Origin of the sequence: Flexithrix dorotheae DSM 6795 (assembly GCF_000379765.1) — a bacterium.
Lineage (GTDB): Bacteria > Bacteroidota > Bacteroidia > Cytophagales > Flammeovirgaceae > Flexithrix > Flexithrix dorotheae.
In genome coordinates this window covers 1-115343 of sequence record NZ_KB903440.1, presented here as the reverse complement: position 1 = coordinate 115343, position 115343 = coordinate 1, and the positions used below count along the sequence as shown (strand labels likewise).

Genomic DNA, 115343 nt, shown 5'->3' with positions numbered 1-115343 from the left:
TAAAACTAAATCCGGAGGAAGAAGAATTAATTACAAGTAGCTTCACTCCTTTAACCTTATCAAAAGGGGATTTCTTTTTAAGGGAGGGGAATGTTTGTAAGTATGTGGGATTCCTAAGAAAAGGACTTGTTCGGTATTTTGTTTTAAAAAATGAGGAGGAATCCACATTTGAATTTACCAAGGAAGGAGATTTTATTTCGGATTACTCAAGCTTTAATAGAAAGGAAAAATCTATTCAAAATATTGAAGCAATTGAAGATTGTGATTTACTGGTTATCAACCAAGAAAAACTACATTATATTTTTAATAATATTCCTAATGGAAACCATCTGGGAAGGTTAATCATTGAGCATAGGTTTGATGTAATGGTTAATCAATTATTAGCAGTTTATATGCAAAACAGTGAACAGCGTTATCAAAAATTCGTTTCGGATTATGCTGATTTAACTCAAAGAATACCCCAATATTTAATTGCTTCCTATGTAGGAGTTCAACCCCCATCATTGAGTAGGATTAGAAAAAGACTTTCAAGGTAATACTATTTCTTAACCTGGGTTAACCAGTCTAAGGCAGGCTGGAGCATACATTTGCTTTGATGTTAAACTTAAATCATAGCAAAAAATGTTGACGATAATATTTATGGTATTTGGATTTTGTTTTGTACTTGAAAGAATTATCCCAGGCTGGAAATTGCCCCAGGTGCCCACATGGACAATCAGAGTTTTAGGTGTAAATTTCATACAACTTGGCATAGTGGTGCTTGCCGGTATTTCCTGGGAAAAATGGCTTTCTTCATTTTCCCTTTTTAGTTTATCAGATTTTACAAACCCCTATCTAGGAGGTGTAATTGCCTATATCATAGCTACTTTTATATTTTATTGGTGGCATAGATGGAGACACACTGTTGACTTTTTATGGACAAGATTCCATCAAATTCACCACAGTCCTCAAAGATTAGAAGTGATTACTTCATTTTATAAACATCCACTGGAAATGACTGTAAACTCTGTAATTGGTAGCTTGCTAGTTTATACCTTACTTGGGCTGGATATAGAAGCTGGAGCCATTTATACCCTTTGCACGGCTTTAGGAGAATTTTTTTATCATACCAATGTGAAAACTCCACAATGGATTGGCTATATATTTCAACGACCTGAAATGCACAGGATTCACCATGAATACGAAAAACATACTAATAATTATGGTGATATTGTCTGGTGGGATATGCTGTTTGGGACTTATGAAAACCCCAAAGAGTTTAAAACATCTTGTGGTTTTGATAATGAAAAAGAACAGCGGTTGTTTGATATGCTAAGATTCAAAGATGTCCATAAAGAATAAAAAAATTGTCTTCAAAAAAAACTCCACCTAGGGTAAGAAAACTCAGGTGGAGTTTTTTTGATTCTGAAGGGAGATGGAATTCTAAGAAATAGTTTTCATAAATTGGATTTTTCATTCGCTGATAACAATACCCCAATTTGTTTTATTTTCAGATCCAGGGTTACCCCTGACAACCATATCAATTACTTATCTAAGTTGGAGACTGGGACACATTATCTTTCCCCCCTTAGGATTACATAATTCTATGGACAATATTTACTTTTCCAGGCTAACACAAAAAGATATCACCAAAAAATATGGCCATCCAATAGATTTAGAATTTAATCCTCAAGGTGAATTCGAAGTAGTAGAAGGAATGGCTGAAAAGCTTATAGTCTATTTAAAAGAAAATCCTTATTAATAGGTTTTGTTGGATGGAAAAATTTTGAGAACTGATTCAGGTAACAAAATGGGTATCGATCTGATAAAAAACATTTTTCGGAGGATGATTTAATTTAAACCAGGGGGTTAATTTTTTTAATTAAGTTTGTGTCAATCTGAATTTTAAGAAAATGGCAGACAAAGAAAAAACTATATTTAAACTAACAAATCCAGAACCATTTAAATGGAAAGGAATTTATGAATAGAAAAAAAGAAGGAGATGAAGGGCGTATTTGGGCAGTTTTTGCCACTTCAAAATGGTAGCATTCCGACATATAATTCACCCGAAACTAACCTCTTTTCTTCGCCTTAAAATCTTTAACCGTTTTAAACACGAAAATTAAACAACATGAAAGAAATAACTTTAAATGATGGAAATAAAATACCTGTTGTAGGTTTTGGAACATACCAATCAGTGGAAGAAGATGGAGTGCAATCCATAAAAAATGCTTTAAAAACAGGTTACAGATTGATTGATAGTGCTGCCAAATATGAAAATGAGGAAGAAGTTGGAAAAGGGATTAGTGAAAGTGGAGTCGACAGAAAGGAAATTGTGGTGACCACAAAATTGTGGCGAGAAAATTTAGGTTATGAAGAGGCTAAAAATGCCTTCGAAAAATCCCTCAAAAAACTTGGGTTGAATTATGTTGATTTGTATTTAATACATTGGCCAGCAAATGCAAAAAATTATACAAACTGGCAAAAAGCAAATGCCGAAAGTTGGCGTGCAATGGAGGAGCTACAAGCTGAAGGGAAAATAAAATCTATTGGAGTAAGCAATTTTTGGCAGGAACATTTGGAGGCTCTTTTTCAAACTGCAAACATAATTCCAGCGGTTAATCAAATTGAGTTTCACCCTGGTTATTGGCAGCCTGAATTAACCAGGTTTTGTAAAAAGAATGGCATTACTGTGGAATCCTGGTCGCCATTAGCACGGGGAAAAGTTTTTGGGAATGAAGTATTAGAAACAATCGCCAAACAACACGGTAAATCAGTTTCTCAAATTTGTTTGCGTTGGGTAATTCAACACGAAACTATTGTAATTCCGAAATCAAGTACGCCTCATAGAATAGAAGAAAATATCAATATTTTTGACTTTGAATTATCAGAGGCAGAAATGAAACAAATAAATGACCTGCCAGAGATGGGATTCAGTGGTGAATTACCCAATATATGGCCAGATGTAATTAATGTAAAAAATTAAAAAACGGCTCTTAAAAACCTTAAGCAATTGGTTGCCAAAATCCTCTTTATTGGGTCCTGGTTGGTAACTTAGAATTGAATTATGTTGGAATATAATAGAATGATGATAGATATGGAAAAGTTCTTATTAGGCGCATTGGTAATATTATTGAGTTTGAATACAAATGCACAAGAGACTAAAATTGCCTGGGATACAGGTGAGGCAAAAGAAAAAGCAAAAAAAGTATGGGAAGAAATAGATAAACGGCCAGTGGCAGACTGGTTTGGGGAGGCAAAATTCGGGATCTTTATTCATTGGGGCCCCTACTCGGTACCAGCATGGTCGCCTGCCGGAACCTATACCGAATGGTACCAATTCTGGCTACAATCTGAAAGCATTTTTGGGAACAACAATCCCGATAAAATGGCCATTCCCAACCTGCAAAAAAATCTGTATGGAGAAGAATCAAACTATTATGATTTTGCCACACAATGGAAAGCTGAGTTATATAATCCAACAGAGTGGGCTGATTTATTTAAAAAATCCGGAGCAAAATATGTAATCCTCACCTCAAAACATCACGATGGTTTTACACTCTGGCCCAATGAACATGCTCAAAACGGTAGAGGGTTTGCCTGGAATGCCATGGAGGTTGGCCCGAAACGCGATTTAATTGGACCTTATATGGAGGCTATGCAGGATGCCGGACTAAAAGCCGGGTTGTACTATTCCCTGTTCGAATGGTTTCATCCATGGTATTATCCTTTGGGTATGGATAATCAAAAATTTGTAGATGAACATTACCATCCACAATTCAAAGACCTAATCAATAAATATGCTCCAGACATTATTTATGCCGATGGTGAGTGGGAAAAAGAAGACAACTATTGGAAAAGTGGAGAACTGTTGAAGTGGGTATTTGAGGAGTCCCCTTGTAAAAAGGATGTAGTTGTTAATGACCGTTGGTTTAAAGGTTGTCGTCACAAACACGGTGGCTATTTTACCACCGAATACATGAGGGAAAATTTAGACCTGCCAAAGGTTTGGGAAGAAATTAGGGGTATTGGAACCAGCTTTGGCTACAACAGAGATGAAGACCTGGCTGATTATGCCACTTCCAAGCAGTTAATTTTAATGCTTTGTGATATAGTGTCAATGGGAGGCAATTTGTGTTTAAATGTAGGGCCAAGAGCAGATGGAAAAATTCCTGTTATTCAGCAACAGCGGCTATTGGAAATCGGGAATTGGCTAAATATTAATGGAGAAGCGATTTACGGGACAACTGCTTATAAAAAATCGTGTCAATGGAGTGAGGGAAACAGGGATATAAAATATAAACTACCCAGCCAAAGCTACACCACTGCAGATTATATTGAACGCCAAACTCTGTACCCGAAAAATGGCGATGCAGTAAAAGAATTGTTTTTTACGCAAAAGGGGGATGTAATCTATGCAATCCTACCTCAGTGGAAAGAACAAGTAATAATAAAGGATTTCAAAATTAAGAACGGTACAAAAATCACCTTACTGGGTGCAAACGAAAATTGTGAATGGAAAAATCATGGCAAAGACATAGTTGTAACGATGCCTGCTTCAGATTTGAACTGGAACATTGATCAGAATGCATTTGTCTTAAGAATCGAATAATATTTTTAAATGGTTGAAACTGATTTGTAAATACATCCAATTAGAGCTTATTTTCTTTTCATAAATAGGGCATTTTTAACTGAAAAACCTGAACTGGAAGGCTACAAATTGAGTGAAACCCAAAGCAATTGCATTCTATTAATTTTTTACAAAAACACAATTATTTATTTGGCATAGTGCTAAAAGACACCTAAAGGTTATATATCTTTAAGAATAATAATTTTGAATCCGTTCAACAGGCATTAACAAGAGATATTGTTTATCAAAGTGCTCTGGTGAATGCTATCCTCTAAAATATTAGTGGCAAATCAAGCTTCAGGATGAAAATAGAAATAGCCGAAAAGCAGGACTTAAAATCCATATTGGATTTGCAAAAGTCCTGTTATATGGAAGAAGCTGAATTATATAAAGATTTCTCCATTCCCCCTGTTACACAGACATTAAAATCTATTGAACAGGATTTTGAAAATGAATTTTTTTTGAAACTTGTGTTGAATGGTAATATAATTGGGTCTGTTCGTGGAACATTAAAAGCAGATACTTGTAAGATTGGTAGACTGATAGTGGACGAAAATTTTCGAAACAAAGGATTGGGGAAAAAACTAATGGAAGCAATTGAGCATCAATTTAAGGAAGCAAATCGTTTCGAGCTTTTTACCGGACATAAGAGTGAAAGAAACCTTTCACTATACAAAAAACTTGGATATTCAGAATTTCGAAGGCAAAAGATAAATGAAAAACTCGAATTAGTATTTTTAGAGAAAAATAACCATAAGAAAGTTACTAATAAAACTAAATCATGAAGCCCTTACTTTTATCCATTTTAATCATATTTTCAATTCAATTAGGTTTCGGTCAGGAAAATGCAGGTGTGGATTTCACAAATGTCAGTTACTTTGAAGTACTGTTACTGGCAGAAAAGGAAAATAAACCAATATTCATAGAATTCGGAGTAAACTGCGGCTACTGTCAAAAAATGAAAAAAGAGGTATTCGTAGACCCTGAAGTTGGTGAATTTTATAGTTCTAACTTCATTAACCTCGTGATTGATGAAAGCTCAGAAGTTGGGAAAGATCTTGCGGAGCGGTTCAATGTTTATAGCTACCCTACCTACTTTTATTTAAACCCAAAGGGCGAAATTGTTCATATATCCGCTAATTATAAATCACCTGAGAAAATAATTAAAGAAGGTCAAAAAGCACTTGATGAAAAAACCTACAGCCCTTCAGGCGTATGGTGGAACAAATTGAAGACCCGAAATAAGGCCACATACACCCTATTCAATACCGCCAATTCTTCATTTATGGATTTGACAGGAAAAAGTGCTGAATACTCAATTGAAAACATAAGTCTTTCTGGTTTTGAATCTGTCAGCGAAACTCAACTTAGCAAAGCCAAAAAGGAGATAGAGGAATCTCTAAATATTGAAGAGTATTATTTCAATACTTTTACCGCAGCAGTCATTTACTACCTGTCAGGTGAATTGGGAAAAGCTTATGATTATGCTCAAATGGCATTAAATGATTTTCCCCATCATATGAAATTTATGAGAACGAGAGACAGGGTATTAAACGAAATTAGAGTTCAAATAGAAACTATTCAGAAAAATCATTGAACCCAAAATCCACCAATACCGCACTTTGAAGTAAAAGGTCTTGATTTTTTATTTATTTTCCTAGCATCCTTTTGTTTCGGAGAAATCCTTTGCAATGCGAAGGAAGGGAAGAATTATCAATATGCTCCTTATTTTTAAAACTTTTCAGTTTCCAATTAACCTCAGTTGCCTTGCCTATTTAATTTTTACATTTTGCTTTGGAATTTGAAAAACCACCCACCCTATACAATTTCAGTTTTCCCCACAATTTTAGTACTTTTAGAATTGGCTCAACGCTGCGAAAAATCCATTTTTTGCTAACCGTTGTGTAAATAATAAATGAACCACTTCAAATCCATATCCGAATACTGTAAGGGGATTAACATCTCCTCCCCTAAACATCCTCATTTTGATATCAGGAGTTTTGAAGAAAACATGAAAACCATAAAACATCAAATGCCGGCTTTTAGGCATGAGTTTTATGCTATCGCCATTAAAGCCGATGGTGATGGAAAAGCCATAACCGGTCAATTTTCCGATTTTCCGGAAGGAACTACTTTATTTTTCAATACACCTTTTCAGCTGCTCTCCTGGGATATTCTTCCTAACTGGAAAGGATATTATTTAATGTTCAGTCAGGATTTTATTACGCAGTCAATAGTGTTTTCACAAATTCTGGACTTATTTCCTTTTTTAAAAATGGAAAAATCGATTCCATTTAGTATTCCAAATCATCAATTGGAAAAGGTTTTGTCTATATATGAAAATATCTGGAATGAGTACAATGGTGATGCCTCTGACAAATTCCAGATTATTGAAGCCCAGGTTTATTTGCTTTTGGCGCATGTTAAGCGGCTTTTTGAAAGCCAGGTGGACAGGGAGCTGGCAGAACAGAGCCTGAAAGCAGCAGACTTAAAGTTGCTTTCCAGATACAAAACACTTATCCAAACCAGTTTTTACCCCGATGCCAAACTGGAAGCTTATTCCAACCTGCATTCCACAAGTCATTATGCGCACAAACTGAGTGTTCATCCTAACCACTTAAATGCAGTAGTAAAAGGAATTACAGGAATCACAGCGCTAAATCATATTCACAAACATTTATTATCTCTCTCCAAGTCGTATCTGCTGCAAACAGAAATGAATGTGAAAGAAATTGCCTACACTTTATACTTTGACAGCCCTAATAATTTCAACTCTTTTTTTAAAAGGAAAACTGGGCAAACTCCTTTGGAATATCGTCAGTCTGTTCGGTAACCTTTGAAATCCATACTCCTTCATTTGAAATCATAAATTCATTGCTTTAGGAATTCATGACTTTTGTAATGCACAAAAAAAATCAGCGTCATGAAGTCAATATTAATTGGGTTGAAAGCACTGATCTCCTTGAACCTAAATGCACAAATTATGAATACTCCCGAACAGGCCATCACAAAATTATTCGTAGCCACAGACCAGCAAAGTTGGTCGGAGGTAGAATCTTTTTTTAACGAAAATGTATCATTGGATTACTCTTCCATGAATGGGAATCCGGCAAAAAACCTGACTCCTCAGGAAATCACCACGGCCTGGAAATCCATACTACCGGGTTTTGAGTACACGCATCACCAGCTTGGGAATTTTATAGTGGAAGCAGGTGAGCACAAAGCTTCTGTTTTCTGTTATGGAACAGCAAGTCACTACCTGGAAAACAAAGAGGGAAATGTCTGGCAGGTAGTCGGGTCGTATGATTTTGAGCTTATCAAACTCGAAACCGATGCCTGGAAAATCACAGAGATGAAGTTCAATTTCAAATATCAGGATGGCAATACCTCTCTTCCTGATTTAGCCCTAAACAACATCAAACCAAAATGACCATACAATTAATTTACCCTATTCTTCCTTTTAGCGAATTGCCCTGATAATCCCAAAAAAATGGAAACAGCAGTAAAAAATAAAGCATCTGTAAAAGCATTTTTCAAAGCACTGGAAAATGGAAACATAGAACAACTGGTGGCTCTTTTTGCAGAGGATGCCAAACACATCAACCCCTATGCTTCAGGCATATTCCCTGAAGGAGCCAATGGAAAAGAAGGAATTAAAAACTATTGGAGCCCGGTTTTACCAAATTTTGATGGAATGTTATTTTCAATCGAAGATCTCCTGGTTATGGAAAACCCAAACATGGTATTTGTGAAGTATACCGGTAAGATCAAACTAAAAAACAATGCCGGATTTTATGAAAACAATTACTACTCCACCTTCAAATTCAATCAGAATGGATTGATCAAAGAGTATGTAGAAATATTTAATCCAATAGTGGCCGCACGCGCTTTTGGCATGATCGATCAGATAAAATAAAAGATATGAGCAAGACAGCTATCGCAGTTGCCGCATTTGCCATTTTAATGAGTTGCAATCTGCAAAACAGTAAAAATGAATCAGATAAAACACAAACCCCAAAATCAACAACTTTAAATAAAGTCCAAATGAAAAAAGTAAATTTTAATAGTGAAGGAGCCAAACTTGTTGGTCACCTGTATTTCCCAAATAATTTTGATCCAGTTCAATCCTATCCGGCTATTGTAGTTTCCGGAAGCTGGACTACTGTAAAAGAGCAAATGGCGGGGCTTTATGCCAATAAACTGGCCCATGAAGGTTTCATTACCTTAGCGTTCGATTTTAGAAATTATGGAGAGAGTAAAGGCGAACCAAGATTTTTTGAAAGTCCTGCCCTAAAGCAGGTAGACATTCAAAATGCAGTCTCCTACCTGGAAAGCTTACCCGAAGTGAACAAAGATAAGATCGGAGCCTTTGGGGTTTGTGCAGGAGCCATGTACACATTGATGGCTGCTTCAAATGACAACCGAATCAAATCAGTGGTAACAACTGCTTCATGGCTCCATGATGCGGAGGCCGTAAAATTATTTTACGGAGGAGAAGAAGGGGTAAATGATAAAATAAAAGCAGCGCAGGAAGCTAAAAAAGACTTTGCGGAAAACGGAGTGGTAAAATACATACCAACCATTTCAACCGAAGATGAAACTGCTGCAATGTACGGCCCATATGATTATTATTTGAATTCAGAAAGAGGGGCGATCCCGGAATGGAGTGCAGGAAAATTTGCAGTAATGTCATGGGAAGACTGGTTAACTACCGATCCAATGCCCACTGCAGCAGATTTAGTTGCCCCAACCCTAATGATTCATTCGGACGGAGCAGTACTTCCGCAGTATACCAAGAATTACTTTGGGAAAATTGCAGCCGCAGACAAAAAGCTCCACTGGATGGAAACCAAATTAGAATCGCCTTATCACCAATTTAGCTATTATGATCAGGATGCAGAAGTAACAGAATCAGTTACTGAAGCTACAAAATGGTTTAATCAAAAAATGTAAAACCACGAAGCTATAAGGTCATCAAATTCCGGTAGGTAAATTAGACCTACTGGAATTTTTACTTTTTTAATAATCATCCCTAAAAACTCAAAATCCAGCGGGTCTGTAAGACCACACTGGAAATTTTCAAAAAACCGGCCCTGCAGTATTGAAAATAACAGATTTTCAATTAAAGTTTTCACTAAGGAAATTTTCATATTTAGCCAGCTCTGTGGGAACATCAGCATTTTTTTCCATATCGTGAAAATGGATGGAGTTTATAAAATCCAAACCTATAAATTTATTCATTTTATGAAACCCGAATAAAACCCCATCGTCAACACTCTTCTGATCAAAAAATTCCCCCTCCAACTTAAATGCTGCTTCCGGAGCATTCCAACTGGTGGTGACTATATATTTTTTCCCATGTAAACTTCCTCCGGTGCCATAGTTAATTTCCGGATTTTCTCTGGATCTGCCATCACTTAAGTAAATTCCTTTTTGATGACCAGCAGTAAACACTCTGTCAATATATTCTTTAAATCCAAACGGAACCTGAAACCACCAGATAGGCATGTGATAGATGATAATATCCGCCCATTTGTATTTCTCTACTTCCTTATCCAAATCATATTCCTCCCCTATCTGAGTAGTTTGAACACTATATTTATGATTGCTTTCAAAAAAAGATTTTGTTTTTCCCAACAAAGTTTTATTGAATCTTCCCGGAGAATGAGCAAATTCATGCCCACCGTTAATTACAAAAATATTTGCCATTGTTATTCTATTTTAAGTTTAGGGCAAAATTACAGGCTATTTACATATAAATAAAATAATACATTTTATACCTTTGTATAAATATTTTAATACTATGATAAGTTTTGAATGGTACAGGACCTTTACAGCTATTTATGAAAATAGCACATTGACAAAGGCTGCAGAAAAATTATTTACCTCTCAACCAGGGGTGAGTGTACATTTAAATTCTTTAGAAGCGTATGTCGGTAAAAAGTTGTTTGAAAGAACTTCCAGGAAAATGATTCCTACTGAGGAAGGCAAACAGTTATATAACTATATTATAGAGGCGGTGGAAAAACTTGAAAAAGCAGAGCAACATTTTAAAAAAACATCGAAGAAACTCATTCCTTCCCTAAATATTGGAATGTGCACAGAAACTTTCCAAACGATTCTGGAACCAGAAATTTCAAGCTTCAAATTTAACCTTGTGGCAAAATTTGGAGATCATCAAGACCTGATTAAAGATTTAAACAATGGTATATTAGACCTTGTAATCACCCCTAAAATAGATACCAAAACCTCCCTTTCCACCTACGAAGCTTTTTCGAAGGAAATCATTGTAATGGTGGCAGGGAACAAAACCGACTTAAAAGGGATTTCAGAACTAATCCTGGAAAAAAACATTGCTGCATTAGAAAAAACTTTAAGAAATGAAGTGTGGTATAGTGCCTCAAATGAAATGGATCATTTTAGGCGCTTCTGGTACGAGAATTTCCAAAACAGAGCAGATTTTAAGCCCAATTATATCTTACCTAACATTGGCTCAATAATCAGATGCCTGGAAGATGGTAATGGTTTTGCCATTGTACCTGATTTTTTGGTTAAAGAATCCTTAAAATCAGGCAAAATAAATCTCGTCTGGTCTGGTCTGCAGGAAGTTTCCAACATGCTTTACTTTGCTACGAGAAATGATTTACAGTTTAAAAAGGAGGTGAGTTTAATTAAAGATATTTTTAAAAGAAAAATGACTTTAAGAAATGATCCCGGGTTTATTTGAAATTCGAGAAACTGACCTTTACAATTTAAAGAATAAAATTAAAGCCTGATAAAAATTGAAAATAAGAAAAGCTAAAACAAGCGATTACGATAATGTTTGGAAAATATTTTCCAGAGTAATTGAGACTGGAGATACCTATGTGTTTGACCCTAAAACCCCTAAATCGGATTTGGGGAAGCACTGGTTTGCGGATTATATGCAAACCTTTGTGGTTGAAGAAAATGAAACAATTCTGGGTACTTGCATTATTAAACCGAATCAAATTGGCCTGGGAAACCATATCGCAAATTGTAGTTATATGGTAAGTCCTGAAGCTCAGGGAAAGGGTATTGGAAAAATGCTTTGTGAACACTCATTAAAAATAGCCAGGGAAATGGGGTTCAAAGGGATACAGTTTAATATAGTGGTAAGCACTAATGAAGGCGCAGTTAAACTCTGGAAAAAGTTTGGGTTTGAAATAATCGGAACTACACCTAAAGGATTTAGACATTCGAAATTAGGATTTGTAGACACTTTTATAATGTTCAGGTCTTTGGACTAAATTTCAATAAATCAGCCTAAAGAAGCAGGCTCACTACAGGTAACTTGGAATTCTAAAAAAAGTGACTTAAACTAGCGCCTCAGTACTTACATTTGCAAGACTTAGAACTCAAACATAAAACCATGGCAACCCTAGATTGGAAAACCGAGAAGGAATATGAGGAAATCACCTTTAAAACTTTTAATGGTGTGGCAAGAATCGCTTTCAACAGACCAGAATGTCGGAATGCATTTACCCCAAAAACAGTAGATGAATTGTGGGAAGCCCTAATCATTTGCCATGAAAGTCAGGAAATTGGAGTAGTTTTAATTACTGGAGAAGGACCTTCCTCTAAAGATGGAGGATGGGCTTTTTGCTCTGGAGGGGACCAGCGGGTGCGGTCTACCACAGGCTATAAAGGAGAGAATGGAATTAATCGGTTTAATATTCTGGATGTACAACGGCAAATTCGATTTATGAATAAGGTGGTTATTGCCGTAGTACCCGGATGGGCAGTTGGTGGTGGGCATAGCCTGCATGTAGTTTGTGACATGACAATCGCCAGTAAAGAACATGCCAAATTTAAGCAAACTGATGCCGATGTAGCCAGCTTCGATGGAGGGTTTGGCTCAGCCTATCTGGCCAGACAGGTCGGGCAAAAAAGAGCAAGAGAAATCTTTTTCCTCGGGGCTGAATATTCTGCTCAGGAAGCATATGAAATGGGGATGGTCAACAAGGTTGTTCCCCACGAAGAGTTGGAGCAGGTGGCTTATGAATGGGCTCAGGAAATTATGACAAAAAGCCCTACAGCCATAAAGATGTTGAAATTTGGTTTCAATCTAATTGATGATGGATTAGTAGGCCAGCAAGTGTATGCAGGAGAAGCCACCCGATTAGCTTACGGAACCGATGAAGCCGTAGAAGGCAGAAATGCTTTTCTGGAAAAAAGGAAGAGAGACTTTTCAAAATTCCCGAAGTTTCCTTAGCTCCAAAAATGATGAAATCAGTCTGCTTAGGCAAGTAAAACTTCGTCATCCAGGTTTTGGAAGTAATCATAGTTTTTTAATGCTTAAATTCTAATCCTGACCACCAGTTTGATTTTAACCAAAATACTGTATAAATGGCATTTTCTATAAATAGAAATTTAATCAATTTTGGTATTCCGCTAAGCCTTTTGGTTTGTCTGGTTTTTTTGATGAAGTCTCCTCTATTTTCAGGAAATGGTATAGTTAACCTGGCAATTTCTATTGATTTGTTGTTGACAGTGCCATTCGCTTATTTTTTACTCATTCGAAAGTCAGACATTCCGAAAACTACTGTAATTCCTGTTGTCCTCCTTGGACTCCTGATTGGCTCTTATCTTCTTCCAAAGGAAAACCAATTTTACATTAGCTTATTCAAAACCTGGGCTTTACCCGTTATTGAGCTTTCAATCCTGACATTTGTAATCCTCAAAGTAAGCTATGCCATTAAAAAGTATAAAGCATTACAGGCTTCCAAATTAGACTTCTTCACTATTTTAAAAAGTACCTGCGCTGAAATTCTTCCCCCAAAACTCGTTTCTCCTTTCGCTACTGAAGTGGCCGTGTTTTATTATGGTTTCATCTATTGGAAAACCAGAACTATTGAGGAAAACGAATTTACTTATCATAAAAAAAGCGGAACTCCGGCCTTAATTGGCGCACTCAATTTAATCATTGTAATTGAAACCTTTACTTTTCATCTTTTACTGGCACAATGGAAAGAAATTGTTGCCTGGTTTTTTACTGCATTAAGCCTGTATTCTTTTTTACAGATTTTTGGTTTTGCAAGGTCTCTTTCCAAAAGACCCATTTCTGTCAATACAGATAATCTGGTTTTGAATTATGGCATTTTGAATGAAACCAAGATTCCTTTTTCAGATATAGATTTTATTGAAATTTCCAGAAAAAAACTTAAAAAAGACCCATTAGCCAGGAAATTATCTCCATTAGGAGAACTGGAAAGTCATAATGTAATTCTTCATTTGAAAAAGGAGAATGAAATGGTGGGGCTTTATGGGTTCAAAAAGAAATTTAAAATTATTGGATTGCACATTGACGAACCCGGTCAATTTAAAGAGAAAATAGAAAATGCCCTACAAAATAGGGCATAGTAAGTACCAGGGTTTAACTCCGAAGAACAAATTAAAAGATAGTCATTTCCATCCAACCACTTATCAATCCATTATTTACAGGCTTGATTATAAGTATAAATATGTGAGGCAAATTCTTTCCACTTCAATTCTTCCTGGCTTAGGGATGTACAATTGTTGTAAAGTAATCCCAGTGCCTGTTTTTTATATTTCCCTTTTCTTAACAAAATAGGTCTTGCATTCTCCACTGAGACATAATGTGAGTCATCATCTCCACCTGAAAGCTTCATATCATCCACCGACATTGATATGGTTTCACCTGTATGCCTGTAGGCGTAAACCTTTATTCTTGAGTCAAAACCTGGATTAACCAGTTGCATCAACTCATATTTTTCTTTTTTGGTAGTCAACTGTACTCTCTCGAAAATCACCCAGTCGGTAACTACAATTTTAAGAAATGATTCATCTGAAGCTCTTTTTAAGGTTGTTAGCAGAGGCATGTCCTCAAATCGGGCAGTAACTGAAGGAATGACTGCAAGTGCCTTAATCTGAAGAGTTTTGAGTTTAGTCTTTCCCATTTCATTCTTGATGGTAAAAGCTTTCAAACGTTCACTATCAATGGTAGTAGCGGAAATTATTCCGTGAATTGTATCACCGGAATTTGTGACTACATAAGCTTTCTCGTTTTGTAAAATCTGGTTTTGAGGAAGTTTCTGAACAAAAAACTGCGCCTGAACAACCAGATTTAAAAGCATGAAAAAGGCAGTAGATAAAAGGATTTTCATAGGTTTTCTTTTTTCATTAAGTAATTTAAAAGATGGACAAGATCAATTTCCCACCATTTACGACCATTAATGAACGAAGGTAATTTAGCAAGATTGGAATGAAATCCTGAATTTGAAAAAAATTATAAAGTTATGGTTAAATTAAATTCCTTTTAGGTAAGAATAAATCCCTTATAAATTTTTAGCGATTCGGAATCCAAGATCATCAATTTTAAAAGATTTAGGATGGCTTCTTCTTCTATTTGTGGCAAGACATCCCCTTTCTTCATCATTCCATCCTCCTCCCCTAATTATCCGATATGAACCATAAACCGTTTCTTCATAAATATCATTACACCATTCCCATACATTACCCAGCATATCATATAATCCCCAATTATTTGGATCTTTCCTGCCTACATACTGAGTTTTGCCATTAGCGTTTTTCCTGTACCAGGCAATCAAATCCAATTCTCCATATCGGGAAGAAACTGAACCTGCTTTACATGCATATTCCCATTCTCCTTCATTGGGAAGCCGAAATCCATTTGCCTCAGCATCAAATTTCACCTCCTCTTCGGTTATTAAATAACAAGGCTTTAAATCTTCTTTTTGAGAAAGCAGGTTGCAAAACTCCACAGCCTCTTTCCAGGAAACTGACTCAACCGGCCTTAAATCTCCCTTAAATTCACTTGGATTCTTTTGGATAACCATGGCATAAAGCTCCTGAGTGACTAAATACCTGGAAAGCAGAAATGATTTTACCTCAACATTCCACTGCTTTTTAATTCGGTCATCCCTTAAGGTAATTTGCCCCTCCGGGATTTTTACCATTAGCTTTTCAAGGAATTCAGACATATCTTCCAATAGTTTGCTGGTTTTGATTTTAGTCTTATTAAATCTCCATTTATTGGTAATAATAAAACAAAACTATTGCTAATTTGAATTAAATTATGATTTCTCGGAACCGGGTATCGTCATTATTAAAAAAATCTTTTATTCAATTGATTTCCTTCCAAACCGCCTTCTTCCCCAATTCAAAATTACATGAAACCCAATGGCGGTCAAAATCACAAAACCATTGAAGAAAATATCCTCAGGGGCAAAAACCCTGTCGGGAATAATTATCTGGATACATTCATCTAAAACTCCCGCCAAAAATGAAATTACGCAAGCCAATAAGTGAGGATATTGTAGTTTTTCTCCCTGATTTGAACGTTCGAGAAGGGCTTTGTGAATTAGAATGGCAAGTACGCTATATTCAAAAAGGTGACTTCTTTCTGGCATGCCCAACCGGAGAATTAACATGGTATAAACAGCCACAATGCCAAAAATCATGGCAAGTTCTACACGACCAGGCCTGGTCTTTATAGCATGAAAAAGAATTGCCATGCCAACCAGAATCATCCCAAACGAAAAAATTACTGCCCGAACATTCTGATCAGCAAATAGTTTGGCTAGAGGTTGCCCTAAAAACAGCGTAGAAAAAATAATGGCTAACACCGCCAGTGCCCATAGCCATAATTTTTTTTCACGACTGGATGTGAAGGAAGGCATAATTCCAGATTTATTCGAAAAGTTATTTATAATAAACCATTTCTTTAAACTGAAATCAAGTTTACTGGGAATTTTTTGCCTTTAGCCCCTCAATTTTTGGTTTTCTATCAATTTACTTCACCATGCTCAAGCTTATAAAACCTTACTTCGGCAAATGCTCCTTCTTCTTTGGATTGCAGATAATTTCCAGCTTTAAAATAATTTTCAAATGGCCATTTTTGCATGTTTTGATCTTCATAAACAATGCTTTCTTCATCCATTTTTACTTCCAGTTTTCCTTTTGTGGCAATTACTTCAAGGTTGAATCTTTCCCGATTGACTTCCCTCAAAAAATAAAACGGTTCACCATCTTTCCAGGATGATTTTAACAGGATTTCATCTCCGGAAAGTTTTTCATCTACCAATACTTTTCTGGCTACTCTTACCTTATTTTGCTGAATGTAAATTTTCAAAAGCGGTGGGGCATCATTGTCTTTAGCCTTTATTCTTGCTTTTTGGGCATTGGTCAATCTGCCATGGATTTGCATTACAATGGTCCTGTGTCCCTCAGAAATATCGGCCAGACGGAGATTTCCTTTCATTCTTCTTCCATCTTCAAAAGTCCAGTTTGTGTTGTTATCTCCAGGCACTAATTGCTCTCTTAATTCCGACCTTGAATATTTACTGTTTGCTGTAGAAACAGCTGTATAAGGACAGTAAAAAACAAGTGAACTATCTTCTCCATCATAGAAATAAGGTTTTATATCAGGAACTTCAGGGTATTGCTGAAGCTTCGGTTGTTCATATTCATCGGGTTTCCCATCCCCGTTTTTATCGATGGGCAAGGTCAGTTTCCAGTGACTTAAATCAATGAATTTATTTACATTTTGAGGACTATTTTCCAAATCCCTGATTTGATTGGCACATCCAAAAATCAAAGTAAAAAAAAGCAACATTAAACCGCCTAAAAAGAAAAGTGATTGCTTCATTTTTTTCATACTATTTAAAATAAGAAAAAGCCTGAGTATGGAAACAACAGGCTTTTTCAATTTTGATGAGATTTAAATCAGTTTATGAGAAAAGTAAACCGCCATTAATATCTATATTAGTTCCTGTCATAAATGACGACTCATCTGAAGCCAAATAACCAACTAAATCGGCTACTTCTTTTGCTTCCCCTTCTCTTTTTAGCGGAGTTGCCGCTGCCACATTTGTTCTCACCTGATCTTTAGTGAATGTATCATGGAAAGTGGTGGCAATCATACCCGGGCAAACCGAATTTACTCTAATTTTTTGCGGTCCAAATTCCTTTGCCAGAGCTCTGGTGTAGGTCATTACTCCTCCTTTTGCAGTTGCATAAACAGCGGCTCCAGGTCCTCCCCCGTCTCTGCCTGCCTGAGATGCAAAATTAATGATTGATCCTCCTTCAGGCATAAATGGTTTTACCGCTTTTGTGACTAAAAATACCGAAGTCAGATTTAAGGTAATCAGGTTGTTGAAAAACTCTACGTCCATTTCTTCAATGGTTTTTCTGGCTACCAACCCTCCTGCAACATTCACTAAAATATGGATTTCATTCCCAAAAACTTTTCTGGCCTCTTTTACCAGATTTTCAGCCTCTATTTGTTTTGTCATATCCCCCTGCACAATTATGGCCGATCCCCCTGCTTCTTCAATTATAGATTTTGTAGTTTCAGCTTCTTCCTTATTATCAAAATAATTCACCACTACTTTTGCTCCTTCTTTGGCTAACTTTATAGAAACTGCTCTTCCAATGTCACGTCCGCCACCTGTTACGATAGCTACTTTTCCTTTTAAACTCATGTTTGATTAATTTTAAAATTGATAATTATTTTTAAATACCAGAATTCAATTCTGATGAAATTTTACTGGTTTAATTTCCTTACATAAAAAATAAACTGCCAATACTCCCAGCGGTACGAATACTGCAATAATCACAAAAGCCGGAGTATAGGTATTTTTGGTAATGACAGGGATCAGGAAGTTCATAATAATCACACTAAAAACTCCTACAGTTCCTCCCAATCCAGCCAATGAACCCACCGATTTCCCACTAAACAAATCACTCGGAATGGTCTGGATATTACTTATGGCAAATTGAAACCCAAATAAAACCATCGCTACAATTCCTACAAACTTCACCGGTGTATCAGCCAGTAAAATGGTGGCCACCAAACCGAAAAACATGATGGCACCGCCAATTGTAATCGTCAGTTTCCTTGCCTTATCCACTGAAGCACCATTCAGCATTTGCCGGCCTGCAAACCAGCCTCCTGAAATACTTCCAAAAGCAGCACCCACATAGGGTACCCAGGCAAAAAGCCCTATTTGCTTCACATCAAATCCATATTGATCGGATAAATATAAAGGCATCCAGCCTACAAAAAGCCACCAGATGGGTTCGAGAAAAAACCTGGAAACAAGTACTGCCCAAGATTCTCTAAAAGATAGAATTTTAGCCATAGAAAGTCCTTCTTCCTCCGATTCTTCTTCCTCATTTGGTTGTCCGGAAAGGATAAACTCCCTTTCTTCTTCTTTAATCCATGGGTGCTTTGAAGGCCCTACTTTATTGATGATCAGCCAGGGAATAACCCAAAGAATTCCTAAAGAGCCAACAATAAAAAAGGTCACTCTCCAGCCATATCCAAGGTACAGCATAGCAATTAATGGAGGAGCAATCACTGAACCGATAGAAGCCCCGGCATTAAAAATTCCCTGAGCTACCGCCCTTTCTTTTATAGGAAACCATTCTGCATTACTTTTCACTGCACCCGGCCAGTTCCCTGCTTCGGATAATCCCAGAGTAGCCCTGAAAACACTGAAGGAGAACACTCCTTTTGCTAAAGCATGTAACGCTGTGGATGCACCCCAAACAACAATACTGATCACGTATCCAAATCTGGTCCCAATTTTATCGAACATTTTCCCTGAAAGGGATTGACCCAGTGCATAGGAAACCATAAAAACATTGAGCATGATGGCATAATCTGAAGCATCGAAACCCAATTCTTCCTCAATACTTGGCCACATTACCGATAGGGCCGACCTGTCTATATAATTAATAATTGTTGCTAGAGAGATCAGGGAAATGATCCACCATCTCAAACCATTGACTTTTTTTGCCATAACTTTTTTTTGTATTAGTTCCTGAACAGCGATACTATTCGGGTATGGAAATGAATTTATTTTCCTTTTTGCTTACCTTGATTTTACAAAAAATCTTCCCTGTGCGGGCTGAAAACATCAATTAAAACCCCATCTGCTAAACAAACGGCTCCATGCATTACATGTGGAGGAATATAGAATCCATCACCTTCATTTAAGACTTTCTTCTCACCACCAACATTTAATTCAAAAGAACCACTAACCACATAAGTCACCTGAGAATGATGGTGTTCATGCAATTCACCTATAGCTCCTTTTTCAAATTTCACTTTTACCAGCATGATTTTGTCATCATAGCCCATTACCTGACGATTTAATCCTGGTCCAACATTTTCCCATTCTACTTCACTTCCAATCTGGAAGACTTTGCTTTGTAATTTTTCCATTTTAGTTTAAGTTGTGAACAAATATTTACATATAATTTTAGGTAGTTGTGCCACTTCAATTAAACAGAATCTGTGAATTAAGCTTTAATAATCCACCTATTACCTTTAACAGTTTTTCCGTTTTGGCCCCACCTGTACTCAATTTGATTTTATATTTTTTCTGAAATAATAAGGACCAGTCCAATCCACTGTTCCTCCCTTAATATCCAATTGATGTTTAGTGCTTTTATCAGGGTCCTGTTTCGATAAAACAAAAAGCCAGTTTTCACCTGATTTAATACTAATCTCAACTACCACATATCGCTCATCTTCCTGGGCAATTGACACATCTTTTATATTACTATAAGTATTTTTTGCGATTTCAGTCACCGGGTCATAACTACCATGGGCCTCAATTACTGAAACAAAACTTGTATTCTGTGTATCTTTTCTTCTAATAATAATAGCCGGCTCTCTCCTTAAATTAAAAGCAGGATCATTTGCCCCTATTCTTGCAAAAATTAATTCATCTTCAGGAACACAGTTGGTAGTAATGGAATAAAACTTTCTATTGGAAAGCCAGGTCAGCTGAAATGGTTTTTCCTGAATTTTCCCCATCGATTCCACCCATAAATGCTGATAGCCAAATCCATCACCAAAGGCTTTCAAAGATTCTGGTGTTTCCAGTTTGGCATTGGTGGAAACTAGTTGCTCTTTATAATAGTAGGGCAAATCGTATTGGTTATTTCCTTCAGCAGAAACATTTAATAAATCCAGTACAATCGGGTTTTCAAAAGCTTCATCACTAATCATTGCCATTGTTCTATGCATTTTTACTCCTTCAATGGCATGCTCATCGGTAGCGCTAACTACCTGAATTTGCTCTCCTGAAAAATCATGAAAAAAGCCATCTGAATGGAACTGATTTCCGATATCAAATTTTCCATTGAAATGTGATTTTTCATTCACTACCAGGGTATTATGGGCAATGGTTTGCTTGGCCCAGGTTTTATTTTCCCGCAAGTATCCCCCACCATTTTTTTGCTCGATATTCACAAACCTGGCTAGTCCGTAATCCGGTATCACTTCATCCCCACCATTATAAAGGGAAAAAGATAATTTATCGAAATGTCCATGGCCTTCTCCCTGTGCGGTATATTTCATCACCAGCGTCAACTCTCCCTTGCTACTTCTTATTATTCCAATTCCTCCACTTTTCCCTTCACTTCCATCCCGTAATTCCATCGATTGCTTTACCAGAGGTTTTTCCAGGTTTTCTTCTAAGTCTTTGGCCACAGAAAGGCCAGCATTATCCAATAAAACTTCTCCCTGTTCTTTAGCTATAGAAAGCAATTCCGGATTTTTACCTCCATAGTGGTAAACTATATCCACAGCAGCCACTAACTCTCTTGATTTGTAAGACATGCCTTTTTGAGCATCATTGAGTGGAAAAAACGCTCCATTACCATCTGTAAGATTTAAAAGAGCGGTCACTGCTTTTACCAAAACCTTATCTCTGTATTCAAATATTTTTATTTCGGGTTTCAAATTTTCCAGTCCAACAGCCAGCATCATAAATGGATACATGGCATATCTCTGGTAATATGGCCCTTCTGTATAATAGCCATCCGGAGAAAATAAATGGTCGATTTGTGCCAGGAAGCCGAAATCCTCCACACCTTCTTTTTGGATTAATCCGCCATCATTATCTTTCTGGTTTTTCGGGATATTATCTTTAGAAAGCCCATTCAATGCCCGGTCAATCAATTCCTGATTGTTCATCACCAGGCCAATCATGCCAACACCGGCAATTCCCCAGGTACTGTGGTTATGGATTCGGTTAAAAAACTGCGGAGACTCAGTGGATAAATGATTGGCAAAGGGAATAAATAAATTTTTCTCCAGGTTATCCCTTTCTCCCTTTGTTAAATAATCATACACACAATCATATGCCTGACTGGCATACACCAGCCAATTGGCATCATTCAGACACTGCCAGAAAATTTTTCCCCGTGCGTAAGATCTTTCTTCCGGATGCAAATCCAATGTGGGGTACAATTTGGCATATTCCAGAAACATGTTTTTTACATAAAGCGCATATTTTTCCTCCTTAGTCACCTGATAAAGCACACCTGCTTTTTGTAAAGCAAAATAATTGGTCTTATGTCTTTCATGGGTAAATCCGCCAGCCATATCTTTGGGCACCGGAACAATTATTCCCTTTTCCAACTCCGCATCCACAAAACTTTTGGTTTCCTCAAAAGCCTTGTTTAGCATGGAAAGGCTTGCCAAATTTTCACGGATTTCTTCAGCTCCTTCAGCGGTTAAAATCAATCCAGGATGGTTTATATTACCTTTTTCCTGAGCAAAAGCGGCAATACTTCCAACACCCAGGAGCAGAACCATTATCCTCAAAATCACATTTCTTTTATGCTGGATTTCCATGCTTTGTTTCTTTTTGTTTCATAAGTTCAACTTCACTTTCATAATCGGGATCAAGCAGCATGCTTGTGTCATTGAGAAATTTTTATATTTTCGGTTTTAAATTCATTTCTATTGGCTACAATACCGCCCGAATTATCCATCTCACAGTCTTTGATAATCGTAATAGGTTCACCATTAGTCAGGTGTAAGTTTATTGGAGCACTATTCGTCCATTTACAATTTTCAACTAGTGCATTTTGTACCCCGTGAAAACTGACCGAAGCCTGAATTTTATTCCTTTTCCCTTTTCCAACATTTGAGAATTCATTTTCTAAAAATCTAACAATCGGTCCGAAGGTACTTTCATCCGTTCCACCTCTGTAAATATTGGCTACAGCCCCCTGAACATCCCTAAATGTCGATTGATGAATAAGAATGTATTCTCCATTGTAAATACCCAGGTCTTCCACTTCCTTATCAAGGGAAATTACAGAACCAGTCACATTTGTCATTTGCGTATTTTCAATCAGAATAGTATCTGCAAAAGTATGTTTGGCTATTTTCAGGAAATCAAAAGTATGGTTCACATCCAGGTCTTTCACCACACAATTTTTCACAAATAGATTATAATTTTTGTTCATAGAATATTTGCTGGTACTCACTACACTGTTTCCCGGCTGATCTGGAGACTCTGCTCCGTCAATTATCAAATTTTCCAAAGCCAGACTGCCTCCATTTTCTATTTTGAAAAAAGCAGATTTTTGAGATTTAACTACTGGTTTTCCAGCGCCTGTTCCCCTAAGGGTTACCGGTTGACTAATTTTTAAATCTTTAGTCAGCAAATATTCTTCCCCATCCGACAACACCAAAACATCCCCTGGAGAGCTTTTTAAATATGCGTCAATAAGGGTATTCTCTCCTGGTAAAACTTTTACTTCTTTCCCTGAAGAAAGCCTTTTTACGTCAATATCTTTATTCAAATAATCCGGACCAACTTCATCTTTTGAGACGGGTAGCTGCGGTTCTTTTATGGCTATTTTTTCCAATAATGATTGGCCAGGAATTTTTAACCCATTGCTGGTTTCGGCCACTTCGTAAGGCACTGAAGAAAACCCGATTTTTATAGGAGCTTCAGCCTCTGCATTAATGAGGTTATTGTTAAATGAAATTCCCGATATATCATCATAAACCGTGAATGGTTTTGGGTTTGTAGTCGTCAGGAATATGTTTTTATTAAATGTTGTATTTTGAGGGATAGCGGATCTTTCTTCGTCACTTCCTGCACAAAGTTGAATATGATCACAATCTATTAGAATATTGCCCTCAATTTTAGAATCGATTACCTGGTTGTACCTGTTGATAGGGGAATTAGGTACGCCATTCATCACCACCAATGCACCTCTAAATCTGTAACCTTTTAAGCCATAACCATAATTATTGATCACTGTTTGACTCTCATTAATCACCCTTATTCCACCAGTATTGGCAATATTATTTCCCAGAAAATAATTGTTTTCCACCAAAGTCTCATTGCCATGCCGCATGGTAAGTGTACCCTTACATTCATAAAAAACATTCCCCTTGAAAGTATTCCCGCACGATTTATTGGAAATGATTTCCAACTCACCACTGCACCGGTCGAAGTAATTATTTTCCACAACAGTATTGGAAAAAGTCAGGGAATAATGACTGGTACCAATTCTTAAAGTTTCTCCTCCATTACTTCCCAAGGAGGCCCTTGGGCCAAAATAATTATGATCTATCCGGTGATTATTTTCCCTACTTTCCTCTGTGTTCAACCTTACCGCCATTGTCACCCCCTGGTTGCCTTTACCAATCAGAGCATTGTGATCGAAGCGGTTATTTTTTCCATACATTCCTACCCAATAGTCGGACTCAAATCTTTCAGGGTTAGTGAAATACTGAATAGCGCAATTAGTAACCCTGCAATGATTCGCCAGGTTATTTTTATCTTTTTTAAAGGAAATTACTTCGCTGGTGGGGGTAAATCCATTTCTGAATACCAGTCCGGAAACCTCCAGAAATTCTCCGGCAATCCTTAAATTAGAACTCCCTTCTATAAATACTTTTCCGGCTTCTTCGGCTTTAAGTTTAATCGGGTTTTCTTTTTCACCCTTGGCTTGAAAAAGAATTTCAATATCTTTCCAAATACCATTTTTCATGACAATCTCATCTCCTGGAGTGGCAATTTCTATCGCTTTTCTTAACTGCTCCTCATTTTCAACCACCCCTTTTTCTACAGGTGGCTGACATGCCTGAAATACAATTAAGATAGTGGTAATTATTAAGGTGAATAATTTTTTCATTTTTATTTAGCTTGTCATTTACATTAGGTGAAATACAACTTCCGAATATATTTCGGAAGTTGCAATCATTCTCATTTATTTTAGTGCGACCAGCAGGCAGCCTGTCCTAACGAAACGAGTAAGGTGTAACAGTAGGCTAACAAGTTGATTATCAAGCATAAACTCCGGAAACTCATTTAATACCTGTAGCACTAAGCTGCTGATCTCCACACTTAATATCCAGGATTCTGCACCAGCAGGTCTTTACTTGTATCAATTTCCCTTTGTGGAATTGGCAAAAGCAGGGCTGTATTAGAGAATGTAAATCCTTCTTCTGAGGCAAATGCACTCAATACCTGCTCAGCCACGCCAAATCGGTTTAGGTCAAACCATCTTTGGTTTTCAAAAGCCAGTTCAAACCGCCTTTCATTTAGCAACATCTCTTTAGTTATTTCAGTAACTTCGGGTAAACCAGCTCTGACTCTCACCTCATTGAATGAAGCAAGCGCTGCACCATCAGTTGTGGCATTTCCTCCAGCCATAATCGCTTCTGCATGCATCAACAGCACATCGGCATACCTCAATACAATCCAGTCATTTCCGCAAAGTGTTGCATCTGAAGATGCGGTGATAAACTTCCCAACTTCTAAAGTATTTTCCTGATTAAAAGCCACTTTCGAACGGATGCTATCTTCCACTGAAAAAGCATTTGTAAGATTATTAGTGGCATAATTTAGTCCACTGGCTAATCCCAATGCCGTAAATTCTAATGAAAAATCCTGACTGTCATTTGTATTATCGTCAAGGTATTCTATTGCAAAAAGAATCTCGTCATTCAGTTCATTGTAGAATATATCATGATAATCTCCAACTAACTGATATTCATTACTGGCAATCACCTGATCGAGTAAAGTTTTTGCTTCAGCATGCTGTCCAATGGTTAAATAAACCTTGGCCAATAATGCCTTAGCAGCACCACTAGTGGCTCTTCCCGTAGCTATATCTCCTTTTGCCGGAAGTTTGGCCGCAGCCATTGTAAGGTCATCCACAATAAAATCATAAACCTCATTAGAAGGAACTCTGCCAAAATAATCAGATTCTGATTGAATGATGACTTTATCAATCAAAGGGACATCTCCAAATAACCTTACCAGATTGAAATGACTTAATGCTCTGGCAAAAAGTGCCTCACCTTCATATTGATTTTTCAGGCTTTCATCACTCACAACCTCTAAATGTTTTAGAACAGTATTCGCTCTGAAAATCACATTATACTGACCAGTCCAATAACCTGAAACAGTAGCATTTGTAGATTCTACGTTCATATCTTCAAACTGAGCCCATTCCCCTTCACTGTTTTTTGTTCTTGAATTATCAGAGCGCATTTCTGTAAGGGCAAACTCCCTTAATACGCCATTTTGAAATCCATCGTAAATGGCTATTACAGCCGTTTCCATTTCTGCATCATTGGTATAAAAACCATTATCTCCAATTTCCGAAATTGGTTTCTGATCCAGGTAATCTTCGCACGAACTCAAGGCTAACAAGCCAAAGAGTAATGTTATTAATTTATATATATTTTTCATTTTGTGTCGATTTAGTACCAGCACTATTTTAATCTTGAGAAAGCTCATCTCATCACCGAATAGTGCTGGCAAATTTTCACTTTTTTAATTTTGTCTACTTACTTCAATTTTCAACAAACCCGGATTTAAAATTCCAGGTTAAGTCCTACAGAATATGATCTGTAAATTGGAGCTGCTCCCCTTTGGTATCCATAAGTTAAAGGACTTTCCAGACCCTGATTAATTCCCTCTGGGTTAAATCCAGTATATCCATCAGACATCAGGTAAAGCAGGTTTTGACCAGCCAGGTAAAATCGCAGGTTATTAACTCCAATTTTATTTGTTATGGAGTTTGGCAAAGTATATCCCAGGTTCAAAGTTCTTAGGGAAATATAGGAAGCATCCATAATAATATCATCTGTGAAAATCCTTTGTTGTACCATGTCTGCATCAGGAAATTCAGACGTATAATCCTGGTTTCCGCTAAACTGATTATTGATGTATTGCGGATCAATATTTCTTACCTCTGCACCATGAGATCCCTGGAACATGAAACTAAAATCGAAATTTCCATATTTCATCTGGTTGTTGAATCCCCATATGAAATCCGGGTAAGGAGAACCTAACACAGTTCGGTCATCAGTGGTAATTTGTCCATCACCATTCAAATCTTTCACATAAATGTCTTGTGACTCACCACCAATCGGATAGAAAGGGTTTTTGATATATTGTGGGTCGATTTCTTTTTCTACTTTATAACCATAAAAGGACGCAATTGGCTGGCCTTCTTGCGCAATCCATTCAGTAGGTCTTTTAGGGTCAACTGTGCTGATTAGCCCATCTGCACCAGCAAAATCAACTAATTTATTTTTGTTTTGTGAAAAGTTTACAGAAGTATTCCATCTGAAATCTCCTTTATCGATAATAACTCCGCCTAATTCCAATTCAATTCCACTATTCTCTACCACACCAATATTTACAGTAGCTTGTGTAAATCCTGTAACTGAAGGGATGGCTTGAGCTAACAACAAGTCTTCACTTGTTCTTTTATAAAAATCTAATGAAACGGTTAACCTGTCTCTCCAGAATCCCAAATCAACACCCGGGTTAATTTCGATTGATTTTTCCCAGCCAAGCTCTGAATTGGAAATATTTGCTGGATTAAAACCGGGAACAAGTCCTCCATTAATCACTCCATTGACAGGAGATAGTAATCCGATATGGTCATAGTTTCCTATTCCAGCATTATTACCAGTTACACCATAGCTAAATCTCAATTTTAGATTAGAAACTGTTTCACTATTTCTCAGGAATTCTTCTTCAGACATTCTCCATCCTACAGAAGCTGCCGGGAAAAAACCATATTTTTTATCCGGACCAAACTTAGAACTTCCATCGGCTCTGGCACTTAAAGAGAATAAATACTTGTGATTATAGGCATAATTTACCCTGGTAAGGAAAGACACCAAAGTTTGAGCAGATTTTAAGGTTTCTCCATTTGAAATATTGGAGGCGGCATTTATCGTTCTGATATTATCAAAAGAAAAACCTGAGCCCTCTGTTTGAGAAGAAGTATAATCCCATCTTTCCAAAGTAAACCCTCCAACTACATTAAGATCATGATTCCCAAAACTTTTATCGTAATTTAAAATATTCTCATTTACAATATGTCCTTTTATATCTGTTCGGTATAATGAATTAGTAACCGAAGCACCTCTTCTATCAGCTTTGGTACCCACCCAATAGTCTCGCTCTCTATTGTAATATTCCCCACCAATTGAAGTCCTAAAAGAAAGACCTTCTGCCAGCTTAAACTTCAAATAGGCATTAGAAAATAATTTAAATGTATTTGCTCTATAATCTCTTTCGAGCACTTTCGCCTTAGCGTTGGCATTTGAAGTACCGCTAATATCAGTATCACCTCCATCTCCATATAAATCGTAATTATCGAAATGCCTTTCCATGGCATAATCACCAATTTTCACATCAGGATAATTTTCAAAATCAACATACTTAATGGTATTTTCATCATGGTAGATAGGTAACCAGGTGTGTTGCCTTATTGCATCATGAACCCCAATTGGAAAAAGCCTTTGCTTGGTATATGAAGGATTTACCATTATCCCAAACTCAACTCTGTTGCTGATCTTAGTATTAAGGTTAAACCTCATATTATATTTCTCATAGTTGTCAGTTAGTAACACTCCTTCATCACCCAAATAACTAGCTGAAGCTCTGAACTTTGTTTTTTCAGTTCCACCTGAAGCGCTCAAAGAATAGTTTTGAATCATCCCGCCATCAAATATTTGTTCCTGCCAGTCTGTTTCGGTACCCAATTGATTGATGTACACCATTCTATCAGTTAAAGAACCATTTTCTCTCATTACAAAGTCAGACCATTCCGATACAGTCGGTAAAATCTCATCATTTCTGGGCACTGATTTAGCCCCTACATAAGAATTAAATGAAAATACTGGTTTTCCTACTTTACCGGTCTTGGTGGTGATCATGATAATACCATTTCCACCCCTTGATCCATAAATTGCTGCAGATGCAGCATCTTTTAAAACTTCAATGGATTCCACATCATTCATATCTAAACTGCCCAGATAGTCAGGATCTACAGGAATACCGTCCAATACAATAAAAGGCTGGGCATCAGCGGTGATTGAACCGGTTCCTCTTACCCTGATCGTTGGTGCTGAGCCGGCAACTGGGTCAGTAGCCTGAATATTTACACCGGCAATTCTGCCAATCAAGGCATCATCTGCTCTCGATACCGGAATTTGATCCAGTTTGTCATTAGTAACCTTGGAAACTGCCCCGGTCACATGGGACTTTCTTTGAGAGCCATAACCAATCACCACAATTTCTTCCAATGAGGTAATGTCCAATTCCAGGGTTAAATCAATGGTACTTTTATTCGCTACAGGTACTTCCTGAGATACATATCCTACAGAGCTAAAAATCAGCACAGATTCCTGGCTGGGTACACTTATGCGGTAATCACCATTAATATCAGTTACGGTTCCTTGATTAGATCCTTTTAATAAAACATTCACTCCGGGGAGACCTGTCTGATCATCGGAGGAAATCACTTTTCCTTTTATTATTATTTCCTGGAGGGGCCAATTTTCATTGGCAAATAGATTTGAGATGGCGCCAATTTGTATTACCAAAAGGGCAAAGACCATTTGCTTAGCCAAAGCAAGATTTTGGCTCTTTGTAAACATTTTCATACTTTTAGGGTGTTTGATTATTTAAAATTGAATGGGCTATCTGATGATAGCCTTAGGCTGGTAACTGCAATTACCAGCCTATTTTTTTGGTTAATTATGACTTTCTTATCATAGGCAATTTACTTATTTTTTTCTTTGTTTTTCTTTTCCAGACTAAATGTGAGTAAATCATTCAAATGCGCCTTCATGGCATTTCCTGCACCTTTTTTATCATGATTCTTGATGCAATCAAATATTTCAAGATGTTCCTCAAAAGCCCTTTTGTATCTTCCATCCCCGCAGATATCCAGATTTTTAGACAGCTTGATCATATCGGGAATTACTATTAGCAAAAGGGAATTGAGTACCGAGTTTTTACTGGCTTCTGCTATTTTTAAATGAAATAACAAATCTTCTTCTACACCTTGTTTGCCAGCATCAACTTCTTTTTCAAAAGCATTTAAAGCATTTTCTATTTTGATCAGATCATCTACATCGGCTCTTTCCGCTGCTAATTCAGCAGCGTGCATTTCCAAAAGCACTCTGGTTTCTACAAATGAATAAAAATCGTGATCATTTAAATCCAGTACATCGTTAATTAAGCCTTCAAGAGCGGTTACTCCCAAACCGGCTACCACCGTTCCGCTTTGAGGTAAAGTTTTCAATATGCCATAGAATTCTAATTTCCTTAAAGCATCTCTTACATGACTTCTTCCTACTCCAAATTTTTCACTCAATTGTCTTTCAGGAGGTAATCTGTCTCCTGGATTCAATTGCCCGGATGATATCAGGTTTTTAATCTGCTTAATGATGATATCCGATGGCTTTTCAATTTTTATTTCCTCTAGGTTTTTCAGAATCTCCATATTTACAGGCAGTTTTTGGATTACTAATGTTTGGGTTACCATAAATTGGTTGACCAATATTAATTGAAAAAAAATTAGGATGCAAATATTTTTAAAAAAAACATCCTGCAAACAGATGAGGGAATGAGTAGTGGAGTATTAGAATAACAATCTCCAAACGAGAGAAATAATTATATCCTTCAAACTATTTTTTTTATCTTATTTATTTGATATTTTTAGACACACATCATAACTAAAGAAATCAACCAACACTTTTTTGATTAGACCAATAAGCTTGTTTAACAAGTCCTAATCATTAGTATTATTTAAGGTATTTACCTACTACAACCAATTTTATAAACTGAAAACCTCATCGAATGAACAAAAAATACCTGTTTCTTTTTTTATGCACTATATTTTTCATTTCTCAGGCATTGGCTCAGGACCAGGAGCTGACAGAAGAAGATAAAAAAGCCATTAAATTCCGAAGTGAAACTTTTATTAAGGAATTTGAAAGTCTGTTAATTCTCATTAGCGATCCTTCTCTGGAGCCTTATAAGAGAAAGGAAATAATGGTGAATAGCTTTTCGCAAAACGCAAATCAATTATTTTTAAATGGAGATGTAATTATTGAGGATGATATTGATCCTGATTATACCAATAATTCGAAGAAGCAAAAGAATGTGAAAATAGAGCGCTACCTGAATGATTTGGATCTTTTTTATGAAAAATCTATTGAGCCTACAATTTCATTTTCCAATATAATCACTTCAGAAGTATCCAAGGGAGATTATGTATTTCTTGCGGTTTATTTCGAAAGTGAATTTAGAGGGAAAAATATTGCCATAAATCACCCTTATACTAAAAATACCAGAGTAGCTACTATTAAAGCAGAGAAGAAAAATGGGCTTTGGTATCCACTAATTGTAAGTATAGTTTTTTACAACCCAACGCTTCATCCTATGTTTAATGAAGCCTTAAATGTTCCGGAAATTATTCCGGAAATCATCGTCAAAGACTCTGTGGTCATGGCAGTTGCAGAAAGTAGTGATATGGGAGAAGATGTGGCTGAAGTTCCCACTGTTGCACCTACTTTAATTTTTAATCCTTTGCCATCTTCCTTAAAGAAAGGGAAAAGATATCCAATTACCTGGACCAAAACTAACCTGGAAGAAGACATAGATTTAGAACTTTATAAAAATGGAACCCGGGAAGGCATCATTGGCAATGACCTTAGCGGAAATTCTTATGACTGGACTATACCAGAGCATATTGACCTCAAAGCAACATATCAGCTCAAACTCACCAGTAAAGGAGAAGCCAATAAATCAGCATGGAGTGATGACTTTAAAATTTCCAGAAAAATCCCACTAGGGTTAAAAGTGCTGGGAGGAGGTCTGGTTGCCGGAGGAATTATTTTTCTGATAACCAATGGAGGAGATTCTGGAGGAGATCCCACTCCCGGAACCAACACTGGAGGAGAAAAACTGATAGAACCAACTGCCTTACCGGGCGGATAGAAATAATCAACATTTACTTTTCAAGTGATAACAATTTTACCTCTCCAATCTGACAAACAAGGCTGTTACTAATCAAAATAGTATTACAAAATAAACCTAGAAGATAAATGAAACTGAATTATTATTTACCTCTATTTGTGTTGGGTGTATTCTTTGGCATAAACCATACTTTGTCGGCACAAAGTAGTGGAGTAGCCATATCTGAAGACCAGGATCACTCGGCACATTCCTCAGCTATTCTGGATGTAGAATCTACTACCAAAGGAATATTGATCCCAAGAATGACAGAAGCCCAGAAAAATGCCATTGCCAACCCACAAAATGGTTTGTTAGTCTATCAGTCTGATAATACTGCTGGCTTTTATTATTATAATGGCAGCACCTGGACTGCACTTGCAGGAGGCGGTGGAGGTTCTGGAAACTATACTGCAGGAGATGGGATACTAATTAATGGAGCGACCATTTCCAATTCAAAACCTGGGAAATGGACAGATGCCAACTCAGGAAGTATATACTTTAATGACTCAGTAAGTATAAATAAAAACACTGCCCCTACCGCAGCCCTTGATGTTGGGGGAAGTATCCGGCTGGATGATGAACTCAACAAGTACAATGGCAGTACAAATGTTTTAGCAATTGATGTCACGACTTCGGGAAGTGGATTTCTTTCAACATTTGGTACTAATGGAAATAGCAATGTAGTGTTAAGTAGCCTTAATGGAGATGATAATAAAGGGTGGTTTGGGATAAGAGATGAAACTGGTGATACCAAAGCTATAATTACCATTTTAAAAGAAGGGCTGGGTTATATAAATTTAAATGGACCAAATGGAAATTCCAATGTGCAGATTTCTGCCAGTTCTTCAAACACTAATAACGGAAGTATATCAATTTTCAATGCGGACGGGAATTCTAAGGTTTTTTCTTCCATTTCAGATAGTGGTAATGGATTTATTAGAATCATTGGTGAAAATGGAAATGATAATATTCAACTATCTACACTTTCAGGTCATGCCAACAATGGATTTGTTAACGTTTTGGACGCTGATGGCAAGGCTCAGGCCCAATTGTATGTAGATGAAAATGGAGTAGGCCAGGTTTGGGCATCAGGCACAAAGAACTTTAAAGTGCCTCACCCAAATGACGATAGCAAGGAAATCTGGTATGCAGCACTGGAAGGACCCGAAGCTGCTATGTACATCAGGGGAACTTCCAAATTGGAAAATGGAACTGCAACCATAGCACTACCAGATCACTTTACATCCCTGGCGGTAGAAAAAAGTATGACGGTTATCATCACCCCACTTTCTGCTGATTCAAAAGGATTGGCTGTAACTTCAAAAAAACTTTCTGGAATAGAAGTGAAAGAGCTTTTTCAGGGAAATGGCAGTTATGAGTTTGATTGGGAGGTAAAATGTGTACGTAATGGCTTTGAAGATTACCAGCCTGTACGGCCCAAACCGGTCAATGAAACCAGTGATTTAGTTCCACTTGGGGAGGGAGGGCTTGCTCCTGGAGAAAATTCAATTGTTCCAACAGCTTCTCCCCGAAAAGGTAGTGAATAATTTTGCCCAAAAGGATATGAAAAGTATGCATCATAAGAAAAGTGCAGGCCATTATTTACTGCTCCTACTTACATTTTTGTTAGTAGGATTTAATGGCTACAGCCAGGGAGTAGAAGTAAATGGAACCACCAATCTGAATTTGTCCGGGACGGTGAAAATAAATATTTCCGGAGTAAATAATGACTTAAAAATGGAATCATCCTCAGGTATTTCAGGTGCATCAGGTAATGCATTATCTCTGGAAGGAAGTATTTTAAGTACAGTGTCTGATTTAAATTACAATGGGCAATTCCATTTTAAAGGGAGTTCTCCTGCAGAACTGGATTTCAGCGGTACCATCCATAAACTCATAGTTGAAAATTCCGGTGGGGTAACAGTCCTCCAACCAGTCACGATTTCCAATGAAATTGTATTGACTTCCGGGTTATTATCCACTGCAAACGAAGGAGATTTAACTTTTCCAGAAAATGCTTTATTACAGGGAAACGCCAACAGTTTTATTGAAGGGCCACTATCTGTTACAGTTTCCGGGATAGGTGACAAAAGTTTGTTTTTCCCCGTTGGAAAATCCGGAGAATATAAGCCTGTTACCCTAAATTTCAGCCAGGATGTTGCCGCAACAACCACCTATACTGCTGAGTTATTTACCTCGGGTATCCCAACTTTGGGTTTGGGTAGTGGTAATCTAGATAAGGTTTCAACCTCCAGATATTGGGTACTCAAAAATGGAGGTACTCCAATTCAATCAGCATCTATTGTGCTCCCAGTGGCTGAAGATGACAATGTTGCTTCAATAGAACAGGCCAGAATTGCAAAAGAAGACAATGGTAACTGGAAAGATTTAGGAGGGATCAATCTGGAACAAATTCCAGGTTCAATTACCTCCTCGTTATCCTTTACAGATCTGGGTGCTTTTGTAATTGCCAATGCTGATAATTCTTCCCCAATTCCCAGAATTCTAAGTATTTTACCAGCACAAGGGTCTGAAGGAGATACTATTACCATAAAAGGTAATTTCCTTGGAGAAAGTGAAGGACAGATAAAATTGGGAGAGACCACCCTTGAAGCCTCCCACATTATTTCATGGGCCACCAATGAAATAAAAATTATCGTTCCCGATGGTTTGACAGGAAAGGTAAATGTTGAAATTACCGTGGAAGGAGGGGCCGCACCCATTCCCTTCGATTTCCAATTTTCCATCATTTCTAAAATTGATCCATGTATCTCGTTTACTTTGAGCACTACAGGAAACGCTGAATTTGCCCCGGTGGGCAGTTCAACCGAAATATTTTCCACTGTTAGTGATGCCCTGCTGGTGACCAAAGCAGAACTTTATATCAGGGGCATTTCCGAAAAAAACTGGCGGTCTCCAATTTCTCCTAGTGAAAATGAAAATAAATTCTTTTTCAATCTAACTCCGGAGGAGGATGAAATTGGTTATGAGTTTTACTTTAGGTATGAATTAGACGGTTGTGATCCTGATTCTACGAGTATAAATTTGATTTATATTGAATTTCCCAATGGTAAAAACCTGAGTCATTTAAGGCCAGGAGATAAAATTTCTGACTATCATATTTTCTCGGTGCCTTATCAACTGGACAATGCTGCGGTTTCGGCTGTATTAGAAGGAGATTTAGGAACTTATGATGATACTAAATGGAGATTATTCAGAGTACAAAATAGTGATTATCAGGAATATAAGGGATTTTCAGGAATTGATCCGGGAAGGGGATATATTATGATTTTTAATGTTACAGGTAAAACCCTGAATACCGGAAGTGGAAAAACACTAAAAGTTACCAAAGCACAACCCTTTACTCTATCCCTCCAAAAAGGATGGAACATGATTGGCAGCCCTTACCCTTTTAATTTATCCTGGGAAGGAGTGCTGAGTGAAAATGGCAGCACTGAAAATCTCGAAAATTTCAAGATATTATCAAATGGTGCCTACACAAACCCAACCACTCCAATATTAGAAGCCTATAAAGGAGCCATATGGTTTTCAGATGAAGCTACCCAGGTTACTATTCCTGTAATCAAGGATGAATCGGTGAATGGTAGATTAGCAGCCAGGGAACTGAAGGAAAATCCAATTGACCATGAAGACTGGGAAGTTCGATTCCAATTGAAAAATGAAAATGGATTAATTGGTAAAGGAGGGCTTGGGATGAATCCAAAATCTTCCACCACTAAAGATAACCTAGATGCCATGATGGCCCCAAGACTTGGAGAATTTTTGGACATGCATTTTCCACATGAGGAATTCTTTTACCCCTACTTTGCAAAAGACATTGTGCAAAATGAGGAAAATTATATTTGGGAATTTACAGTAGAAGGAAGCTCTGATACCAGAATGGTAAGCCTGGAATGGGACAACAGTTATTTTGGCGAAAGCGATTTTAACCTTTACTTATATGATTTGGAAAATGAGGTTAGGATTGACATGAGTGCACAAACTACTTACAGTTTTAATTATGCTGATGCTAAAAAATTTAAAGTTTACTATGGCATTGGCGCTGGAATAATTCCTGATAAAACTGCTATGGGAGACTGTTATCCAAATCCGGGAAAAGATCAAATTCATTTTCCGTTTAACTTATCTTCCAATAACCAATTCTACCAGGTTTCTATAGATATTTATGATCAGGCTGGCCGGCTTTCCAGACATCTTACAGAAGAAAATTTTCAACAGGGATTTCACGAGATGGTTTGGGATAGAAAAGATGCCAATGGTAATGACCTGGCACCTGGATTATATATTTATAAATTGAACATTTCAGGAAATGGGGAAAATATCCAATTCAACAAAAAATTGATTTTAGAATAAGGGATAATTTCCAAAGCTTATGAAAGCGCTATAGATTTCTTATAATCTATGGCGCTTTTTTATTGCAAAAAATACCTGAACCCAGGTTCCCAATAGTTTTTCAGACCTGCAAACACAAATGCCCAGCCGGTCATTTTTTAATTAGGTATGAGGAATATATAGAATTTAATAAATGTGTGTACTCAGGATTATTGATATTGCCCTATTCACCCTAATTTAGCCGAATCAATAAATAATTAACATAGAATTTAAAGTAAAATGAACTTCACAAAACACATCATTATCTCATTTTTTTTACTTCAGGTATTTTTTAATCAGGCAATGTCACAAACTGAGGGTTCTTTAGAAAAATTCCTGTTCGATCACTATGATCAATATTTAGAAAAATCAATTAGTCACCAGTATTTAAAGCTGGAGGATATTCAACCTATTATAGATAAACTGGATGAGGATAAAACTTTTAAAGTAAAAGTTTTGGGTGAATCTGTTGAAGGAAGAAAAATCAATTTATTAAAACTGGGTAAGGGAAAAACCAATGTGTTGCTTTGGTCGCAAATGCATGGTAATGAGCCAACCGCTACCATGGCCCTTATGGACATGTTCAACTTTTTTCTGGCTTCTGATGAGCTGGATGAATTCAGGGAAAAGGTTTTGGAAGAGTGCACTTTGTACTTTGTTCCCATGCTCAATCCGGATGGTGCGGAAAAATACCAACGAAGAAATGCCCTGGACTTCGATATCAACCGGGATGCACAAAGATTACAATCACCTGAGGCAAAAATTTTAAAGAAAATCAGGGATAAAACCAATGCTGATTTCGGTTTCAATTTACACGACCAAAGTACTTTATACAGTGCCGGGAAAAGTGCCAATCAGGCTTCAATTTCTTTCCTTGCTCCTGCCTACAACTATGAAAAGGATGTGAATGATGTGAGGGGAAACGCCATGAAAATTATAGGTATTCTGGATGAAACCCTTCAGCAATTTATTCCTGGCCACATAGCCAAATATGATGATACTTTTGAGCCAAGGGCATTTGGAGATAATATCCAAAAATGGGGAACCAGCACTATTTTGGTAGAATCGGGAGGTTATCCGAATGATCCGGAAAAACAGCATTTGAGAAAAATGAATTTTATTCTTCTCCTAAAAGCACTTGAAGCTATTTCCACAAAGAGTTACGAAAAGGAAACCATTGAAAGATATGAAGCCATTCCTTTCAACAAAAGGTATTTATTTGACCTGATTGTAAGAAATGCCAAGGTAGAAGTTCAGGGGAAAAAATACATTATGGATATTGGAGTAAATTATCACCAGTTTCATGAAAATGGGGACAAAGCTTTTAAATATAAAGGATACATAGTAGAACTTGGAGACATGTCCACTTTTTATGGGTATGAAGAAATTGATGCTCAGGAACAGGAAGTATTTCCAGGATTAATAAGTGAAGATACTTTTGAAAATCAGGAAGAACTGAATGAAACAAAAATCAATGAATTACTCAGCAAGGGAATCACCTTTGCTAAAGTGAAAAACCATGAAAAATCGAAAGGCCTGCCCCAAGTTCCCATCAACCTGGTATTATCTGAATCAACTCCAAAATCGGCAATTGAACTGGGCAGCCCCGCAAATTTTACTATTGGGAAAGGGAAAAAGAAAAAAACGGCTGTAATTAATGGTTTTATCTACCAAATTGGGGAAAAGGATAATAATATTCCAAATACCGTAATTTATTAATGCCCGGGAGCCAAACGCATTTTAGAGATTATCCCCTGGTAATCAATTGATTAAAACCACTAAAACACATAGATATTTCGTACTAATCGCACTAGTAGGAAAATCACAAAGTTTTATACACTAAATTAAAAACCTTTATTTTAACCTCTCGTAAGAAATGGTAAATGGCGAGTCTGAAAACTCACCATTTACCATTTTTTTCTTTCCAACCGGCACTAATTTTTTGTTAAAAGAGATCTGCACTCTCCGGTGGCCAAAAGGCTTTTATCCCAGTATTTGTATTCAGGAACCTTCTAAGGGCTTTTTTTGAAAATTTCATCAACTTATATAACCTAATTTTCACATTGAGATGTTCCGATTGTTGTTATTTTGTTTCCTTTTTTCAACAACTGCCTCTTTTGCACAGGAAGAAGGAAGCTTGGACTCCATTTTTGCGGATAAAAAATTTCATGTGATCCAACCCAGGGACAATCTTTATCGCATTGCCAAAAACCATGAAATTCCACTTCAGGAACTTAGGGAATTCAATAACTTAAACCATGATCTTATTCATCCCGGAGATACATTATTTTTTGCACATCAATATCCTGCCACACTGCCCCACCTTCCCCTTGCCAAAGAAGTAGAGGAAGGATTACCATTTTTAACTGAAGAATTTGATGAAAAAGAAAATCCAACAATGGAAGTGAAAATCCCACATGATCAAAACTTAATTTCCTCTTTAAGTTCTACAGGTTTTCTGAATGAAAATATGCTGGTAATGGTTTGTGTCTTAATATTGGCCTCTTTTTTCCTGCTTTTCATCATTATCATTTCCAAAAAACACAAAAGAGAAGAGGAATTAACGCCTTTGGAAACAAAGATTTTAATGGAACAAATGAATGCCAATCAGGCCAATCAGGGATAATTCATTCAAAGTCCTCTTTTTTTACCATTCTTGCAAAATCTTACATTAAAGTCACAGGTAAATTTCCACACTTACAGGCATTGATATTTTCTGGGTTAGTTTAATTCATATACCATTATTAACAGAAATAATCTCTGTTTAAAGGTATTATGGGCTAGTTTTATCCCATTCAACCACCAATGAATTATGATAACCAGCCGGGAAACACACAAAAGTATTCTGCTTTTTATTCCATTCATCACTCTTATAATTAATAATATTTATGCCCAAAAAGTACATACCTACTGGCCTGAATTTAATCCGCAGAGCCACAGTTTTAAAGTAATAACTTTAGATGAAGAAGGGGCATTAGTATTTGAAAAAGCGAACTCTTTACAGTCGAAAAAGAAGTACACCTATTCCATTATACATTACAATACTGATTTTTCTGTCAATAAAAAATATATACTGGAGATGGAAAAATCATTGGATTATAAAGGCACTGACAAAACAGACGGGCATATTTATTTTCTGTTTGCCTCCCATAAAAAGGCCTTCATGGAAATCATAAAATTAGACCTGAATCAAAAAAAACTTGAAAAAACCAGAATTGAAACCCTGAGAGGGCTTCAGGGAATCTCATTTAAAGTAATAAAAAACTCGCTTTTTGTAAAAGCCAACTCACGAAATTCGTCCATGGTTTTTCAGGCCGGGCTCAATCAGGAATGGGTAAAAGGTATAAAAGTGATTTATACTCTCTCCCATAAAAATGCCCAACTACTGGCCCTGAAAAAGCAAAAATCAGGCAAGGGAATAATGGTGAGCAGTCAAATTACCTATCATCACCAAAAGCGAATTAATTTTAAATCATTCAACTTAGAAGGTGAACTGGATCTGGATTTTGATGTGATTGGACAACCCTATAAAAATTTGTTGGATGGAAAAGTAGTCAGGATCAATAACACTGATTTACTAGTGATTGGAACTTTCACCAATTTGGAGTCAAATCTTGCTGATGGATTTTTTGTGTCCAGGATTTTGGACGGGAGACAGGAAAATATCAAATATTATGATTTTTATAAACTCGATCACTTTCTGAAAGCTTTAAGTCAGAATGATCAGGCAAAATTCAACAGAGTTAAAAAAAAGCTGGAACTTCAAAATGGAAATCCTCCCACCTTTCAATATCAATTATATATTCATGACATAGTTGAGCAAAATGGGACATATTCCATTATCGGTGAAGAATTTGAATCTACATTTCTCAAGGAAATCGTAGATGAAACTACCGGAATGGTAGCTCCAGAGGCTTTTGAATATAACCTGGACAAGCCGAGTTTTAAAATTTCCAAAGCCATAATAGCCAGTTTTGACCAGCAGGGAGATTTGGTTTGGGAAAATTCATTTGTATTTCAAAATCTAAAATCCTTTGATCTTAATGGTGTGCTAAAGTTTAAATCTGAGGGCAGTTTATTGAAGGTCCTGTATAAAGATGAGGGAATAATTCATCGAAAAATATTGGACAAGGGAGTGCTCCTAGAAGAGGCCAACACAAGTTTTAACATCCAGAAAAATGCATTTCTTGGGTTGGAAAACTGGTATGACAATTATTTTTTCGCCTGGGGCTATCAACAGAAAAGCAGCAATAAAAAGCAAAGAGAAAAAAATCTCTGCTTCAAAAAAATAACCTTATAGTAAAAAAGCTACTTCAATTCAATTTGTATGTAATAAATAAGAGAATCAATAGTAGGTAATTTCTGAAAACCATTAATGGTTAATTTCCTTAATTTTTCATTCTCCAATTCCATCCTCAATTCCCTGGTATTTAAGAATAAATCTTTTTCTTCTAGATAAGAAATTGAAATTTCGGTTACCTCCTCATCCTGATTTTCTCTAAATACCGATAGACTATGTACAGGGAGGTCCTCTTCTTTAGCCATATAAATTGTAGCCAAACCTTCCAGTTTTTCTATCACTTCATACGAGTTTCTTAAAACAGGTTTATTGATATCCGCCTCCTTAAAAAGGGCCAGTTCTTTTTCCCAGTTCACCAGTTCCCCGCTTTTTTCAATTTTATTATTGATAATATTGACTTCTTCATGTTCCCCATTCATATCCACTTTTTTTAGGGCATTCACCGGATTTTCCTGCAAATAAGCAACCTGCTGATCCACAAAACCAGCCAAATCAAAATACACTTTTTCAGCGGTTTCAGCTTTTCTCTCCGATCGGCAGCCAACAACAAAAAATAACAACAACAACAAAATTATCCTGGGATTCATTATTTCAATATTTTGAATAAAAAGGGAATTCTTTTAAACTGAAAAAGCGATAGTCTTAAATTCAGTGCAAAAATAAAAGGCACTATACAATTTATAATGCCTTTTACTAAAGAACATTTCAGTTCTTTTTGTTCCTGAAATTTTATTATTACCAAAAAATCTCGAAAGTCTCTTCTCCGATTACGATGGAAGACTGCATAATATTTTCACCAGGTCTGGTTACTTTAAATCTGCCTTTACTGCCCGTAATCACTTCCTGATTATTTACAGATTTTTGATCTGTTTTGTGAAACACAATTCCTTCCCGCACATCTTTATCATCCACTTTAATATTTAAGAAATCCTTGCCGTTTGCAATTTTCCGTTTTATGCTGGGATTTAACTCCTCCCCTTCCAACAATTTAAGAGCTGAAGAACTCTTTGGTACCCCATAGCCTATATAATTATTCCCATAGGGAAAAAGCGGACCTGATTTTTCTATAATTTCTACTAATTCCTTGTTAGTTACGGTGGGCTTGGCCTGCATTAAACAAGCCGCAAAACCTGTTATTACCGGGGCAGAAAAAGAAGTCCCTTCCATGGAATAACAGGAAACATTTGGTTTTAAATAGGATATAGAAGTTGGGCCAATACTACTGTAGCCCATTTTCATTCCATTGTTGGCGGTGGCCCCTACAGAAAGCGCTCCCTTGGCATCTGCCGGAGCAGAAACAATTCTCCAGTTTGGATCAGAACCTTCATTTCCCGCTGAAACTACTAATAAAATTCCCTTCTCATCACTGGCAATTTGAGCCGCTTTGGAAATCATGGCTGTTGCCCCATTCATTTGTTCAGGTTTATAATTCTGAGAAGGATCATCGAATCCAATGGCATAACCCAATGAAGTATTAATAATTCTAACTCCAAGACTATCCATCCATTCCATGGCACTTATCCAGTAATCCTCCTCTTCCCTACTTTCAGAATCTCCCTTTTCCGATCTTGCCAGATAAAATTGTGCTTTAGTCGCCATCCCGAAATAGGAGGAGTTCCCTTTTTTCCCGGCAATTCTCATCAAAACCTTGGTGCCATGTCCATCTGAGTAGGTTTTCAGGTTTTCAATATCCAGTTGGCCCGGATTTACAAAATCTCTTGCTCCGAGGATACTTTTACTTTTGAAAAGGTGTTTAAGAAACTTATTTTTATCTGCATTGTAAAATCCCGCATCAATCACCCCAACGGTAATTCCTTCTCCGGTTAATCCAGCCTTCATAATCAGGTTGGCCTCCATTTGAGAAATGGCCGTGGTAAACTGTACTTCCTTTGGGTTTTCGATTAGTGATTTATCGAATTCCATTTCCAAAGGAACAATCATGGTTTTTATTGGAGAAACTTTTTTTACAAATTCCTGTTTCTCCAGCCATTCTATTTGGTTCTGGGTTAAATAAGCAGTTGAGGCATTTAACCACCTGGAAGTATTTACTATCTGAATGTCATTACCTTGAACCTTTTTTAAATATTCATTTTTTACGGGAATGTCGGTATATTGAACTAAAGGCAGGTTTAATAACTTTCTGTTTTCAATAGCCTTTTCACTTAAATTCTCCTGGTATTTGTAATTAGATTCATCTTTATCAGTAAATTCAATCCAGTATTTTTGCTGTGCATTGATAAGGTGTATAACAGAAAAATAAAGAATCAGGGTGCTTAATATTTTCATATGCTAAAATGAGGTTATCAGGAAAATGAAAACTCCTGAGTATTATTTATGTCTATTGGTATTAAGTAATAAGTCAAAATTAAAAAATATCCCTGCTTACCGTAACTAATTGATAACAAGAAAGATTCAGTTAGTTAACATCATTTATGACACTTTAGAAATAAAAGACAGCGATAAGAAATTAAATTATTCACTTTCAATAAGTTAATCTAATCTAAAAAAAGAATTTTGCCAAAAGTCGGAGCCAAATAATTAAAAAAGAAAATGCCTAACCTTCAATTCATTTTGAAAGGTTTTAGTTCTTGTTTGCTAATGTAAGAAAAAAATAACCTACCTTTTTGTTAAAAAAAATGATTGACCACAAAAATAACCATAATGTGGAAAATCCCCTTACTCCTTTTTTTAAGAACTAGGTAAATCAGGCTTTATTTTTAATTCAATATTGATAAATTTAAGGCATTCTTGAATATTAATTACAGTACCCTATAGATATGAGATACAATCCAATAAACAAATCACTTTTTGAGCGAAACAGGTCCAGATTTGCTGACCAGATGAAACCTAATTCAATTGCCATTTTCCATTCCAATGATATCCAGCCCACTAGTGCAGATGGGGTTCGGCCATTTATCCAGCAAACAGATTTGTTTTATCTTTCAGGAATTGATCAGGAAGAAACCATTTTGCTAATTTTTCCGGATTGTAAGGAAGAATCACACAGGGAAATATTATTTCTAAAAGAAACAAGTGAGGAAATTGCCATTTGGGAAGGAAATAAACTGACCAAAGAAAAGGCCAGGGAATTATCTGGTATCCAGACGGTTTACTGGCTCTCCAGTTTTGAAAACTTTCTCCTTTCACTGGTTTTTGATACCGAACATATCTATCTCAATACCAACGAGCATCTCAGAGCAACTTCTGAAGTAGAAACCAAGGATGCCAGATTTATTAAATGGTGCAAAAATCAGTTTCCCCTCCACAAATTTGAAAGATCGGCTCCCATTATGCATCAATTGAGGGTAATCAAATCTGTGGAGGAAGTTGAGGCTATTCAGGAAGCATGTAACATCACAGCAAAAGCATTTGAAAGAGTACTCAAATTTGTGAAGCCCGGGGTTTGGGAATATGAAATTGAAGCGGAGATTACCCACGAATTCCTAAGAAACAGATCGAGAAGACCAGCCTATGAATCAATAATTGCCTCCGGGTTTAGCAGTTGTATTTTACATTATATCGCCAATGATCAACAATGCCGGGAAGGAGATTTATTATTAATGGATTTTGGCGCAGAGTATGGGAATTATGCGGCTGATTTGACCAGAACCATTCCGGTAAATGGAAAATTTACTGACAGACAAAAAGCTGTTTATAATGCTGTTTTAAGGATACAAAAGCAGGCTATCCAAATGCTGGTACCTGGTAATAATATTAAGGATTATCACAAGGAAATAGGAAAAATCACCGAAGATGAATTAATTAATCTGGGCCTTCTGGACAAGTCTGAAGTGGCAAAGCAGGATCCTACCAAACCCCTTTACAAAAAATATTTTATGCATGGGGTTTCCCATCATCTGGGCCTGGATGTACATGATTATGGGAAAAGAAGCCAGCCATTCGAGGAAGGAATGGTATTTACCTGTGAGCCTGGTATTTATATTAGGGAAGAATCCATTGGAGTAAGAATTGAAAATGATATTCTAATTACTGGAAAGGGCCCGGTAGATTTAATGAAAAATATTCCCAGGGAAGTGGAAGAAATCGAGAGCATAATGAATAGTTAATAAATGGCCAGGAACAAAAGCGCAAAAGGACTTTTTCTTTTACTCAGGTATATTTTTATCTCTGGATTCATGATAATGTTTTCCATTTCCGGATATGCCCAGACTAAAATCAGAGTGGCAGTGGCCGCCAGTCTGATGCTTCCACTTGAAGAGGTTAAAAAAGAATATGAGAAAGAAAACCCGGGAATTCATATAGAATTAATTGGAGGATCTTCCGGAAATCTTACCACACAGATTAAAAATGGGGCTCCATTTCACATTTTTCTCTCAGCCAACTGGGCATATCCACAAGAATTATTTAATCAGGGTTTTAGCACTCAAAACCCACAAGTAATCACAAATGGAAAAATGGCGATCTGGACAAAGTCCGAAATAACTTTAATTGAGTTGAGCGACTTTCTCCTGAATGGAAAAGCAAAAGCGATTACCATCGCGAATCCCCAATTAGCGCCATATGGATGGACAGCAAAAAAATGGCTGGAGCAAAATGGAATTTGGGAAAAAGTGAAAGGACAAATAATATATGGCCAGAGTATCAGCCAGGTAAATCAGTATATCTATTCCGGAAATGTGGAGATTGCTTTCACAGCTGTTTCAGCGGCAAATGCTGAAAAACTAAAAGGAATCGGGAACTGGTTAATAATAGAGGATGAAAATTTTCTGGTACCCAATGGCGGGATAATTTTGAAATCTGATGGGAGAAACAACAGTAAAACAACTGCCAGTTTTTTCAATTTTTTGTTGGAAAATACCGCAGTAAATATTTTCCAACAATATGGTTACACCCATAATGGTGAGCCCAAATAATCTATTTTGAAATTTATTTATTCATTTCCGTTTTAATCCGCTGGAGCATCTCCATATTTTTAGTCATACAATCCATTATATCTATGGAATAAGGGTTTTCGTCCCTTTCATCAATATGCATAAAAATTTTAAGGGCAACTTCATGGCAAATTTTGCTATCCTCGTAATTCTTCATTTCATAGTAAATTTCTCCCTCCAGCATAAGCAACTCTGCCAGTACATTTAGCTGAAAATAATTTAGCTGCCGGTGATCCTCTAACAAAACCATCAGGTCTTCTCCGGGTGTATTTTTAGCCACATGAATATCGAAATCAAAACTGACTTTACTAATTTCATTAATAATGGCAATACCCTCCTTGTAAAAACCAGTATCTTTTAGTTTTCTAATATTAGCTTTTACTTTTTTAAACTCCTCAGCCAGTTTTTCAGTGGAATTATTTTCAGACATGATGAAAATATTTTCTTTGATTAAAAGATCAATTTATTATTTGGTGGAGGAAATAAGGATCATTGGTACAATTGATAGGGTTTTAACTAATTTAAGCTTTTAGATTATAAAAAACTATTTTCAATTAATGTTCCCGAAAACAAATATTTATTTGCTTTCAAACCTCCTGTTTTATAACAAGTGTTGGGCTGGATTTAGTGTGGCACTCTACAGGATAATATTGCCTGGTGGGAAAATCTTCCCCAATATTTTAATTTCAACAAGAAAAAATGTTGAATCCCAAAATCTAGGCAAAAAAAAAGCCCACCGTTTCTGGTGAGCCTGATTAAAAGACACAATGATTTTTACATTCCAAAACCGTAATATTCTTTTTTACCACTGGTTGGATTTATCCCCTCAATCAATACCCCGCCTCTTTCATTCTCTAAAATTTTCTCCAACTCTTTAACAGTCCTGATAGGTTCTTTATTCACTTTAGTAATAATAAATCCTTCTCTTATTCCTGTTTGAGCCCTTAGCGTACCAGCGTACATTCTTTTTATTTTCAGTCCTCCTTCAATATCAAACTTACCCGCCTCTTCCTTAGAAATCTCTTCAAACTCAGCACCTATAGATTGCATTACCTCACTTTTTGGAGCAGATACTAATTTAGTTTCTCCGGTCTGTGTTTTAAGTGGTACAGTTAAAGTTTTCTTACTTCCTTTTCTAATAAATGTCACTTTTACCTCATCTCCAGGTCGGTGGCCACCAATTATTTCCTGCAGTTCTGGAACCGAGTTTATTACTCTGCCATCTATCTCTGTAATGATATCACCAGGCTTAATTCCTGCATCTACAGCACTTCCGCCCTCAGCCAGATCAGCTACATAAACTCCTTGAGAAATTTCTAATTCCGAAAAATCCACACCATGTTTTTGGCCTAACTGCTCAATTCCGGGATCAGTAATATTCAAAATACTAATGCCCATAAAAGCTCTTTGTACAGTACCGTATTTAATTAAATCTTCTACCACTTTATTGGCCAAATTGGCTGGCACTGCAAAAGAATATCCTGAATAAGCACCAGTTGGAGAGGCAATCGCAGTATTAATTCCAATTAATTCCCCATTTAGGTTTACCAATGCTCCACCACTATTTCCCGGGTTCACAGCTGCATCTGTCTGAATAAATGATTCAATAGAAGATCCGCCTCCTAAAATTCTCAAACTCCTTCCTTTTGCACTTACGATTCCGGCTGTTACTGTAGATTCCAGGTTGAATGGATTACCTACAGCCAGAGCCCACTGCCCTACTTTTACATCATCAGAGTTTCCAAATGGAATCTTTGGCAAATTATCTTCATCAATTTTAATTAGAGCTAAATCAGTGGATGGATCTGTTCCGATTACTTTTGCCGAATATTTCCTTTTATCATATAAACTTACTTCCAAAACATCGGCATCCTCTACTACGTGATTATTGGTTACAATATATCCATCTTCACTTATGATCACGCCTGATCCACTACCTTGCCTTGGTTGAGGACTTCTTCCCATGTTTTCATCTTCGAAAAAGTACCTGAACATGGGCGGAACTTGCTGAGCCTGAGGATTACTTTTCCCCATAACCGTAGAAGTAATATGGACAACTGCCGGGGTAACTACCTCTGCAGTTCCTGAAAAATCAATACTTATTCCGTCATTAGAATTACTGAACTTTGCTACCTTTCCTATACTTTGGGCAGGTTTTTCAATAATTACTGTTTTATCTTCACCTAAATATTTATAGCCACCTATCGTGATCAGACCACCCAGAATGGCTGTTCCTAATGTTTTCGCAAATCCTTTCATAATGTGTTATGCTTCAGTTTTAATTTCAAAAAAATTTAAATTGAACCAGATCTTTTTTGGTTTAAATTCAATATTTCTCCTTGTTCTTATTTGGAGAATAAAAAAATAATAATCTATCAATTTTAACAATCGTGAACGTAAATTAATCGTCCGTAGATTACTTGTAGTGAGTATTTAACAGAATTTAACCGGTTTTTAACGTTATTTAAAAATTAGACTTTACTTTTAGATTCCCTCCTTTTTCAAGTCTGTTTTTGCTTTTTGTCCTCTTTAAATCAAGTGCTGTACCATCTCCGTTAACCGTAGTTTTTACTGCCATACTGACTGAATAATCCAAACAAAAGAAGACAATATGACACATTTAAAAAACCAACACCTTCCCCATTATTCACAACTGTTTTGTTAACAAACTTTTCAACTCAAATCAAAGTAGAATTGTTTGACGTAAATTGCAGGTATAAAACAAACCAAAACTACATGAATTATTACATGGTAGATATCAACCTACACAGAGAACAATCGCAAAACTTTAAAGATTTAATACCCAAACAAAAATCCTTTTTCCACAGACTTATGCATGAAGGAAAGATTCTAGATTATGCCCTATCAATGGATAAATCAAAAATCTGGATCAGTTTTTCTGCACGCTCAGAAAAAGAAGTAACCGATATTATTGCCAAATTCCCGCTAATTGACTTCTTTGATGTTGACGTACACCCACTTGCTTTTCAAAACAGGATGAATGTTTTAATTCCCAAAGTTTCCCTCAACTAAGTCAGTTTTACCCTAAGCAAAATTTTTTCAACTTCACTATCAGGTTAGTTTCTCCCTCAATTTTAACCTGCCAATTTTTCTCCTTCTCACCACTTTTTATTTAATGGATTCAGTTTTGTGAAGAAAATTAAACTTCAAACTGTTAAATTATGTTGCAGGAAAAAAGAATTAGGTTTGAATAAAAATTTACCCCATATACTATAATACTACCTGGTCATGACTGAAATAGATTTCAAATACAAAACTTCCCTAAGTTTTGAACCACTTTATAACTATCTCAAAGAGAAGATAAATAAAAGAAATTGCTCCACAGAATTTTTAATTAAATCTGTTCAGGATACCCTTGAGCAAAACCCTGAGTTAAGGGGTTCAATAACCGATTTATCGGTATTGGAAAAGCATCAGACTTTATTGAATTCTATCATGTCTCTGCTTTTCTCCCCCGTTGATCTGGATACTGAAATCTGTGCTATTGTGCATCCCTTTAAATACCAGACACTTACCCAATCTTCCAAATGGGAGGAGTTAATCACTTTTGATGAAAAAGATCTAAAAATCAACGCTCACGATTTTTCTGAATATCATACCAAAAAAATGCTGTATGCCAACAGCATTATCCTAAAGGAAATTTATGGTCAGGAAGTGAATGTGCATAATGAAATAGTGTATACCCTGGTAGATAAGGAAACCGGACTCAACAAATATTACAAACTATTTTTCAATAAAGATTTTGCAGAATTAATTTACAAAAAAGAACCGGTCCCGCTTTCGGAGGAAATATTGAAACTACTTTCTCAAAATATTGATAATATAGAATTGTGGGATAAATACATTGATTATGGCAACTTTGAATTCCGTGGGTTTCTCGTCATGAAACTCGTAGATGTGACCCAAAATGAAGTTTTATCTTCCCTTAAGTCCGACTTACTTCAAAAAGACACTATTATTTCAAAACCTAAGTTTCGAAAACTAGAATCGAAACTCAGAGAATATTTTGCCAACCCCAATTTGAAACTGGGTATTATTTCTTTCAGTGGAAACATGAAAGATGGAGAAGTAAAATCAGGTCCGAAAATATGGAACAGCATCCTGGATGAGAGTGATATTAACAAAATCACCTGTGAGAAAGGGAAATCGATCAAAAAAGAGGCTTTCGAAGGCTGTATTTATCATTTGATGATGGAAGAGGGAAAAACCCAGGTAATTGAAGATTTAGAAAATTATCCTCGAAAGTCTCCAATTGAGCATTTACTATTGGAAAAAGGAATAAAAAGCATATTGGTTTCACCTTTGATTTACGATGGTAAGGTATTGGGGGGAATTGAAATTGCCTCCACCAAAAAAGAAGGCGTAGACTGGTCTTCCATTAGTTTTTTAAGAGATATTTTGCCCATTTTTTCGCTTGCTGCAAAAAGAAGCCTGGAAGAACTGGAAAGTAAATTACAAGCATTAATTAAGGAAGAATATACCGCTATTCACCCTTCTGTAGAATGGAGGTTTGCCCAGGCAGCCCTCAATAAAATGGATAAGCAAACCAGAGGGGAAATGGCTGAAAGTGAGTCCATCGTATTTAATAATGTTTACCCCATTTATGGGCAATCAGATGTGAGAGGCTCTTCCCTTATCAGAAATACGGTTATTCAGGCAGATCTTATTGAGCAGTTAAATCTTGCCAAAAAAGCTTTGCTGGAGGTAAAGAAGAATCAAAATCTTAAAATAGCTGAAGAAATTATTTTCAGAATTGATAAGGCTATAAATGGAATTTCCGAAAAAATTGGTTCGGGAGATGAAACCACCGTGCTTTATTTTATAAAAAATGAAATCGAACCTCTGATTATTCATTTCTATCATTCTAAATTTTTATCAGAAGAGGCTTACAATGAATATTTCAGCAATTTGGATGTAGAGCTGGGAATTTTATATAAAAGGCGAAAGGCATTTGAAGACAGTCTCACTAAAATGAATGATACCATTTCCCATTTTATTGAGGAGGAAGAAGTGGAAGCACAGGAAGTTTTCCCTCATTATTTCGAAAAATATAAAACAGATGGAGTAGAATATAATTTGTACATTGGCAGTGCCATAGTACCTTCCAGAAAGTTTGATTTGGTGTATTTGCAAAATTTAAGGCTTTGGCAAATGGAACTCACCAGTAAAGTAGCCATTATGGCTGAAAGTTTAAAAGATGAATTGCCTATGCCTTTGGATACCACTCATCTTATTTTGGTAAATAATACCCCTATATCCATCCGGTTCAGAGAAGATGAAAAGCAATTTGATGTGGATGGTGCTTATAATATTCGATACGAGATCATTAAAAAGAGAATTGATAAAGCACATATTAAAGGCACTGATGAAAGACTGACACAACCCAGGAAAATTGCCATAGTTTATGCCCAGGATAAAGAAGCTCAGGAATACAGAAGATATATTGAATATTTGCAGCACAAAGGTTATTTAGAAAATGACGTTGAGGAACTTGACCTGGAAGAACTTCAGGGTGTAAACGGTTTGAAAGCTTTACGTGTGGAAGTAAAAATTCCAGCCAAAAATGATAAAGATAATTTCCCCAAAAAGGTAATTGAGAAAATTTTTAAGGAAAAAGAGAAAGTCTGATTTTTCAGACTTTTCCTTTTTTTCTATATATACACAAAATTCCATTCAAATACTGATTTTAATTTTTTTGCTTTAGCCATCCTTCCTTAAATTTAAATTAGGGAACAAATTCCCAAAACCATTAGCTACATCTGAAGATTTTTTTCTCTAAATTTAAATCTCAAACAGGCTGGTGAGACTAGCAGAAAGTCTGTCCTCACCTCATTAATATATCAATTGCTTTTATTTAGCTCATTTCCACTTAACTAAAGTGTAAAATAAATTGTAGGCAAAGCATTAGAACCAAAACATCAGTACAATGACTGAAGCAGAAATATTACTTGTCCAAAAATCATGGACCGCTATTCAAACCAGAAGTGATATTATTGGAGTAAAATTCTACACCAAATTATTTGAGGTTCAGCCGCTATTTAAGCCGCTTTTCCATAACGAACGCGATGAGCAGGCCAAAAAACTAATGAAATTGATTGGCTTTGCAGTTACTAAAATAAAACCAGAAATAGAGGAAGATAAGACAGTTGCAGCAGTAGGAAAAAGACACATCGCCTATGGCGTAAAGGAGCAGGATTTTGAAATTTTTGGAAAAGTGTTGGTGGAAACTATCGGGGAAGAGTTGGGAGAACACTGGAATCCTGAATTGGAGGTAGCCTGGGGAAAAGCCTATCAGTACCTTTCCAAATTAATGATCAGGGCACGCCATTAATAAACCAAAAAATTTTCAGGCAATTGAAAATTAGTGCTTTTTCAGCACTTATGAGCATCATCATACCCACATTGTGCTTATACAATTACCTTTGAATAAAAACAGAAATATATTAATCACATCATAAAACTTTCATATTCATGTCGAACAAAGTGGTTGGGGTTGCCGCACATATTGAGGCAAAACCGGGAAATTCGGAAGCTGTTAAAGAAATCTTAAAAGGCTTTGTGGCTCCTACAAGAAAGGAAAAAGGTTGTATTCAGTATGAATTATTCCAGAGTGAAGAAACACCGGAAAAATTTACTTTCCTTGAGAAATGGGAAAGTCTGGAAGATTTGGAGGCTCATGGGCAATCATCACATATTACCTCTGGTAAGGAAAAACTTGCGGAATTATTAGTTGGGCCAAGTGATGTACGGGTTTCAAAATCAGTAGACTAGTTTTATTTCTTCCATTTTAGGGTGAAAAAATCCTGATTCATAAATTTTTTGGGGTCTTCTTTATGATCAGTTCCTCTTTAGATTTAGAAAGTAAGACCTCATAAAAAACTGAGTGTTTAAAAATTATATTCAAATAATAGCATTTGAACCCATTAAAATCACTCAAATTCCCTTGAAAAGGGATAAATCCATTAATAACACTTCTAATTCATTGAGCTTAATTGAAAGACTTACGAAAATATTTATTCCAAATTGGTAAAATTCAAAGTTTATTTTAAACAAAATCAATGAATTATATTTGTGTAGATGAATAAATGACAGACAAATTTAATTTTTTAGAGAAATGAATCGCAGAAACAAATTATTACTATTATTACTTCCCCTATTTTTCAGCATAGTTTCTTTAGCTCAATCTCCCAATTACAAGCTAAAGTCGGATAGTAAAGCTTCTGTAACCGGAACTTCTACGCTACATGACTGGACCGGAGAAGTAAATGAAATGGAGGGATCTGCCAGCTTTTCAAAATCCATAGTAAAGAAATTGAAAGCAGGTGAAACGATTGAAGGTATTGAATTAAAATTTAAGGTAGCCAGCATTGATGGAGGAAGGGGAGATACTATGAATAATAAAATAGTAAAAGCATTTGGTGACGATAATCCTTATATAATTTTCCAATCGAGTGAACCAGCTAAAATCACTGAAGTGAATGATAAGACTGCTGGTACCTTCAAAATTGTTTCCAAAGGAAAATTAACTATGGCCGGAGTTTCCAAAGATGTGGAAATTGAATTGGAGGGGAAAAAGCTCGATTCAGGTGATTTCCAATTTACTGGAGAAAAAGCGCTGAAAATGAGTGATTATGGAATGGAACGTCCATCTGCCATGTTTGGCCAGATTGTAACAGGCGATGATATTACGGCAAAATTTGACCTTACCTTCACCAAAAATTAATTGAAAAGCATTTGGATAAAAAATCCAGCATTATAAGAGAAAAGGATTATGAAGTTGATATTTAACAAGATTACATTTTTAACCGGATTGTTTTCCTTCCTGATTTTATCTGTTGCTTCTGCCCAGGAGGATAGTCTAAGGAATGACGAACAATTTAAGTTATATAAACAGGAAATTCCGGGTACTCCGGTTTCTTTTCAAATGGCCCCGATTCCCGGAGGAAAATTCTTAATGGGAAGCCCTGAAACTGAACCAGATAGAAAAGAAGATGAGGGACCTCAGGTAGAAGTGGAAATTGAACCCTTTTACATAGGGGTATTTGAAGTAACTTTCGATGAGTACGAAATTTTCAGGGAAAAAAACCTTGATAAAGCACCTGAAGGAAAAGAAGATTCCTGGAATGCTGATGCGGTAACCCGTCCAAGCCCTCCTTATGAAGATCCAACATTTGGAATGGGAAAATATGGTTACCCTGCAGCAAGTATGACACAATTTGCAGCCCTTAGATATTGCAAATGGCTCACTGAAAAAACAGGGGTATTCTACAGACTTGCTACAGAAGCCGAGTGGGAATATGCCTGTAGAGCAGGAACAACTACTGCATATTCATTTGGGGATAGTGTATCGAAACTTGATGAATATGCCTGGCATTATGAAAACAGTGATGATGCCTACCATAAAGTTGGAGAGAAAAAACCAAACCCTTGGGGACTTTACGATATGCATGGTAATGTAGCCGAATGGACACTGGATCAGTATAAAGAAGATTTTTATGCGTCACTTGATGCAGATGAAAAGAAAAAAAATCCGTGGGCCATACCTGTAAAACTTCACCCCAGAACAGTAAAAGGAGGTTCATGGGATGATGACCCTGATAAATTGAGAAGTGCTGCAAGAACTGAATCCAGCATGAAATGGAAACAAAGAGATCCGCAAATTCCGAAAAGTTTCTGGTGGAATACAGACTCTCCTTTTGTAGGGTTCAGAATTGTAAGTCCTAAGAAGCAACCAACACCTGAAGAATTGAAGAAATTCTGGGGTATTACCCTTGATGAATAAATGATCGGGTGAAAATCTAAATTGAAAAGAAATTTTTCCAATAATAAAAACTAATATGTCAATGAAAAAGAATGAAACAAACCCTTCATTTGGGTTGAACAGAAGAAATTTTGTGAAAAGCTCTGCTGCTGCTGCAGGAGGAATGATTCTTACTCCTTTTGCCGTTCAGGCTGCAGGTTATCACACTTCAGTGGATGATACCATTAAAATAGCATTGATTGGTTGTGGAGGAAGGGGTACCGGAGCAGCTGTACAGGCACTTAGTACCAAGCAAAATTTAAAACTGGTTGCCATGGCTGATGCCTTCCGTGACAGACTTGATTTTAGTTTTGATAAAATTATCAATCATGAAAGTGTTGATAAATCAAAAATAGATGTAAAGGAAGAGCATAAATTTGTTGGGTTTGATGGTTATAAGCAGGCTATTGATATGGCAGATGTAGTCCTACTGGCTACACCTCCTGGTTTCAGACCAATTCATTTCGATTATGCTGTTGAAAATAACAAACATGTATTCATGGAAAAACCTGTAGCAACTGATGCTGCTGGTGTGAGACAGGTTTTGGCTTCAGCTGAAAAAGCAAAAGAGAAAAAATTAAATGTAGTTGTTGGTCTTCAAAGACATTATCAGAATAGCTACAAAGAATTAATGAAGCGAGTACATGGTGGTGAAATTGGAGAAGTAGTAGCAGCCCAGGCTTACTGGGATGGTGGTGGAGTTTGGGTGAGGGAAAGACAAGATGGGCAAACTGAAATGGAATACCAAATGAGAAACTGGTATTATTTCAACTGGTTGTGCGGTGACCATATCGTAGAGCAGCATATTCACAACATAGACGTAGTGAATTGGGCAAAAAATGCTTATCCTGTAAAAGCTCAGGGAATGGGAGGTAGAGAAGTAAGAAAAGGAAAAGATCATGGTCAGATTTTCGATCACCATTTTGTAGAATTTGAGTACGAAGATGGAACCGTGCTTTCCAGTCAGTGCAGACACATTAAAGGCTGTATGAACAGAGTTTCTGAGTTTTTAATTGGTACGAAAGGAAGAGCAACTACTCAGGGTAAAACGATGATAACCGACCTGAAGGGAAATAAAGTTTGGGCCCACAGGGATAAGGATGATCCAAATCCTTATCAGCAGGAACACGATGAACTGTTTGCTGCTGTAGCCAATGGCGAATATAAATTTGCCGATGCCGAGAATGGCGCAAAGAGTACCATGACTGCTATTTTTGGTAGAATGGCAACTTATTCAGGCCAGCAATTAACCTGGGATGAAGCCTTAAACTCGGAAATCACCATCATGCCTACAAAATATGCCTTTGATGCTGAGCCTCCGGTAATGCCGGATTCCAACGGATTCTATCCAGTGCCGGTTCCTGGAGTAACCAAAGTAATTTAATTCATATTATAATACACAAAAAAGCCTCTCCGTAATTGGAGAGGCTTTTTTATTCAAAATAAGAATTAATGCTTAATTGATTTCCAAATCACCTGATGCATTATTACTAAAAGTATTTGATTCTTGTGTGAGGGTAGTTCCTGATTCTGAAAAAATTCCGTACCCTGCACTATTAGTAAACGTTGAATTTTTAACACTAAGTTTTCCTCCATCTCCAAGGCCAAGGTTTGTGGCATCCACACCAAATCCATGACCTGAGCTACCTCCGTAGGAAACTTCCGCAAATTCGATTTCATTTTTTGTATTATTGGTCCAGTATACTAAACCTTTCCAATAACCGGCTGTTTCAGATTTTCCTGTAAATATTATTTTGTTGGAAGCATCTCCTTTGGCAGTCATATACCCTTCGCCATCAACCCAAATTCTTTTATCACTTCCTACTTTGAAAATGGCCCCGGGATTTACTACCACCCCACTTTCGATTTCCAAATTCCCACTTACAAAATAAGATGCGCCTGTTGAAAGTGCTGGCCAAGTTACCTCTGTTGCATTATTTAAGGTAGAAGCAATTACCTCTACACTATTATCTCCATTGTCGGTAAATGTAGTTTCAGAATCTAGTTGAGCAATATTAATGATTCCAATTGTCATGGCAATATTTTTATTATTCATGAGCTTATTTTTGGAAAAATCAATAATAGAAGCATCTCTTTCAACATATAAACCATAGTCATCACTATATGAAATGGTAGAATTTGTAATGCTACATTTTCCATCATCTCCAATTCCCAAAGAAGTTTTTCCTACGCCAAAACCATGGCTACTACTTCCTCCGTAGGATACTTCCACATAATCCAATTTATTATCAAGGTTATTGGTCCATATCACTAAACCTTTCCAATAGCCAACGGTTTCGTCCTTACCTGTAAACACAATTGGTGATACTTCAGTACCAATGGCAGTCATGTAACCTTCACCTTCCACCCAGATTCTCTTATCGCTGGCAAAGGCAAAAGTAACTCCAGGAGAAACGATAAGCCCAGAATTGATATCAAGGTTACCTGTGACATAATATGGTGTATTGTCATTAAAAGCAGGCACTGTGATAGCCACTGATTGATCAAGTGTTGATCCGAATAATTCTATACTATTATCGCCATTTCCTTCACTAAACTTGGATATGTTGTCAAGTTTTTCCGTTTGGCTGATATTCATGGCCGCAGCTATACCAGTATTATTTTTTATTTCATTGTTCATAAATTCATTGAACGATGCTGCTGTTTCCACAAACAGGCCATAGTCACCACTATTTGAAATGATTGAATTTTTAATGGAAAGTTTTCCATCATCTCCTATTCCCAGGGTCGTTTTTCCAACTCCAAATCCATGGTCACCACTTCCACCATATTTTACTTCTACATAATCCAGAACATTTTCATTGGATTTAGTCCAAACTACTAAACCTTTCCAGTAACCTGGTGATTCTTGTTTTCCGGTAAAAATGATCTTATTATCAGCAGTACCAATTGCCTCTATGGTAGCATCTCCATCCACCCAAATTCTTTCATCAGCCTCTACAGCTATAATTACACCGGGCTTAATGGTAAGTTTTGCTGTTCCGTTGATGGTTAAATTTCCGGTAACCAGGTAATCAGGTGTATCATCTGAGAAAATATCCACCAGAATTGAATCCTCCGATATGGTTCCGGAAAGCTCAATGGTTTTTAAAGGCACTCCTTCTGCTGTAATTTTTACATCATCTGTCTTTGTACTTATGGTGTTATTTACACTAAGAGAGATAATATACTCCCCTTCTACATCGGGGGTAAAGGTCGGGGTTTCTCCATTTGCTCCCGAAAGAGCAGCTGTACTTCCACTTGGTTTGGAGGTGATAGTCCAGGAGTATGTAAGGGCATTTCCTGATGCATCAGTAGCTGTACCAATTAGATTTACTAGTTCACCAACATCAACCGTCTGATCAGGGCCGGCATTTACCACCAGCGTATCGGGAGTTGGTTCTTCATCTTCAGAACAACTAAAAATGAAAAATGATAAAAGTAATGTTGCAAAATAAAAGTTTTTTAACTTCATCGGTTATAAGTTTTCTTATTCAAAAAAATAATTTGCAGTTTTGGTTCTTACGGGAATCCTCTGCTAAGGATGTCTTCCCGGTTTTGCGTTTTAATTCATTAAGAATTGAAGAGGTAAACAGGAATTGAAAAAATTTTAGATTTTTGTTTACAAATCCATTTTGAAGATAATAAAATGACAGTATCCATTTCGGGAGATAAAGATTTATTTGAGCGTCTAAGGAAAGGAGACGAAAATTCTCTGGTAAAGGTTTACCAGCTTTACAAAGGAAATTACATCAGTTGGGGGCAAAAAAACTTTTTATTATCAGCTGAAGAATGTGAAGATATATTCCAGGATGCTATCATTGCATTCAATGATAACATTCGGAAAAAGAAAATCACCGAACTGAATTGTTCATTAAAAACTTACATTTTTGCCATTGCTAAAAACCTGACAATCAAGATAATAAATAAAAATAACAGGGAGGAACTGAAGGATGAGCATTTTGATGCTCCTATCGAGCCAAGAGAAATAGTGGATCAAATGATTATTCTTTCTGAAAAACAGGAAAAAATAGTATCGCTTCTGAAGTTTTTAAAAGAACCATGCTATTCTATTTTGAAACTTTATTACTACAAATCTTATTCTATGGAAATCATTGCCAGAGAATTAAATTATAAAAATGAGAAAGTGGTGAAATCCCAGAAAGTAAGGTGTATGAATGAATTAAAAAAGTTGGTGAAAGCCAGATTTTCCAAGGGAGATTTAGGGTAAAAAAACCGAATATATCATTAACTTATATTAACAAGATATGTACAATTGATGGCTGAATTTAAATACGATATTGATCAGATTGATGCCTTTTTGAAGGGAAAAATGCAGGGTGAAGAATTGAATGCATTTAAAGCTTATATGCAAATTGAAGAAGCCTTTAGTAAGGAGGTAGAGCTACAAAAAGATTTGCTTATCAGCCTTAATGCACATTTTAACAAAGAACTCAAACAAAAACTTATTCAATCGGATAAATCAGGAGCAAAGGCTATTAATAAAAAGTTAATCCCTAACTATATTAAGTTTGGATTTGCAGCCTCAGTCATTTTATTTCTTTTTTTCGGTTACTTTTTCCTGTTTCAATCCATTGACAATACCGCCATTTATACAGAATTTTATAAGCCCTACCCCAATATTGTCAGTCCTCAGGTGAGGGGTGTAGAAAATATTCAAACGGATATACTGCAGTACTACGAAATTGCCGACTACAATACAGCCATTATTTTACTGGAAAAAGAATTGGAAAAAAATGATGCGCCTCTGGCCTATCGCTTTTATTATGGCTTAAGCCTGATGGAAATTGGAAAAACGGATCAGGCAATTGTGGTTTTAAATCAGGTTGCCGAAAGCGGGGATGCAAAATTTAAAGATCCTGCCCAATGGTACCTGGGCTTAATTTATCTGAAACAAAATGACCTAAAAAAAGCGGAAAATATTTTCGAGTCTATTGCCAAATCAGACAACAGCTATAAAAAACGCGCTGGAGAATTATTGGAACAATTAAATTAAGATTACTTGCTCAAAAACAAGTCCTTTCAATTTTTAGGATAGTTTCCCCAATTTGAAGTATATTTAAAGACTTTATAAATAGTGCGATAAATTTACTTCGAAAATGAAAAAGTTTTTTACCCTTATTATTCTTTTTTGCCTGGTCATAACCGGTTGCGCTCAAATCCAACAAAATTCTGAAGAAATCAAGCTCATCATTCGAGTGGATGATATTGGGTTTTCCCATGCTGTAAATCTGGCCTGTATGGAGACCCTTGAAAAGGGAGTTGCAACTTCTGTGGAAATTATGGTTCCTGGTCCCTGGTTTCCTGAAGCCGCAAAAATGCTGGCAGAACGACCAGATCTTGATGTTGGCATTCACTTAGTATTGACCAGCGAATGGCAGAATTTAAAATGGCGTCCACTAACTCATGCCCCAAGTCTGGTAGATCAGGATGGTTACTTTCATCCAGTAATTTGGCCAAATGAGAAACGCAAAGAAGATGCAACATTTCTTCTGGAAAGTGAATGGAAACTTGAAGAAATAGAAGCTGAATTGCGTGCTCAAATAGAATTGGCTAAAAAATATTTGCCCCATCTTTCCCATTTCACCGATCACATGGGTTTTACTCACATGGATCCGAAAGTAAAGGAATTAGCTAAAAAGTTAGGGGAGGAATATCAAATTGATATTTACCCGGAAGATTTTGATGTTCAAAGAATGCCTGGATTTGGAGGTTCTCACACGACTCCTGAGGAGAAAGTTGAAAATTTCATTAAAAGCCTGGATTCGCTCACACCTGGTCTTTGGCTTTTTGTAGACCATCCCGGATTGGATACATCTGAAATGCAAGCGATAGGACATGTGGGTTATATGGATGTAGCTGCAGACAGAAACGGTGTAACCCTTGCCCTTACCGATGAAAGAGTGAAAAAGGCGATAAAGGAAAAGGGAATAAAACTGGTGAAATATTCAGATCTTAAAAAAGAAAATTAGATTTTTTATTCACCCTTAATTATACACCACCTGGCTTAAGTGCTGCTTTGTTTCTACTTGAGCCAGATTATAAAATTAGATTACCTACTCATATCTTATCTTTTTTCAGCAGAATGATTCTCCTGCGTCCCCTTTTTCCTAAATTTGCAGTCCAAAAATCTGATTGCGAAAATACTACTTATGGAAAAACCAGAGAGAATCTATCTTGTGGGGATGCCTGCGTCCGGAAAAACAACTTTTGGAAAAGCTTTGGCTAAGGCCCTGAACTTCGAATTTATTGATTTGGATGAAGTTCTGGTAGAGAAAGCTGGTACTTCAATAAGTAATTTATTTAGGGAAAAAGGAGAGGCTTATTTCAGGGATTTGGAAAAGGAAATATTGGAGAATACCATCCCAGCCAGGACTGTAATTGCCACTGGTGGAGGAGCTCCCTGTTTTTTTGAAAACATGGATTTTATCTTAAAAAACGGATTTTCCATTTTTCTGTATGTGCCTGTAAAAGAACTGGCCAGAAGAAGTATGCAACAACATGGCTCCAGACCCTTGCTCAATGATTTTAAGGAAAAAGCACTGGAAGAAGAACTTGAAAAGAAGCTAAAGTTAAGATTGCCTTTCTATGAAAAAGCCAATCTCAAGCTTTCAGGTAAGGAAATTTCCCATGAATTTGTAATCAGCAAATTGAATCAACAATAGGTAATTTTAGTGTGTCGGCAAAACCATTTCGCACCAGAACCTCTTAAATATTGAGCAAAAACTACTCAATATCAATCAGTTATGGTAATTTAAATACTTGTTACGTCCATCCAAACACTTAAAACGCCTAGTAAAAAATATTGAAATTAAGAAAATGTTATACCCAAAAAATTTTGAAGAAAAAATTGGTTTCGACCGCATTAGAGCGCTTTTAAAGGAAAAATGTGAAGGGGCTGTAGGAGAAACTTTTGTAGATAAGATGAGATTTTCGGACAATTTTGACCTGGTTCGAAAATTAGGATTGCAGGCTGAAGAATTTGTAAAGATATTGTCGAGTGGTACTGAATTTCCCAAAAACAATTATCTGGATATTGGAGAAAGCCTGAAAAAAGCTTCCATTGGGGGGACTTTTTTATATGAAGAGGAATTTTACGATTTGAAAAAGGCACTCACCACATTATCAAGATGTCTGGCCTTTTTTGAAGCAGATGAAGAAGATGAATACCCCGAACTCAAAAATATCAGCCAACAGGTAGAATTTGACCGTCAGATTTTAACCGATATTGAAGCCGTAATTGATGAAAAAGGGGTAATGCGAGACAATGCTTCTCCCGAACTGGCAAGAATAAGACAGCGAATAAATAGTGAACAAAATAGTCTTAGGAAAAAGCTGGACCAGATCTTAAGAAACTTCAAAAGTCTGGGTATTGCCAAAGATGGAGTTTCGGCTACCATCAGAGAAGGAAGAATGGTAATTCCCATTGGAGCAGAATACAAAAGAAAAGTAAAAGGCTTTATCCATGATTCATCCGCAACCGGCCAGACGGTTTATATTGAACCGGAAGAAGTTCTGAATATCAATAATGAAATCAGGGAGCTGGAAATGAGAGAACGTCAGGAAATTATTAAAATCCTGACTAAACTTACAGACAAGGTAAGGCCATCGGTAGAAAGTTTGCGAAAAGCCAATCAGTTTTTGGGAATTCTGGATTTTATCAGAGCAAAAGCTGAATTAGGCATTGAGCTGGAAGCAATCCGACCAGATGCCAACAATGAGCCTGGCATAGAATGGTACAATGCTTTTCATCCATTGCTTTACCTTTCCTATAAAAGACTGGATAAAAAGGTTATTCCCCAGAATATCAGGCTTTCAGAAGAAAACAGAATTTTGCTGATTTCCGGTCCGAATGCCGGAGGTAAATCGGTAACCCTGAAAACAATCGGATTAATTCAGTATATGTTTCAGTGTGGTTTGCTGGTGCCAATTCTGGAAACCTCAAAAATGGGATTTTACAAAAATATTTTCATGGATATTGGTGATGAACAATCTCTGGAAGATGACCTGAGTACCTACTCTTCTCACCTGACCAATATGAAACATTTTGTGCTTCATTCCAACCACCGAACACTTTGCTTAATTGATGAATTCGGTTCAGGTACAGAGCCACAACTGGGAGCAGCCATTGCCGAGTCTATTCTGGAAAGTTTGAATTACAAAAAAGCACAAGGGGTAATCACCACCCACTATGCCAACCTGAAATTTTATGCAGACCGAACTGAAGGCCTGATAAATGGTGCTATGCGATATGATGTAGAACATTTGAAACCCCTTTATCAATTGGAAATTGGTAAGCCGGGTAGTTCATTCGCTTTGGAAATTGCCGAAAATATCGGTTTACCCAAAAGAATTGTGAGCAATGCCCGAAAAAAGGTGGGATCCAAATACATCAATATTGAGAAACTACTTAGCCAGCTGGAACAGGAGAAAAAAGAATTACAGGATAAAACCAGAGACCTGGAAAGGCTGGAATCCCAGCTAAAAGTAGCTAAAGACAAATATGAATCGCTTAAGGATTTTCAGGAACAAAATAAGAAGAAGTTACTCAATGAAGCGAAACTTGAGGCTGATCGCCTACTGAAATCCGCTAATCAGAAAATTGAGAATACCATCCGTGCAATAAAAGAAAATAAGGCTGAAAAGAATCTTACAAAGGCTGTAAGGAAGGATTTGGAATCCTTTAAAAAGACTATTAAGCCTGTGAAAACGGAAGAGAAAAAGCCTGAGGAACCAACGGAGGAAATCCAGATAATTGGTGGAGATATCTCTATTGGTGATATGGTGAAAATTGAAGGCCAGGAAGCTATTGGGGAAGTGTTGGATATTAATAATAAGGATGCCACGGTGGGTATCGGAGAGTTAAAAACCAAAATTAAACTCAAGCGTCTGGTAAAGGTTTCAAGAAAGGTTTTCAAAAAACAACAGAAAAAAGCTGCAGGATACACCGCCTCTATTAATATTAATAAAAAAATGGCTGAATTTAAGCCAAATATCGACTTAAGAGGGAAAAGAGCTGAAGAAGCACTTACCATTCTGGATGAGTTTGTGGATGAAGCTATCATGCTTGGGCAATCTTCCATTAACATTGTTCATGGGAAAGGAGATGGAATTTTACGCCAGGTTATAAGGGATCACTTGAGGAATGTAAAAGAAGTGAAAAGGATGGAGGATGAACATGCGGACCGTGGAGGGCATGGAGTCACTATCGTTAATTTCAGGTGATTTTCGATAAAAAACTTGTTTTTGGGTTAAAAATTTCTTAACATCAGGCTAACTAAACAAAAGCAGAAATTTTTTAACATAGTAAAAATTATTTTGCTTAACCAAACAAGCTAAATCAAAATGCTTATGGAAACGGACCTTTATTCGCTCTCACCGAGCCAGGCCTATTCAAGGATTAATACTTTGAATGAAAAAAAAGATTATGAAGGCCTATCCCCAGAGGAGTCCGAAGAGTTAGAAGATTTAAAGGAAATGTATGTAGAATCTAGCCCGGACTTCGAAGAAATTGATTATTAACCCCCTTTCCGGGAATATCTATTTAAAGCTATTCCCGGATTAAAATACACCCCTCTCCAAAAAATAAATTTTGATTTTTAAAAATTTCCCTTTCTTTTGCATTCGAGGATTCTACAGAGAATCAAATTTTTATAGCCCCGCCCATTGAGAGAAGGATAGTTAGAGAAGTTGATATCAAAGAAAAAAATCCCCCAAATATTTTATTTAAAATGGATGATGAATTGCCATTTTAATTTTTTTAATGATTATTTTTAAAATTAATGAAACACAAAAAAAGAAGAAAGAAGACCAGTGGAAGAAGTAACACTGCGCAGTTAGGAAAAATGGTACTTGCTTTCCTTAATGAAAAACCTTTCCAAAGGTTCACACTGAAAAAAATCGCCAAAGCACTTAAAGTTAGGAAACACAATGCCAAAATTGAATTGGAGGCATTTTTAAATGCGATGGCTAAAAAAGATCTGATTCACAAGCATCCAAACGAAACGTATCAATCCGTGACTTCTGCTGAAACAGAACACGTAACAGGGACGGTTGACTTCGTAAATGCCCGGTTTGCCTACATCATTCCCGAAGGGGAAGAAAATGCTGAAGATGTATGGGTGAAATCGGGAAGTTTAAGAGGCGCCATGGACCGGGATAAAGTGAAAATCCGGGTTTATAAAAACAGCCGGAGAAACAGGCTGGAAGGTGAAGTAGTGGAAATTGTTGAAAGAAACACTGAGGAATTTGTAGGCCATATTGAAATTTCCAACCGATTTGCCTTTGTAGTACCCAACAGCAGAAAAATCCATACTGATATTTTTATTCCGCTTGATGATATAAATGGTGCGGAGCACAAAGATAAAGTGGTTATAAAAATTATAGAATGGCCACATGGAGATGACAGCCCTGTTGGAAAAGTAACCAGGGTACTGGGAAAATCAGGTGAAAATGATACTGAAATACATGCAATCATGTTTGAGTATGGTTTGCCTTTCGATTTTCCGCAGGAAGTAGAAGCAGAAGCCAATAAAATTCCACTCGAAATCCCGGGAAGTGAAATAAAAAAGCGAAGAGATTTAAGGGATACTACCACATTTACCATCGATCCCCTTACTGCAAAAGATTTTGATGATGCTCTTTCCGTAAAGCAACTGGATAATGGAAATTGGGAAATCGGTGTGCATATTGCCGATGTTACTCACTATGTAAAGCCTAATTCTATTTTGGAAAAAGAAGCTTTTAGAAGAGCTACATCTGTTTATCTGGTAGACCGAACCGTACCCATGCTTCCGGAAAATCTTTCCAATGGTTTATGTTCGCTCAGGCCAAATGAGGATAAACTTACTTTTTCCGCCATTTTTGAGCTTGACCCTAAAGGCAATATCATAGAAGAATGGTTTGGAAGAACTGTTATTCACTCTGACAGAAGGTTTACTTATGAAGAGGCTCAGGAGGTTTTAGAAACCGGAGAAGGAGATTTTAAGGAGGAACTATTTAAACTTAATGAACTGGCAAAATTGCTCAATAAAAAGCGGTTTAGGGCCGGGGCAATTTCCTTCGAATCAGTGGAATTATATTTTGAACTGGATGAGAAAGGAAAACCAGTTGGGCTTTTTCCAAAAATCAGGAAAGATGCGCATAAATTGATTGAGGAATTTATGCTTTTAGCCAACAAAAGAGTGGCTGAGTTTGTCTTTAACCAAAGAAAGGGGAAGGTGAAAAATACGATGGTTTACCGGGTACATGAAGATCCAGATCCTGAAAGGGTAGATATTTTTGCCAAGTTTCTAAAAAGGTTTGGGTATAATATTTCCCAGGAATCAGGAGGAGCTTTTTCCAAATCCCTTAACCAGTTATCCAAAGATATTGAGGGTAAAACCATTCAGAATATTATCCAGTATCAGGCTATCCGTACAATGGCTAAGGCAAGGTACACTACTGAGCCTATCGGGCATTATGGTTTAGCATTTAAACACTATTCTCACTTTACTTCCCCCATCAGAAGATACCCGGATATGATGGCACATCGCTTACTGCAACATTATCTTGATGGTGGCCAGCCTGTGGATAAAAAGGAATATGAAGAAAAATGTAAACATTCTTCAGAAAGGGAAAAAAGAGCTGCTGATGCGGAAAGAGCATCCATTAAATACAAACAAGTGGAATTTATGGAAACCTTTCTGAACAAAGAACTGGATGGTTTCATTTCCGGCACTACCGACTGGGGTATTTATGTGGAAATGAATGAAACCAAGTGCGAAGGGATGATCAGGTTATCCGATATGAAAGATGATTATTATGCCTATGATGAAGAGGCTCAAATGGTAATTGGGAAAAAGTTTAAGGAAAAGTTCATGATTGGTGATCCCCTGAGGGTGAAAGTGAAAGCTACAAATCTGGATAAAAGGACAATTGATTTAGAATTAATTGGACGACTGGATTAAAAGAAATAATTACCCACAATTAAATCAGCTTTCATTTCTAATTATCATTTTCTGGTTTATTTTTAAAGGCAAATGATTTGTAGAGCATTATTCAAATAAGAGGATTAATCCTTGATTTGAATCTCTGCATTAATCATTTCACCATCTTCCAACCTTAGAAAATGATGATTAATGACCACACTAGAATTTGATCCTTCCCAAAAATGCAATACTGAGGTCAAACGGGTAGCCTTAGCTTTAATAGAAACTATTCAATTCAATCTTACTTCAGAGCCTGATCAGCATCACGCTATCCATGAATCTAGAAAATCATTTAAAAAACTCCGGGCCCTTCTCAGATTGATCAGAAAGGAATTAAAAAACAAAAAATTTTTAAAGGAAGATGCTTCTTTTCGTAATTTAAGCAGGGAAATTTCCGCATTAAGAGATATTACTTCACTCATGGAATGTCTCACCCGCCTGCACGAAAAATATCCCACCGGAAGTACCGCTGACATCATTAATGAATGCAGAGAGTTACTTTTTGCCAGAAGGCTGGAATTGGAAAAAGACAGTCTTAATTGGGAGCAATCCATCCAAAATGTTAAAAACACCCTTTCGGTAAGAGAGGAGCAGATCGGTAAATGGAAATTGCAAAAGAAACTTTATTCCAGTTGGCAACGGGGACTGGATGAAATCTACAAGGCCGCACAAAAAACAATGGCCGTGGCTTATAAGCATCCAAATGGAGAAAATTTTCACGAATGGCGGAAAAATGTAAAATACCTGGCCAATATGGTTTCATTTCTTAAAAACGCCTGGCCACCGGTTATTGAACCCTGGCTTCTGGAAATATCCAACCTCGCTACCATTTTAGGGGAAGATCATGATTATGAAATGTTGAAAGAGCAATTGGAAACAGAAAACCTAAAGTTGGAAAAGCGATTTCATGCAACCATTTTACACGAAATATTGGAACAGGAAATAGAGCAACTCCGAAAAGTTGCTTATTTCGCAGGAAAGAAGATTTTTGCGGAAAATAGTAAAAGTTTTTCAGCTCGTATAATTGCCAATTATAAAACGGCAACCCTTGAAATGAAATCTTAAGATTTTATTTTTTTAGAGGATTCTCTTATAATCAACTCCGTTTTTATCATTCTTGAAATAGGTACCTCCAGTTCATCATCACTATCGATCTCATTAAGCAGGATTTCTGCCGCAAGTTGCCCTATTTCAAATTCCGATTGCTTTACCGAAGTAAGGGAGGGAGTCATGATTGGCGCTATAGGTTCATTATTAAAGCCAACCACTGCAATATCATCAGGAATTTTGATATTTCTTTCTTTTAATAAGCCCATGGCAGTAGTGGCCAGTCTGTCACTCATGGCAAAAATGGCATCTGGTATATCCTCCTGGTCAATTAATTTTTCAGCGGCAATCCTGGCTCCATCCCTACTTACATCACAATGTACTTCCCACTTCTCTTCAATGGGTAAACCTAATCGCTCCAAAGTATCTTTGTAACCTTGTAGCCTGGTATTGCTTAAAGCCAGAGAATGTGGACCTCCCAAATAAGCAATTTTTTTGCATCCCATTTCTGCCAGGTGCTCCACCACCTTACAGGAAGCCCCATAATTATCCACCAATACTCTTGAAGCTTCAATACTTTTACATTCCCTATCGAAAAATACTAACGGAATGCCCTTACGTTGGAGCTGTCTGAAATGCTCATAATCCTTTGTTTCTCCCGAAACCGAAACTAAAACCCCATCTACCCTACCTGCAGCCATATTCCGAATATTCTGTACTTCCCTTTCATAAGATTCATTGGTCTGGCACACCATTACCGTATAACCGGCTTTTTGGGTTACGGCTTCAATGCCATCCAGTGCTGCAGAAAAAAAGTGGTAGCCCATTTTTGGTACTACTACCCCTATCATTTTAGTTTTTTTCTTTAGAAGGCTTAAAGAAACTTCATTGGGCTGGTAATCCAGTTTCTTTGCGAGTTCCAGCACAGCTTTTTTGGTTTCTGCTTTTATTTCATGATGATCCCGCAAAGCTCTTGAAACTGTGGAGGTGGAAATTTTCAACTGCTTTGCCAAATCTTTTATGGTTATTCTGCTACTTCTCTTCATATATTAAAATTGTTAAGCCTGTGTGTTTGGATTGCCCTGTAATTTATATTGATTATTTATTAAGGTACAAAATTAGGATTATTTTAAGATAAAAAATTAAATCTATTTTATTATCAATTTTCCATTTGTAATTTAAGGCGTAATTACCAACTACGAGGTAATTTACTAAAAACATGCGCTTATACTCAAGACCCTGGTCAATAGAAAGGTCTCACTCCCAATAAATTAACTTAATCTGGTTTTAAAACAAAAATTATATACCAACTACTTATTATTTAATAACTAAGAAAATGAAAAAAGAAAAAGGTTTAAGAAGTCACGAATGGTTTGGGAAAAGAGATAAAATGGGATTTATCTACAGAAGCTGGATGAGAAACCAGGGAATCCCCGACCATGAGTTTGACGGAAGGCCAGTTATTGGTATTTGTAATACCTGGTCTGAACTTACTCCTTGCAATGCCCACTTCAGGGATTTTGCGGAAGTGATAAAAAGAGGTGTTTATGAAGCTGGTGGCTTTCCAGTAGAGTTTCCTGTGACTTCTCTGGGAGAAACCCTGCTTAAACCAACAGCCATGCTATTCAGGAATCTTGCAAGTATGGATGTGGAAGAATCTATTAGAGGAAATCCTATCGATGGAGTAGTCCTGATGACGGGTTGTGACAAAACAACTCCATCTTTGGTGATGGGAGCTGCCAGTGTAGGACTACCAACCATCGTGATGCCAGGAGGGCCAATGCTTAATGGCAAATATAAAGGTACAGACATCGGTTCGGGAACCCATGTTTGGAAGTTTCATGAGGATTTAAAGGCCGGTAATATCACAGAGGAAGATTTTTTTCATGGTGAAGCTTGTATGTCGAGAAGTGCCGGACATTGTATGACTATGGGAACTGCTTCTACCATGGCCTGTATGGTAGAATCCTTAGGGCTGACTTTGCCTGGAGCAGCTGCAATTCCTGCCGTTGATTCAAGGAAAAAAGTTCTGGCACATATGACTGGAAGAAGGATTGTGGAAATGGTGAAGGAAGATCTCACTATAGAAAAAATTCTGACCAGGGAAGCCTTTGAAAACGCTATCAAAGTAAATGCGGCTATTGGAGGCTCTACTAATTTTATCATTCATTTGTCTGCAATTGCCGGAAGAATCGGTGTAGAACTTGATTTAAGAGATTTTGATGATCTTGGAAGTAGAATTCCCCTCTTGCTCAATTTAATGCCTTCCGGGAAATTCCTAATGGAGGACTTTTTTTATGCCGGAGGTCTCCCTGTTATAATCAGCCAGTTGAAAGAGCACTTACACAATGAGGCCATTACCGTAAATGGGAAACCCATAGGAGAAAATAACCAGGAGGCAGAATGCTATAATGAGGAAGTAATTGCCACCATAGAAAAACCATTAATAGAGGAAGCTGGAATTGCAATTTTAAAGGGGAACCTTGCGGAAAATGGGGCGGTTATAAAACCTTCAGCAGCTACACCGGAGTTAATGAAACATAAAGGAAGGGCAGTTGTATTTGAAAATATTGAAGATTATAACGCCCGGGTAAATGACCCAAATCTGGATATTGATGAAACCTGTGTAATGGTTTTGAAGAATGTAGGACCAAAGGGATATCCGGGAATGCCAGAGGTAGGAAACATGGGATTACCCACAAAAATTCTAAAAAAGGGAATTACTGACATGGTAAGAATTTCCGATGGAAGAATGAGTGGAACAGCCTATGGTACTGTGGTTCTTCATGTTTCCCCGGAATCAGCCGTGGGTGGAACTTTAGGAATAGTGCAGAATGGCGATATGATTGAACTGGATGTGGAACAAAGAAAATTGCACCTGGATATTTCCGAGGAAGAACTTGCACAAAGAAAGAAAAGCTGGAAACCAGTTGTGTTAGAAGAATCCAAACGTGGATACGTAGGTTTGTATATTAAACACGTAGAGCAATCGCATAAAGGAGCAGATATGGATTTCCTAAAAGGTAAATCAGGCTCAGTTGTGAAAAGGGATTCCCATTAATCAATACTTAAAAGGAGATATAATCATAATACGATAATTGATAATATATCTCCTTTTTTAATTTATGCCGCTTTTGTATGGAGTTGGTTTTTCAACAATCCCAAATATTCCAGCATATTGTGATCGTTAATATTATCTGGACCGCTTTTTCCAAAATCTTCAATATTTCCCTTAATGCTATCGGTAAATTTAAACCACCAGCTCAATTTTGGATCCTCATGTAAATTTCCTTCTGAATCGAAGTAAAAATGAGTCCCAACATGGCTATATCCCATTATCCGCATTGGTACCCTGGTTACAATATCGTTATTATTCACAATTCTGTAAGCCTTTTCCTTAAACTTCAGATTAAAACCTTGAGCGAATTCCTCATTCCCAACCCTTGGTTGCCCAAAGGTATAAAGCGCATCCGTGGAAATTCCTTCTTTTTCCAGGTAGGCAAATGCCAGAGTAGCCAAAGCAGCACCAAGGCTGTGACCTGTTACAAAAAGAGATTGGTTGCTTTTTCTATAAAATTTAACTTTTTCCACTACATCCCAAATAATACAATTTAAAGCCCTGTTAAAGCCATCATGCACTCTGCCAAATGGTCCGTCTACAAAGTTGATATCCAAATCGGTCATGATATCTTCAAGTTTATCAGGCTCAGTTCCTCTAAAGGAAAGTAGCAATGTATCATCATTTCCGGCAAGGAAAGCCTGAGTCCCTTCACAATCAAAGTAACAGAACTGATTATACCCCTCTTTCTTTACTTCCTTTTCTACCTTGTCCCAATCTTCATAGACAAGGGCGGCAGCTTGTGCGGTTGCCAGTGCATGGTATCGGTTAAATTTGCTTGATTTTGGTTCAAAAATTTTCATTGGTTTTGGATAGATTTGGTTTAGAAATCCTTTGAATACTCATAGAGTATTTCCCAAAACGTTATCACCAGGGCAGATTGCACTTTTTGGCAAAGCCTGAAATTCAAATGCTTCCAGAAGAGCATGTATGGAATCAATTTTTTTAGCTTTTAGATTCATCCATTTTCCAATAGTTTCAAATACTGAGGATGAACTTACATTACTTTCTCTTAGGTATTTTATGGACAGAGATTGATGGGATTTGGACATTTTATCACCAGGATTTTCCAGAATAAGTGGATGATGAAGAAACCGGTTTTGTATAAACTTTTCTTCATTTAATTTTTGAGCCAGAAAAAGCTGGGCAGCAGTAGAAGATAAAAGATCTTTTCCCCTCACAATTAAATTGACATCATCCACCATATCATCTACCAGTGAAGCCAACTGGTAGGCAGGAAGGCCATCTTTTTTCCGAATGACAAAGTCTCGTATTTCCTGATAAAGATCTATTTCCAAATTACCTTGCAACATATCCTGGAAATGAATGGCAGTGGGATTTTCGGTTTTAATCCGAAGGGCAAAACCCTTTTGATCCTGATTGTTTGTATTCCGGCAAAAACCAGGGTATTGCCCATCTGGACTATGTCTTTTTATTTTTGACCTCGAACAATCACAACTAAAAAGCCCGGAATTCATTCTCTTTAATTTTTCTAATGCATTTCGGTATAAATCAAGGCGGTGTTTTTGGGAAAAATTCTTTTCAAAATCTTCCGCTCCGGAAGGCCCTGAATCTACCTGTAGCTTTAGCCAGTCAAGTGTCAGGAAAATATCTTCAATGTAGACATTTCTCTTCCTTGCCTCATCAAGGTCATCAATTCTCAGATGAACAGTGCCCCCGGATTTTTTAGCCAAAACCCATGTAATTACAAAGGAAAATACATTCCCCAAGTGCAAATAACCACTTGGAGTTGGGGCAATTCTGGTTTTAATATTAATATTGTTTCTAAGTATCAATTAAGTTAATTATCCTTTCCCTGTTCCCGGAAATTAAAATTAAGCAATTCATTTTCTAATTTTACCATTTCCTATACCTTATTCCAATATCACTATGGCTTATTAATAACTTTTAATTCATTTAGCATTGCTGATATTTTCAATAATTGCCTACCTTCTTTTTACGCTTCTTATAGGTATTTGGGCATCCAGGTTTGTAAAAAATTCAGAGGATTTTGTTTTAGCGGGGAGAAGACTTCCCCTCCCCTTAGCTGCTTCTGCTCTGTTTGCCACATGGTTTGGTTCTGAAACCATTCTGGGTTCTTCCTCAGAATTTATGTCCCATGGATTATTGGGAGTAATTGAAGATCCCTTTGGAGCCTCTCTGTGTCTATTTTTGGTAGGACTATTTTTTGCCCGCCCTTTATATAAAATGAAAATCCTGACTTTTGGAGATTTTTACAGGATCAAATTTGGAAGGAAAACTGAGTTTGTGGCCAGTCTTCTTCTGGTTCCCTCTTATTTCGGTTGGATAGCAGCTCAGTTTGTGGCAATTGGCTTATTACTTAATGTGGTTGCAGGCATTCCCACAGCTATCGGAATGGTACTAGGTGCAGGGGCTGTAGTGGTTTATACCTATATCGGGGGCATGTGGGCTATTTCAGTTACCGATTTTATACAGACAATTATCATAATTGGAGGTTTATTATTTTTGGCATTTCATATTGGGCAGGCCGCTGGTGGTTTTAGTCAGGTTATTGATAACACTCCTCCTGATTTTTTTAGTATTTTACCCAAACCTGAATTCACTTCAATTCTGGCCTACCTTGCCGCCTGGATCACTATTGGTTTAGGCTCGATTCCTCAGCAGGATATTTTCCAACGGGTAATGGCAGCAAAATCCGAAAAAGTGGCGGTAACAGCTTCTCATATTGGAGGATTTATGTATTTAACCATTGGTTTTATACCTCTTTTTATCGGACTTTGCGCCAAACAATTGTATCCTGAACTTTTATCCGGAGATTCTCAGTTAGCTTTGCCTTTTGTGGTATTAAATCACACAAACACATTCGTCCAAACAATGTTTTTTGGAGCATTACTTTCTGCTATTATGAGCACATCGAGTGGAGCCATTCTTGCTCCTGCCTCGATTTTGGCCGAAAATATCATCAAACCAAATACAGGTAGAATAGAGGACTATAAATTACTTCAATACCTCCGATTGTCTGTAATTCTGGTGACTATTTTATCACTGGTTTTGGCCAATTTTGAAGGAAATATTTACGACCTTGTGGCCATGTCTTCATCTTTTAGCCTGGTATCTCTTTTTGTGCCCTTAATTGCAGGAATTTACTGGAAAAAAAGTAACGAGACAGGAGCTTTGTTCTCTATGTTTTTCGGAATGACGATCTGGATAATTTTTGAATTTATTTCTGGGGAAATACCATCTGTTTTACCAGGATTACTTGCCAGCTTTTTTGGTCTGTTAATAGGAAATATAGCTGGAAATAAATTTGAAGAAAACAAAGAAGATAGTGAAGAAAACCTTGAACCTAAGAGGCTTTAAATTTCCTTATTTATTATTTCTAAAGGAATGAAAAAATAACATGACTGCAAAAAAAGCCGAAAGCGCAAAACCAAGGAAGGTAAGCCAGGGTAAGCCGAATAAAGTTGGCATTTGTTCTACAATTCTGGAGTTTATACTTACAGAAGTTCCGATAAATAAGGCAGCCGAAATTAAACCCAACACTATGGTGTGGGCAGCATAATCAAGGCCCTTATTTAAGGTATCTAATCCGGATATATCAATATTCAGATTTAAATTCCCTTTCCTTATTTTCTTGAGAATTGAGCGTATTTCAAAGGGTAAATTATATAACAGTGCGCTCAATTGAGAACTGGTATAATATAAATCGAGGCCTAGGTTTTTTACAGAAAATTGCTCTTTCAATAGCTTCGCTCCATAAGGCTTTATAAATTCCAGCGCTTTAAAATTCGGATGAAGAATATTCCCAATTCCTTCCAGAATAGCAAGTGCACGTAAAATCATAAAGATAGACCCCGGCACTTTTAACTGGTATTTATAAATTAATTCTTGCAGCCTGATGGTTAATTCGGTCATTCCTCCTTCTTCATAATCATAAATAACCATATCCTCAATTAACTCATATAAATCATTCTCAAAGGCCCTCATGTCATCAATATCGCTATCTACCGCCAGCCTTCTCAAATTGATTGCCATCCCTTTGGCATCCTGTTGGGCCAATCCAATAAACACACCGGCAAAGGCATATTTATTTTGCCTGGTCAGTTTCCCTACCATGCCAAAATCGATGAGTACAATAGTCCCATTTGGCCTGATTAAAACATTTCCAGGATGAGGATCCGCATGGAAAAACCCAAACTCAAAAATCTGAGTGAGGTAAATATCCATTCCTTTTTCAGCAATTACTTTCGGGCTCAATCCCCAGGCTTCTAATTGAATTTTATCTGAAATTTTACATCCACTCACAAATTCAATGACCAGAATTTTTTTGGTGGAAAATTCCTTAAAAGTTTTGGGAATATAAAATTCAGGATGATCTCCGTATAATTTTTTAAAACTAATTAAATTGATAGCTTCAGTTTCATAATCCAACTCACTCAACATAATTTTCTCAAAAGTATCTACAATCTCCAGCGGATTGAGAATACCCTGATTCAGGAAAAAATTCTCCAGAATCTTAACCAAATCTTTTAGTAAAGCTAAATCGGTTTTAACGGTAACCTCTGCTTTTGGTCTTTGCACTTTTATCACGACATCCTCCCCGGAAATTAATCTGGCTCTGTGCACCTGACCAATTGAAGCTGATCCCAAAGTCACTTCATCAAAATAGACAAATAAATCATCTATTGATTGTCCTATTTCTTTCTCTACAATTTCCCGTGCCTGCTCACTTGAGAAAGGAGGTACCTTATCCTGTAATTTTTGAAATTCTACTACCAAAGGCTCAGGCAACAATTCTGGCCGGTTACTTAAAACCTGTGCCAGTTTTACAAAGGTTGGGCCCAAATCTTCAATCACCATCCTGATTCTTTCCCACCTGGTGTATTCAAAAACTGATTTTTCTGCCCTAATCCAATTCACCCGGCTTTGGGTAGGAATAAATCTGCTCAGGCGTGTAGTTGTAACTATATCTTCAAAACCGTATCTTAACAATACCTGAATCACTTCCCATATTCTATTAGATTTTTTTACGGTTTTAAAAAGCATCTTCTTTCGAAAAATAAAATAATTAAGAGTATAAATCCTTCCATCGATATTAATGAACCAAATGTGGCAGGCTAAATTTAGAATAAAAATTATTCTTTTATAATCCTCCTCTCTAAAAAATAAAAGCCAAACCCCATATAGGATTTGGCTCATAAAAAAAATTCTTTCAAATCTTAAGAAGAAGCGCCAGGTTTAGTCCCGGTAGTTTTGGTAGATTTTGTTGTTTTGGTTGTAGCTTGTTTTGCTTCCAAAGCCTCAATTCTAGATCTCAATTCATCTAACTGTTCTACTGTTGCAAATTTAAAGGAACTTACCGTTTTTTCAGTAAGTGTTTTCATTTGCGATTCAAACTCCTCTTTTTTTGATTCTGTATTTTTCACAAAATCATCTACAATTTTTTTGCCCTCATCAAGGGTAAGTCTTTCTTCTTTAACAAGTTCATCTACCACCTTTTGGATCTTTTCTGCAGTTAAGGCTACTAACCCAACTCCTGTATAAAGGAATTTTTTAAATAGATCTTCCATGGTTTCTTAAATTAATATTTATGTTAAAAATAATTACTATACAAATGTAGGAAACAATTTTAATTTATTATGCATGCATAACATTTTATTCATATATACTATCCTATTCACTAAAGTAAACTGGCACATTGTCATTAAATATGACAACAGTCATGAGGTAATTGTTTTAAAATAATGATTATAGGCTTGCATTTCTGACAAAGTCTTGATTTTTTTGGACTGATTTTTTTAATTTTTTTTATCTTCCCTCCAAATAAGTAGTTAAAGGAAATGATTTTTCAAGCATCTGTATTTAAGTCTTTGAATAGGAAGCCCTAATATTAGATGAAGAATTTATTTATTGGAAAGAGATTGGATGTAAATCAGAAGCGGTTGAAAACTAAAACAACAACATTGAACAGGCTCCTTATTTTTATACCTTTTATATTATTAATATATTCTTGTGTTCCTCATCAAAGTCTTATTTACTTAAATGAGGAACAATTACCACAAGAAGTAGGAGATTATCCTAAATCCACCTATAAAATAAGGCCCCTGGATATTCTTAACATTGACCTTAAGAACCCTGACGGAACCACAGCGGGTTATTTTAACGGGGGGATGAATAACTCACAGCAAAACCAAAATATCAACCAAAACAATGCAGCCCAGTTTTATTTTAAGGGATATACTGTAAATGACTCTGGTTATATCAAATTACCTCTTATTGGAAATCAATTTGTAAAAGGATTAACTACAGATGAAATTTCTACTTTACTGGAAGAAAAATTAGATGAATTTTTAAAGTTTCCTACTGTAAATGTTAAACTTGCTAATTTCAGGATTTCGATTTTAGGGGAAGTTAAAAGCCCTGGTAATTATTATTTCTTTGAAAATGAGGTAACTTTGTTTCAGGCAATAAGTAATGCCGGAGATATGACCGATTTTGGTGATCGTACAAAAATTAAGTTAGTCAGAAAGCTCGATTCCGGATCCAAAGTGGTTCATCTCGATTTGTCAAAAATTGACCAATTGACTTCTGAATATTATTTTTTACAACCACATGATGTGGTTTATGTAGAGCCTGTGAAAGCTAAAGTATTTAGCATAAATGTTAGACCATTTACCTTTGCTATGTCTGTAGCCTCTATAAGTTTAGTTGTGCTTTCGCTTGTTATTTCAAATAGAGATTAAAAATATAAGGATTTGAACAATATCCATCACCAAAACGGTAAAGACGATTTTCTTTTTATCGAAGAAGAAAAACCCTTTGATATAAAGGCTTTTTTAGGTAAAATAATTTACCACTGGTATTTCTTTGTGATTTGTTTTATTATATTCTTCGCAGTTGCTTATACCTATCTAAGGTATTCTAAGAAGATATATGAAACCTCCACCACAATATTGATAAAAGATGGAAATACAAGAGGGGGTGGGGAAGCTTTTTTGGACGGTTTAGAACTATTTAACAAGGGGAAAAATATTGATAATGAAATTGGTATTCTGAAATCCTATAGAATTATAAATAGAACAATAAATGGATTGGATTTTGAGATATCCTATTATACAAAAGGCAGAGTTACCTCTAGTGAAAATTATAAAAACTCTCCTTTTATTGTTGAATACGATTCTAGTAAAAATATTCCCAGAGGATCTGCCTTTTACGTAAAAATAATCTCAAAGAATAATTTTGTAGTAGCAACTTCTACCGAACAACTTGAGGAAGACGTAGATAATGGAACCCTTTGTGATTTCGGCAGACTTTGCAATATTGGAGAGTTTAGTTTCCGAATGCAAAAAACAACATTTTTTGATTTTAACAGAAACAAGGATGACATTTTTTTCTTTGTAATTAATGATTTGAAACGGTTAACCATTAGCTACAGGAATAAATTAGAAATCGCCCAAACCACTAGAAACGCATCCATTCTCGAACTCTCCATTCAGGGGCCTGTAATTGAAAAAGAAATTGATTTTCTAAATAAGTTATGTGAAGTTTATATTGAAAATGAGCTGGAGGAGAAAAATCAGATTGCGACCAATACTATCAATTTTATTGACAGACAACTTATATTAATTACAGATTCTCTAAGAACTGCTGAACAAGAACTTTCTGAATTTAGAAAATCAGAAAAAATATTAAATCTTAGTTCTTCAGCAGAACTGGCTATGCAGCAATTGGAGGCTCTTCAGGCGGAACAGGCAGGATTTTTAGTTAACAAAAAATATTACAACTATTTGGCAGATTATCTGGCTAATAACCAAGAACTTAATGCCATAATTGCACCATCCTCACTAGGGATTGAAGATCCATTACTGGATAAGTTAATCCTGGAATTGAATGAATTAATAAAGCAAAAAATTGTGTTTTCGGCACAGGTTCGTGATAAAGCTTATGAAATCACTACTATCAATTCCCAAATCGAACAGGTAAAAAAGACCCTTGCTGAAAATGTGAGGAACATGAAAAAGGCTTCTGATATATCCTTAAAAGATGTCAATGACAGAATCTCATTAATTGAAAGCAGTATCAATAAATTACCTGAAAATGAAAGGCAACTGGTAAATATCCAAAGAAAGTTTAACCTGAGTGACAACCTTTACCAATATCTTTTGGAAAAAAGGGCAGAAGCAGGAATTGCCAAAGCATCAAATACTCCAGATAACAAGGTGCTGGATGATGCCATGTTGTTAAATAATAATCCTGTTGCTCCCCAAACCAATAGAATTTATGCTATTGCCCTGGTGCTTTCTCTAGCCATTCCTCTAGGTATAATCTTTATTAAGGATTATCTTGACGATACAGTAAGTGATATAGAAATGGTAAAGAAAAATACTACTATTCCTATATTGGGTACAGTTACCAGGAAAAGTAAAGATCAAAACAATGTAATGGATTCACCCAAATCTCCTTTTTCCGAAGCATTCAGGTCTTTAAGAACAAATTTGCAATTCCTTGCTCCGGAAAAAACACATAAAATTGTTGGGGTTACCTCTACAATTAGTGGTGAGGGAAAGACTTTTTGTGCCTCTAATCTGGGAATGATAATCGCCATGCTTAATAAAAAAACAATAATAGTAGGTTGCGATTTACGAAAACCCAAGTTATCTCTACAATTTGATATAAGTAATGAACTTGGTCTCAGTAACTATCTCATCAATAAAGCAGAGTTTTCCCAAATAGTCCTCCCAACTCAAACTCCAAATCTGGATATTATTCCTAGCGGACCAGAACCACCAAACCCTGCCGAATTACTTGCTTCTGACAGGTTTAAAAATCTAATTTCGAAATTACGGGAGGAATATGACTATATCATCATTGATACTCCTCCTACAGGGCTTGTTTCCGACTACTTTGCCTTAATTGATTACATTGATATCAACCTTTATGTGATAAGGCAGGATTATTCAAAAATTAAATTTTTAGAGGACCTGGAAGAAGCTCATAAAAACGATAAGTTTAATAATATCGCACTTATTCTGAATGATGTAAGAAGATCAGCGAGATATGGTTATGGCTATGGATACGGCTACGGCTACGGCTATGGTTACGGCTATGGATACGGCTATTATGGGGAAGATGAAAAAAATAAAAAATCTAAAAGTTGGCTAAAAAAAATCAGGAAATAAGTATCATCCAACTTGTTATTCTTTAAAAGTAGATATCCCTGGCAAGCCGGTAAGTATTCGCGTGGGCTTCCACAATGTGGGAAATTTGTTCCGAATATCCCCCTCCCATGCTTGCCACTACAGGTAAATCATGAGCCTTGCATATTTCAAATACAACTCTGTCTCTTTCTTTACAACCATTTATGGTCATGGAAAGCTTACCCAATTTATCGGTTTCCAAAACATCTACTCCTGATTGAAAAAATACGAATTCAGGTTGGAAGTTTTGAATAATTTTGGGTAGTGTTTCTTTTAATATAGAAAGATATTTGATGTCATCCGTTCCGTTAGGGAGGGGAATATCCAGATCTGAATCCTGTTTAAACATCGGGTAATTATTCGCGCCATGCATGCTAAAAGTAAAAACATGCTCATTATTTTTAAATATTTCAGCAGTCCCGTCACCCTGATGGACATCCAAATCTACCACCATTACTTTTTTCAAACCTTTATGGTTTAGCAAATAATTTGCTGCAATGGCAATATCATTTAACAAGCAGAAACCTTCTGCCTTATCGGAATAAGCATGATGTGTTCCTCCGGCAATATTCAAGGATACTCCGTGTTCCAATGCATAATGTGTACATTGAACCGTACCATTGGCAATAATGATTTCCCTATCAATTAAATCTTTTGATAAAGGAAACCCCGATCTTCTAATTTCACTTTTAGAAAGATTCAGGTTTTTTAATTTATCCCAATAGATAGGATGGTGAGTATCCAGAATAAGTTTTTCTGATAAAGGAGACGGTTCAAAGATGTTATCATGAGTTATTGTTCCTTCGTAAAGTAACTGTTCCGGAAGTAGCTCATATTTGATCATAGGAAACCGATGCCCTTCTGGTAAAGACAAACAATATTTAGGAGAATAAGCGATTTTCAACATATAAATTATTTCTGTCTCAAAGGCAACTCTACCAAAAAAGTGGTACCTTTTCCCAACTGACTTTCGACCAAAATTTTACCATTATGTCCTTCAATTATTCCCATAGTAATTGGTAATCCTAATCCAGTTCCACTTCCTACATCCTTTGTGGTAAAAAATGGTTCAAAAATATGTTCCCGTACTTCTTCTGACATCCCCTTCCCTGTGTCTTTAATTTCTATAACTGCAAATTCATCCTTTAGTTTGGTGGAAATGGTGATTTCTCCTTCATGCTCTATTGCTTGTATGGCATTCACCAATATATTCATAAAAACCTGGTTGATTTTTCCCGGAGAACACTCCACAAAAGGAAGTTGTCCATAGTTTTTGTTAATATTAATCCTGTTTTTATATTGATTTCGTAACAACAATAAGGTGGAATCAATCCCATCGTGAATATTAATAGGTTTAAGGGTATCTTCATCCAGCCTGGAAAAGGTTCGAAGGCTCCTAACAATTTCGGCTGTCCGCTGTGCCCCAATATTTATATCCTCAGCTACTTTTAAAACAAGTTCGACTACCTTATCAAGATTAGTCTGCTCTTTCAATGCCTTTATTTCCTGTAGTTGCATTTCAAGGTTTTTCTCATCAATTTTCTCGTACTCCTTCAGTATATTAATGATATGGTTAAGCGATTTTTTCATCCCAACAATTCCGGCACTTATAAAATTGACGGGATTATTTATTTCATGGGCAATCCCGGCAGTTAGCTGACCAAGTGCAGCCATTTTCTCAGATTGTACCAGTTGTGTCTGTGTATGTTTTAATTTCGATAATGTGGCTTCCAATGCCTCATTCTGGCTATATAATTCTTCTTGTTGCGCCTGCATTTCTTCATTTTGGGCTGCAATTTCTTTCTTTTGCTGTTCAAGCTTTACATTTTGAGCCTGAGTTTCATCCATTTTTTGATGGAGCTTGGAATTTACCTGCTCAATTATTTGAGTTTGCTTGATTATTTGTTCTTCTGCCTTGCGTTTTCTGTAGGCTTCAAAGGCAATGGTGAGAATATCAGCAACTCCTTTCAAAAAGGATTGTTCTTCCAATGTCCATTCCCGTTTATGTTTTTGGTGTTCGCAACAAATAACTCCGCCTAATTTTCCTTCCATAAAAAAGGGAACATCCAAAAGAGAAAAAATATCATTGCTTGGTAAGTATGCGGAGGCAAATTCAGAGGTATTTTTGTCATTGTAGGCATCATTAGCCACAATTATTATTTCACTTCTTAATGCATTAAAGTACTGTGGATAATCTGTTTGGCTTATTTCTATGCCCTCCTCAAATAATTCCTTGTCTTTTTGAAAAAGCTTCTGGCATTTTATCTTAAAAGCTTTTTCATCGTAAGTCCAGATGCTTACCCGGGAAACATCCATGGTTATCCCAATAGTTTTTACTATTTCTTTTATGGCATTTTCCAAATCTCCTTGCTGTACGTAAGGATTTTTGGTAAGTTGAATCAGTACACCTGTGAATTTTTCAAGTTTTTTGTTTCGGTATCTGGTGGATTCATCCTGTTTTTCAATGAGTTCTTTTTGTCTTAATATTTCCTCCTGTCTTTTTTGTAATTCCTCATTTTGTCGGCTAATATTTTCCTCATTTGTTTTGAGTTGGATATATGCTTTCTTTAGCACCCCTTCATTTGCCTGTAATTTATAGTTATACTGATTTAGCTTTTTCTGATTTTCCAGGATGACTTCATTCTGTACTTTTAATTCCTCCAAATGGCTTGAAATCTCTTCATTAGCTACAGTTACTGCCTCATTTTGTTCCTGGATTTTCCTGTTTTTCTCATTCAATTTTTCATTTATGGATTCAAGTTCATCCTCAATATTATAATTCACCTTTTTCAAAAAAATTAAGGATAAATTAATTATCATCCATAAAATCACCTGAGGGACTTTTAGGTAAATAATATTCTGGTCAATAAAACTCAGATTTACACTGCTCTCCACATTTAGCCTTAAAAGGTAATCCTGAAAAACAATCAGAAGAAAATGGATAATTAATACCCCTATAAGTATTCCTTTTTCAGTTTTATAGCTAAATAATAATAAGGGCAAAACACTTAAACCTAGGGATGCAAATAAGGTCCCAAAATAACTACCAGCATGTGCCAACCCAATTGACACTATGGGCAGGATAATTAATATAGGGGGAAATACCCCTAGCAACACTCTTGAAATAAATGAAAATCCTAATTTATTTAAAAAGAGAACTAATAAACTTAAAAAAAACAAAGATGAAAAACTGATGATCGGAGGCACATTTCCCACCCCAATATTAATAGCTACTGTGACTATCATTATGGGAATAAAAATGAGAGAAATTTGATTGGATAAAATTACCTGCTTGTTGCTCAACGGAGAAATGTTTGCTTCTTTTATCCCTAATTTCGAAACTCTTGTAAGAAAGTTTTCAGAATAATTCATTCTTTAATATTAGAAAACAAGTAATTTAAAGTTCATCCGAAAAGATTAAAATCATATCAGAACATCAGACTTTTAAAAGTTTACAATATATTATTTTATTGGCTCTTTTGGTAAATCAGATCTGAAAAATTCTTGCCTAATTAAATTATTAAAACAATAAAGAGGTACATAAGCATTTTTTCATCCCAAAATCCCAGGCCAGAATTCTCTTAATCAAAAATTTCCTGATTGGTAGAGACCGTCAACTCATTATCGTCCATTAAAATTTTCGCCAGCCCTTTGGTTTTGGACATTTCATATTTGTAGTAAAATTTCATGGTATGAATTTTACTTTCATAGAAAGTTTTCGAAAATTCCCGATCTTCAGTTTCTATAGCTTTTTTGGCTTCTACAGCCATTTTAAGCCACTGCCAACCCACAATTATAGTCCCAAACATTTCCATAAAGACTGTTGCATCCGCCAGATACTTTTCATAATTACCTGATTCGGCATGAGGCATTAGGGATGCCAAAACTTTTTGAACTAATCCCAGATTCTCTAATAGTGTGTTTGCATAAGAATTTAATTCCTCATACTCATTTGCCCTCTTTATATCTTGCTGAATCTCTCTGGAAAGAAGCTCAAGCGCAAGTCCCTTTTTCAAACCGACCTTTCTGCCCAATAAGTCAATTGATTGTATCCCAGTGGTTCCTTCATAAATAGCTATAATTCGTATATCTCTGTAATATTGCTGTAGTATAAAATCCTGGCAATAACCATAACCACCCAAAACCTGTAATCCATTGCTTACCGAAACCCTACCCATTTCAGCAGGGTAAGTTTTTACTACCGGGGTGAGAAGTTCCAATAACAAATTGTACTTTTCTTTTTCTTCGCCTTCACTGGTCAGTTCCCGATCAAAATACATGGAAGCTTGCAAAATTAGGCTCAGAGCACCTTCTACTATCGATTTTTGCAAGAGTAACATCCTTTGTACGTCCGGATGGTTGATGATTAATGTCTGCCCACTTTCAGCATCCTTTTTACCGCTAGCAGTCAGTTTTCTGCCCTGAGGCCTTTCCCTGGCATATTGCAAAGAGGCAAAATAAGCTGCAGATGCAATGGCAGCCCCCATTCTTCCTGTTCCAATTCTTGCCTCATTCATCATTTGAAACATATAAGAAAGCCCTTTGTTTTCTTCCCCAACCAACCAACCCTGGCATTCACCATTATCGCCAAAAACAAGGTGAGTGGTACAATAACCTCTTTGCCCCATTTTTTCAAACTCTCCGGCAGTGGTAACATGATTGGTTGCTAGCGCTCCTGATTCATCTATTCTGTATTTTGGAACAACAAACAGTGAAACTCCTTTTGTACCAGCTGGAGCCCCTTCTATTCTTGCCAATAATAAATGAACTATATTTTCTGCAAATTGATGGTCTCCCGAGGAAATGAAAATTTTCTGTCCATTGATTCTATAATGGCCCTTTTCTGTTTTTTGAGCAGTTGTTTTGATATCTGATAAGGAACTTCCAGCCTGGGGTTCTGTCAGACACATCGTTCCACCCCATTTCATTTCCAGCATTTTTGGAACATACTTCTTTTTCAAGGCTTCATTGCCAAAAGAAAGAATCAGGTTCGCTGCTCCCGAGGTTAGCCCAAGATACCCAGGAACATGATTATTTGCTGCTTCCATAATGTAATTCAAAGCATGGAAAATAGTAGCAGGCAATTGCAAACCGCCATCTTCTTCATTGAATGCCCCCCCTATCAAATCCATCTCGCCAGCTTGCTTGAATATCTGTTTAAATTGAGGATGAATAATGATCTTCCCATTTTCGAAAATGGCAGGTTTTTCATCCATTTCCTTTATGTATGGGAATAAGTCTTTATCGGAAAAAGTTTTTACAGCATCTAATAACAAATCAATTGAAGCTTTGTCATAAGCATTGTATCTTTCTTCGCTAAGCAGTTCTTCAAATTTGTGAACTACATAAAGCTGAAACCTAAGGGTTTCCATGTTGATGTATTGGTGAGCCATGTGTTTAATTTTTAATGGGTATTGCCTTAATTTTAATAATTCCCTGAAAAAAAAGTCAAGGAATTTTTCAATTTAGGTCGATAAAGTTACTAATTCAAGTGACTTATTATTTTACTTCAAAATCAAACCTATGTTTTTGAAGAAGTAAAGGAAACTCTTGGATTTTATAACTAAACACTTAGTTTTGAAAACTAAATATTTAGTTAATCACTTCTCTAGATAAAATGTTTCTCAATTTTCGTTCGGATCACTTAATTGGAAAAACTGTTTTTTTCTTAATGATAACTATTGTCCATCCGGTTTTTTCTCAGCAGTATAGACTAAAAAAAACTCAACTTGATTCCCTTAAAAACATCCAAAAGGCAATTCTGACACGGCAAAAGCAAAAAACTGATTCTCTTAAGGCTATTTATCATAGGAGGAAAATAAGCAAGGAAGAACAAAAACTTATAACAAAAGATAAAGAAGCCAGGCAGATAGCCTTAGAAGAAAACCATCAGAAAAACCTGAGGATACTAACCACCAACCAACCTGATACAATTCTGGACATTAGACTTGGCAGAGGGCTGCTGACCACAATTCCAGATCAGGTCAAACATTTTACCGCTTTGGAGGAATTAGAAATTTCACACAACAATATTTCCCAAATTCCAAAATGGCTTTCTTCTTCACCTTCTCTAAAAAAGATTCTATTATGGGGCAATAGTTTGGAAAATTCAAAAGAAATAAAATTCAGAAAAAACTCCTCCATCATTACGGTAGATTTGAGCCAGAATCACCTGGAAAAAATTCCACGGTCTTTAAGAAAATTAAAAGTACTAAAGACTTTGAGAATTGGAGGCAACAAAATTTACAATTTAAATGGACTTCAAAAATTAAAATCTTTACGAGAATTTAGCTTAAAAGGGAATACTATTTTTATTGGCCCAAAGGAAATAAAAAAGCTAAAACATATAGAAACACTTAATTTGAGTTACTGTAATTTGGTGTATATTCCATTAGAAATCAATCAGTTAAAAAACCTAAAGAAACTTATTTTACCAGGAAATTTTCTGGTTGAAATACCTGAAACCATCTCGGAATTGAAAAACTTAAAGAGCCTGGTACTTTATAAAAACAAGATTTCTACTATCCCCAAGGCACTTTTTGAAATTGAAAATTTAGAATGGCTGGATTTATATTATAATCAACTGACTGAAATTCCTGATGATATTGCCCAATTGAAAAACCTTGAAATACTGTTTATTTCTCATAACAAAATTAATCGTCTGCCTGAAGCTATTGGCAGGATGGAAAACCTGAAAGAGTTTTATGCTCATCACAATCAGCTGACTCAATTACCAAAATCTTTTCAGCACCTGACCAACCTTAAATACTGTCACTTGCAACACAATTTGATCAATGAGTTTCCAAAGGAATTACTTAACCTCCAAAAATTAAAAGAGATAAACCTTGCAAATAATCATATAGAAAAATTTCCTGAGAAAATACTCTATTTTAAAAACCTTAAATTATTGGATATCGCAAAAAATCCTTATCCGAAAAGCGGTGAAGATTATGATAGGTTATTGCAGATGATGGAAAAACTACAAAAGAGAGGCGTATTAATCCGATTTGACCTTAAAAATCAAACCATAAAAGGGGGAAAATAAAAAAAGCCGTCTTCGACAAAAAAGACAGCTTAAAATTTCATAAAGAAAATTTCTTAGGCGGCTAATGAAGCAACAAATTTCGCTAACTTAGATTTCTTGTTAGCTGCATTGTTTTTATGAATAATATTTTTCTTAGCTAATTTATCCAACATAGAAGAAACTTTTTTGTACAAAGCATCAGCTTCAGCCTTATCAGTAGTGCTTCTTAATTTCTTTACTGCAGTCCTGGTTGACTTCAACTGGTAACGGTTTCTTAGACGTTTGGCCTCATTCGCCCTAATTCTTTTCTTTGCCGATTTGTGATTAGCCATTATTCAATATATTTATAAAATTCAGTAATCTCATTTTTTTTAGAACTGCAAAAGTAGTATTTACTTCCCAATAAGCAAAAATATTTTCGGAAATTATCAGGTGATCATGAAATTAATTTACTCAGACTTAATTCCCTAAACTATTGAACCTTAAACTCAAAAGCTTAAATATAAAAACAACTCACTTTTAAGGGACCAAACTCACTTCTTTAAAATCGAAATAAACCACCTCCTGGTTTTGATTTGCAATGGCCAGTTTTCCAAAGGCATTAATGCCAAGGATTTGTCCCCTAAATTCTACCTTTTGCCCTGACCTTAAATCATAAAAAGTGTGATCTTCCTGATATTTGTATAAAACATTTAAATATTCCTGTTTCATTTTTTCATGAGCGCCACTTCTTAACTGTAAATACCTTTTTTCCAGTTTTTCCAGCAGCAACTCTGCACAAGTTTCCAGGTTGTATTCCTTTCGGTTTATTTTTCTGAGAGAAGAAGCAGTTTGTATTCTGAATTTTTCCTGATTAATATTTAGACCTATTCCAACAATGGAATACTCGATTAGATTTTTTTTGAGCAAATTTTCAATGAGAATTCCTCCGATCTTCGAATCCTGATAAAAAATATCATTTGGCCATTTTACTTTCAGCCCGGATCCCAAAAATCCCGAGAAGAAATCGAATATTCCCAAAGAAATGGCAATGTTCAATTGAAACTGATCTCTTGCATTTAGGAAATTTGGGGTAAATATTACCGATAAAGTAAGGTTTCGGTCAGGTTCTGTTTCCCAGGTATTCCCCCTTTGTCCTCTACCAGAAGTCTGGTTAGAAGTTAGGATTGTCAAGCCTTCTACAGCTTGTCCGGAATTTATAAAATTGTCAGCAATGTCATTTGTTGAATGACAAGATGGCAGGTAAATGTATTTTTTTCCTACAAAAAGAGTATTGGCAGATATTTTATACAAGTATTTAATTAGCTTTGTAATCCGGGTAATTTTAAATATTTTCTTAAGCAAAAAACAGTAAAAACGTCAACAAAATCAATATTATAATTAATGATTAGAACAGAAGAAAAAATTTCAACAAAGTTGGTAGATGCTATAGTGGATGGAATGCAGGAGAAAAAAGCTGAAGATATTGCCATTCTGGATTTAAGAGGAGTACAAAATGCAATTGTTGATTTTTTCGTAATCTGTTCTGGTAATTCGGATACTCAGGTAAGTTCCATTTCAAATAGTGTGGAGGAAAAAGTGCTTAAAAAGCTTAAGGAAAAGCCCTGGAAGCAGGAAGGAATTGGAAATAACGAGTGGGTTTTAATTGATTATGTAGATGTTTTGGTCCATGTTTTCCAAAAAAATAAAAGGCAACAATATGGTTTAGAGGAATTGTGGGGAGACGCCAAGATTACACATTTGGAAAATGATTAACTTAATGAGTGAAAATTAGTTTATATTTACAGGTAATTGCTTACCATCCCAGTGGCCTGCATATTATTTTTTAGAATTTAATCGCAAAGGTTGCCGGAATAAATCAGAAAATAATTTTTAAAACTTTCAGATGGCTGATAAAAAGAAAAAAAATTTAATCCCAAATAAGCCCCCAAAAAATAACTATCAGATTTGGTTAGTGGTTGTGTTAATCCTGGTTATTATTGGGCTTACTTATTTCAATAAAAACTCTGCGATGATAGATATTACCCAGAACAGGTTTTCTACTTTGGTAGAAGACGGTGATGTGGCTGAGGTAGTTTTTATTAAGAATAAAATGGAGGTTGAGGTGACCCTTAATACTAAAGGTCAGCAAAAATATAAGGATGAACTTAATGCAAGAAGTCCTTTTTCCGTAACGCAGGGTCCACATTTTGTTTTTAAAGTGTTCTCCCCTGAATCCTTTAAAAAGGATTTTGATGAGATGCAGGCCTCCCTGCCAAAAGAAAAAAAAGTATCTTTAAAAATTGATGAAAGGCAAGACTTTAGCCAATGGTTTTTCAGCTGGGGCTTCTTCTTCCTGCTGGTATTTGGATTCTTGTTCTTAATGCGAAGAATGACTGGCGGTGGAGCTGGCGGACAGATATTTAACATAGGAAAGTCGAAAGCGGCCTTATTCGATGCTGAAAATAAAGTAAAAATCACTTTTAACGATGTAGCTGGCCTGGACGAAGCCAAGGAGGAAATTGAGGAAATCGTACAGTTTCTTAAAAATCCTTCGAAATATACCAACCTTGGAGGAAAAATTCCTAAAGGAGCTTTGTTAGTTGGCCCTCCCGGTACTGGTAAAACCCTTTTGGCCAAGGCAGTTGCAGGAGAATCCGGAGTGCCATTCTTTAGTCTTTCAGGCTCAGACTTTGTGGAGATGTTTGTGGGTGTTGGAGCTGCCAGAGTAAGAGATTTATTCAAGCAGGCTAAGGAAAAAGCACCTTGTATTATTTTTATTGATGAGGTAGATGCTATAGGCAGATCCAGAGGAAGAGGACAAATGCCAGGAGCAAATGATGAAAGGGAAAATACCCTTAACTCTTTATTGGTGGAAATGGATGGTTTCTCTACTGATTCAGGTGTAATTATTCTGGCTGCAACCAACAGGCCTGATGTTTTGGATAATGCCTTATTAAGACCAGGTCGTTTCGACAGACAGATCAGCATTGATAAACCTGATATTGCAGGAAGAGAAAGTATTTTCAAGGTTCACTTAAAACCAATAAAGCTTTCCAAAGATGTAAAACCAAAAGATCTCGCTGCTCAGACGCCTGGATTTGCAGGTGCGGAAATAGCCAATGTTTGTAACGAAGCCGCACTTATCGCTGCCAGAAAGGACAAAAAAGCAGTGGATATGAAAGACTTTGAAGATGCCATTGACAGGGTAATCGGAGGTCTTGAAAAGAAAAATAAAATTATTTCTCCAAGTGAGAAAAAGATTGTCGCTTATCATGAAGCCGGGCATGCCGTAGCAGGATGGTATTTAGAACATGCTGATCCTTTGGTAAAAGTAAGTATTGTACCAAGAGGAGTTGCCGCATTGGGATATGCTCAGTATTTGCCAAAAGAACAATTTTTATATACCACCGAGCAAATGCTTGACGAAATGTGCATGGCACTTGGCGGAAGAGCTGCAGAGGAAATTATTTTTGGTAAAATTTCTACCGGTGCATTGAGTGACCTGGAAAGGATTACAAAAACAGCCTACAGTATGGTAACTGTTTACGGAATGAATGAGGTAATAGGAAACCTTTCTTATTATGACTCTAAAAGGTCCGAGTATGCCATGGATAAGCCTTATTCCGAGGCAACTGCAGAAACTATTGACGCTGAGGTTAAAAAATTAATCGATGCGGCATATGAAAGAACTATTGCCCTGTTAAAGGATAAAAGAGCCGAACTTGAAATTTTAGCCAAAGAGCTTCTTAATAAAGAAATTTTATTCCAAAAAGATCTTGAAACGCTGATAGGTAAAAGGCCATTCGATGCCGAAACTACTTACCAAAGATTTACCAATGCTGAAAATGGTACTGATGAAGAGAAAAAAGAGGATAAGAAAGAAGAAAAGGCAAAAGTGGTGGTAGAAAAGAAGCCGGAAGCTAAAAAAGAAGAAAATTCACCTTCTGATGAAAAACCAGAAGAAGTTAGCAAATCGGAAGAAGAAAAATAACTTCTTTCCAAATGAAAAGTAAGGCCCCAATTAATAATTAGTTGGGGCTTTTTTTTGCTTCATTTCTTTGAAAAACCACTAACTTTGCGCACTTAATAAGCTACTTAATCTTTGAGGATTAGGCGGCATTTGAATTTCAATTCCAACTTTTTGTGGGAAAAATTATCATTTAATAATGTCAGAATATAATCATAAAGCAACAGAGCCGAAGTGGCAGGAGTATTGGCGTGAAAACAATATTTACAGGGTTGAAAATGACACTACTAAACCCAAGTATTATGTATTGGACATGTTTCCTTATCCGTCCGGAGCAGGGCTGCATGTAGGGCATCCACTTGGATATATTGCTTCAGATATTGTATCCAGATATAAAACATTATGCGGTTTCAATGTGCTCCACCCAATGGGTTTTGATGCCTTTGGACTTCCGGCTGAACAATATGCCATTGAAACCGGGCAACATCCGGAAATTACCACCAAAAAAAACATTGAAACCTTTAAAGGGCAATTATCAAAAATTGGCTTTTCTTATGATTGGGAAAGGGAAGTAAAAACTGCTGATCCGTCTTTTTACAAATGGACACAATGGATATTTATGCAGTTATTTAATGCCTGGTACTGTAATGAATCAGAAAAGGCCAGGAAAATTGAAGAACTAATCGCCATTTTCGAGAAATCGGGAAATAGTAATGTAAATGCAGCCTGCGATGATGATACGCCATCATTTACTGCTGAAGAATGGAAGAATTTTTCCGAATCAGAAAAAGCGAAAACTTTATTAAAATACCGTCTTACTTATCTTTCAGAAGCATTGGTAAACTGGTGCCCGGCATTGGGAACTGTTTTGGCTAATGATGAAATAAAAGACGGGTTTTCCGAAAGAGGTGGCCATCCGGTGGAAAGGAAAAAGATGAAACAATGGATGATGAGAATTACTGCCTATGCAGATCGTCTATTAGCCAATCTGGATAATCTTGACTGGTCTGACCCGATGAAGGAAATGCAGCGAAACTGGATTGGAAAATCCTTTGGCTGTGAACTGGATTTTAATGTAGTGGACAAGGACATTACCCTTACCGCCTTCACTACAAGGTCAGACACCATTTTTGGGGTAAGCTATGTGGTATTAGCTCCGGAACATGAATTGATCGATGAACTAACTACCGAGGAGCAAAAGACTGCGGTTGAGGAATACGTAAATGCTGCTAAAAACCGCTCTGAAAGAGACAGAATGAGTGATGTGAAGACCGTCTCTGGTGTATTTACAGGTTCGTATGTGACTAACCCTATCTCCGGAGAAAAAGTACAATTATGGGTATCTGATTATGTTCTTGCCGGTTACGGAACAGGAGTTGTGATGGGCGTACCTTCTTCCGATGACAGGGATTTCAGATTTGCTACTAAATTCAATTTACCTATAGTTTTGGTAATTGAGGGCACGGAGGATATGGAAGACCCAACCGAAAAAAAACATGGAAAAATGATTAATTCCGGTTTTTTAAATGGAATGGATTCCAAAGATGCCATAAAAGCCGCAAATGCTAAAGCTGAAGAACTTGGTGTGGGTAAAGCGAAAGTAAATTACAAAATGCGTGATGCAGTTTTCAGCCGTCAAAGGTATTGGGGAGAACCAGTTCCGGTATATTTTAAAGAGGACATTCCTTATTTAATTGATGAGGCAGATTTGCCATTGGAGTTACCAGCAGTAGATGAATATAAACCTACTGAGACTGGAGAGCCTCCTTTGGGCAGGGCTACAAACTGGAAATACAAAGGAGAATATCCTTATGAATTGACCACAATGCCGGGTTGGGCTGGTTCAAGCTGGTATTTCTTAAGATACATGGATGCTCATAATGACAAAGAATTGGTCAATAAAGAAATTGCCGATTACTGGAATTCCGTTGATTTATATATTGGTGGTACCGAACACGCAACTGGTCACTTATTATATTCTAGGTTCTGGAACAACTTCCTGGCTGATATGGAATTTATTTCACATCAGGAACCTTTCCAAAAACTGGTAAACCAGGGAATGATTCAGGGAAGATCGAATTTTGTATTTAAGGTAGCAGGAGAAAATAAATTTGTCTCCAAAGGGCTAAAAAGTCAATATGAAACCTCGGAACTTCATACGGATGTCAACATCGTTAAAAACGATGTTCTTGATATTGAAGCTTTCAAAAACTGGCGGCCTGAATATAAAGATGCAGAATTTGTGTTGGAAGATGGAAAGTATATCTGCGGTCATATGGTGGAAAAAATGTCAAAAAGGTGGTACAATGTTGTAAATCCTGATGATGTAATCGAAAAGTATGGTGCAGATACCATGCGTCTGTATGAAATGTTTTTAGGGCCTTTAGAAGCCTCCAAGCCATGGAATACTGATGGAATAGAAGGTGTTTCTAAATTCTTAAGAAAGGTTTGGAATCTTTTCCACAATGCAAAAGGAGAATTTCAGGTTTCAGATGGAAAACCAAGCAAAGACGAGTTAAAAGCCCTTCACTTAACCATAAAAAAGGTGGCTTACGATATTGAAAATTTATCGTTCAATACTTCAATTCCTGCATTTATGGTTTGCGCCAATGAACTTTCCAAGTTGAAATGCAATAAAGAGGCTATTTTAAAAGATTATTTAATCATTCTTTCTCCGTTTGCACCTCATATTGCTGAAGAACTTTGGGCTAAATTAGGTAATACTACAAGTATTACAAAAGCCAAATTCCCACAACATAATGAGGAATACCTTAAAGAAGATGCTTGTTTGTATCCAATTTCCATCAATGGAAAAGTTAGGGCAAAACTTGAATTTCCAATGGATATGGGTAAGGATGAAATCGAAAAGGAAGTTTTAGCTTCGGAAGCTATTGCAAAATGGATGGATGGCAAACAACCTAAGAAGGTTATTGTTGTTCCAAAAAGAATTGTAAATATTGTATTGTAAAAAAATAAAAATTCTGAATTTTCAGGGAAGGGTTATGTGAAAGCATAGCCCTTTTTTTATTTTTTAAATTCAGAAGGCTTTTTAAGGAAGTGAGAACTGGAGTTTACAGACTGGCACAAAAAAAAACTACTTCCGTTAATTAAACAGAAGCAGTCCGAATAGAAGATAAATTTAACTGAAACTATAAACTTTAATATTTTTAAGCGTCTTAATTACGCTGGAAATTTCTTTGTTTTCAAAACTTATGTTTCAAAGATATGTGGGAAAAACGGAAAATCCATAACTTGTTTAAAACTAGCACTTTAGCGTAAAGTAAGTTTTCCAGGGCGTTTTTAAAGCTTTGATACTCCGATTATTATACTTACCACAAAAAAATAGACATTAGTTTTTAAGAAGTTTAAAGAATTTTTCAATTAATTTTTCAGAAAAACCAAATGGATAAAAACATAAATAACTGATAGTAAGCATTTTAGATATTTCTGGAAGAATTTAAAAGAAAAAAAAACATTCAAGAATTGCATTTTTCTTACATCTGTGATATTCAATTGGTTATGCAAAGGAAATTCTTATCAGGCTGGTCTATTTTCGATCAATTCAAAACCAAATAATCTTAGATTGATGAAAAACTTAATTTATTTGTTCCTATTTTCAGTTTTAGTGAGCTGTCAGGGAAAGTTAGCCAAATCTACTTCAAGCGATAAATCAGCCAAAAAAGGAGGAGATGCTTTTGAGCAACTTGTGAGGGGAATTAGTGACCCCAAACTCAAAAGAGATTTAGAACAATTTAAAAATGAAGGCCTGGAATATGACCTTAATACAAAAGGAGTAAAACCTGAGCAGGTAATTAAAACTGCCCGTGGATATTTAGGTACCAAACACAAGATGGGAGGTTTAAATAAAAGAGGAATTGATTGCTCTGGATTAATTATGGTTTCTTTTGGTAAACATGGAGTGGTTCTCCCCCACTCTTCCCATGAAATTGCCAGGTATGGAGTCCTGCTTCCAGACCCCAAATATTTAATAAGGGGAGATTTGGTATTTTTTGTGGATACTTATAAATCCAGGGATTTGATCACTCACAGTGGAATTTATTTGGGTGACGGGCAATTTATCCATGCTTCTGCCTCCAAAGGGGTTATGATTTCCTCAATTGATGATCCTTATTACTGGAAAAAAAAGTACGTATTTGGAAAGCGGGTTTTTAATGCAAATTAGATTCCCAGATAATTTCCTTACAAGTACAATAATCATCCAATTTACAAATGGCGAACTTGCTTGCTAAAAATTGAAGGCTTTGAAATGCATGTTCATATTTTCCTTTTCCAAGAGTGATGTGCGGCCAGAAATTGTCAAAACTGTGCTTTTCAAAGTATTGATTTACCCAATTGATACTATCTGCAGAAATCTCATCCGATAAAAAGGAAAGACCATCTACTTTTTCGTTCATCAGTGGATAAACCAGATTAAATAAATCGGTATGAAAAGTATTTAATTTGTCATTTTCTTCAAACTGGAAACTAGTAATGGTTTCCGGTTCTTCTCCTTTAGTAATTAATGAATTAATTGTTATTTCTATGGACTTTTTTCCCGCAGAAAACTTCATTAAATGTTCAGTCAACTGTTTGATTTTTTCAGGTAAAATTCCGCCCATTGCCAAAGAAATATGAGGCATTGCCGGACTCTGGGTAAAATCAATTTCAGACTCTTTTTGCGTACCAACCAAAATTTTATTAATTCTTTTTGCCTCTTCTTCCACCTTTTTAGGCAGCAGAAATACAATGTCTATTGCGATGGGATTTTTCATTTATTTTTAGTTTCCAAACCTGGTTTGTGCCTTAAATAAATCATCGGGAGTACCAATATCCAGATAACTTTCATTTTCAAATAAGTAACCTGAAACTTTAAGATTTGCCTTCATGGCCTTTTGAATGACATGACCCAAAAATATCTCTTTAGGATTTTTTGAACTTAGCCTTTGTTTTTCTTCCTCTGGCAAATACTCATGCATAAATTGGGTAAATTCCGGGGTCCAAACTGCAATGAGCCAACAATGTTGAAGAGCCGTTGATTCTGGTTTAATTACAATCTCATGGATTTTCCCAGTTTGATCATCCCAATCTACCATATCACATTTGCTGGCCTGTTTCTGGCTTTCCACAGGGAACAGTCCTAAAGCGATATCCACCTTTTTAGAAATCAATTTTGATTTAAGTATTTTAAATACCTCTTTTCGATTGAAAATAATATCCGGGAAACCGAGAAAGACGATATTATCTTTAATGAATGGATAGGCCTGATCTATTGTATAAGGTACTCCATAAGGTTTATTGATAATAAGGTATCCCAAATCCATTTTCACCAGATGTCCATCCTGAAAATAAGCTGGGATATCCCATTTTCCATTTTTTAAAATGAAAAAAGTTTTAGTCGCTCCTCCTAACTGGTATTTTTCTAATAAGTAATGAGAAACAACTTTCGGCCTGAAAGTCCCGTCAGAAAGTTCCAGCTTTCCAATTGGAAACAATTCCTTGCTTCCTGGAAGAGGTTGAATTCTGGTTGCCATCCCACCGGAAGGGATTATCCCAACAATATCCATAGAAATGTAAGTTTTGAATAATTTGATAGAAAGTATTTACTCTCAAGAATAATAAAAGCCTAAACAAAACTAAGCAAGATACATTTTGAAGCAAAATTTACCTGAAAAGTGAGGAATATAAAAAACACAGGTAACCGACTGATAACAAGATATTTAATATAACAAAAACAACCCTTAATCAAACATTAAAGGTTGTTTTCTGAAATTTAACGCTTATAATTTTTTCGCTTTTAAAACTTTTTTGATTGCCTTTCTCGCTTGAATATCATTCAAAGTTACTGATTACATCATTCCTACAAGCAAGAAAAATTTGAAATTATAAAAGGCTTATTCCGGACCTTAATCCCTGCAGTTTTTATCAATATGAGGAAAAATACAGTGCCCCCCCGACCCACCTGAATTTGATTCATTATTCTTACCTGCAGGCAATCTTATTTTTTTATAAACTTTTTGGTAATTTTTTTATTATCTGTATGTATTTGTATCAAATATATGTCTTTTGGAAGCTTACTGAGATCTATCTCTGTCTGATTATTTGCAGTTAATACTCTTTGTCCATTTAAGTTGAATATGATGATTTTGAGCGCTTCATATGAAAAGTCAACTTTAAGACTCAATGTGCCATTCGTAGGGTTAGGGTAAATAATAAGGTCACTTTTTGTAGGAGGCAATTGTTTTATAGAGGTAAGATGAGAGCAAGTGTCCGTGGGAGAAAAATTAGTATTTGCCCATATATTAAAATCTTCAATGAGGCTATCAATAGTATGATGTTGAAATTCGTAGGGCCAGGGCTCAATATACCGAATATTTAAATCTTTGGCTTGTGTAAAAACGGTACCGTAAAAACCATCTTTAAACCTTTCTGATTGATCCGACCTGCCAATTATTTGTGCATATTTATCTCCCTGATAGTTATAGATAAAATCAATTAAGTCAGATTGATATGTTGTCTTTCCTGAAATCCACCACATTCCCAGTCCCAGCCTATCACATAAACTGGGGTCATTAGATAAATCATTAATAATTGTGGCAGGAATGATTGTATCACTATCAATTTCATGGACTTCAAATACAATAGGCTTATCAGGGAAAGCCCTAGCAAATTCATATGTTGTTGATTTGGCAGCTGTAATCCATTTTTCATTTGTAAATCCATCCATGGCAAATGCCGACATGTCAACACCATTTAAATGACCTTCAACACCATTCACGGTCATTTGGCTCACATATACATGAGATAACATAGTATCCGAAGCATATTGATTACTAATTTGAGTAATTAAGTCAGTCAATCTTCGAAAACATATAGGATCCCACCACAGAGGCAATTTCCAAGTTTGACTTCGAAATTGAAAACTATGGTATTTTACATCGAGAGAATCAATTAGCCAATCTGGACTTCCAAACGCACCTGCAGGAATTGCTAAAGAATATTTTAGTCCCGCTTTCTTCACAGTATTTATCTTATTATTTAAAGCAGAAAAATCATATACTCCTGGTGATTGCTCAATACTTGACCATTTCTCAGTCACTAAGACACCTCTAGCCTCAGGATGTGAAAGCACCGCAGGATTTGTTCCATTGGTTCCTGCAAAACAACCTATTGGTTTAACAATAACTTGAGAAAAAATTGAATTCGAAAGCAATATTAATATTATGAAAATATATGGTTTTCTCATGGTATATTCTTTTTCAGCTGGCAATGGTATGGAAACCACATGGAGGTTATTTTCCACCTAGGTAAACTCAAATATCTAAATGTTCCAAGGGACTCACTATTTTTTCTATTCCTTTTTTTATTACCTGGGTGTAAATTTCGATTGTTTTTGGCAAACTATGTACTAAAAGATTTTGAATTTATCTTGATATACGCTCTTCGTTCTAATAAATGGGTCTCAAATAATTCTGCAGGATGTGAGGAGGTACTTTTTTGGTAACCCTGGAAGCCTTTGTAGCCCCCTAGAATAGTGTGTCCATATTTTGTGCGGCCACTCCAGTAAATAGAAGAAAAAAGAAAAGTAGAAATGCTATTTTCATCCGTGGGAAATTCCTGGTTTTCAAGATCCTATCAAAAGGCTCTGTTCATATTTTAATTTTAGTTGTTGTTGGAAAAGTTTAAAGCTCAGCATTAATCAAATAAATGGTATATAAAATGTAAACAATGAATAGAATTCCTGCTTCCCATCTATCAAGTTTTTTCCTTTGTCCGGTAAACATAGCTACAAACAGAAATAGCGTTCCACCCAACAATAAATAGATGTCAGTATTGAATGTTTTATCATAGTAAATAGAATTTATTACCGTACTTCCACCAAGTATGAAGAAAATATTGAAAATATTGGATCCAATTACATTTCCAACTGCTATATCATTGTTTTTCTTAATGGCCGCAATAATGGATGTGGCCAATTCTGGTAAGGACGTACCCGCAGCAACAATTGTTAGTGCTATAATTTTTTCGTTCACTCCCAACTCTGTAGCCAAAAGAATGGCATTGTTCATTACTAATCTTCCACCCGCAACTAGTCCGATAAACCCAATTAGAATCAATGCAATTACTTTCCATTTTGGTGTGTTCACTTTTTTTGTTATTTGTGTCGACTGATCTGCATTGAGTTGTTGGTATACATACATCATAAAAAGACCAAAAAAGATGAGAAGTATTATGCCATCAATTCTTGATAAAAGTGGTTCTTCAGAAAATATTAATTCATTACTCAATAAATACAGTAAAAGAGCTGCTAATATGGAAAAAGGAATTTCTTTCCAAACCGTGGTGGATTGAACAACTATCGGTGTAATGAGTCCTGTTAATCCAAGTATGAAAAATAAGTTGAAATTGTTGCTGCCGACAATATTTCCTAAAACAATACTTTGATGCCCCTCGCTTGCAGCCATGATGTTCACAATCAATTCAGGAGCTGATGTTCCAAAAGCAACAATTGTAAGCCCTATTGTTAAATCAGAAATACCATATTTTTTGGCAAGCGAAGTAGCTCCGTCAACCAACCAGTTTGCTCCTACAATCAGAAGAACAAACCCTACAAGTAATAATATAATTGGGTACAGCATAATTTAATTCTTCCTTATTGCTTATTGCTTCCAATGCCCAACTATCAACTATAAGCTGGACTTTTCAAATTAAAGTTAAAAGTATCTGATCGCACTAGCTTTTGCAAACAGTTCAGTTAGCTAATAGAGGATAGTATGGGTGGTGGTATGAATCTTTTTAATTAATCTGTTTCAGCACTCCACCATCAGCACGCAAGGACGCTCCATTCGTGGCACCCGAAAGTGGGCTTGCAAGGTACCAGATCCCCCTCCCGTGAGTCCTATTTGTCCTTGAGCAGAAATTCCCATGAAAACGCCCATTTTTTCTCATAATGAGGCCCATCCTTAATACTGGAAGTATGTGTTGTAAGATGCCTTATTGTAATTACCTGATCCGGGTAATAAGGATTTTTTACCTCAAATGGTAAATATTTGTTGATGGGATCATCAAGGTTTAGTTTTCTAAGTTCTTGAGCCTTGAGTAAAGCCACACCAATAAATGTTTTTGAAATTGAGCCAATATTTTGAATCGTATTTTCTGTATACTTTATATTTTGTTTAGTATTTGCATATCCAAACCCTTTAGAAAATAAGATATTATTTTGATTTACAATTGCAGCGGAGTACCCATTAATATGACCTTGGGAATAGATATTTTCTAATTCTTCTATTAACTTGTTGGATACTTTTTCATTAATCTGGCTATAACTAAAATTTATTGCAGAACACAATAATAGTGTGACAAATATTTTTTTCATATTTCTTTCAAGCACCTTCATCAAATTAAAGGAAGCACCTTACTATCATGAATTGAAGATTAAAGAATAAAGTAGTTTTTCCTTTTCAGGCCCATCAGAATTGCTAATAATACAATCCATTTCGTTTAATAGCATTAATTGCCTTGTCTTCATGTTTCCTTAATTCATGTAACCGCTTTTCATCCAGGCTGCTTTCCACCCCTACAAAGCTAATCTCATATTCCTTAAGGATTTCTTTGAAAATCAATCTAACTCTATCTTCATGATAATCTGAAGTAATTACAATTAATTTAGCATTTTTTGGCTCTGATAAGATTGCTTTAATTTTTACCGCATCGTCAACTGTATTTTCTGACATTGCAAACTCTAAAAAATCTTTTTCTGATAACCCTTTGTTTATTAAATACGCTCTTCCATAAAATGCATGTGGTTTATCCGATGTATTAAAATGAGCCCCCCAACCTCCAGTTAATAATACTAATTGTCCTTTAGTAAAAATTTTTCTGCAATAATCTAATCTGTTTTTAGATATATCACTCAATTCTCCAATCGGGGAATTTGGAGAGCCTAAAACGACTAACACTTCTTTTTTCATAAATCAAGGACACCATTAATTTTGTTATTGTTGTAACGTCACTGATGAAGGGTATTGTTGTCGATCGGATGGGTTTAGTGGGATCAAATTATGGTTATTGATTAGGAACCCACTACAAAAAAAGTCAGGACAAACAAAATCCCCACACAATAAAATTTCATCCTACAAGCAAGAAAAAAATTGAAATTTTACAAGGCTTATTTTGGACCTAAACCCATTAGAATTACTCAACGCAGAGATATGTTTTAGCAATTTCGCTTTTCCGTCCTTCAAACTTAGCTCTATTAATTCTTAATAGAGAAAGTATTCTCATCATTGTAAGAAAGCAAGTTTTTATTAAGAGTCTTTAATTTAGCAAATTGTAGTTCCTTAAGTACCCGTGCTCCATACCGGGTATTCCATACCGGGTACTATTATTTCTGAGAAACAATAATCTCTCTATCAGTCTTTTACGGGAAAATAATACACGGTTAATTTTGAATTTCTACTGAAATGACATCCAAACTAAATGCACTGGTGAATTTTATACAATGATTTTTCGGGTTGATATATAAAAGCAATAGCGGTTCAAGTGGGAACCTGAACCGCTATTGCTTTTATATAAGGTGGGGATCGTATACTCAGATAAACGTAATACCCTGATTTCCGCATATTTTAGCAACCTTTTCAAAGTCAGGGGGTCCGGCAGGTAGATTAGCCAGTTCACCAAACATTTTTTCTATTCCGGAAGGGAAAGCACTTGTAATCATTTTGGCTTTTTCGGTGCCTATTACCTTCCACGCGTGTGAAACGTTTTTGGGGGCAAAGGCAGTATCACCCTCATTGAGCACAGTTGTTTTTCCATCAACCATAATCTCTACTTGACCTTTGATGACCCTGAATATTTCATCTTCTTTTGTATGAATATGTGGTGGAATGCCCACCCCGGGCTCTACGTCATCTACCCATTCAACAATTTGGTTGTTGGTGTCGCTACCCACTAGTTTATGGCTTTGTATATCACCTAATACATTTAGTACTTTGCCATCTTCGTTCTTAATAATTTTGGGGTCTAAGCCAGATCCTTGGATGCTATCAGATGTCAATTTTTTGCTCTGAGCAATAAATGGAATCATTGTTATGCCAAGACCAATACCAGTATTCTTCAAAAATTTTTTTCTGTCCATATTACTATATTTTACGTTAGTGGTTTAAACTTTTTGATTTACACAAATAAAATGTCCCCATTTTTATTTCCTTTTAGGCCTTTTAGATAGGTATGGGCAACTTCAATTGCTGAGGGAGACTGGCTTTCGTCCATTCCCATAACTTTGGCGGTTTCTTTTACCAAAGGTGGATGTATGACCATTATCCTTTGTCCTTCAGGCAATTCCAATGCAAGTGCCTTGGCAAAACCCTCCAAACCCGCATTTGCCATTGCGATATTACTGGTTTCAGGCCAAGGGTGGTGAGCCAGTATTCCTCCAGTGAGGTTAATCGTTCCATTTGGTTTTAAAGCTTTTAATCCAAAACGACAGAGGTTTACTTGCCCCAATAGCTTACTGGTAAGTCCGAGGTTTATTTGCTCGTCAGTTAGCTTTGACAATGGACCGAAACTAGCATTTCCTGCGGTACAAATGATGGTGTCCAATGTTCCAATTTCAGAAAAGAATTGCCTGATGGATTCAGGGTTTTCCATATCCATCTGGTGTTCCCCCGATCGGGTAATAGATCGAACCTGATGTCCGTTTGCTTTTAACAACTTAACAATTGCACTTCCGATAGTGCCAGTCCCTCCTATGACAATTGATATTTTCATAAATTATCTTTTCAAACAAAGATAAGCCGGGCATTACTTGAAGGGAATGCGATTTTTACGGTAAAACCTTAGAAAATGAGAAATTAGGAATTGCGAAGTTGAGTAGGTGATATGCCCATTTGTGCTTTGCAAAATGAACTAAAGTAGTCGGGCGATGAAAATCCCAATTCAAATGCAATTTCCTTGAAAGACTTATCTGTAAATTTCAATGCATATCTGGAACGCATTACGAGTTGTTCGGTGATGAGACTTTTGGCACTTACACCAAGTACGCTATTAACGCATTCATTTAAGTATTTATCTGAAACATTTAAAATACTTGCATATTCGCTTACCCTGTGATATTCAGAGATTCGCTTGTCCATCGTTTTCTTAAACTTATATACCAAGGCAGATTTTGAATTATTGTCTGATATAACCGATTTGATATTGCACTTTCCATCACAGTAAATAAAAAATGTATTCAGCAATGAGACAATAGCTTCTTCCCTGTGTTTAAGGTTGGTACTGATCAGTTCGTCAAGCATTTCGAAAATAGACTGAATCCGTGTTTCAATACCCGGGGAGAGGTTTATTTTGGGAATTTCATTGTTGCTAAAAAGGCGTACTTCAGTAATGTGAAGTTTATTGAAGGTAGGATGGTTTAATATATCTTTTGGAATAAAGAGCACAATCCCTGATGAAGTCGTAGAATCGTTTTTTATGATCTTCCATTCATAACTTGTGTTTAAGAAAAAGACAGCGTTGGATACATTCTTATATAATGTTTTGTTTATTTCTATTCCCTTTACTCCATTTTGAACCCAACAAACCACATAACTGTCAGCATCTTGGTGTGATGTAATTTTGTTTAGGATGCGTGAAATTTTAATGTGATCAATGTTCATTTTATATTCTGACTAACATACAGAAAGGTACAATTTTTCTTCGATTTATATAACTATTTTAAGATGATTTCCCCAATTAACCTTTATCCGTGTAACAAAGATCTGTTCCTTTTTTCAAGTTATAAAGGCTTAAGATTCGGAGATGTCACCACCCTAAAAATAAATGAAGTTTTTTAAAAATGGTATTTATGTGGTTCAGGCAAAGGAATCGCTACTATTTACGGAATTGAACAGGATTTAAACTTTCATCTGTCAAGGCATACCTGCGGAATATTTCTAATCAGTAATGGAATGAGTCTGGAGAAAAGCGCTAAAATTCTTGGGTATACCGATACAAAACAACAAAAATTTATGCCCAACTCACGAGGAAAAGTATTGGCAATAGTATGACTGAAATCAATAATAAGATTAGGAAAAAGCTATAACTTATACATAGGAGGGGAAATTAATCTACTTTATACCTTTCTATATTTTAAATATTAAACATAATAATCAATAGTTTCATTTTCTACTCTATAGAGTTCCTGAACTACACCCATCTGTAATTTAAATGAATTAAGAAGTTAATTTGCCTTTAGTTTTTTACTCTGTAATTATACTGAATATCAAACATTTAACTACTAGACCACTCATCAAAAAGTTAGTCAAACATCAAAAGGGTAAAATAAGCGTTTTTTCGTGCAAAAAGGCATAAAAAAAGCCCTCAGAAACGTCTGAGGGCTTTTGGAGTAGTACTCGCAGAGAGTGAGGGATTCGAACCCCCGGTACCTTTCGGTACAATGGTTTTCAAGACCACCGCATTCGACCACTCTGCCAACTCTCTGTATATTTGTGATCGATATTTTCGGACTGCAAATATGCAGTCTTATTTTTTATTCTCAAAAAAAATATAAACTTTTTTTATTCTTGTTTTTTATCCTTTGCAATATCTAAAGTAGCATTTATCTCAAACCCCACCAGTAAGACCAGGGAAATGGCAAATAGCCAGAACATCATTCCTATCATTGCACCAATTGAGCCATATAATTTATTATAGGTGCCAAAATTATCCATATAGTAGGAAAAGATTAAAGATACCAATACGCATAAAACTGTGGCGATAAATGAGCCTATGGAGAAAAAATTCCACCTGGCTGGCACAGAGGGAGCATAATAATAGATCACCGAAGTCCCAAAGAAAAACATAAAAAAGACAATGACAAGCCTTAGCACATTGATGAGATAGATAATAAAGTCCTGATTTAGAATTCCGTAATCAATCAGGAGTTTTAGGATAATATTGCCTAATACTAAAAGGAAAATGGCCAAAATCAGGATCGTAGCCAAAAAGAAAGTAAGTGCAGTAGCTATCCATTTTTCCCTTAAAAAAGTTCGTTTTTTTGGATTATGGTAAATGCTGTTAAATGCGTCCATCAGGCCAGTCATCCCATTGGTAGCAAGATAGAGCGCAGTAAAAAAACCAAAAGATAAAAGTCCTCCTCTTGGCTTACTTATAATATCATGAATAGTACCATCAGCATAAACATAAAAACTATTGGGTAAAATTTCATCCAGAAAATCCAGCACCTTCTCTACATCAATATCCGGTATATATGGGATTAGGGTAAAAAGGAATATAATAGAGGGGAATATGGCCATTGTAAAATTAAAAGCCACTGCATATGCCCTTTGCTTGGTATTATTTTCCTGGAGTTTGTTATAAAAAATCTGTAATATTTCATAAAGATTTATATCCAAATTATGAAAATAAACCCCTTTAAATGATATAAGGATTTTACGATAGATTCTGGAATTAAAAAGATATTTCTGAACAATACTCATTCAAAAAACGGTTTCAATAATTCAATTACTTTCTCAGGAGCCCTGCAGGGTCGGTGACTTTCTTTTCTTAAAAAAACTAAGGTAGTCTCTCCAGTGTTCAATAATTGGTTATTTTCATTGGTAATCTCATATGAAAAATGAATTTTCACCCTTGGTAATTCTTTTATACTTGTTTTGATGGTGATTAGTTCATCATATTTTGCAGGTAATAAAAATTTGGAATAGCAATCCAGGACCGGCATGATTATCCCGTCATCCTCCATAGCCTTATAGCTAAAGCCTAAATCTCTAAGGGCTTCTACCCTTCCTATTTCGTAAAAAGAAGCGTAATTTCCATAATATACATAGCCCATTTGGTCCGTATCAGAATACCTCACCCTTATTTTATAGTTGCTGGAATACATTCAATTAATTTTTCTATGTGGTAATTTTTTTGTCAAATTAGCAAATAATGTTTTGAAGATGGAAATCCCCGCTTTTTTATTTGGCATTAAAGTTTACCCACCTGAAACAAAGCTCATTTAGCTAACGCCTCACTCCCGACTCAAAATAAGGTGCGCATTTATTTTCTTCAGGCAGAATTTACCCGGTTATATAGAATTCTAAAAGGACAAATACCATGTAATAAGTTAGGAAAACTAGTCACTTAATTCCCTGATATTCAGGCTGGATTTGGGAAATAATATAATTAATAACCCGTAATAACCAAGTATTTTCCATTCTGGAAATAATACCCATAATATTAAAATTAATGAGAGATTTCGCCCTCATTATCAGGTATTTGGGGAATAATCTTAAAAAAATATTTTGTCCTGTTAGTTTATGGAAATTATTTTAATCACCATTTTTTGTTTAGGTTACCTTGCTATAGTATTTGAACACAATATTCATGTGAATAAGGCTGCTCCGGCTTTGGTTACCGGGATTTTATGCTGGACTTTCTACATCATGTTGACAGATAAGCCTGCCACTGATGTTCATGGAGAATTACACGAATATATTGCGGAGGTGGCTAGTGTATTATTTTTCCTCATTGGTGCGATGACTATTGTAGAATTAATAGATGCCCATGAAGGATTTGATGTGATAACTAAACGGATAAACACCCATGATAAAGCAAAATTACTCTGGATTTGTGCTATCCTAACTTTTTTCCTATCCGCCTTACTAGATAACCTTACCACTACAATTGTAATGGTTTCCATTTTGAGGAAATTAGTTAAGAAAAGAAAAAACCGACTCTTTTTTATAGGAATGGTGATTATTTCAGCAAATGCTGGAGGAGCCTGGTCACCTATTGGTGACGTTACCACTACCATGCTTTGGATTGGCGGACAGATCAGTAGTAAAAATATTGTAAGTACCCTTATTTTGCCAAGTTTGGTTTGTATGCTTGTTCCTCTAATTATTAGTACTTTTTTAATTAAGGGGGATTTCGAAAGTCCGGGTGGCGATCAGGTTGGATTTCATTCCAGCCCTATAAAATTTAAACCCTCACAGATTATATATATTTCCAAATTCGAAAAGCGGTTAGTATTCCTAAGTGGAATTGCTGCTCTTGTATTTGTTCCTTTCTTTAAAACAATTACACACCTTCCGCCATTTATGGGAATTTTACTTGGGTTGGGAATATTGTGGTTACTGACTGAAATTATCCACAAGGATAAAAATGATGAAATCAAAAATCCTGTTTCAGTAATTGGGGTTTTAAAAAGAGTGGATGTACCCAGTGTGCTGTTCTTCTTTGGAATATTAGTAGCAATTTCCAGTTTACAGGCCACAGGGATCTTAAAGGAACTGGCAATTTATCTTGATCAAACTATTGGAGATTTACAGGTGATCAGTTTATTGCTGGGACTACTTTCTGCCATCGTAGACAACGTTCCATTGGTTGCGGCATCAATGGGGATGTACGATTTGGCAGAGTTCCCAATGGATCATCAATTGTGGGAGTTTATTGCCTATTGTGCAGGAACTGGTGGTAGTGCCTTAATAATTGGTTCTGCCTCAGGGGTGGCTGCAATGGGTATGGAAAGAATAAACTTCTTGTGGTATGTTAAAAATATTTCCTGGCTTGCGCTTATTGGATATATAGCTGGAGCTTTGGTGTATTTACTGCAGATAAGTTTGTAATTTGATCATTTGATTAGTTGAATTTTAACAAGCCCAATATTCTATTTGGGCTTTGTTTTTTACACTAATTGTAACTATATTAGTTACAATTAAATATGAAAAGTAGTAAATTCATAGTAGCCACACATATAATGACAATCCTTGCCTTAAAGGAAGGAAGAAAGGTGACATCTGCAGATCTTGCCTGGAGTATTAATACCAATCCGGTGCTGGTGAGAAAGTTAATTGGCCATCTAAAAAAAAGTGGACTTGTAGTATCTGAAACAGGTGCAGACGGGGGAAATAAATTAGCAAAAAAGGCTTTTGAGATTACTCTACTTGATATTTATTCTGCAATCGAGACTAAATCTGTATTTCAAAAGCCTTATAGCAAAATGAATAAAAACTGTGGAATTGCCCGCAATATTTTACCTGTGCTCGGTCACCATTTCAATAAGGCAGAATTAGCTTTAATGGGTGAATTAAGGAAAACATCTTTAAAAACTATATCCCTTGAAATTATCCAATCGGAAAAATTAAAACTGAGATAAATCAAAAAATTTTAAAGAAAAATAAATTTAAATAGTTAATTGTAACTAAACTTATTACAATTAAACTTCATTTTTTAAATAGTTTAAGTTTAAAGTTTGTCCCTCTTTTTAGTCATATCTATTTTGTATTCGATAGATTTGTTTAATGCTCAGAAAGATATTAATTCAGATTGCCATTTTGCCTATCAGGATTTACCAGTGGTTGATTTCACCCATGTTTCCATCTTCGTGCCGGCATGTTCCCACCTGTTCCCACTACACGGTAGAGGCGATAAAGGAATGGGGGGCATTGAAAGGTATTTGGCTGGGTATAAAACGAATTTCCAAATGTCACCCCTGGGGTACTCATGGATACGATCCCGTCCCCAAAAATCCCAATAAAAAACGCTAATTTTTTTACCTTGAATAGAATTGACAGACTTTCCGCTATACTGATTCAGCTACAAAGCAAACGAATTGTAACAGCCAGAGAAATAGCAGAAAGATTTGAAATTAGTCTTCGCACAGTTTACAGAGATATTCGGGCATTAGAAAGTGGTGGAGTACCTATTGCCTCTGAAGCTGGTGTGGGATACTCTCTGGTTCCTGGCTATCATTTACCACCTGTAATGTTTACCGACAAAGAAGCTGGTGCAATTTTATTGGGAAGTAAACTTCTTGAACAATTTGCAGATAAAGCCATCAAAACGGAATTTGAATCAGCCCTGTATAAAATTCAGGCAGTGTTAAAATCTTCAGGGAAGGAACATCTTGAAAATCTTAATGAAAAAATAAAAGTAATGGGTTTTTATGGCCCACCACCTCAGGAATCGGGATTTTTATTGAATATTCAAGAAGCACTTTCCAAACACAGGGAAATATCAATTGAATATCTTTCGAATAAAAAAAATGAACTAACCAGTAGGATTATTGAGCCAATTGGTTTGTGTCATTATGGTAGTGGATGGCATTTAATTGCTTTTTGCCAGTTAAGAAATGGATATAGAGATTTTAGAACTAACAGGATAAAGCAACTTGAAATTCTTGATAAAAAAGTAGCAAAAGATAACCATCCTAATCTATCAGAATATTTTGATAGTCTTCAGGAAGCGCTTGATTTTAGGGAAATTGTCCTTAAGGTGAATTCGGCAACGAGAAGGATAATGGAAGATCAGGTTTACTACATGGGCCTGGTAAATGAAAAAGAGAATAAAAATGATGTGCAATTACATTTTATGATCAATAACCTGAATGCTTTTGCCCGCTGGATAATTATGTATGGTAAAAGTATTGAAATTTTAAGGCCAGAATTTTTGAAAAAGGAGGTAAAAAAACTCGTTAATGAGCTCCTGAAGCACTATTCCTAATTTATTTCCACATTCATTTTTCCTACTGACATAGGGCTGTCAGTAAGCCCTCCTAAGTTTGCTATATCACAAAAAACTAATTTAAAAACTTATGGAAACAATGAATTTTCAAAAACTGGATGCCAACTATTATCAAGCGGAATTAAGCCCTAAAAAAGTAGAATTAAATCCTCTAAAATATTTGTCTGTAGCAGGCCGGTCTTCTCCAGAAGCAAAAGTATTCAACCAGTCAATTGCCGAAATTTATGGATTTATTCATGCGCTTAAAAACCATGGAATTCAAAGTGGAAATGATTTCGAAATTGCCCAAATGGAAGCTTATTGGTGGGTGGAAAAAGGCAAAGAATTTAAAACTGTTCCCCGAGATGAATGGTACTGGAAAATTCTAATTCCCATACCCGAATTTATCTCCTTGTCGGATTTCGAAGCTATTCATTCACCAATGAATGGTAAGGTTACAATAGAAGAAATAAATGAAGGAACTTGTGTACAAATGCTACATCTCGGTTCCTATGAAGAAGAAGAGCCAACAATTGAAAAAATTTTGGAATTTATGGCGGAAAACCAATTAGCAATGAATGGGTATCATCATGAAATTTATCTTAATGACCCCAGAGAAACACCTGTGAAGGAATTAATGACAATTATCAGGTACCCGGTTAAAGCAAAGAATTAGAATCAAGATATTTGTTTGAAATAGATGATAGGCTTCCTTAAGGGAAGTCTTTTTTTTGTCCAAAAAATTTTAACAGCCATTCCAAAAAACAAATTTTTTGAAATCCCCATTTGTTAGTATTTTTGTTTTAAACATGTTTGATTATCGAATTCCTGATATCAGTCAGGCAAAATTGATTGGTTGATTGAATTAGAATAATTGTTGTAAACTATCCAGTCTTTTCCACCTGAATTAAATGCAGAAATGCATTTTTTACTATACCCAATTTAAAACCAGACTATATTTAATTCCCTGGCTCAATTACTCAGTTTAGATAAACTAAGTGTAATGGTATGTTTTGAAAATTCAGTTAAATGTAAAAAAAAGTGAATAACTGATATTTTCATGTGGTAATTAGATATTTTTGGTAAGTGTTAAAATATAAAGAAATTGAGAATTTATTAGATTTTATTGTTAAATTAAAATCCAGACTAAACGAGGTAAGAAGTTTAAGTATCTTTTTACAGCTATTATAGCCTGAGCCGGATATTTCTGTTCAGGCATTTAAGGAAAAATAGTTAACTTGAATGAAGTTCGCAATGGGTGCTAACTGACTACTTACCTAAATTTAATATTGATTGAGAAAATGTTCTTATCATTTTAATTGTTGAAGACATGGTGATAACAGAAAAAGGGGACATCTTAAGAAATACGCTAAAAGAAGTATTTGGCTATAACCAGTTCCGTGGTAACCAGGAGAAAATAATCAATAATATCATGAGTGGTAGAAATACCTTCGTGATTATGCCAACAGGTGCAGGAAAATCTATGTGTTACCAACTTCCAGCCATTATCCAGGAAGGTACAGCCGTGGTTATTTCCCCACTGATCGCTTTGATGAAAAACCAGGTAGATCAGCTAAATGCTTTTGGGATAAATGCCCATTTCTTAAATTCTACCCTTTCCAAAACCGAGATTAATAAGGTAAAAAAACAATTGCTGAATGGGGAAATGAAGTTGCTTTATGTAGCTCCCGAATCGTTGACAAAGGAAGAGAATATAGCATTATTAAAAAAAGCAAACCTTTCATTTGTAGCAGTAGATGAAGCCCACTGTATCTCTGAATGGGGCCATGATTTCCGACCAGAGTACCGCAGGATAAAAACCATTATTGAGGATATTGGAAACCTTCCTATCATTGCCCTTACTGCCACAGCCACCCCTAAAGTAAGGTCTGATATTCAGAAAAATTTAAAAATGGAAGAGGCTGATATTTTTATATCCTCCTTCCACAGAAAAAACCTTTTTTACGAAGTAAGGCCAAAACAAAACAGTAAGAAACAATTAATAAAATTTGTCCATCAGTATAAAGGAAAGGCAGGAATAGTATATTGCCTGAGTAGAAAAAAAGTAGAAGAAATTGCCGAACTTTTAAAAGTGAATGGTGTAAAAGCCCTGCCTTATCATGCCGGAATGGATTCCTCATTAAGAGAGAAACACCAGGATGCATTTTTAAGTGAAGATGCAGATGTGATTGTGGCTACCATTGCCTTTGGGATGGGAATTGATAAGCCCGATGTTCGGTTTGTGATCCACTATGATGCGCCAAAGTCTATTGAGGGTTACTATCAGGAAACCGGAAGAGCAGGCAGAGATGGCCTGGACAGCCATTGTCTAATGTTTTTCAGTGAGAAAGATATCAATAAATTAGAGAAATTTAATAAAGATAAACCCGTAACCGAGCGGGATAATGCCAAACACTTGCTCAAAGAGGTAAGTTATTATGCCAATTCTTCTGTGTGCCGGCACAGGCAGTTATTACATTATTTTGGGGAATACCTGGATAAAGATTATGGATTTTGTGATAACACAAAAAAAGACAGAGAAGAATTTAATGGGAAGAATTATTTATTAACGGTTTTACAAACTGTATTGCAAACTGGCGAAAGGTTTAATATGGAACATATTGTGGACGTAATTTGTGCCAATGATAGCCAGTATGTAACCAGTTATACCCACAATAAGCTTGATGTTTATGGTAAACATGAAGGTAAGGATAATGATTTCTGGGTATCTGTTGTCAGGCAGGCCATGATCCACAAATTACTGGTTAAAGATATCGATGAAATCACGGTATTAAAACTTACTGAGGAAGGGCATAATTTTTTGGAAAATCCAAAGACTATCACCCTGACCAAAGATCATGATTACTCCAATATAAAAATGGATGAAGAGGAGGACTCTTCCAATAATGTGGGCCATGCTCAGGCTGCAGATGAAACACTTTTTGAATTGCTAAAAGGCCTGAGAAAGAAATTAGCCAAACAGAAAGACTTACCTCCATATGTAATTTTCCAGGACCCTTCTCTGGAAGAAATGGCCACAATATATCCTTGTACCGAAGATGACCTTTCCAAAATAAATGGAGTAGGGATGGGTAAAATCAAAAAGTTCGGCAAGCCATTTATTGAGCTCATCAAAAACTATGTAGAAGAAAATGATATCGTTACTGCATCCGATGTAGTGGTGAAATCGGCTGTAAATAAATCGAAAACCAAGATTTTCATTATTCAGCAAATTGACCGAATGGTGGATTTGGATGAAATTTCAGAGTCTTTGGGAATTGATTATTTTAATGTAATTGATGAAATAGAAAACATTTGTTTTTCGGGCACCAAGCTAAATCTGGATTACTATATCGAACAGATTATGGATGATGAGAGGGAGGAAGATATTTGGAGTTATTTTATGGAAGCAGAAACAGACAGCCTTGAAGATGCCATTGAAGAATTAGGAGATGATTATTCAGAAGAGGAAATTCGTTTAATGAGAGTGAAATTTATGTCGGAGGTGGCTTTCTAGGAAAAGATTAAAGTCTATCGCCCATCTACTTTTGAAATAAATCAGAAAGCAGTGTTATAAAATTTTATAGCACTGCTTTTTTTTTGATATTTGCGGAAACTTTTTTCAAACCTTTTTAAGATAAAAGAATGAATGTTTTAATTGTTGGATCAGGAGGAAGAGAGCATGCTTTTGCGTGGAAAATTAATCAAAGCCCGAAGCTTGGGAATTTATTTGTAGCACCGGGAAATGCAGGAACTGCAGAAATTGCCACCAATGTAAATCTGGATGTAACAGATTTTGAAGGAATAGCTGAATTTTCCAAGAAGGAAGATATTGAGCTAATTGTAGTTGGCCCGGAAGTGCCGCTTGTAGCTGGTATTACCGACTTTTTTAAGAATGATGAATCCTTAAAATCAATAAAAGTAATTGGTCCGGATAAACAGGGCGCTTTGCTAGAAGGAAGTAAAGACTTCTCTAAAAATTTTATGGTGAAGTATGGTGTTCCTGCCGCAAAATCACAAACATTTAATTTATCTACTTTAGAAGATGGTTTAAAATATCTGGAAAGCGAAAAAGCACCTTATGTTTTAAAAGCGGATGGCCTGGCAGCAGGAAAAGGGGTAATCATTACTTCCGATCTGGGTGAAGCCAAATCCAATTTGAAGGAAATGCTGGAAGGAAAGTTTGGAGATGCCAGTAGCAATGTGCTTATAGAGCAACATTTAAGTGGAATTGAACTTTCCGTTTTTGTACTTACCGATGGAGAAGACTATATCATATTGCCCTCAGCCAAAGATTATAAAAGAATCGGAGAAGGAGATTCTGGTCTTAATACCGGAGGAATGGGTGCAGTTTCACCGGTTCCTTTTGCAGATGAAGCATTCTTAAAAAAAGTAGAAGAAAAGGTAGTTAAACCCACATTGAACGGTCTAAAATCGGAAGGCATTGATTACACCGGATTCATATTCATTGGTTTGATGAATATGGAAGGAGAGCCTTACGTGATCGAATATAATGTGAGAATGGGAGATCCGGAAACAGAAGTCGTATTCCCAAGGCTGGATGCTGATTTATTGGAAATCCTGGACCTGGCAGGTCAGAAGAAGTTGTCAGAAGCCAATTTGGAAATTGATCCAAGAACTGCAACCACGGTCATGTTAGTATCAGGAGGCTATCCGGGTAGCTACGAAAAAGGAAAAGTGATGACTGGTTTTGAGGAGTTGGAAGAAGTAATAGCCTTTCATGCAGGAACTAAAGATGGGGAAAATGGAGATGTGCTTACAAACGGAGGTCGTGTAATAGCGATTTCTGCCCTTGGTGAAACAATGGAGAAAGCATTGGAAAAATCTTATCGAGGGGCTGAAAAAATCAATTATGATGGAAAGTATTTCCGAAAAGATATCGGCTTTGATTTAAAAGGTTAAGTAGTTGATAATGATTAAAGATCACTACAACTAAGTAATAAAGAGTTGAAAACGCTCAATATAAATTAGTACAAGTACTATGATTAATAAGAAGATAGGAATTCTGGGTGGTGGGCAATTGGGAAGGATGTTTATTCAATCCGCCATTGATTACGGGATTAATGTGAATATTTTAGATCCAGACCCAAATGCTCCATGTAAATCAATAGCAGAGAATTTCCATGCAGGCTCCATAAAAGATTTTGATACTGTGGTGAATTTCGGAAAAGACCTGGATATAATTACCATAGAAATAGAGCAGGTAAATGCAAAAGCCTTAAAAGAGCTGGAAAAACAAGGTAAAAAGGTTTTCCCTCAACCTGAAGTTATTGAGTTAATTCAGGATAAAAGATCACAAAAGATTTTTTACCAGAAAAATAAAATCCCAACTTCAGATTTTATTCTGGTGGAGAATAAAGCTGAAATTGCAAAAAATTCTGATTTCTTTCCAGCTTTTAATAAGTTGGCAAAAGACGGTTATGATGGAAGAGGCGTGCAAAAACTAGTGGATGAAAATGATCTTGATTCTGCATTCGATGCCCCTGGTTTGTTGGAAAAACTCGTAGATATTGAGAAGGAGATTTCCATAATTGTCGGAAGAAATGAAAGTGGGAAAACCGTAGTTTATCCCGCTGTAGAATTAGTATATCACGAAGGACAAAACCTGGTAGATTATTTAATTTCACCCGCAAATATTTCTGCAGAAATTGAAAAAGAAGCCCAGGAAATAGCCCTGAAAATTATTGAGAAACTGAATATGGTGGGGATTCTTGCTGTTGAAATGTTTATCGATAAAGAAGGAAAATTATTGGTGAATGAAGTTGCACCAAGACCTCACAATAGTGGCCATCACAGTATTGAGGGAAATTTTACTTCTCAATATGAACAGCATTTAAGAGCCATTGTTAATTTTCCGCTCGGAAGTCCTAAGGCCAGACAACGGGCTGCTATGGTGAATATTTTGGGTGAAGAGGGCTATACGGGTAAAGTGAAATATGTGGGCTTTGAGAAAGCAGCTGAATTGGAAGGATGCTATGTTCATCTATATGGCAAGGAAACCACAAAACCCTTTAGAAAAATGGGACATGTTACAGTAGTTGGAGACAATAAGGAAGAGTTAATTGAAAAGATTGAAAAAATTAAATCCTTTTGTAAAGTAATTAGTGAATAAAAAAAGGGCTTACGCCCAGTCAAGGTCGGAAGATTTTTCTTCCGACTTTTTTTATTTTCAAGGAGTCATTTTTCTTAAAAAGGGAGAGATAAAAATCTGTATACTAATTGATGATTGGTCTAACTAAATTGTAGAAACGGTTGTTTTATTAGTATTTTAAATAGGGATAAATAAAATACTATGACAGTTTTTAAAGACCACACAATATCGGCTGACCAATTATTAGACTTTATTCCCGAAGCACTGCTTACTCATCTTTCCACTACCACCAAAGTTGATTATTATTCAAAAGTCCTACA

At 36.2% G+C, this 115343-nt stretch carries 94 protein-coding genes and 1 tRNA gene (1 of these 95 running past the window's edge); 55 read left to right on the top strand and 40 right to left on the bottom strand.

Translation table 11 applies throughout. The features are described from left to right. From A3EM_RS0114130 to A3EM_RS0114070, 11 genes are all read left to right on the top strand, one after another. Positions 1–536: the 3' portion of a Crp/Fnr family transcriptional regulator gene (locus A3EM_RS0114130; RefSeq protein ID WP_020528872.1), read on the top strand. It extends 37 nt beyond the left edge of the window; only the last 536 of its 573 coding nucleotides appear in the window; its start codon lies beyond the left edge, outside the window; the stop codon is at positions 534–536. An 85-nt stretch (positions 537–621) separates the two neighbouring features. Then, on the top strand, positions 622–1341 hold the full coding sequence (locus tag A3EM_RS0114125) for a sterol desaturase family protein (RefSeq protein WP_026210291.1): 720 nt from the start codon (positions 622–624) through the stop codon (positions 1339–1341). A gap of 244 nt (positions 1342–1585) precedes the next feature. Continuing rightward, entirely contained in the window at positions 1586–1741 is a 156-nt protein-coding gene (locus A3EM_RS47535) for a hypothetical protein (RefSeq protein WP_020528869.1), read from the top strand. Between the two features lie 369 nt (positions 1742–2110). Further along, entirely contained in the window at positions 2111–2965 is an 855-nt protein-coding gene (locus A3EM_RS0114110) for an aldo/keto reductase (RefSeq protein WP_020528868.1), read from the top strand. 111 nt (positions 2966–3076) lie between these two features. Then, the gene (locus A3EM_RS0114105; protein ID WP_157637891.1) at positions 3077–4591 is read left to right on the top strand and encodes an alpha-L-fucosidase; all 1515 of its coding nucleotides are present in this window, start codon (positions 3077–3079) and stop codon (positions 4589–4591) included. Positions 4592–4911: 320 nt separating this feature from the next. Further along, positions 4912–5394, top strand: a complete 483-nt coding sequence (locus tag A3EM_RS0114100) for a GNAT family N-acetyltransferase (RefSeq protein WP_020528866.1) — start codon at positions 4912–4914, stop codon at positions 5392–5394. Further along, positions 5391–6206, top strand: a complete 816-nt coding sequence (locus tag A3EM_RS0114095) for a thioredoxin family protein (RefSeq protein WP_020528865.1) — start codon at positions 5391–5393, stop codon at positions 6204–6206. The genes A3EM_RS0114100 and A3EM_RS0114095 overlap by 4 nt, the downstream gene beginning before the upstream one ends. A 318-nt stretch (positions 6207–6524) precedes the next feature. Then, positions 6525–7442: an AraC family transcriptional regulator gene (locus A3EM_RS0114085; protein ID WP_020528863.1), complete on the top strand. Its 918-nt coding sequence runs from the start codon at positions 6525–6527 to the stop codon at positions 7440–7442. A gap of 90 nt (positions 7443–7532) precedes the next feature. Continuing rightward, positions 7533–8039, top strand: coding sequence for a nuclear transport factor 2 family protein (locus tag A3EM_RS0114080; protein WP_020528862.1), 507 nt, complete (start codon positions 7533–7535; stop codon positions 8037–8039). Positions 8040–8099: 60 nt separating this feature from the next. Continuing rightward, positions 8100–8525: a nuclear transport factor 2 family protein gene (locus tag A3EM_RS0114075; protein ID WP_020528861.1), complete on the top strand. Its 426-nt coding sequence runs from the start codon at positions 8100–8102 to the stop codon at positions 8523–8525. A gap of 5 nt (positions 8526–8530) precedes the next feature. Then, a complete protein-coding gene (locus A3EM_RS0114070; protein ID WP_020528860.1) occupies positions 8531–9562 on the top strand; it encodes an alpha/beta hydrolase in 1032 nt (343 codons plus the stop codon). A gap of 165 nt (positions 9563–9727) precedes the next feature. Here the strand turns inward: A3EM_RS0114070 and A3EM_RS0114060 are convergent, their stop codons facing one another. Continuing rightward, on the bottom strand, positions 9728–10318 hold the full coding sequence (locus A3EM_RS0114060; RefSeq protein WP_020528858.1) for an NAD(P)H-dependent oxidoreductase: 591 nt from the start codon (positions 10316–10318) through the stop codon (positions 9728–9730). 94 nt (positions 10319–10412) lie between these two features. Between A3EM_RS0114060 and A3EM_RS0114055 the strand changes: the two genes are divergently transcribed. The 4 genes from A3EM_RS0114055 to A3EM_RS0114040 all read left to right on the top strand — a co-directional run bounded on the left by A3EM_RS0114055 (position 10413) and on the right by A3EM_RS0114040 (position 13990). After that, the gene (locus A3EM_RS0114055; protein ID WP_020528857.1) at positions 10413–11336 is read left to right on the top strand and encodes a LysR family transcriptional regulator; all 924 of its coding nucleotides are present in this window, start codon (positions 10413–10415) and stop codon (positions 11334–11336) included. Positions 11337–11391: 55 nt separating this feature from the next. Next, entirely contained in the window at positions 11392–11877 is a 486-nt protein-coding gene (locus tag A3EM_RS0114050; RefSeq protein ID WP_020528856.1) for a GNAT family N-acetyltransferase, read from the top strand. Positions 11878–11999: 122 nt separating this feature from the next. Next, the gene (locus A3EM_RS0114045) at positions 12000–12842 is read left to right on the top strand and encodes a 1,4-dihydroxy-2-naphthoyl-CoA synthase (protein WP_020528855.1); all 843 of its coding nucleotides are present in this window, start codon (positions 12000–12002) and stop codon (positions 12840–12842) included. A gap of 134 nt (positions 12843–12976) precedes the next feature. Continuing rightward, entirely contained in the window at positions 12977–13990 is a 1014-nt protein-coding gene (locus A3EM_RS0114040; RefSeq protein ID WP_020528854.1) for a hypothetical protein, read from the top strand. Positions 13991–14061: 71 nt separating this feature from the next. On the opposite strand, the gene A3EM_RS0114035 is transcribed toward A3EM_RS0114040, so the two are convergent. The 12 genes from A3EM_RS0114035 to A3EM_RS0113975 all read right to left on the bottom strand — a co-directional run bounded on the left by A3EM_RS0114035 (position 14062) and on the right by A3EM_RS0113975 (position 30199). After that, on the bottom strand, positions 14062–14754 hold the full coding sequence (locus tag A3EM_RS0114035) for a hypothetical protein (protein ID WP_157637887.1): 693 nt from the start codon (positions 14752–14754) through the stop codon (positions 14062–14064). A gap of 171 nt (positions 14755–14925) precedes the next feature. Further along, a complete protein-coding gene (locus A3EM_RS0114025; RefSeq protein WP_211211969.1) occupies positions 14926–15591 on the bottom strand; it encodes a formylglycine-generating enzyme family protein in 666 nt (221 codons plus the stop codon). Between the two features lie 138 nt (positions 15592–15729). After that, entirely contained in the window at positions 15730–16290 is a 561-nt protein-coding gene (locus A3EM_RS0114020) for a VanZ family protein (protein ID WP_020528850.1), read from the bottom strand. Positions 16291–16397: 107 nt separating this feature from the next. Further along, entirely contained in the window at positions 16398–17258 is an 861-nt protein-coding gene (locus tag A3EM_RS0114015) for a polysaccharide lyase family 7 protein (RefSeq protein WP_157637886.1), read from the bottom strand. A gap of 82 nt (positions 17259–17340) precedes the next feature. Then, positions 17341–18093 (bottom strand): SDR family NAD(P)-dependent oxidoreductase, encoded by a 753-nt coding sequence (locus tag A3EM_RS0114010; RefSeq protein ID WP_020528848.1) that lies wholly within the window; start codon positions 18091–18093, stop codon positions 17341–17343. Positions 18094–18138: 45 nt separating this feature from the next. Continuing rightward, on the bottom strand, positions 18139–19416 hold the full coding sequence (locus tag A3EM_RS0114005) for an MFS transporter (protein WP_044238435.1): 1278 nt from the start codon (positions 19414–19416) through the stop codon (positions 18139–18141). A gap of 83 nt (positions 19417–19499) precedes the next feature. Beyond that, positions 19500–19841 (bottom strand): cupin domain-containing protein, encoded by a 342-nt coding sequence (locus tag A3EM_RS0114000; RefSeq protein WP_020528846.1) that lies wholly within the window; start codon positions 19839–19841, stop codon positions 19500–19502. A gap of 138 nt (positions 19842–19979) precedes the next feature. After that, positions 19980–22265: an alginate lyase family protein gene (locus A3EM_RS0113995; protein WP_020528845.1), complete on the bottom strand. Its 2286-nt coding sequence runs from the start codon at positions 22263–22265 to the stop codon at positions 19980–19982. Positions 22266–22333: 68 nt separating this feature from the next. Continuing rightward, positions 22334–24571 carry a polysaccharide lyase 6 family protein gene (locus A3EM_RS0113990; RefSeq protein WP_020528844.1) on the bottom strand — a complete coding sequence of 746 codons (2238 nt, stop codon included), beginning with the start codon at positions 24569–24571 and terminating at the stop codon, positions 22334–22336. A 212-nt stretch (positions 24572–24783) separates the two neighbouring features. Further along, positions 24784–26136, bottom strand: a complete 1353-nt coding sequence (locus A3EM_RS0113985; RefSeq protein WP_020528843.1) for a RagB/SusD family nutrient uptake outer membrane protein — start codon at positions 26134–26136, stop codon at positions 24784–24786. Between the two features lie 125 nt (positions 26137–26261). Beyond that, complete coding sequence (locus A3EM_RS0113980; protein ID WP_169513363.1) at positions 26262–29348, bottom strand: SusC/RagA family TonB-linked outer membrane protein; 3087 nt, start codon at positions 29346–29348, stop codon at positions 26262–26264. A gap of 125 nt (positions 29349–29473) precedes the next feature. Beyond that, a complete protein-coding gene (locus tag A3EM_RS0113975; protein ID WP_157637885.1) occupies positions 29474–30199 on the bottom strand; it encodes a FadR/GntR family transcriptional regulator in 726 nt (241 codons plus the stop codon). 356 nt (positions 30200–30555) lie between these two features. On the opposite strand from A3EM_RS0113975, the gene A3EM_RS45840 reads away from it, so the two are divergent. The 6 genes from A3EM_RS45840 to A3EM_RS0113940 all read left to right on the top strand — a co-directional run bounded on the left by A3EM_RS45840 (position 30556) and on the right by A3EM_RS0113940 (position 40408). Continuing rightward, positions 30556–31698: a Ser-Thr-rich GPI-anchored membrane family protein gene (locus A3EM_RS45840; protein WP_020528840.1), complete on the top strand. Its 1143-nt coding sequence runs from the start codon at positions 30556–30558 to the stop codon at positions 31696–31698. A gap of 107 nt (positions 31699–31805) precedes the next feature. Next, positions 31806–33263, top strand: coding sequence for a hypothetical protein (locus A3EM_RS0113965; RefSeq protein WP_020528839.1), 1458 nt, complete (start codon positions 31806–31808; stop codon positions 33261–33263). Further along, the gene (locus tag A3EM_RS0113960) at positions 33226–36090 is read left to right on the top strand and encodes an IPT/TIG domain-containing protein (protein WP_211211968.1); all 2865 of its coding nucleotides are present in this window, start codon (positions 33226–33228) and stop codon (positions 36088–36090) included. Before A3EM_RS0113965 ends, A3EM_RS0113960 begins: the two co-directional genes overlap by 38 nt. 258 nt (positions 36091–36348) lie before the next feature. Next, entirely contained in the window at positions 36349–37827 is a 1479-nt protein-coding gene (locus tag A3EM_RS0113955; protein WP_020528837.1) for a M14 family metallopeptidase, read from the top strand. Positions 37828–38188: 361 nt separating this feature from the next. Next, complete coding sequence (locus A3EM_RS0113945) at positions 38189–38734, top strand: LysM peptidoglycan-binding domain-containing protein (protein ID WP_169513361.1); 546 nt, start codon at positions 38189–38191, stop codon at positions 38732–38734. Positions 38735–38920: 186 nt separating this feature from the next. Continuing rightward, entirely contained in the window at positions 38921–40408 is a 1488-nt protein-coding gene (locus tag A3EM_RS0113940) for a hypothetical protein (protein ID WP_020528834.1), read from the top strand. 8 nt (positions 40409–40416) lie between these two features. On the opposite strand, the gene A3EM_RS0113935 is transcribed toward A3EM_RS0113940, so the two are convergent. Together A3EM_RS0113935 and A3EM_RS0113925 are read right to left on the bottom strand one after the other, a co-directional pair. Continuing rightward, positions 40417–40995 (bottom strand): hypothetical protein, encoded by a 579-nt coding sequence (locus A3EM_RS0113935; protein ID WP_020528833.1) that lies wholly within the window; start codon positions 40993–40995, stop codon positions 40417–40419. A gap of 148 nt (positions 40996–41143) precedes the next feature. Next, positions 41144–42694: a S8 family serine peptidase gene (locus tag A3EM_RS0113925; RefSeq protein ID WP_020528831.1), complete on the bottom strand. Its 1551-nt coding sequence runs from the start codon at positions 42692–42694 to the stop codon at positions 41144–41146. Positions 42695–43185: 491 nt separating this feature from the next. Here A3EM_RS0113925 and A3EM_RS0113920 point away from each other — a divergent pair, with 491 nt between their 5' ends. Then, entirely contained in the window at positions 43186–44475 is a 1290-nt protein-coding gene (locus A3EM_RS0113920; RefSeq protein ID WP_020528830.1) for an aminopeptidase P family protein, read from the top strand. Positions 44476–44478: 3 nt separating this feature from the next. After that, positions 44479–45282 (top strand): molybdate ABC transporter substrate-binding protein, encoded by an 804-nt coding sequence (gene modA / locus A3EM_RS42395; RefSeq protein WP_083925232.1) that lies wholly within the window; start codon positions 44479–44481, stop codon positions 45280–45282. A gap of 13 nt (positions 45283–45295) precedes the next feature. Here modA and A3EM_RS0113910 read toward each other — a convergent pair whose 3' ends face one another. After that, a complete protein-coding gene (locus A3EM_RS0113910) occupies positions 45296–45730 on the bottom strand; it encodes a hypothetical protein (RefSeq protein WP_020528828.1) in 435 nt (144 codons plus the stop codon). Positions 45731–46074: 344 nt separating this feature from the next. Further along, a complete protein-coding gene (locus A3EM_RS0113895) occupies positions 46075–47559 on the bottom strand; it encodes a Do family serine endopeptidase (protein ID WP_020528825.1) in 1485 nt (494 codons plus the stop codon). A gap of 477 nt (positions 47560–48036) precedes the next feature. Here A3EM_RS0113895 and A3EM_RS0113885 point away from each other — a divergent pair, with 477 nt between their 5' ends. The 7 genes from A3EM_RS0113885 (at position 48037) to A3EM_RS0113850 (ending at position 55505) form a co-directional block, all read left to right on the top strand. Further along, on the top strand, positions 48037–48333 hold the full coding sequence (locus A3EM_RS0113885; RefSeq protein ID WP_020528823.1) for a muconolactone Delta-isomerase family protein: 297 nt from the start codon (positions 48037–48039) through the stop codon (positions 48331–48333). Positions 48334–48549: 216 nt separating this feature from the next. After that, positions 48550–50949: a GAF domain-containing protein gene (locus A3EM_RS42390; protein WP_020528822.1), complete on the top strand. Its 2400-nt coding sequence runs from the start codon at positions 48550–48552 to the stop codon at positions 50947–50949. Between the two features lie 298 nt (positions 50950–51247). Beyond that, a complete protein-coding gene (locus A3EM_RS42385; RefSeq protein WP_020528821.1) occupies positions 51248–51652 on the top strand; it encodes a globin domain-containing protein in 405 nt (134 codons plus the stop codon). Positions 51653–51792: 140 nt separating this feature from the next. Next, on the top strand, positions 51793–52092 hold the full coding sequence (locus A3EM_RS0113870) for a putative quinol monooxygenase (RefSeq protein WP_020528820.1): 300 nt from the start codon (positions 51793–51795) through the stop codon (positions 52090–52092). A gap of 343 nt (positions 52093–52435) precedes the next feature. After that, positions 52436–53044 (top strand): YceI family protein, encoded by a 609-nt coding sequence (locus A3EM_RS0113860; protein ID WP_020528818.1) that lies wholly within the window; start codon positions 52436–52438, stop codon positions 53042–53044. A 48-nt stretch (positions 53045–53092) separates the two neighbouring features. Further along, positions 53093–54103, top strand: a complete 1011-nt coding sequence (locus tag A3EM_RS0113855; RefSeq protein ID WP_020528817.1) for a formylglycine-generating enzyme family protein — start codon at positions 53093–53095, stop codon at positions 54101–54103. 61 nt (positions 54104–54164) lie between these two features. After that, the gene (locus A3EM_RS0113850) at positions 54165–55505 is read left to right on the top strand and encodes a Gfo/Idh/MocA family protein (protein ID WP_020528816.1); all 1341 of its coding nucleotides are present in this window, start codon (positions 54165–54167) and stop codon (positions 55503–55505) included. A gap of 72 nt (positions 55506–55577) precedes the next feature. Here A3EM_RS0113850 and A3EM_RS0113845 read toward each other — a convergent pair whose 3' ends face one another. Beyond that, positions 55578–57596, bottom strand: coding sequence for a PKD domain-containing protein (locus tag A3EM_RS0113845; RefSeq protein WP_020528815.1), 2019 nt, complete (start codon positions 57594–57596; stop codon positions 55578–55580). 174 nt (positions 57597–57770) lie between these two features. Here A3EM_RS0113845 and A3EM_RS0113840 point away from each other — a divergent pair, with 174 nt between their 5' ends. The 8 genes from A3EM_RS0113840 (at position 57771) to A3EM_RS0113805 (ending at position 67176) form a co-directional block, all read left to right on the top strand. Continuing rightward, positions 57771–58352 carry an RNA polymerase sigma factor gene (locus A3EM_RS0113840; protein ID WP_020528814.1) on the top strand — a complete coding sequence of 194 codons (582 nt, stop codon included), beginning with the start codon at positions 57771–57773 and terminating at the stop codon, positions 58350–58352. A 48-nt stretch (positions 58353–58400) separates the two neighbouring features. Further along, entirely contained in the window at positions 58401–59138 is a 738-nt protein-coding gene (locus A3EM_RS0113835) for a tetratricopeptide repeat protein (protein WP_020528813.1), read from the top strand. A 103-nt stretch (positions 59139–59241) separates the two neighbouring features. Next, positions 59242–60114: a polysaccharide deacetylase family protein gene (locus tag A3EM_RS0113830; RefSeq protein ID WP_020528812.1), complete on the top strand. Its 873-nt coding sequence runs from the start codon at positions 59242–59244 to the stop codon at positions 60112–60114. Between the two features lie 180 nt (positions 60115–60294). Then, positions 60295–60807 carry a shikimate kinase gene (locus tag A3EM_RS0113825; protein ID WP_020528811.1) on the top strand — a complete coding sequence of 171 codons (513 nt, stop codon included), beginning with the start codon at positions 60295–60297 and terminating at the stop codon, positions 60805–60807. A gap of 154 nt (positions 60808–60961) precedes the next feature. Then, positions 60962–63367, top strand: coding sequence for an endonuclease MutS2 (locus A3EM_RS0113820; RefSeq protein ID WP_020528810.1), 2406 nt, complete (start codon positions 60962–60964; stop codon positions 63365–63367). Between the two features lie 126 nt (positions 63368–63493). Then, positions 63494–63664: a DUF896 domain-containing protein gene (locus A3EM_RS47530; protein WP_157637883.1), complete on the top strand. Its 171-nt coding sequence runs from the start codon at positions 63494–63496 to the stop codon at positions 63662–63664. 260 nt (positions 63665–63924) lie between these two features. Further along, positions 63925–66090, top strand: coding sequence for a ribonuclease R (gene rnr, locus A3EM_RS0113810; protein WP_020528808.1), 2166 nt, complete (start codon positions 63925–63927; stop codon positions 66088–66090). 171 nt (positions 66091–66261) lie between these two features. After that, on the top strand, positions 66262–67176 hold the full coding sequence (locus A3EM_RS0113805; RefSeq protein WP_020528807.1) for a CHAD domain-containing protein: 915 nt from the start codon (positions 66262–66264) through the stop codon (positions 67174–67176). On the opposite strand, the gene A3EM_RS0113800 is transcribed toward A3EM_RS0113805, so the two are convergent. Then, complete coding sequence (locus A3EM_RS0113800) at positions 67173–68204, bottom strand: LacI family DNA-binding transcriptional regulator (RefSeq protein WP_020528806.1); 1032 nt, start codon at positions 68202–68204, stop codon at positions 67173–67175. The genes A3EM_RS0113805 and A3EM_RS0113800 overlap by 4 nt on opposite strands. 290 nt (positions 68205–68494) lie before the next feature. Here A3EM_RS0113800 and A3EM_RS0113795 point away from each other — a divergent pair, with 290 nt between their 5' ends. After that, positions 68495–70219 carry an IlvD/Edd family dehydratase gene (locus A3EM_RS0113795; protein ID WP_020528805.1) on the top strand — a complete coding sequence of 575 codons (1725 nt, stop codon included), beginning with the start codon at positions 68495–68497 and terminating at the stop codon, positions 70217–70219. A gap of 62 nt (positions 70220–70281) precedes the next feature. Here the strand turns inward: A3EM_RS0113795 and A3EM_RS42380 are convergent, their stop codons facing one another. Both A3EM_RS42380 and A3EM_RS42375 read right to left on the bottom strand, forming a co-directional pair. Next, complete coding sequence (locus A3EM_RS42380; RefSeq protein WP_020528804.1) at positions 70282–71079, bottom strand: lipase family protein; 798 nt, start codon at positions 71077–71079, stop codon at positions 70282–70284. A 39-nt stretch (positions 71080–71118) separates the two neighbouring features. After that, positions 71119–72072 (bottom strand): glutamate--tRNA ligase family protein, encoded by a 954-nt coding sequence (locus A3EM_RS42375; protein WP_020528803.1) that lies wholly within the window; start codon positions 72070–72072, stop codon positions 71119–71121. A 127-nt stretch (positions 72073–72199) separates the two neighbouring features. Here A3EM_RS42375 and A3EM_RS0113780 point away from each other — a divergent pair, with 127 nt between their 5' ends. Beyond that, positions 72200–73618: a high affinity choline transporter 1 gene (locus A3EM_RS0113780; RefSeq protein WP_020528802.1), complete on the top strand. Its 1419-nt coding sequence runs from the start codon at positions 72200–72202 to the stop codon at positions 73616–73618. A 6-nt stretch (positions 73619–73624) separates the two neighbouring features. Here A3EM_RS0113780 and A3EM_RS0113775 read toward each other — a convergent pair whose 3' ends face one another. After that, positions 73625–75457 carry an ABC1 kinase family protein gene (locus A3EM_RS0113775; protein ID WP_020528801.1) on the bottom strand — a complete coding sequence of 611 codons (1833 nt, stop codon included), beginning with the start codon at positions 75455–75457 and terminating at the stop codon, positions 73625–73627. Positions 75458–75477: 20 nt separating this feature from the next. Next, positions 75478–75828, bottom strand: coding sequence for a phasin family protein (locus tag A3EM_RS0113770; protein ID WP_020528800.1), 351 nt, complete (start codon positions 75826–75828; stop codon positions 75478–75480). A gap of 324 nt (positions 75829–76152) precedes the next feature. On the opposite strand from A3EM_RS0113770, the gene A3EM_RS42370 reads away from it, so the two are divergent. Together A3EM_RS42370 and A3EM_RS0113760 are read left to right on the top strand one after the other, a co-directional pair. Then, positions 76153–77001: a polysaccharide biosynthesis/export family protein gene (locus A3EM_RS42370; protein WP_020528799.1), complete on the top strand. Its 849-nt coding sequence runs from the start codon at positions 76153–76155 to the stop codon at positions 76999–77001. 12 nt (positions 77002–77013) lie between these two features. Then, entirely contained in the window at positions 77014–79437 is a 2424-nt protein-coding gene (locus tag A3EM_RS0113760) for a GumC family protein (protein WP_020528798.1), read from the top strand. 22 nt (positions 79438–79459) lie between these two features. Here A3EM_RS0113760 and A3EM_RS0113755 read toward each other — a convergent pair whose 3' ends face one another. From A3EM_RS0113755 to A3EM_RS0113745, 3 genes are all read right to left on the bottom strand, one after another. Continuing rightward, on the bottom strand, positions 79460–80362 hold the full coding sequence (locus tag A3EM_RS0113755) for a histone deacetylase family protein (protein ID WP_020528797.1): 903 nt from the start codon (positions 80360–80362) through the stop codon (positions 79460–79462). Between the two features lie 5 nt (positions 80363–80367). Continuing rightward, on the bottom strand, positions 80368–82827 hold the full coding sequence (locus tag A3EM_RS48330) for a GAF domain-containing sensor histidine kinase (RefSeq protein ID WP_020528796.1): 2460 nt from the start codon (positions 82825–82827) through the stop codon (positions 80368–80370). 209 nt (positions 82828–83036) lie between these two features. Further along, on the bottom strand, positions 83037–84848 hold the full coding sequence (locus A3EM_RS0113745; protein WP_020528795.1) for an acyl-CoA dehydrogenase family protein: 1812 nt from the start codon (positions 84846–84848) through the stop codon (positions 83037–83039). A gap of 278 nt (positions 84849–85126) precedes the next feature. Here A3EM_RS0113745 and A3EM_RS0113740 point away from each other — a divergent pair, with 278 nt between their 5' ends. Beyond that, positions 85127–86500: a leucine-rich repeat domain-containing protein gene (locus A3EM_RS0113740; protein WP_169513360.1), complete on the top strand. Its 1374-nt coding sequence runs from the start codon at positions 85127–85129 to the stop codon at positions 86498–86500. A 53-nt stretch (positions 86501–86553) separates the two neighbouring features. Here A3EM_RS0113740 and rpsT read toward each other — a convergent pair whose 3' ends face one another. Further along, on the bottom strand, positions 86554–86811 hold the full coding sequence (gene rpsT / locus A3EM_RS0113735; RefSeq protein WP_020528793.1) for a 30S ribosomal protein S20: 258 nt from the start codon (positions 86809–86811) through the stop codon (positions 86554–86556). A gap of 187 nt (positions 86812–86998) precedes the next feature. Then, positions 86999–87772 carry a biotin--[acetyl-CoA-carboxylase] ligase gene (locus A3EM_RS0113730; RefSeq protein WP_020528792.1) on the bottom strand — a complete coding sequence of 258 codons (774 nt, stop codon included), beginning with the start codon at positions 87770–87772 and terminating at the stop codon, positions 86999–87001. A 90-nt stretch (positions 87773–87862) separates the two neighbouring features. On the opposite strand from A3EM_RS0113730, the gene rsfS reads away from it, so the two are divergent. From rsfS to A3EM_RS42360, 4 genes are all read left to right on the top strand, one after another. Then, the gene (gene rsfS / locus A3EM_RS0113725; RefSeq protein ID WP_020528791.1) at positions 87863–88234 is read left to right on the top strand and encodes a ribosome silencing factor; all 372 of its coding nucleotides are present in this window, start codon (positions 87863–87865) and stop codon (positions 88232–88234) included. Between the two features lie 130 nt (positions 88235–88364). Further along, positions 88365–90452, top strand: coding sequence for an ATP-dependent zinc metalloprotease FtsH (gene ftsH / locus A3EM_RS0113720; RefSeq protein ID WP_020528790.1), 2088 nt, complete (start codon positions 88365–88367; stop codon positions 90450–90452). Between the two features lie 175 nt (positions 90453–90627). Beyond that, positions 90628–93396 carry a leucine--tRNA ligase gene (leuS, locus tag A3EM_RS0113715; protein ID WP_020528789.1) on the top strand — a complete coding sequence of 923 codons (2769 nt, stop codon included), beginning with the start codon at positions 90628–90630 and terminating at the stop codon, positions 93394–93396. Positions 93397–94014: 618 nt separating this feature from the next. Further along, the gene (locus A3EM_RS42360; RefSeq protein WP_020528788.1) at positions 94015–94611 is read left to right on the top strand and encodes a C40 family peptidase; all 597 of its coding nucleotides are present in this window, start codon (positions 94015–94017) and stop codon (positions 94609–94611) included. Here the strand turns inward: A3EM_RS42360 and A3EM_RS0113705 are convergent. The 12 genes from A3EM_RS0113705 to A3EM_RS0113640 form a co-directional block, all read right to left on the bottom strand. Then, positions 94598–95200 (bottom strand): 2'-5' RNA ligase family protein, encoded by a 603-nt coding sequence (locus tag A3EM_RS0113705; protein WP_020528787.1) that lies wholly within the window; start codon positions 95198–95200, stop codon positions 94598–94600. The two genes, A3EM_RS42360 and A3EM_RS0113705, sit on opposite strands and share 14 nt — an antisense overlap. A gap of 6 nt (positions 95201–95206) precedes the next feature. Then, positions 95207–95992, bottom strand: a complete 786-nt coding sequence (locus tag A3EM_RS0113700) for a sugar phosphate nucleotidyltransferase (RefSeq protein ID WP_020528786.1) — start codon at positions 95990–95992, stop codon at positions 95207–95209. A gap of 431 nt (positions 95993–96423) precedes the next feature. Next, positions 96424–97671: a T9SS type A sorting domain-containing protein gene (locus A3EM_RS0113695; protein WP_044238444.1), complete on the bottom strand. Its 1248-nt coding sequence runs from the start codon at positions 97669–97671 to the stop codon at positions 96424–96426. A 436-nt stretch (positions 97672–98107) separates the two neighbouring features. Further along, the gene (locus A3EM_RS0113680; RefSeq protein ID WP_020528783.1) at positions 98108–99064 is read right to left on the bottom strand and encodes a calcium/sodium antiporter; all 957 of its coding nucleotides are present in this window, start codon (positions 99062–99064) and stop codon (positions 98108–98110) included. 260 nt (positions 99065–99324) lie between these two features. Beyond that, positions 99325–99801, bottom strand: a complete 477-nt coding sequence (locus A3EM_RS0113675) for a serine hydrolase domain-containing protein (RefSeq protein ID WP_211211966.1) — start codon at positions 99799–99801, stop codon at positions 99325–99327. Positions 99802–99904: 103 nt separating this feature from the next. After that, entirely contained in the window at positions 99905–100396 is a 492-nt protein-coding gene (locus A3EM_RS0113670) for a YdcF family protein (protein ID WP_020528781.1), read from the bottom strand. A 620-nt stretch (positions 100397–101016) separates the two neighbouring features. After that, positions 101017–101562, bottom strand: coding sequence for a cupin domain-containing protein (locus A3EM_RS0113665; protein WP_020528780.1), 546 nt, complete (start codon positions 101560–101562; stop codon positions 101017–101019). 38 nt (positions 101563–101600) lie between these two features. Next, on the bottom strand, positions 101601–102194 hold the full coding sequence (locus tag A3EM_RS0113660) for a short chain dehydrogenase (RefSeq protein ID WP_020528779.1): 594 nt from the start codon (positions 102192–102194) through the stop codon (positions 101601–101603). A gap of 83 nt (positions 102195–102277) precedes the next feature. Then, on the bottom strand, positions 102278–103081 hold the full coding sequence (locus A3EM_RS0113655) for a helix-turn-helix domain-containing protein (RefSeq protein ID WP_020528778.1): 804 nt from the start codon (positions 103079–103081) through the stop codon (positions 102278–102280). 738 nt (positions 103082–103819) lie between these two features. After that, positions 103820–103904: transfer RNA gene (locus A3EM_RS0113650), tRNA-Ser, on the bottom strand. 77 nt (positions 103905–103981) lie between these two features. Next, complete coding sequence (locus A3EM_RS42355) at positions 103982–104902, bottom strand: YihY/virulence factor BrkB family protein (RefSeq protein ID WP_020528777.1); 921 nt, start codon at positions 104900–104902, stop codon at positions 103982–103984. Further along, entirely contained in the window at positions 104899–105306 is a 408-nt protein-coding gene (locus A3EM_RS0113640) for an acyl-CoA thioesterase (protein ID WP_020528776.1), read from the bottom strand. The genes A3EM_RS42355 and A3EM_RS0113640 overlap by 4 nt, the downstream gene beginning before the upstream one ends. Before the next feature lie 418 nt (positions 105307–105724). Here A3EM_RS0113640 and nhaD point away from each other — a divergent pair, with 418 nt between their 5' ends. The 8 genes from nhaD to A3EM_RS0113585 all read left to right on the top strand — a co-directional run bounded on the left by nhaD (position 105725) and on the right by A3EM_RS0113585 (position 115044). After that, positions 105725–107035 (top strand): sodium:proton antiporter NhaD, encoded by a 1311-nt coding sequence (gene nhaD, locus A3EM_RS0113625; protein ID WP_020528773.1) that lies wholly within the window; start codon positions 105725–105727, stop codon positions 107033–107035. A gap of 95 nt (positions 107036–107130) precedes the next feature. Continuing rightward, positions 107131–107565 (top strand): Rrf2 family transcriptional regulator, encoded by a 435-nt coding sequence (locus A3EM_RS0113620; RefSeq protein WP_020528772.1) that lies wholly within the window; start codon positions 107131–107133, stop codon positions 107563–107565. A 145-nt stretch (positions 107566–107710) separates the two neighbouring features. Next, the gene (gene yidD, locus A3EM_RS0113615) at positions 107711–107956 is read left to right on the top strand and encodes a membrane protein insertion efficiency factor YidD (RefSeq protein WP_020528771.1); all 246 of its coding nucleotides are present in this window, start codon (positions 107711–107713) and stop codon (positions 107954–107956) included. Between the two features lie 10 nt (positions 107957–107966). Then, entirely contained in the window at positions 107967–108911 is a 945-nt protein-coding gene (locus A3EM_RS0113610) for a helix-turn-helix transcriptional regulator (RefSeq protein ID WP_020528770.1), read from the top strand. A gap of 100 nt (positions 108912–109011) precedes the next feature. Further along, positions 109012–109587: a GyrI-like domain-containing protein gene (locus A3EM_RS0113605; RefSeq protein WP_169513359.1), complete on the top strand. Its 576-nt coding sequence runs from the start codon at positions 109012–109014 to the stop codon at positions 109585–109587. A 654-nt stretch (positions 109588–110241) separates the two neighbouring features. After that, positions 110242–112428, top strand: coding sequence for a DNA helicase RecQ (recQ, locus tag A3EM_RS0113595; RefSeq protein WP_020528767.1), 2187 nt, complete (start codon positions 110242–110244; stop codon positions 112426–112428). 128 nt (positions 112429–112556) lie between these two features. After that, a complete protein-coding gene (gene purD, locus A3EM_RS0113590) occupies positions 112557–113834 on the top strand; it encodes a phosphoribosylamine--glycine ligase (RefSeq protein ID WP_020528766.1) in 1278 nt (425 codons plus the stop codon). 79 nt (positions 113835–113913) lie between these two features. Further along, positions 113914–115044 (top strand): 5-(carboxyamino)imidazole ribonucleotide synthase, encoded by a 1131-nt coding sequence (locus A3EM_RS0113585; RefSeq protein WP_020528765.1) that lies wholly within the window; start codon positions 113914–113916, stop codon positions 115042–115044. Positions 115045–115343 lie beyond the last annotated feature (299 nt).

What these genes read in the sequence shown, in the direction of transcription:
- A3EM_RS0113835 (WP_020528813.1), top strand. Translation starts at nt 58,401, where the DNA reads ATGGCTGAATTTAAATACGATATTGATCAGATTGATGCCTTTTTGAAG.
- A3EM_RS0114070 (WP_020528860.1), top strand. Translation starts at nt 8,531, where the DNA reads ATGAGCAAGACAGCTATCGCAGTTGCCGCATTTGCCATTTTAATGAGT.
- A3EM_RS0113680 (WP_020528783.1), bottom strand. Translation starts at nt 99,064, where the DNA reads ATGCTGTACCCAATTATATTATTACTTGTAGGGTTTGTTCTTCTGATT.
- A3EM_RS0113925 (WP_020528831.1), bottom strand. Translation starts at nt 42,694, where the DNA reads ATGAAAATATTAAGCACCCTGATTCTTTATTTTTCTGTTATACACCTT.
- A3EM_RS0113920 (WP_020528830.1), top strand. Translation starts at nt 43,186, where the DNA reads ATGAGATACAATCCAATAAACAAATCACTTTTTGAGCGAAACAGGTCC.
- A3EM_RS0113670 (WP_020528781.1), bottom strand. Translation starts at nt 100,396, where the DNA reads ATGAAAAAAGAAGTGTTAGTCGTTTTAGGCTCTCCAAATTCCCCGATT.
- A3EM_RS45840 (WP_020528840.1), top strand. Translation starts at nt 30,556, where the DNA reads ATGAACAAAAAATACCTGTTTCTTTTTTTATGCACTATATTTTTCATT.
- A3EM_RS0114080 (WP_020528862.1), top strand. Translation starts at nt 7,533, where the DNA reads ATGAAGTCAATATTAATTGGGTTGAAAGCACTGATCTCCTTGAACCTA.
- A3EM_RS0114020 (WP_020528850.1), bottom strand. Translation starts at nt 16,290, where the DNA reads ATGCCTTCCTTCACATCCAGTCGTGAAAAAAAATTATGGCTATGGGCA.
- A3EM_RS0114015 (WP_157637886.1), bottom strand. Translation starts at nt 17,258, where the DNA reads ATGAAGCAATCACTTTTCTTTTTAGGCGGTTTAATGTTGCTTTTTTTT.
- recQ (WP_020528767.1), top strand. Translation starts at nt 110,242, where the DNA reads ATGGTGATAACAGAAAAAGGGGACATCTTAAGAAATACGCTAAAAGAA.
- A3EM_RS0113980 (WP_169513363.1), bottom strand. Translation starts at nt 29,348, where the DNA reads ATGTTTACAAAGAGCCAAAATCTTGCTTTGGCTAAGCAAATGGTCTTT.
- A3EM_RS0114085 (WP_020528863.1), top strand. Translation starts at nt 6,525, where the DNA reads ATGAACCACTTCAAATCCATATCCGAATACTGTAAGGGGATTAACATC.
- A3EM_RS42355 (WP_020528777.1), bottom strand. Translation starts at nt 104,902, where the DNA reads ATGAGTATTGTTCAGAAATATCTTTTTAATTCCAGAATCTATCGTAAA.
- A3EM_RS0114100 (WP_020528866.1), top strand. Translation starts at nt 4,912, where the DNA reads ATGAAAATAGAAATAGCCGAAAAGCAGGACTTAAAATCCATATTGGAT.
- A3EM_RS0114060 (WP_020528858.1), bottom strand. Translation starts at nt 10,318, where the DNA reads ATGGCAAATATTTTTGTAATTAACGGTGGGCATGAATTTGCTCATTCT.
- A3EM_RS0113990 (WP_020528844.1), bottom strand. Translation starts at nt 24,571, where the DNA reads ATGAAAAAATTATTCACCTTAATAATTACCACTATCTTAATTGTATTT.
- A3EM_RS42390 (WP_020528822.1), top strand. Translation starts at nt 48,550, where the DNA reads ATGACTGAAATAGATTTCAAATACAAAACTTCCCTAAGTTTTGAACCA.
- rnr (WP_020528808.1), top strand. Translation starts at nt 63,925, where the DNA reads ATGAAACACAAAAAAAGAAGAAAGAAGACCAGTGGAAGAAGTAACACT.
- A3EM_RS0114045 (WP_020528855.1), top strand. Translation starts at nt 12,000, where the DNA reads ATGGCAACCCTAGATTGGAAAACCGAGAAGGAATATGAGGAAATCACC.
- A3EM_RS0113975 (WP_157637885.1), bottom strand. Translation starts at nt 30,199, where the DNA reads ATGGAGATTCTGAAAAACCTAGAGGAAATAAAAATTGAAAAGCCATCG.
- A3EM_RS0114040 (WP_020528854.1), top strand. Translation starts at nt 12,977, where the DNA reads ATGGCATTTTCTATAAATAGAAATTTAATCAATTTTGGTATTCCGCTA.
- rsfS (WP_020528791.1), top strand. Translation starts at nt 87,863, where the DNA reads ATGATTAGAACAGAAGAAAAAATTTCAACAAAGTTGGTAGATGCTATA.
- A3EM_RS0113655 (WP_020528778.1), bottom strand. Translation starts at nt 103,081, where the DNA reads ATGAACATTGATCACATTAAAATTTCACGCATCCTAAACAAAATTACA.
- A3EM_RS0114035 (WP_157637887.1), bottom strand. Translation starts at nt 14,754, where the DNA reads ATGAAAATCCTTTTATCTACTGCCTTTTTCATGCTTTTAAATCTGGTT.
- purD (WP_020528766.1), top strand. Translation starts at nt 112,557, where the DNA reads ATGAATGTTTTAATTGTTGGATCAGGAGGAAGAGAGCATGCTTTTGCG.
- A3EM_RS0114025 (WP_211211969.1), bottom strand. Translation starts at nt 15,591, where the DNA reads ATGTCTGAATTCCTTGAAAAGCTAATGGTAAAAATCCCGGAGGGGCAA.
- A3EM_RS0114105 (WP_157637891.1), top strand. Translation starts at nt 3,077, where the DNA reads ATGGAAAAGTTCTTATTAGGCGCATTGGTAATATTATTGAGTTTGAAT.
- A3EM_RS0113770 (WP_020528800.1), bottom strand. Translation starts at nt 75,828, where the DNA reads ATGGAAGATCTATTTAAAAAATTCCTTTATACAGGAGTTGGGTTAGTA.
- A3EM_RS0113695 (WP_044238444.1), bottom strand. Translation starts at nt 97,671, where the DNA reads ATGAGAAAACCATATATTTTCATAATATTAATATTGCTTTCGAATTCA.
- A3EM_RS0113895 (WP_020528825.1), bottom strand. Translation starts at nt 47,559, where the DNA reads ATGAAAGGATTTGCGAAAACATTAGGAACAGCCATTCTGGGTGGTCTG.
- A3EM_RS0113910 (WP_020528828.1), bottom strand. Translation starts at nt 45,730, where the DNA reads ATGTCTGAAAATAATTCCACTGAAAAACTGGCTGAGGAGTTTAAAAAA.
- A3EM_RS0114095 (WP_020528865.1), top strand. Translation starts at nt 5,391, where the DNA reads ATGAAGCCCTTACTTTTATCCATTTTAATCATATTTTCAATTCAATTA.
- A3EM_RS0113820 (WP_020528810.1), top strand. Translation starts at nt 60,962, where the DNA reads ATGTTATACCCAAAAAATTTTGAAGAAAAAATTGGTTTCGACCGCATT.
- A3EM_RS0113855 (WP_020528817.1), top strand. Translation starts at nt 53,093, where the DNA reads ATGAAGTTGATATTTAACAAGATTACATTTTTAACCGGATTGTTTTCC.
- A3EM_RS0113845 (WP_020528815.1), bottom strand. Translation starts at nt 57,596, where the DNA reads ATGAAGTTAAAAAACTTTTATTTTGCAACATTACTTTTATCATTTTTC.
- A3EM_RS0113605 (WP_169513359.1), top strand. Translation starts at nt 109,012, where the DNA reads ATGAATTTTCAAAAACTGGATGCCAACTATTATCAAGCGGAATTAAGC.
- rpsT (WP_020528793.1), bottom strand. Translation starts at nt 86,811, where the DNA reads ATGGCTAATCACAAATCGGCAAAGAAAAGAATTAGGGCGAATGAGGCC.
- A3EM_RS0113675 (WP_211211966.1), bottom strand. Translation starts at nt 99,801, where the DNA reads ATGAAAAAAATATTTGTCACACTATTATTGTGTTCTGCAATAAATTTT.
- modA (WP_083925232.1), top strand. Translation starts at nt 44,479, where the DNA reads ATGGCCAGGAACAAAAGCGCAAAAGGACTTTTTCTTTTACTCAGGTAT.
- A3EM_RS47530 (WP_157637883.1), top strand. Translation starts at nt 63,494, where the DNA reads ATGGAAACGGACCTTTATTCGCTCTCACCGAGCCAGGCCTATTCAAGG.
- A3EM_RS0113985 (WP_020528843.1), bottom strand. Translation starts at nt 26,136, where the DNA reads ATGAAAAATATATATAAATTAATAACATTACTCTTTGGCTTGTTAGCC.
- A3EM_RS0113870 (WP_020528820.1), top strand. Translation starts at nt 51,793, where the DNA reads ATGTCGAACAAAGTGGTTGGGGTTGCCGCACATATTGAGGCAAAACCG.
- A3EM_RS42380 (WP_020528804.1), bottom strand. Translation starts at nt 71,079, where the DNA reads ATGAAAATTTTTGAACCAAAATCAAGCAAATTTAACCGATACCATGCA.
- yidD (WP_020528771.1), top strand. Translation starts at nt 107,711, where the DNA reads ATGCTCAGAAAGATATTAATTCAGATTGCCATTTTGCCTATCAGGATT.
- ftsH (WP_020528790.1), top strand. Translation starts at nt 88,365, where the DNA reads ATGGCTGATAAAAAGAAAAAAAATTTAATCCCAAATAAGCCCCCAAAA.
- A3EM_RS0113800 (WP_020528806.1), bottom strand. Translation starts at nt 68,204, where the DNA reads ATGAAGAGAAGTAGCAGAATAACCATAAAAGATTTGGCAAAGCAGTTG.
- A3EM_RS0113935 (WP_020528833.1), bottom strand. Translation starts at nt 40,995, where the DNA reads ATGAATCCCAGGATAATTTTGTTGTTGTTGTTATTTTTTGTTGTTGGC.
- A3EM_RS0113805 (WP_020528807.1), top strand. Translation starts at nt 66,262, where the DNA reads ATGACCACACTAGAATTTGATCCTTCCCAAAAATGCAATACTGAGGTC.
- A3EM_RS0114005 (WP_044238435.1), bottom strand. Translation starts at nt 19,416, where the DNA reads ATGGCAAAAAAAGTCAATGGTTTGAGATGGTGGATCATTTCCCTGATC.
- nhaD (WP_020528773.1), top strand. Translation starts at nt 105,725, where the DNA reads ATGGAAATTATTTTAATCACCATTTTTTGTTTAGGTTACCTTGCTATA.
- A3EM_RS0113640 (WP_020528776.1), bottom strand. Translation starts at nt 105,306, where the DNA reads ATGTATTCCAGCAACTATAAAATAAGGGTGAGGTATTCTGATACGGAC.
- A3EM_RS0113885 (WP_020528823.1), top strand. Translation starts at nt 48,037, where the DNA reads ATGAATTATTACATGGTAGATATCAACCTACACAGAGAACAATCGCAA.
- A3EM_RS47535 (WP_020528869.1), top strand. Translation starts at nt 1,586, where the DNA reads ATGGACAATATTTACTTTTCCAGGCTAACACAAAAAGATATCACCAAA.
- A3EM_RS0113830 (WP_020528812.1), top strand. Translation starts at nt 59,242, where the DNA reads ATGAAAAAGTTTTTTACCCTTATTATTCTTTTTTGCCTGGTCATAACC.
- A3EM_RS0113705 (WP_020528787.1), bottom strand. Translation starts at nt 95,200, where the DNA reads ATGAAAAATCCCATCGCAATAGACATTGTATTTCTGCTGCCTAAAAAG.
- A3EM_RS0113955 (WP_020528837.1), top strand. Translation starts at nt 36,349, where the DNA reads ATGAACTTCACAAAACACATCATTATCTCATTTTTTTTACTTCAGGTA.
- A3EM_RS0113740 (WP_169513360.1), top strand. Translation starts at nt 85,127, where the DNA reads ATGATAACTATTGTCCATCCGGTTTTTTCTCAGCAGTATAGACTAAAA.
- A3EM_RS0113995 (WP_020528845.1), bottom strand. Translation starts at nt 22,265, where the DNA reads ATGGAAATCCAGCATAAAAGAAATGTGATTTTGAGGATAATGGTTCTG.
- A3EM_RS42385 (WP_020528821.1), top strand. Translation starts at nt 51,248, where the DNA reads ATGACTGAAGCAGAAATATTACTTGTCCAAAAATCATGGACCGCTATT.
- A3EM_RS0113940 (WP_020528834.1), top strand. Translation starts at nt 38,921, where the DNA reads ATGATAACCAGCCGGGAAACACACAAAAGTATTCTGCTTTTTATTCCA.
- A3EM_RS0114125 (WP_026210291.1), top strand. Translation starts at nt 622, where the DNA reads ATGTTGACGATAATATTTATGGTATTTGGATTTTGTTTTGTACTTGAA.
- A3EM_RS48330 (WP_020528796.1), bottom strand. Translation starts at nt 82,827, where the DNA reads ATGAATTATTCTGAAAACTTTCTTACAAGAGTTTCGAAATTAGGGATA.
- leuS (WP_020528789.1), top strand. Translation starts at nt 90,628, where the DNA reads ATGTCAGAATATAATCATAAAGCAACAGAGCCGAAGTGGCAGGAGTAT.
- A3EM_RS0113745 (WP_020528795.1), bottom strand. Translation starts at nt 84,848, where the DNA reads ATGGCTCACCAATACATCAACATGGAAACCCTTAGGTTTCAGCTTTAT.
- A3EM_RS0114055 (WP_020528857.1), top strand. Translation starts at nt 10,413, where the DNA reads ATGATAAGTTTTGAATGGTACAGGACCTTTACAGCTATTTATGAAAAT.
- A3EM_RS0114075 (WP_020528861.1), top strand. Translation starts at nt 8,100, where the DNA reads ATGGAAACAGCAGTAAAAAATAAAGCATCTGTAAAAGCATTTTTCAAA.
- A3EM_RS0113795 (WP_020528805.1), top strand. Translation starts at nt 68,495, where the DNA reads ATGAAAAAAGAAAAAGGTTTAAGAAGTCACGAATGGTTTGGGAAAAGA.
- A3EM_RS0114010 (WP_020528848.1), bottom strand. Translation starts at nt 18,093, where the DNA reads ATGAGTTTAAAAGGAAAAGTAGCTATCGTAACAGGTGGCGGACGTGAC.
- A3EM_RS0113840 (WP_020528814.1), top strand. Translation starts at nt 57,771, where the DNA reads ATGACAGTATCCATTTCGGGAGATAAAGATTTATTTGAGCGTCTAAGG.
- A3EM_RS0113660 (WP_020528779.1), bottom strand. Translation starts at nt 102,194, where the DNA reads ATGAAAATATCAATTGTCATAGGAGGGACTGGCACTATCGGAAGTGCA.
- A3EM_RS0113850 (WP_020528816.1), top strand. Translation starts at nt 54,165, where the DNA reads ATGAAAAAGAATGAAACAAACCCTTCATTTGGGTTGAACAGAAGAAAT.
- A3EM_RS0113860 (WP_020528818.1), top strand. Translation starts at nt 52,436, where the DNA reads ATGAATCGCAGAAACAAATTATTACTATTATTACTTCCCCTATTTTTC.
- A3EM_RS42360 (WP_020528788.1), top strand. Translation starts at nt 94,015, where the DNA reads ATGAAAAACTTAATTTATTTGTTCCTATTTTCAGTTTTAGTGAGCTGT.
- A3EM_RS0113755 (WP_020528797.1), bottom strand. Translation starts at nt 80,362, where the DNA reads ATGTTGAAAATCGCTTATTCTCCTAAATATTGTTTGTCTTTACCAGAA.
- A3EM_RS0113775 (WP_020528801.1), bottom strand. Translation starts at nt 75,457, where the DNA reads ATGAGCCAAATCCTATATGGGGTTTGGCTTTTATTTTTTAGAGAGGAG.
- A3EM_RS0113825 (WP_020528811.1), top strand. Translation starts at nt 60,295, where the DNA reads ATGGAAAAACCAGAGAGAATCTATCTTGTGGGGATGCCTGCGTCCGGA.
- A3EM_RS0114000 (WP_020528846.1), bottom strand. Translation starts at nt 19,841, where the DNA reads ATGGAAAAATTACAAAGCAAAGTCTTCCAGATTGGAAGTGAAGTAGAA.
- A3EM_RS0113965 (WP_020528839.1), top strand. Translation starts at nt 31,806, where the DNA reads ATGAAACTGAATTATTATTTACCTCTATTTGTGTTGGGTGTATTCTTT.
- A3EM_RS0114110 (WP_020528868.1), top strand. Translation starts at nt 2,111, where the DNA reads ATGAAAGAAATAACTTTAAATGATGGAAATAAAATACCTGTTGTAGGT.
- A3EM_RS0113620 (WP_020528772.1), top strand. Translation starts at nt 107,131, where the DNA reads ATGAAAAGTAGTAAATTCATAGTAGCCACACATATAATGACAATCCTT.
- A3EM_RS0113700 (WP_020528786.1), bottom strand. Translation starts at nt 95,992, where the DNA reads ATGGATATTGTTGGGATAATCCCTTCCGGTGGGATGGCAACCAGAATT.
- A3EM_RS0113665 (WP_020528780.1), bottom strand. Translation starts at nt 101,562, where the DNA reads ATGGACAGAAAAAAATTTTTGAAGAATACTGGTATTGGTCTTGGCATA.
- A3EM_RS42370 (WP_020528799.1), top strand. Translation starts at nt 76,153, where the DNA reads ATGAAGAATTTATTTATTGGAAAGAGATTGGATGTAAATCAGAAGCGG.
- A3EM_RS0113585 (WP_020528765.1), top strand. Translation starts at nt 113,914, where the DNA reads ATGATTAATAAGAAGATAGGAATTCTGGGTGGTGGGCAATTGGGAAGG.